Raw genomic sequence first — 115,343 nt, 5'->3', positions numbered from 1 at the left:
TTTTTTGTTTAGGTCGATTTGGCCAGTCGCAAATAAGTGGTTGTTCTACTGAGCCTTGTTTTTGCTCAACCTGTCCAAAAACACGTGCAAAGTAAGACTTCTCTGTTTGTCGCTTTTCAAACTGGCGACTGATATCTACATGAGCACGTTTATTGAGCGCCATTAACATTACGCCAGACGTTGCCATATCAAGCCGATGCACTACCGTAGCTGTTGGGAAAACGCGTTGAACACGGTTTTGTAAACAATCTTGATGTTCTGGTAATCTGCCTGGCACTGATAATAATCCGCTGGGTTTATTCACCACAACAATATCGTTATCTTGGTAGAGTATTTCAAGATATGGTGTTTGCGGCGGTGAATAAACAAAGGCAGGATTAGCAGACATTATTAGTGAGTCACCACTATCATTCTAACTGCTTCAAATTTTAGCTGAGCCTTTTTAATGTAGGTATCTAACTCTTGCTGTTGTACTTTTATAAAATCTAGCTCTTCCTGTCTAACACTTGGATTAATTGCTTTGAGTGCCGATAAGCGTTGCCACTCTTGTTCAAGCTTTTCATTCATAATGTTTTCAGCATCATTGATTAATGCGTTTACCTGTGACGCAGCATGAGATTCTGCTTTCTCAACTAACGGTGCTACTTGGCCTTTTAATGCTTTAACAAGTTGCAAAGCCACTTGCTTTTTCACGGGCACGAGTTGTTGATCGAGAACTTGTTCACTGACTTTATCGGCAAGGTTATTCGCGTTTTTGTCTACTAGCACACGAATAGGCGTGGTCGGTAGATAGCGTTTTAATTGCAGTTGGCTTGGCGCAGTGGCTTCAAGTGTGAACAAACACTCTAAGAAAAATGTACCTGCAGGTAGCGCTGGATTTTTAAGCAAGCCAATACTCGAATTTCCAACATCATCTGATAATACGAGATCGATCGCGCCAGTCACCATTGGGTGATCCCACGTCAGCAAATGGTAATCCTCGCAGGCTAAGGCTGTATCTCGATGAAAGGTCACTGTTGTGCCGTCATCAGGTAGACACGGGAAGTTACCACTTAACATATGCTCGGTAGGTTGCAGTGCAATTGCATTGTCGGCTTTATCATCTTGTGCAATACCAAATACATCAAATACTTGGAACATAAACTGAGGAAGGCTAGTGTGGTTATCTTGCTTGATAATATCTTCTACCAATGTCTCTGCTCGGCCTTGACCAGAAGAGTTTAGTTCTAATAATTTATCTCGACCTGTCTCTAACTCTGCTTTCAATGTTAAGTGGAGTTGATGACTGTCATTAACAAATTTTTCGATGGTTTTCTCATCGACAACAGGTGAGAATTTAAGATCTGTCAGTTGCTCAGCATAGGCTTCGTACACTGCTCTGCCTGTTACGCAGGTATGTTCAAAGGCATTAAGGCCTTCTTGATACCATTGAAATAATGCGCTTTGCGCTGACTGTTCAAAATAAGGTACATGTAGATTGATTGTTTGCGTTTGACCAATACGATCTAATCGACCTATACGTTGCTCCAATAAATCAGGGTTCATTGGCAGATCAAAGAGCACTAAGTGATGAGCAAATTGGAAATTTCGACCTTCACTGCCTATTTCTGAACAGAGCAATACTTGAGCGCTGTCTTCATCTTGCGCGAAATATGCGGCTGCACGGTCACGCTCAAAAATGCTTAGACCTTCATGGAAAACAGCGGCGCGCATACCTTCTTTAACACGCAAAGCGTTTTCGAGTTCAATGGCTGTTTCCGCATGTGCACAAATAACCAGTACTTTTTCTTTGTTAAGTGTTTTTAACAAAGAGATTAAGTAATCAACACGGGGATCTATTTCATACCAAGGTTTGATAGACGCTAGGTCAAACAAACGCTCTGGGGTGTGTAAGTAATTTGCTTGTTTTTTCTCTAAAAGGTTGTCACGCGTATCAGATAGTAAAAAGTCTTCAATGGCTTCTTGATATGCTTCTGGCATTGATAATGCGGTTGCATGGAGTTTTCTTTCTGGAAAGCCTTTAATTGTATTGCGGCTATTTCTAAATAAAATTCTGCCAGTACCATGTCGATCTAACAGTTGATTGAGTAATGTTTTGCGTGCGTTAGCTTGTTCATCTTCGCTTGCCGTCAATTGCGACAACAAGGCACTAATATCAGATTCAGCTAATAGCGTTGTTAACACTTCTTGTTGTTGAGCGGTTAAAGGCTTATTAGCAACTAATGCATTGGCAGCGTCCGCTACTTCAGTGTAGTGAGTTTCTTCTTCAATAAAGGTTTGATAGTCATAAAATCTATCAGGATCGAGTAGACGCAAACGGGCAAAGTGGCTTTCATGACCTAATTGATCTGGTGTCGCTGTTAGTAGCAATACACCAGGGATCGTTTGAGCAAGTTGTTCTATGCATAAATATTCAACGCTGACATTATTAACTTGCCAGTTTAAATGATGGGCTTCATCAACGACCATTAAATCCCATTCTTCGGCAATTAATGCTTCGTACCATTCAGGATTATCTTTAATAAAGTTGAGATTAACTAATACTAATTGTTCGGCAGAAAATGGATTTACCGCTTCATCTTCATCACTTGCATTCGCGATCTCTTGACAGCGTGTTTCATCAAAGATACTAAAATGTAAGTTAAAACGTCGTAGCATTTCTACTAACCATTGGTGGGTTAGCGATTCCGGTACAATGATGAGAACGCGCTGCGCTCTACCCGTTACAAGCTGTTGGTGAATTATCAAGCCTGCTTCAATTGTTTTACCTAAGCCTACTTCATCGGCTAATAAAACGCGCGGTGCAAATCTGCTACCCACTTCATCGGCGATATATAACTGATGTGGGATCAAACTAACACGGCCACCAGTTAAGCCTGTTAATGAAGATTGCTGCTGTTGATATTGGTGTTTTAAACTGTCTTTTCTTAATCGAAACCAATCTAGCCTATCTACTTGACCATTGAGTAATCTATCATGTGGTTTATTGAATTTAATAAAGTGATCAATCATCACTTCTTTAAGGCTAGTTACTTCATCATTATCGACACGTGTGCCGTGATAAGTGAGAATGCCATCTGTGTCTTCGGTATCAGTAATGACTAACTGCCATCCTTCATGGCTAGGGATGGTATCGCCTTTTTGAAAGATAACTCGTGTTAATGGGGCGTTGTCTATGGCGTATTTTCTTATATCACCCGTTGCTGTAAACATGATAGAAACGAAACGGTTCTCAACACTCGTTACTGTGCCTAATCCTTGATCTGATTCTCCATCACTAATCCAACGTTGGCCCGGCTGAAACGACATAGAAATACACTCCGAAAATATGCGATGTAAAAAAGGGGCGCTATGGTAACGTTAATCATAGCGCTGATCATCTAATTTTTCTGAAAAATACTGAAATTTTCTTAGTGTTTAGGGGTTGTGTTTTATTTTACACCAAGTTCTTTTAATCGCTCTAATAAGTAGCTCTTTTGCGTATGTCGTTCAGATAAAACAACTTCATCGCGTGGATGTAAGAAAAGTGGCAATGATATACGAGATTTCTTAGCTTCTTCACCCGAAGGATTTATAACGCGGTGACTGGTCGAAGGAAAGTAACCGCCTGAAGCTTCTTGCAGCATATCACCAATATTAATGATCAATTGACCAAAATCAGCGGGGACATCAAACCATTGGCCGTCTTTTAATTGCACTTGTAAGCCAGGTTCATTAGCTGCTGGTAAAATCGTGATGAGATTAATATCTTCATGGGCTGCGGCTCTTTCTGCACCTGGTTCTTCATCACCTGACAAGGGTGGATAATGCAGTACACGTAATAGCGTATTTGGTGTATCTTTTATCATTGCTGAAAGCGGCTCTGAGTAATGCTTTGCTACGTCTTCAGGACTATATTTTTCAATCCAATCTAGCAATTCAGCTGCAAGGGCACTTGCTAAGTTATAATATTCGAGGATTTCTTCTTTTAGTGCTTGGGGAATTCTTCCCCAAGGATAAACGTGATAATACTCTTTTATATCTTTTTTTTGATGACCTTTAGCGGTTTCCGAAATTGCAGGTGCAAAATAGCCATCTTGGGTCTCAGGATCAAAAGCATAGTTTTCAGGCTGCCCGTTTTGAAAAAAATCATACCAACGCTGGTATATTGATTCAACCAAGGCTTGTTTAATTGGATGGTGTGTTAAAACACCAAACCCTGTGTCTCTCAAACTTTGCACAAAGCGCGCTGGCGCGTCTTTATCACGGTAGTCTACTACTTGAACTTGCATAACTAAAACCCATCAATATTTTGTACTTTGATCAGTATATCAAAACCTGTCTAATTGGTCAGGTAAAGATTTTTATAAATAACAGCTTAAAATGTATCGACAATAAAAAACGCCGCTATAATGAAAATATAATACATTGAATTATGGAAAGAAAAATATAATGAAATTACCTTTGTCATTGGCTTTAGGGGTTAACGTTTTATTGTCAGCGTGTTCAAGTAATCAGCAAACGTGTGAAGATATTACTGTTGCTACAGAACAAATTCAGCAATGCCAATCATTGCAGCGTCAAATTGTGGCGGCTAAAGATAAACCTATTATCCGTACAGAACTTGAACGACGCTATCAACAAGATTGTGTAGAAATTCGTTACTACAGAGAAAGCCACCAAGATGCAATTTGTGGTAATAAAAAAGAAATGCAAACACTAAAAAAAGAAGGTGTAGATAACTAAAATATGTAACGTTTATAAAGCACTAAAGCTTCTAATGCATTCTTTATTCACTGCTAGGGATTTTGTTAAAGTTGTGATAATTTAGAGGTATATGACCAATAAAACATCAAGTGATACTAGTTCACTGTCTACAAATGATTATGCTTTAGCGAAGGAAGCGTTGTCGATGCTTGATAAGTATCGCAAGCTTGAAGGGCGGTATACTGCACTTTTTACGCTTAATCAGCTTTCGCACGAGTGTGCTGATCTCAATACTTTTTATCCTCAGGTTCATCAGGCTATTGCGTCGATCATGAAGGCTACCAATTTTTATATTGCCTTGTACGACCAAACCTTCAATACGCTAGATTTTGTTTATGATGTCGACGAAAAGGACAGCTTTCCTCCTGGGCCTGTTGACTATAACAAGTTTGAAGGCTCAATGACTTCTTACGTCATTGAAACTGGCGAGCCTTTACTCGTTACTCCCGAAAAAATGCAATTGATGGAAAAAGCAGGTTCTATAAAGGCGTTAGGCACGATAGGAACTGATTGGTTAGGTGTACCGTTGATTTTAGATGGCATGGTCATTGGTGTCATGGCAGTGCAAAGCTATAACGAAGAAACGCGTTACCAAGAGCATGATTTAGAAATGCTTACCTTTACTGCTCAACATATTGTGACGGCGATGACACGTTTACAAGATAGAGAGCGCCTGCAAAAAGCCGTTGATGCACGTACAAGAGAGTTAATGGATCAGATACGTGAAAGAGAACGCTCTGAACTATTACAAGAGTCATTGTATCGGATTTCAGAATTAACCAATGACGCCACAATTGATATTGATAAGTTTTATGCGATGGTTCATAACATTGTAGGTCAACTACTTAACGCAGAAAACTTTTACATTGCTAATTATAATAGCGCTGAAGATTTGATTTCGTTTGTGTATTACTCTGAGCAAGATTCAGAAAATTTGCAATCTAAATTTGCGCCTCGTAAGTTCTCTAATGGTTTTACAGAATTAGCAATTACTCGAAAAGAAACCATTTTGCTAAATCGTAAACAAATGTTCGAGCTTCATGAATTAGGGCATACGGCTAAACCGCAAACTAAAACACAGTCTTGGCTAGGTGTACCACTTATGCAAGAAGGTGAAGCCATTGGTGCTATGGTAATTCAAAGTTACCACGCGAATGTTATTTTTAATGATAACGATGCCGAGTTACTTAATTTTGTTTCGCAACATGTCGCTACAGCGATTAAAAGGCGTGAACTTGCATTATTTGAAAAGCAGACACACGAGTTATTGGAGCAACAAGTTAAACTTCGTACTGTTGAACTTGAAGATGAAATAAAACAGCGTAAATCAATTGAAGAGCAGTTAAAGCATGCCGCTACACATGATGCATTAACAGGCTTGCCTAACCGTACCGTATTTTTGGATATGTTGAATCATGCTATTGCCTGTTGGACCAGAAAGCCCTCGTTGCAGTTCGCGATTCTGTTTTTAGATCTTGATCGTTTTAAAGTGGTTAACGATAGTTTGGGTCATCATGCAGGTGATGTGTTATTACAAAAAGTCGCTGTAGGGCTCAAAGAACTTGTCAGAACTAAAGATACGGTGGCACGTCTTGGCGGTGATGAATTTGTAATACTTATCGAAGATCTTGAGCAGAAAAATGAAGCTTATGACGTTGCTGAACGAATAACTGAGTTTCTCTCTACGCCTTTTTTAATTGAGAATCAGCCTGTGTTTATTGGCACAAGTATTGGGGTTTTGTTTAACGATGAGCGTTATCAAGACGCTGAAACCATGTTGCGAGACGCAGATATTGCCATGTATCACGCAAAAGATATGGGTAAAGGTCGTTATGAAGTATTCGATTCAAGCATGCACAAAAAAGTACAAAATGCGATGACCCTTGAAGCAGATATTCGAGAGGCTATAGATAACAACGAATTCTTCCCTTATTTTCAACCCATTGTGCGTTTAGATAATCAGAAAATTGTTGGCTTTGAAGCCTTGGCAAGGTGGCATAGCGAGACTAGAGGTTTTGTAATGCCCAATGATTTTATTTCACTTGCTGAGGAAACAAACCTTATTTTAGCCATTGATTTACAAATTCTACAACAAGCATGTCAGCAGCTTAAACGGTGGCAAGTTGCCTATAATCGTGATGATTTATACGTTAGTTGTAATTTGTATGGTAACCACTTCTTTGATCCTAAGTTACCTGACAACATTGAGGCGATATTGTCTAACCTTGATATTAAACCAAAACACTTACGAGTAGAGTTAACCGAACGAGCATTATTAGAAAATAGTGAAATGGTGCTTAAAAACATGATGGCACTTAAGAAAATGGGGGTAAAAATTTTACTCGACGATTTCGGCACCGGTTATTCAAGTTTAAGTTACTTGCATAGGTTTCCGATTGACGTGTTAAAAATTGATCGTTCTTTTGTGAATAATGTACATGAACATGAAAACCATCGTGCAATTATTAAAACCATCATTGACCTCGCAACTAACCTTCAAATGGGAACCGTTGGTGAAGGTATTGAGTACTTGGCCGATGCGAAGTTACTCTCTGATATGGATTGCATGTATGGACAAGGTTACTATTTTTATAAACCGATGCCCGCCAATGCTATTGCACAATACCTTATCAGTTCAAATTAGCTAATGTTTGCTCTTGTGTTAGCCATTTATTTTGCAAACGCGATAAAGTGCCAGCACGTTTCACTTTTCGGAAAGCTTGGCGAAACTGTTGTAACAAAGCAGGGTCAGTGCCTTTAGAAAAGGCAATACATAGGTCGTTATTAAGCTCTTTTATTTCGCGCACTTTTACCAGTTCATTGATATTCAATCCAAACTTTTCAGCGCGACTAGCCACAGTAAGATCTGTGGCAATAATTAAATCTACTCTACCTTTGTACAACATCAGAATATTTTGATCATCTTTATTAAGTAGATATATCTTATTGTATTGTCGATCCTGTAGATATTGTGCAGCATTTGATTTTCGTGTTGCTGCAACACGAAAATTGTGAAAGTTTTCTTGTTTGTTTCTTAGTAGTGCTTCGTTATTTTTTACCGTCCAAAAATACAACTTTTCTTTTGTTAAACTTCCAACCCAAAGAAAATTGTCATCGCGCTTTGCGGTATGTGCAATCGAATAGATTAACGTATTTGGCGAATGTGTTGCTTCTGCATAAGCTCTTGCCCAAGGCATTACGGTAATATTAGGTACAGTGTTTGTTTCTTTAAACATCGCGCGAACAACTTCAGTCGCAAAACCGCCTAATTGACCATTTTGTTGTTTTATTTGATAGGGTTCAAAGTATTCCGTCACAACTTTAATTTGAGATGTGTTACTTTTAGCCATTGAATATAAAGGAAAAAGTAATAAAAAGAATAAAACGAATACAACTTGATTACTCAATTTATGGTTACTCATGTAGTGTGTGATTCCTGTAAGGAAGAGACAGAAAGTCTAGCGCTGATTTTTAAAGGCGCGTATTTTACATGAATATTGACTATTTAGTAATCTATTTTGACAAGCAAATAAAAAAAGAGACATAATCTATGTCTCTTTTTTGTACAGAAATGTTGACTTAAATCGTTATTCACTTAAGACGAAATCTAAAATACCTAATGCTGCTTTTCTTCCTTGATCAATGGCGGTAACCACGAGATCTGAGCCAAGTACCATATCTCCACCGGCAAATATATTTTTTGCAGAGGTTTGTAATGCAAACTCGCTTTCCGCGCTCGCAACTACACGGCCTCTATCATCTAGTGATACGCCTGCATCTTGCATCCACTTAGGTGGACTTGGCAGAAAACCAAAAGCAATGACAACAGCGTCAGCTTCCATAATAAATTCACTACCGGCAATAGGCTCAGGGCGTCGACGCCCCGCAGAATCTGGTGCACCTAGCTGGGTTTTAACAAATTTCACACCACATGCCTGACCATTTTCATCTACGGCGATATCAAGTGGTTGGATATTAAATTGAAAATTTACACCTTCTTCTTTGGCATTTTGTACTTCACGTGGACTGCCTGGCATATTGGCTTCGTCACGTCGATATGCGCAAGTCACTTCCGTTGCACCTTGACGTATTGAAGTGCGAACACAGTCCATAGCGGTATCTCCACCACCTAACACAACAACTTTTTTATCAGCAAAGCTAATATAAGGTTTAGCATTTTCAGTGATGCCCATAATATGCTGAGTATTGGCGATAAGGAAATCTAACGCGTTATACACGCCTGGTGCTTGTTCATTATCAAAGCCACCGGTCATATCTGTGTATGTACCCATGGCAAGAAAAACCGCGTCATAATTATCGGTCAGTTCGTTAAAGCCGATATCTACACCAACATTAACATTGAGTTTAAATTCAATGCCCATGCCTTCCAAAATAACACGGCGACGTTGAACAACTTCTTTTTCTAATTTAAAAGAGGGAATGCCAAACGTCAGTAGGCCACCTATTTCTTGATGTTTATCAAAGACAACACAATCAACACCGTTACGCGTTAAAACATCTGCGCAAGCCAGGCCAGCAGGGCCAGCACCAACAATCGCAACTTTTTTACCGGTAGCAATAACGTCTGAAAGATCGGGTTTCCACCCTTGTTCAAAAGCGGTATCGGTAATGTATTTTTCGATATTACCAATGGTAACTGCACCAAACTCGTCATTAAGCGTACAGGCAGACTCACATAACCTATCTTGAGGACATACGCGACCACACATTTCCGGCAAACTGTTAGTTTGATGACATAAATCAGCAGCTTCAAATATCTTACCTTCAGTGACTAATTCTAACCACTGCGGTATATAGTTATGTACAGGACATTTCCATTCACAATACGGGTTTCCGCAATCCAAACAACGATCCGCTTGCCCTGAACTTTGTTCACTACTTAAAGGGTTGTAAATTTCAACAAAGTCTATTTTACGTTCGTCAATTGGCTTTTTAGGAGGCTCAATTCGATTTACGTCAATAAACTGATATACATTTTTACTCATAATAATCTTCCTCTCCGCGTCCTAAATTTACTGTGCTTGAACGCGAAGTTCAGCAGAAGAACGACTACGATGACCTAATAAGGTTTTCACATCAGTAGCGCTTGGCTTAATTAATTTAAACATTGGGGCAAACTTATCAAAATCGGCTAAAATCTCTTGTGCGCGAAGGCTGCCGGTTTCTTCAAAGTGCTCATTAATAATGCCACGTAAGTGCTCTGTATGAATGTTGTAATCAGATACTGAAAGCATCTCGATTGATTCATTGTTCATACGTATAGCAAGGTCGTCAGCTTCATCAAGCACATAGGCGAAGCCACCTGTCATACCTGCGCCAAAGTTCACACCTACTTGACCTAAAACAGTGACAATACCACCTGTCATATATTCACAAGTATGATCACCTGTACCTTCTACAACCGCTTGGCAACCAGAATTACGCACAGCAAAGCGTTCGCCTGCACGGCCGCATGCATACAAATTGCCACCAGTAGCACCATATAAACAGGTATTACCCATTATCATGGTTTTGTGACTCTTATAAGCAACACCCTTTGGCGGCTTAATAGTAATTTTACCACCAGCCATACCTTTACCGACATAATCGTTAGCATCGCCAGTTAATGTTAATTCAAGTCCACCAGCATTCCAGACACCAAAACTTTGACCAGCAGTACCTGACAGTGCAATTTTTATTGGTTGTGCCGCCATTCCTTGATCGCCATGCTGCCTTGCAATTTCACCTGATAAAACTGCACCGACTGAACGATCAACATTTTTAATACTGAAACGGAAGTTACCACCAGTACTATGTGCAACAGCATCACGAGCTGCTTCAAGTATTTGCTGATTTAACTTACCTTCATCAAATGGAATATTTTGTTCCGTTTGATGCACTGCAGTATTTTTTGTTGGTACTACAGGAGCAATAATTGGCGATAAATCTAGCTTCTGTTGTTTTGCACTAATACCCGCTAGTGGCTCTAATAAATCAGTTCGACCAATAATAGCGGTTAAGCTCTCAACACCAAGCTGCGCGAGTATTTCTCTAACGTCTTGCGCCACAAATTTAAAGTAATTCATGACTTGATCAGGCAAGCCTTTAAAAAATTGCTCACGAAGCACGTTATCTTGCGTAGCAACACCTGTTGCACAGTTGTTTAAATGGCAAATACGTAGGAATTTACAACCAAGTGTTACCATTGGTGCGGTACCAAAGCCAAAACTTTCCGCACCTAAAATAGCAGCTTTTACAATATCTAAGCCCGTTTTTAAACCGCCATCTACTTGTAGGCGAACCTTGTGACGTAGTCCGTTAGATACTAACGATTGATGCGCTTCAGCTAAACCCAATTCCCAAGGGCAGCCGGCATATTTAACTGACGTTAATGGGCTGGCGCCTGTACCGCCGTCATACCCTGAAATGGTGATAAAGTCAGCGTAAGCTTTAGCGACACCTGAGGCAATCGTGCCAACACCAGGGCCAGATACGAGCTTAACTGAAATAACGGCCTTTGGATTGACTTGTTTTAAATCAAATATTAGCTGTGCTAAATCTTCAATAGAATATATATCATGATGTGGAGGCGGTGAAATAAGCGTGACGCCAGGTACTGAAAAACGTAGCTTGGCGATGAGCGGCGTTACTTTATCACCAGGTAGTTGTCCACCTTCTCCTGGTTTTGCACCTTGTGCAACTTTGATCTGTAGTACATCGGCATTTACCAAATAATGTGGTGTTACACCAAAGCGCCCTGATGCAATTTGCTTAATTCGTGAATTTTTAACGGTGCCAAAACGGCGTTCGTCTTCGCCACCTTCACCGGAATTGGAAAAACCACCTAATCTGTTCATGGCTATTGCTAATGCTTCATGAGCCTCTGGACTTAGTGCACCAATCGACATCGCTGCACTGTCAAAGCGTTTAAACATTTCAGTATCAGCTTCAACGCTATCGATACTTATAGGGGTAGTCTCTTGTTTTAACGCTAAAAGATCTCGTAATGCTGCTGTAGGGCGATTATTTACCGTATCTGCAAACGTTCGATAGTCTTGATAATTACCAGTTTGCACGGCATTTTGAAGGTTTTTAACAACGTCAGGATTATATGCGTGATATTCTCCTCCATGCACATATTTAAGCAAGCCACCATGGCTCAGTTTTTGATGAGGCATGAATGCTTTACGTGCAAGGTTGATCGTATCCTGTTCAATATCTTCAAAGTCAGCACCTTGAATACGACTTGGTAAATCAGGGAAGCACAGTTGCATGATGTTTTGGTGCAAACCAATAACTTCAAATAACCCTGCACATCGATAACTTGCGATGGTTGAAATCCCCATTTTAGACAGTATTTTCAATAACCCTTTATTAATACCGTTGCGATAATTTTCTACGGCTTCGCGTACTGGTAAATTAATCTGTCCTTGTTCAACTAATTGTTCAACTGTTTCAAGGGCTAGGTAAGGATAAATAGCGGTAGCACCTAGGCCAAGTAGCACCGCAAATTGATGCGAATCTCTTACCGAGGCTGTTTCAACAATGATGTTAGAGTCACAACGTAATTGCTCGTCAACTAGACGTTTCTGAACTGCACCGACAGCCATGGCCGCAGGGATTGGTAAAAAGCCTTTTTGAATTTGACGGTCAGACAATACAAGGATTACAGTATTTTTGTTACGTACAAGTTCAACAGCTTCATCGCAAAGACGCTTTATCGCCGTTGCTAAACCTTCATTTACGTCGTAATTCAAAGACAATGTGTCGCTACGGTAATGCTCTGGATCCAACTCTCGCAATTGTTTTAGACCGGTATACATCAACACAGGTGTATCAAATAAAATGCGATCAGCATGACCTGTTGTTTCGTTAAATACGTTATGTTCTCTACCTATACAGGTACCAAGTGACATAACATAACGCTCACGAAGTGGATCTATTGGTGGGTTGGTGACTTGCGCAAACTGTTGTCTGAAATAATCATATAATGTACGTGGTTGACTCGATAAAACCGCCATAGGGGTATCATCGCCCATTGATCCTGTTGCTTCTTGTCCGTTTTCCGCAAGTGTTTTTACTACTTGTTGAATTTCTTCATAACTGTAATTAAATAGTTTGTGATATTCAGCAATACTTTTGTCGTTAAAGACGCGCTGACCTATTAATTCAGCGTCAAGCTCTTCAAAAGGCACTAATCGGCTAATGTTATTGTTAAGCCATTCGCGATAGGGATGGCGTACTTTTAAATCATTATCAATGTCGCTAGAGTTAAATATTTTACCCGTATATGTATCTACTGCGAGCATTTCACCGGGGCCAACACGGCCTTTTTCTACAACCTCATCTTCACCATAATCCCAAATACCAACTTCTGAGGCTAGGGTAATAAACCCATCGCGTGTAATGACATAACGTGCTGGACGCAAACCGTTTCTGTCTAGATTACATGCGACGTGACGACCATTGGTCATCACGATACCTGCTGGTCCATCCCATGGTTCCATATGCATTGAGTTAAATTCATAAAAGGCTTTTAGATCATCATCCATTAAAGGGCTATTTTGCCATGCTGGTGGCACGAGTAAACGCATAGCACGGAACAGATCCATACCACCGGCTAAAAACAATTCAAGCATGTTATCTAAAGATGAAGAATCTGATCCTGCTTCATTTACAAATGGTGCTGCGTGTTGTAAATCGGGTAAAAGAGGGGATTGAAAACGATATGTACGTGCTCTTGCCCACTGCCTATTACCTTTAATGGTATTAATTTCACCATTGTGTGCTAAATAACGAAAAGGCTGTGCTAAATGCCATTGTGGTGACGTATTGGTAGAAAATCGTTGATGAAAAACACAGATCGCTGTTTGCATACGAATATCAGCGAGATCTAAGTAAAAGTTAGGCAAATCTACAGGCATCATCAAGCCTTTATAGATGGTCACCAAACACGATAAGCTAGCGACGTAAAAACGTTCGTCTTCAATACGTTTTTCTGCACGACGTCTTGCCATATATAAGCGACGCTCAAGATCTCTATTTCGCCATCCTGGAGGCGCATTTACAAAAATTTGCTCTATTGTTGGTACATTGCTCGCTGCAATATCACCTAAGATTGATTTGTCTGTTGGTACTGTTCGCCAGCCAACTAAGGTTAGCATTTCTTGCGAAAGCTCTTGTTCAAGTATTTCTTTGGTTTTTGCCGCAATGACGGGATCAGGGTTTAAGAAGATCATGCCAACCGCATATTTACGGCCAAGTTGCCACCCGTTTTCTTCTGCGACTGCTCGGAAAAAGCTGTCTGGCTTTTTCATTAATAATCCACAACCGTCACCGGTTTTACCGTCAGCGTTAATACCGCCGCGATGTTGCATTCGGTCAAGCGCTGATATTGCGGTTTTTACAAGCTTGTGGCTGTTTTCACCATGTTGATGTGCAATTAAGCCAAACCCACAATTATCTTTTTGAAAGTTGGGATCATAAAGCTGCATGTTTTCTCTCCTAAAAAAAATACCTGCTTGGCACCAAAGTAGTTAAAATTAGAATAAAATTATGTAAAAAATGCATAATTACTCTGGTTTTTTATCCAAGGGGAACCCCTAACATTAAACGCAATCTGCATAAAGGTCAATAAAAATAGAGTTTTTGCTCGTAATTTTTTTACATTTACATAAGTTGCTGTTAAATAATTGTTTTATTTGTTTATTGGCGTTTTTATTGCTGTTTTGATAATGATAATTATTTTCATCAAGTGTGTTTTTGATCGTGATACGGACGAGTTATGTAAATTTATTACATGAATATTAAGGCTTTTCGCGAGGTTTAGGTTGTCGGCTGTTTATGCAGTAATTTATTCACCTTAAACAATAAAAAACTAACGTATATAAAATTACTCTTAAAAACGGGTAATAATACATTGGCTAACATGTAAAAAGACTAGCAATTGGTGATATTTAGCTTGGAAAATGTTTCCTATAAGTGGAGAACGTTGTTACATGCTTCGCAGGTATAAAAAAAGCAAGTGCTATACACTTGCTTTCTATGAGGCTTTAATGAGCGGCTTATGGTTGATAGCCGCCAGCAACACCTTTTGTAGTAACACTAACTGCATCATGCGCGTGTAACGATTCTAAATGATTTATCTTTAGCCAAAAATCTTGGAATAGCGGAACTTGGTTCATTGCATGTTGCAATTTACGCGCAGCATCTTCACAAAACATTAAATTTTGACCATTTAAACGCGCAAACTCTTGTTCATCTTCGCGTTTTACTGCTGCTTGTACAGGCGTTTTTAATGCATCTTCCGTTAAATCTACAATATCCTTAAGTGGGAAGTCGATTGCTTCGTTACCAAGGTTCACTTTAATTTCAGCAACTGAACGTTGGCTGTGTGGTGTGGCAACAATACCATCAGTTGTTCCTAACCATTCGTATACATCATTTAAATTGAGTGATTTTTCACTAAATGACTCTTTAAAGGCTTGTTGAATCAGTTGCCTTGCAAGTGCTGCTGAGCATGGACATGTAGAGGAATAACGAACATCTACGGCAAGCTCAACGCTGAGTTTACCTTGGTTCAAGCGTCCTGTAATTGTGACAGGATAAGCTTTCCAGCCTTGCTTTCCACTGATAAGTGATTTCCTTCTTAGGTGATAATCAAAGCGGAAAACAACTTTTGCGTTGTCACTTAGATCTTGATGACTACTAATAAAACCATCAAGCAGAGCAACTAAGCTTTGGTAGTTAAGTTCATTACTCGTTGATAGTTCATCTAGTAATAAATATAAACGAGACATATGAATGCCTTTAGCTTGTGGTTCTTTTAAGTTCACAAAGGCATCAACAAATGCGGAAACCATTCTAGGAGACTCATCCTTGGAAGATAACATTATTGGCATTTCAATATTGCTCATTCCAACCCAATCGAGTGTTCCTTCGGTTTGGGCAGTAGTATGGTTGGCAATATCAGGCATTAAGGTAGACATGGAGACTCCGATTTTAGGAAGTTACGTAAAGGGCTAGGCTTTCCCTAACTTCAGTCATAACAAGGTTAATGCTTTTAAGCGTATTTTAGTTGCGACGCTCAGTATAAAAGGGCGGCTATTTTGAATGAAAACACGGTTAAAAGCAATATTAAGGTACTTACGAACATTACTGAACTGTCAGATAATTTGTCCAGTTTACATGGTACTGGGAGTGAAAAAGTGTTTAAGCAATAAGGAATGACTTATACGGATGACAAAATAAAATTGCCTGTTACAATGATACTCTATTCAACACATCAATGAATCTTTAATAATATGAAACAGTTAGATACTGAACTTCTTGCAGGTTATCTTGAAAACCTAGGTGTAGCAGTCGTTACACAAATGTTAGATCTTTATGTTGAGCAATCTAAAGTGTATTTAACTGAAATAGCACAAGCTGTAATGTCGAAATCCCAGAATGATTGGCAAGAGCGCTGTCATAAAATGAAAGGCGCAGCGGGTAGTGTTGGTTTACTCACTGTTCATCAGCAATTAGTTGCAATAGAAAAGTCTTCTGAAAGTTGGCAGCAAAAAGAGCAATATTTACATGCTTTAAACGTCGAAAATTCATCTGCAATAGAAGCATTTAGCTTATGGATTAGCCAGCAATAATCCATTACATCAATAAAAAGGCTAGCAAATGCTAACCTTTTTATTGATGTAATTTCATCCGTTACGGCTTATATAGTCGCAGTAAAGGTTTTTTATTTATTCCACTTTACCGACAAAGCGATAACCTTCACCATGAATGGTGTTGATCAATTCAAGCTTTTTATCAAACAATTCAAAATGCTTTCGTAAACGGCGAATAGTAACATCTACCGTTCTATCATTTGAACGTAGATCACGCCCTGTCATTTCTTTTATTAATTGTTGACGCGTCACAATTTGACCAGCATTGGCTATTAGTAATCTTAGCGCGCGATATTCACCTCTAGGAATTGATATTTCTTCACCATTTGGCGCCGTCATTTTTCGTGAGTTGCCATCAAGCTTCCATTGGTTAAATTTGATAATAGCGTTGTCAGTATCACTTTTACCTTGCGTGATTCTGTTTAAGATATTACGCGCTCTAATCGTCAACTCTCTTGGGTTAAAAGGTTTGGTTAAGTAATCGTCTGCGCCGATTTCTAAACCTAAAATTTTATCAATGTCGCTATCACGCCCTGTAAGAAAGATTAAACCTAAATCACTGTTAGTGGTTAATTCTCGAGCTAAAAGTAAACCATTTTTACCCGGTAGATTTATGTCCATGATTACTAAATTAACGACATTATTTTTTAATTGCTGCTCCATTGCTTCACCGTTTACGGCTTCTGAAACAATGTAACCTTCTGCTTCGAATAAGTTTCGTAAATTAAAGCGAGTGACTTCTTCGTCTTCTACAATAAGTATATGAGGTTTTTGCATGCGTTTTTTCCAAATAAATACAGTATTTATTAATACTAATTATTGTTGTTGTTCGATGTATAACAAGAGTGGTTAAATACTTGCTTTACATCTTAATAACAATTTTATATACCCTAATATAAAATAACAAATAATCCAATGGCTAATATCTCGCCAGTGTAAAGCTTTTGTTAATCTACCAACTGTTTTATAACAGCTGTTCACTAATAGGAAATTTAATCTCAAACGTTGCGCCTTGTTTAGGCTTACTGTCTAGTTTGATACTGCCTCCTAATGCTTGTGTTACTAGGTTATACACCAAATGTAGTCCTAAACCACTACCGCCTTCACCACGTTTTGTTGTCGTAAATGGTTCAAATACCCTGTCTTTAATTTCACTAGCGATACCTAATCCATCATCGCTGTAGACGATATGTAGCGTTTCGCTTTGCTTTGAAATTACAACATTAATGTTGCCATGATCCAGACCATCGAAACCATGTGTAATGGAATTTAAAATGAGGTTTATCAATACTTGATTAATAGGCCCTGGTTTACTAACAACAATGAGGTCTTCAGGACAGTCGAATGAAATCTGATATGGCGTGTTTTTAATCTGGGGCGCTAGTGTAAACAAAATTTCATTAAGTAATTCGCTGAAATTAAATTGCCTAAATTCTTCACTAGATTGATCTACAGCTACCTTTTTAAAACTTGAAATTAATTCTGCTGCTCGCTTTAAATTGCGGTAAATAATACCGACATTTTCTTCTCCCTCACTGAGGAATTTTTTCAATTGACTTGATTTAAGCGATCTATTTTCAAACGCAGTTTTAATATCTCGTAAACGATCAGATAGTAGTGTCGACGCTGTAACACCTAGCCCTATTGGTGTATTTACTTCGTGCGCAACACCAGCAACCATATCGCCAAGTGAAGCCATTTTTTCACTTTCAACAAGTTGGTCTTGAAACTGATGCAGTTTTTCTAAAGTTGATAATAATTCTTGATTAGACTCTTTTAAGGCGTCAGTGCGTTTTGCAACTTTATCTTCTAATTCGATATTAAGTTCAAGGCTTTGTTTTTCAGCAAGACCTAACTGCGTGACATGGCGTTCGGTTCGATTTAAGAAGTTATTAATGTTAGCAGCAACCGCATCGGCTTCCTTGTAGGGTAATCTTGAAATTCTTAAGCTGTAATCTTTGGTTTGAGAGATCTTTAATAATTCCGAACTTAGTGTTCGTAAAGGGTTAACAATTAAGTTCTCTAATCGTAAACTAACGAAAAATACGCAGCAGATTAATAACAAGAATAGAAGAATAAAAATAATTAATAGATGCGTTTCAAAGGATAGACCCTGTTGCGTATCTAATTCGACATATACATACCCAAGGTCTTGATCTTGTGAGACTACAGGCGTTACAAACTTTACAATATCTCCCTCTTTTTTTGGGGTCAGGTATAAATTTTTTTCCTGCGTGGTAATTTTATCCCCCATCGAACGCGCACTTTTTAAGTAATTGTAGCCAGCGAAATATTTAAAGTTTTTAGATGTGTCTTCTATTGCATAAACATCAATTTTTTGAATCGCATCATTACTTGCGAAAACCTGTAGCTTATCTTCTAAAGCAAACTTATCGCCGTTGCGTAAATCATCTGATGCCAGTTGAACGACATAATTGGCCCATTGCATGGTGTTTGTTTCTAATTGCCGTTCAGATTCATTAAGAAATGTTTTTGTCATGTACGCACATGCAATTAAGACAAAAAGAGAGATAAAGCCGACAACACTGATCAGAATTGCGCTACGTATCGATTTTATTTCTTTTTGAGATGGCATCTAAATATTATAATTTGTATCACGTATAGAATGATAATTGTTGAATTTAGGTTAAATTGCAACTCAATTGTGTAAATTTCAACTACTTAACCTACTTTTGCCGCGGGCAGAATATACCGTAAATCCCTGCTGAATACCTAGTACTGATACATTCATGAAACATTTTTCCATAATTGGTTGGTATTTTAGAAAGCTGTTGGCCACTACTGTTAATGAGCCTTCTGGCTTTATATGGCGATTAATTCCCGCCAAAAAGGTCTCGGTCGCCGCGTAATGTGTTTTAGTACCTTGATGGAAAGGCGGGTTTGTGACGACGTGATCGTATTGCGATGAAATAGCAGATAGACTATCCGTGGCAATCAGTTTTCCCGTTAATCCGTTAAGACTTAGTGTTTTTTCAGCTGAAGCGAGTGCTAATGCACTTACATCTGCAAGGGTTAATGCGATATTCGGGTTGCTTTTGCCGAGATAGGTGGCGATAACACCGGCGCCTGTGCCAAAATCTAATACTTGGCCTGAGAGGTTACTGGGTAAATAATTAAATAGCACTTTAGTACCTTTATCGAGACCATTTTGGCTAAATACGCCGGGTAACGCTGCAATAGTACACGATTGATTATTAATGGTAATGTGGTACGTTTTATACCAGTCTTCTAAGGTGAATTTGGGCAACGTGGTAATCGCCATTTCGAATAAAAGACAATGTCTAGCAGCATCAATTTTTTCCACAAATTGGTGGTAAGATTGTGTCAGTTTATGTAGCGATTTAATCCCACTTTTGTTTTCTCCAACCACTAAAATTCGCGCATCTTCCGTTAAACTTTCACTTAGCATTGCTAAGATAAAGTTTAATTCAGCTTTACTTTTAGGAAATGTCATTATCACGAGGTCATGTAAATGTTCGCTTTTATAGCAACTTGAAAAAACAGCGTTCGCGTATGAAAAAGACTGGTGAAATAAGTGTGCGTCGTACTGCGTGTCAAAAAATGTGATATCACTATTTTGAGATAATTGTTTTAAATGATCAGCAAAATTATCTTGTGGCATATTGACTAATAGTGTTGATGAAGCATGCAGCAAATCATCATTGCGGGTTAATACTTGGCTAAGGTTTGTTAACAACATGGGGTGCTCTTGCAAATGGTATTAAACGCTGACAGAAATTTACGCTAATTTGTGTCATAATTGGCGTGTATATTACCTTATTCTTCTGGCAGTACCAAGGCTTGGCCCGATACGGCAGTAGGCTAAATAACACGAGGAGTGCGTTATTAATAAATGGCTGATGCAAATTAAGGCCTGGTGGTTTAGAAGTGAACTTCTAGAACTCATGCTTAAATTTAAATACATAACGCTTCCTAAATTGCTGGGAAAACAGTTATGTGTAGAAGTCTATGTAGCACTACGAGATCCGCAAAGCTATATGTTGGTGCAAGCATTATTAAAGTTAGAACAAGGTTATCATATTAACTTTAAGCTATATCTCGTTTATGAATCGTTACCTGGACTCAAAATTTACCCGCAAATGGCTCAGCGTTGGGTATTGAATGATGCCGATGTAATTGCTAAACGATATGGTTTAACGCCAATTAAGGCGGTACCACTTGAGTCTCAATTATTGACAGGGCAGCAGTTATGGCAGTTTTCTGTTAGAAGTGTTGCTGATGCCGTTGAGCTTTTTGATAAGGTGTGGCAAGAAAAATTTGATTATATTTGTCAAACATCAACGCCCGCTATAAATTTTCAAGTAAAAAATCAGCAACGTTTAGTTAGTAAAGGTCATTATTTATCAGCAACAACCTATTTTGCTGGCGAATGGTTTGTTGGTGTTGATCGATTGGTGTATTTGGAGCGTCGCTTACGCAATTTAGGGTTGAATAAAGATGATAAGCAATATTTTCAACATGACAACTTAACCGAGTTAAGTACTGATGCGCCTAGCCAAAACCAAAACATTGGTGGTGAATTAGAAGTATTTCTATCGTTGCGCAGCCCATATTCTTATCTCGGATTTGTTAAAGCGTGCCGCCTAGCCAAAAAGTATCAATTAACATTATGTATAAAGCCCATCATGCCTTTAATGATGCGGGGATTAAAAATGCCAGAAAGTAAGCAGAAATATATGTATAGAGATGCTTACCGTGAGGCAAAAACAGCGAATATTCGCTTTTCAAGTTATGCAGAACCTTTTGAGCAAGGGGTGATAAATAGCTATCAAATATTTGCTTATGCATTAAAACAAGGCAAATCAGTTGATTATGTTGAGGCCATTTTTCATGCAATTTTTGTTGAAAATATTAATGTGAGCGATGAGAGGGCCATAAAGTCTATCTGTGACCGCTTGGATATCAATTACGAGCAAGCGTTATGCTATCAAAAAGAGTTTGATTGGCAGGTATGGACCGAGAAGAACTTTAATGAACTCGCATCAATAGGCTTATGGGGAGCTCCTTGTTTTAGATTCAACGAAACGTACTGTTGGGGCCAAGATAGATTGTTTCTAATTGAAGAAGCCATCAAACAGGCATCAAATTATCCTGACGATAACCTGTTGAACGTATCTATGTAAGCTAGTCGGTATTGCTAAGCACATCTCAGTAATGGCAATGTTGATAAGCGCAGTGAGAGTGCTTTATTCACACTATATTCTTCCCATAATTATTTATCCAAGCTTGCGGCATTTTAGAATAAATGTTCTAATATGTTGTCCCTTTTTATCGTAGGTGGGTATTATCGGCCTACGCAAATAGGGCCAGAAGAGGAGCGTTTACTAGGTAGTTAATGGGAAGAGATCAAACTCTTATGAACATTAACGAGGGAGTATAACGCCGAGGTAAATATATTTTTGATGATGTATTTGTCGGTTGCTCAGGCTGAATCCTGACAACTGTCACCGCAAGGTGGAGAGCTTCTGGCCTTTGTCAGCTTTAGCTACTCCTCCTAGTTAGCTACTCGTCTGCAAAGCCTTTAGCTTTCCATTTAATTTACACGTTATCACGTGACCTTTTTGTTTGGTTACGCGTTTGAACAGTTAGTTTTTTGGAGATTTTTCGAAGTGAGTTGGCAACAAACCTTAGCAGAATTAGAAGCAGGCACCATAAGAGCAGCCAATAAAGATGAGCATGGCACTTGGCACGCTAATGTTGCAGCGAAAGAGGCGATTTTAGCGGCGTTTAAAGCCGGAGAAAATATAACATTTACCGGTCCATACCAAGGGTTTGTAGACAAACATAATTTACCTGCCAGAGAAATGACTGTTGCTGATGGTGTGCGCTTAGTCCCTGGAGGTTCATCTATCCGTCGCGGTGCTCATGTTGCTTCAGGTGTTATTGTTATGCCTCCCGCATATATCAATGTTGGCGCTTTCGTGGACACAGGAACTATGGTTGATAGTCATGCGTTGATTGGTTCGTGCGCACAGATTGGCAAAAATGTTCATGTATCTGCTGCCGTTCAAATCGGTGGTGTGTTAGAGCCCATTGGTGCTAGCCCCGTTATTGTTGAAGATGATGCTTTTCTTGGTGCAGGTGTTGTAGTGGTTGAAGGAATCGTTATCCGAAAAGGCGCTGTACTTGCACCAGGTGTTAACCTTTCTGCATCTGTGCCCGTTTATGATTGCGTTAACCAAGTACAATTAGCGAAAGGTGCAGATATACCTGAACGCGCTGTTGTCGTACCCGGCACTCGACCGATGTCAGGTTCGTGGGCTAGTGAAAATGGCTTAAACATGGCGTGTGCGCTTATCGTTAAATATCGTGATGAACAAAGTGACGCGTCACTAACACTCGAATCAATACTTCGCTAGCGGGAGGGGATATGCAGCAGTCATCTGATTCTGAACGTCCAGTATCTTGGCATCAACAATTTCAGCAAAGCAAGGCACTTGAACAAGCGCTGTTGAACCACGTTAGTGATAATATTGATGAACTTGCTTACTTTGTTTATGACTTAAACGCCTTAAAAAGCCATTTACATTTTTTACAAAATCAAGATGTTGTAAAGCTGTGGTATGCCGTTAAAGCAAATCCGCTTTCGCGTATTATTCAAACAGTCGACCAAGCCAGCATTCAATTTGATGTTGCCAGTAGTGGTGAGCTTCAACAAGTATTAAACCAAGGTGTTGATGCAAAGAGAATTTTAAACACTGGGCCTGCTAAGTCACGCGCGCAACTTGCAGAGTTTTTGGCGAAAGGAGTGAACACTTTTGTTGCCGAAAGCCCTAACCAACTTAAATGGTTAAATGAATTAGCAACAGAGTTTTCAGTAAAGCCTGAAGTATTGTTACGTGTACAATTACAATGGCCAGATGGCGAAAAGAATCCTCTAGGTGGTAATCAAGTAACGCCTTTTGGTATGTCTGTTGAGGCATGGCAAAAATATCATGTTTCTCAATTTCCGCAGTTAAATATTTGTGGCTTACATATTTTTCAGTGGGGAAATATGTTGTCTAACAAAAAAATGTACGATCTGTGGCAACAAATGGTTGAGCCTCTCGTGACATTATCGCAATCCATAGGCATGACACTTAAAGTCTTAGACCTAGGTGGTGGCCTAGGAATAGATTACCACGAACAAGGTGAACAGCTAGATTGGCAAGACATTATTGCTGATTTGGCGAAAGTAAAAAAACAAGCCAATGTCGAAGAGTTATGGCTAGAGTTAGGGCGATATGCGGTAGCAAATTGTGGTTATTATGTCACCTCTGTTGTTGATAAAAAGGTTAATTTTGATCAACAGCAATTAGTCTTATCGGCGGGCATTAACCATTTATTGCGCCCAGGTATTACCGAGCAACCTTTCCCTGTAAGGTTGCTTCGACCCTCTATGGAAGTCAATGCCAATTTTGATTTGCATGGTCCCCTTTGTACTAGTTTAGATAAGCTAGGCTGCCTGCCATTACCAATAGATGTAGATGTTGATGATCGATTACTTTTCGGTTACGTCGGTGCTTATGGGTTTACCGAAAGCATGCCTTTTTTCCTATGCCATCAAACTGCAGCGGAGTATGTATTTAGTGGGCATGAATTAATACTTGTTCGTGAAGCAAAACCAGCGCAATGGTATTTGGCATAACAATATGAAAGAGAAGAAAATGACAAATTTTACAAAAGGCGTAATGTACGTTGGGGAAATGGCAAGTGGCGCTGCACTGACTGTACCCGTTTATAAACTTAAAGGCGATTCTGCTGCACCTAGTGTATATATTCAAGCAAATATGCACGGAGCAGAGGTACAGGGTAATGCGGTAATATTTCAATTACTGGAGTTATTGAGAAAAACACAGGTAAAGGGCGATATTACCTTAGTGCCTTATGCTAACCCTGTAGGGTGCAATCACAAAAATGGTGAATATACACTCGGTCGATTTGACCCGATAACGGGCGTCAATTGGAATAGAATGTATCACTTTGCACCGGAAATTATTAAACCCTTTGTACGTGAAAGTATTGGCAAAGACGATAAAACAATTGAGGCCAACTTTAAAGCATTAATGATTCAAAGTATTGAGCAGAAACTAAATCATAATATTTTTGGTTTAACCACAGGCCAGCGTATTGCATATCAGTTGCAGCGGTTAGCTCATCAAGCAGACTTAGTGTTAGATTTGCATACAGGACCCATATCAAGCAAACATTTGTATTGCCCTGAATATGCAAAAGAAAGTGCTAAACATTTCGATATTCCGCATACATTATTGATTCCTAATCAGTTCGATGGTGCCCTTGATGAAGCAACATTTTGCCCATGGTGGCACTTACAAGAAGCATTTGCAGATCTTGGTATTAACTTTTCTATCAGTTCCAAAGCCCTCAATAAAGAAAGCTTTACTGTTGAGCTTGGCTCACAAGAGCAAATTGATCTTGATGTTGCTTTAGAAGATGCTCAAAGTATTTTGAGTTATTTACAATATAAAGGGGTGATTGAGGCACCAGAGTATCAAGCACAAGAGATGACCCGATATGCTTGTTATTTGAAAGACTATAAAGCGTATTATTCACCTATGGGAGGTATGGTGGATTACTTAGCTGAATTTGGTCAACCATTACCTGCTGGGGAACCTTTAGCGAGGATCTTGCGAATGGATAATTATGGCGATGGTGCTCCTTTACACTATTTATCACTTGATCAAACAGTTCTCCCTATTTTGCATTTTGCTTCTGCAAGTGTAAATCAAGGTACTGAACTTTATAAAGTTTTTACTAACTACTTTACGTTATAATGAAAGAGGTATCGCGGCTTCCGAGATACCTCTCTAAATAACACATACCCTTTTAAATCTTGCGAAGAAAGTTGACGCTTTGGTAAATAAGGTGCACATTTAATGTGCAACTTAAAAGGGAAATGTTATGAATAAAAATAAAATCACGCTCATTTCTGGGGTGATGGCTATGTTGCTTTCTGCATGTGGTCAACCTCAAAAAAGCCAAGATACAGCGCAACAAGAAGCGACAGAAAAGCTTACGGAACAAATTGTTGAACAGGCAAAAGACGTTGCAACCATTGCCAATTTCAACGTGCCAATTGATTACTACAGCCTAGACAATGGCCTAAAAGTAGTATTGTCGCCAGATAAAACTGCGCCGACAGTAACGGTAGCGGTTTATTATAATATTGGTTTTCGCAATGAACCCAAAGATAGAACGGGGTTTGCACATTTATTCGAGCATATGATGTTTCAAGGCTCTGAAAACCTAGGCAAAATGGAGTTCATCAAGCTTGTAAATGCCAATGGTGGCGTGCTAAATGGCTCGACGCGATTTGACTTCACTAATTACTTTGAAATTGTACCTGCACATAAATTAGAAACTTTTTTATGGGCAGAGGCTGACCGTATGAAAGGACTAGCGATTACCCAAGAAAACCTCACTAATCAACAAGGTGTGGTAAAGAATGAAGTTAAAGTAAATGTGTTAAATCAGCCATATGGTGGTTTTCCGTGGTTAGATATGCCGCAATATGCCTTTAGTAATTGGTATAACTCTCATAACTTTTATGGTGATTTAGAAGATCTAGACGCTGCTAGTTTAGACGATGTTGCTAACTTTTTTGATATGTACTACGCACCGAACAACGCTGTACTTGTTGTTGTGGGCGACTTGGATATAAATGAAACTAAAGCTTGGGTTACGGAATATTTTGCAGATATTCCCGCAAGTAAATTAGCGCCGCAACCTGATTTAACAGAGCTTAGACAAGAAAAGGAATTAGTCTTCAATAAGTTTGATAAACTTGCGCCTAAACCTGCTTATGCATTTGCCTATAAAATGCCTGAACGGGATACACCAGAGTATTACGCAATGGGGATTATCGACCAAATACTCGTGCAAGGTGAAGATAGCTTGCTCTATCAAGAACTCGTCAAAAACAAACAAATTACCGGTAGTGTGAGTGGCGGTATTAATTATCTGCTTGGTAATATGTTTAATTATAACGGCCCAATGTTGTGGATGAGTTCGTTTACACATGATGAAACGGTGACTAATAAAGAAATTTCCGATGCGATTGATAGTGTTGTTACACGACTTATTGAACAACCTTTAACACAAGAAGAATTAACACGGGCAACGGTTAAAATTCGTTCGAGTTTATTCGACTCACTTGATGGTTTTTATGGCTTTGGTAAAGCAGATTTACTTGCGAGTTTCGCTTTGTTTGACGATAACCCGGCCAAAATAAACCAGTTAGAACAAAAGTTTAAACAAGTAACGCCCGCACTTATTAGCAAAACGGCACAGGAATACTTACGAGCCACCAACCGTACGGTATTGACCGTTACCCCTGGTGAAGCCCCTGCTACAAAAGCTGTTCAAGGAGAATAACATGCACTCGATGAAAAAATCTTTAAGTTTATTTATTGCCACAGTAGTGTTGGTGTCGAGTGTGAGTACGAGTGGCTTTGCCAAAGAACAGCCACCGACAGGAGCTACCCCAAAAGCATTTCAAGTGCCTGCTACAGAATCTTTTTCGTTAGAAAATGGTTTAAAGGTAACGTTTATTCCTTACGGAAAAACACCCAAAACAACGATTAGACTAATATCTACCACGGGTAATATTGACGATGGAGAACTTCCTTGGTTAGCCGATATTAGTTATCAAATGCTACGCCAAGGAACGAAAACAGAGTCAGCAAAAGCAATTGCTGAACGAGTGGCGAGTATGGGGGGACAGATTAACTCTTCTGTTGGTATGGATGTTAGCTGGCTTGGTGTCGATGTATTAAGTGAATATGGAAGCGATGCGTTAACTGTTATTGCTGATATGGTGCTTAACCCAGCGTTATCTGACACTGATCTTGCGCGTATTAAAACGGACCAAGCACGTAATTTAAATGTGCAGCTATCTCAACCGGGCAATTTAGCTAATCAAGCTTTTTATAAGGCGATATATGCTAACCATCCTTATGGTAGTTTATACCCAACTGAAGCAAGCTTAAAAAGTATAGAACGAGCGGATATTAGTGGCTTTGTAAACGAGAATATTAGACCCAATAATAGTCACTTGTATATATCGGGAGTGTTTAATCAGGCTAAATTAACCGCAACGATAAAGTCTGTATTATCGACTTGGCAGAAGGGAGAAAGTAAACCGTCAAAAGCGGTATTAAGTCAATCGGGCCCTAAATTGATTATGTTAGAACGAGAGAATTCACCTCAATCTACGATACGTCTAGGGTTAGCAACAATTAGCCCAGATCACCCTGACTATATGAAGCTTAGTATGATGAACACGTTGTTAGGTGGTGCTTTTTCAAGCAGAATTACCAGTAATATACGTGAATCTAAAGGCTATACATATTCACCGTATTCAGCGTTAGTTAATCGCATTGGCACAGGCCTTTGGTATCAAGCTGCTGATATAACGATTGAGTCCACAGGGGCAGCGCTTACCGAAATATTTAATGAAATAGCCTTACTCGCTAAAGAGCCACCTTCGGCTGATGAACTTGCAGGAATACAAAATTACTTAGCGGGTATTTTTGTCTTGCAGAATTCGTCTAGGTCGGCTGTGATTAGTCAATTATCATATGTTGAACGCTATAACCTAACCGAACAATATTTACAGGATTATGTAAAAAGCGTATATGAGGTGACGCCTGAAGAGATCAGTCAAATGGTGAAAAAGTATCTAACACCTGAAAATATGGTACTTGTTACCGTTGGTGATAAAGAGGTATTAACACCACAGCTTAAAGCGGTAGAAGCCTTAGAAGGTTACTGGTAATAGACTTTAATGATGAAAAACGCCTACTTAATAATTGTAGGCGTTTTATAATTGTTCACTCAAAACTATTTGCTATGAAAGTGGATTATTTATTTTAATCGCTTACATACTCTTTAATGTAGTTAAATAAATCACGATGAGATTTACCTGGTTTTTCGGCATTTATTTCTTTACTTGCTTGCCTTACAAGCTGCCTTAATTTTTGACGCTCCATTTGTGGGCAATTTTGCAGCATTTCTTCTATTTTATCATTGCCTTGTGCGATAAGTTCGTCACGTAATTGCTCTAAACGTAAATGACGCGACGTATCTTGTTGATGCTTATTTGCCATAATATCAAGCGCTTGGTTGATATCTGTTAGATCGGTTTCAAGTAAAACTTTACTCATAAACCTTACATGTCGACGTAATGCTTCTGGCTTGTTTTTTATTTTATCCGCTAATGTTAAGGACTCTAAAAGCTCTTCCGTGAAGGGGACCTTTGCGCGTTGAGCTTTAGATAGCTTAACCAACTTCATGGCAAAGTCTTGCATTGCGTGCATTTCACGCTTTATTTCTGTTTTACTTTTATAATCTTCATCGAATTCATCGATATCGTGTTCGTACTGAGGCATAATAACGGAATCATTTAAAATTTTAAGTATTATACAGCAAGCGAGTACTTGCCTCTAGCAGTGAGACCGTTTGGTTGCAACAAAAGAGCTATATCAACGTATGACCGAAATAAAAACTATCCCTGAACAAATGAAACAAGTTGAAAAAACTGTCGCAGATGCCTTAACGTTGGCAAAGTCTCTTGGTGCTGATGGTGCAGAAGTTTCAATGAGTAGGCAACAAGGGTTGAGTGTAACTACACGATTAGGTGATGTTGAAACGGTAGAATTTACCAATGATGGTGCACTCGGTATTACTGTTTATCAGGAAGGCAGAAAAGGTAGTGCTTCGACCGCTGATTTATCTCAAGAGGCATTAAACCAAACAGTACAAGCAGCTGTTAATATTGCGAAATATACCTCTGTTGATGAATGTTCAGGGTTAGCAGATAAAAATTTATTGGCGATGAAGCCACAAGATTTAGATTTATATCACCCAAAAGAACTCAGTACCGAAGAAGCAATAGCGTTAGCAAAAACCTGTGAAAATGCGGCTTTAACATCAGACGAAAAGATCACCAATTCAGATGGTGCGACTTTAGCAAGCTTTGAAGGGTTTAAAGTCTATGGTAATAGTCATGGGCAATTAGTTGGCTACCCAAGTACTCGACACAGTTTAAGTTGTGTCGTTATTGCAACTGATGATGATGAAATGCAACGTGACTATGCATATAGTGTAAGCCGTGATTTCGCTCAGTTAAATTCACCAGAAGCGATTGGCCGAGAAGCTGCTCAAGAAGTACTAGCGCGAATGAATGCGAAAAAGTTACCTACGGGCAAAGTACCTATTATGTTTCGTGCTGATATTGCGAATACTTTCTGGGGGCATTTTATTGCTGCTATTAGTGGTGGAAATTTATATCGTAAATCGTCGTTTCTCTTGGATGCATTAGGCCAGCAAGTTTTCCCTTCGTTTCTAACCATAGAAGAAAAACCTCACCTTTTAAAAGGGTTAGCGAGCAGTGCTTTCGATAGTGAAGGTGTAAAAACTCAGGATACTAACATTATTAAAGATGGTAATTTGGCAACGTATTTACTAACTAGTTACTCGGCTAGAAAACTCGGTATGACAACAACTGGGCATGCAGGCGGTATACACAATTGGCATGTAAGTGCCAATGGCGGAGATTTTAAAGCGATGTTGAAAACCTTAGGTACAGGGTTCTTAGTAACAGAACTAATGGGGCAAGGTGTTAATGTTGTTAATGGTGATTATTCGCGAGGTGCTGCTGGTTTTTGGGTAGAAAATGGCGAAATTGCCTATCCTGTTTCAGAGGTAACTATTGCTGGTAATTTACAGGAGATGTTTAAAAATTTAGTCGCTGTAGGTGATGATTATGACCTAAAAGGGGCTATTAGAACGGGATCAATTATTATTGAACAGATGCAAGTCGCGGGAAATTAATGATTTTTTATATCATATATTATCTGTTTATCGAAGTAATAATGTTGCTGTACCTAAAAATGCAAAGATACCAACAACATCTGTAATTGTGGTAAGGATCACACTACCTGCTAGTGCTGGATCTATGTTCATCCTTTTAAGCATAAGTGGAATTGTAACACCTGCAATTCCCGCGGCGGTCATATTCATTAACATTGCAAAAGCGATAATACCCGCCAAGACAACGTCTTGTTTCCATATACCGACAACGGCGGCAATGAGCAGTGCCCAAATAATACCGTTTAAAAAGCCAATGGCGAGTTCTTTATATAACAATACGCGAGAGTTACTATCGCCAACATGGCCTAAAGCGATACCACGAATTACGAGAGTAAGTGTTTGATTTCCTGCGACACCACCCATGCTTGGTACTAAGGTATTTAGAATTGCTAAGATTGTGAGTTGGCTTAGAATGTCTTCAAACATATTGGAAACAACTACGGCGAGTATCGCTGTAACTAAATTAACGCCTAACCAAATAGACCGGCGTTGAGTACTTTTTAACACAGGGGCAAAGGTATCTGCCTCGTCGTCTAGACCTGCCATACTCATCATCGAGTGTTCTGCTTCTTCACGGATAATATCGACGATATCATCAACTGTAATACGACCTAATAGCCTTCCTTCGTCATCAATTACGGGGGCTGAAAACCAGTCATAGCGCTCAAAGAGTTGCGCTACTTCCGTTTCTGGCATTTCTACATTGACCGCTTCAACATCAGCATGAATCAGTGTTGATATTGATACTTCTGGCTTGGCAGTTACAATTGCTGCAAGTGATACAGCGCCAATAAACTTGTCATTTCTATCAACAACATAGAAGGAATCTGTGGCAACGGGGAGCTCGCCTTTTAAACGTAAATACCTCAATACAACGTCAACGGTTACATCTGGACGTATTGTGATGGTATCTGTATTCATGATACCACCAGCAGTGTCTTCTTCGTAAGATAGTGCCTGCTCAACGCGGCTTCTATCTTGTGAATCCATAGAATTTAGTACTTCGTTGTAAACGGTGTCTGGCAAAGTTCTTAATACTTCAGCAAGATCGTCAACATCCATGCCTTCGGCAACTTCAGCAAGTTTTTCAGGTCGAATATTCTTTAATATTCCTTTACGTACTTCTTCGCTTAATTCTTCGAGTACCTCACCGTGATGATCTGGATCGATAAGTTGCCATAGCACAGCACGGCTTTTAGTAGGAGAGGACTCTAGTAGTAAGGCCAAATCGTAAGCGGGCATGTTTTGCAGCAGCTTTCGGACATAGACAAACATACCACTGCCAAGTGCTTCATTAACTTGCTGTAGGCGTTGTTGACTTTGTTCTTGTTCTGACACTTCCGGCATTATGCGACCCTTTGCCGTTTACATGCTATAAGCATGTAACATAGAAAAACATGAGGCGATGTTTGATTATTATCACCTAGACATCTGAATAATAGTTTATCTCAACTGATTGGTTTTAGCAGCTTTTTTATTAATGTAATCAGTCAATTTAGTTTTTGTGTTTGTTTTTTAAACAATGCGTTCGCAAAATTTAAGGTTATCAAAACATTGAACAGAAAGGATCATAAGGCGTAACTTTTAGATAAGCTACTCTTCTTCATCAAATTTATTGGTAAACAACTGACAAACTTCATCCATCGCTTGTTTTGCGTCGGGTCCATCGGTATGCACGGTAACTGTTTTTCCTTGGCTGCCGGCTAGTAGCATTAACCCCATAATGCTACTAGCATCAACTTGTTTATCGTGAAGCTCTATTGTAACTTTGGCCTCAAATTGTTGTGTAAGTTGCGCTAGTTTAGTTGCTGCACGGGCATGTAAGCCGAGTTTATTGGTAATAACAATGGGGCGTGAAAAATCAGACATCTTTAGTTAACCGTCTCAAGTTTGGTCGTGTATTGTTCATTATAGTAAGCGAAATTTACTAAAAGCTCTCGTATTTAATGGACTTAAAGAAACTTTATTACACAATGAACAACATGCCTAATAATGAATTATGTTGTTGGTACTTTTAAGTCACGGTGGCGTGCCTGTACGTCTTTTCTTTCTTTTTTTAAATTTGCAGCAAGTAATTCAGCAATATAAACGGAACGATGTTTTCCGCCAGTACAGCCTACCGCAATGGTAATATAGCTGCGATTATTTCGTTCAAGGTGAGGCAACCATGTCATCATGAAGCTGTTTATTTGCCATATAAACTTAGTAACAATGGGTTGGCTGGCAAGAAAATCTCTAACTGGTTGATCTAACCCTGTAAATGGCTTAAGTTCTTTCTCCCAAAAAGGGTTTGGTAAGAAACGAGCATCGAACACAAAGTCAGCGTCTTTTGGTAATCCATGTTTAAAACCAAAGGATTCAAACACCACGACCATAGAACCACTTTTTTTCCCTAGCACTCTTTCTCTGATCAAATCAGCGAGCTGGTGTGGTGTTAACTGACTGGTATTAATATACAAGTTGGCGCGAGCAGCAATGGGTTCTAATAACTTTTTCTCAAGTGTCATTGCTTGGTCTAGCGCGATATTTTGGCGTATAAGTGGGTGTAAGCGACGAGTTTCGCTAAAACGCTTAATAAGATCACCATCATCAGCGTCTAGGTATACAATAGATAACTCAACAGCACTGGGTAAGTAATCTAATATTTCTGGCACATCTGTCGGTTCTGCAGGTAAATTCCTGACGTCTAAACTTACCGCTACGGTTTCATAATCATTGATCACGGTATGCGTCAATGCGGGTAGCAAATTAACGGGAATATTATCTACACAGTAGTAGCCTAAGTCTTCCAAAACGCGCAATGCGACCGTTTTTCCAGAGCCGGAGCGGCCACTTACAATGGTAAGTTTCATTGATGAAATCCTAGGTTAGTGAGCAGCAGATTTGAGAAGTTGATATAACTCATGACTGTTATCGCACTTGCGTACTTGCTTACACATTTTCTTGTCGCTAAATACTTGTGCAATACTTTGTAATGTCGATAAATGTTGTTGGCATTGATCTTCTGGCACGAATAGGGCGATAAATATGTCAACGGGACGATTATCAATGGCATCAAACTCTATTGGCGCTTGAGCTGTGGCAATAACAATCATAACTTTATCGGTAGAGGTTAAACGTCCATGTGGAATAGCAATACCATTGCCAATACCGGTCGACCCCATTTTTTCTCTTAGCATCAAACTCTCTAATAAGTTGTAGGTACTTACTTGATCGTTTGTCTCTGCGGCTTTGCTACAAAGAAGTTCAAGAATACGTTTTTTGCTTGTAGCCTCGACTGCACATAACGTGCAGTCTTCTTTAATGATGTCGGTAAAATTCATAGTGGATATTAGTAATCAATAAATCTTAGTGTTGATTAATTTTTCCCTTGTATTTAAGTATTTGTTTATCGAGCTTATTTACCAGGGAGTCTATGGATGCGTACATGTCGTCGTTTTCCGCTTTAGCATGCACTTCAGTGCCATTTAAATGCACAGTTGCTTCTGCAATTTGGCTAAGTTTTTCAACGGTTAATACGACATATACGTTATTAATATGATCGAAATGTCGCTCTAACTTAGCAAATTTTTTGTTCACGATGTCACGCATTGGGGTAGTAATTTCAACATGATGTCCGGCAAGATTAATTTGCATAAGCTGTATCCTTCTACTAGAGAGTTAAAGTAAACTTTTACGTTGGTTAGACGGAGGAATACTTAGCGATTCTCGATACTTAGCTATAGTCCGTCTGGCAACATTGATTCCCTGTTCAGCCAATAGTTCAGCCATTTTACTGTCACTAAGAGGCTTTGCAGGTACTTCGGCAGCTACAAGCTTTTTAATTAAAGCGCGTATAGCTGTTGAAGAACATTCTCCACCATTTTCTGTACTGACATGGCTGGAGAAAAAATACTTAAGTTCAAAAATTCCACGTGGTGTATGCATATATTTTTGTGTAGTAACACGTGAAATCGTTGATTCATGCATATCTACTGCTTCGGCAATATCATTCAGAACCATAGGACGCATAGCTTCGGGCCCATGTTCAAAAAAACCTTGTTGTCTTTGCACAATGCAGTTTGATACTTTTAATAGGGTATCGTTTCGGCTTTCTAAACTCTTAATAAACCATTTTGCTTCTTGTAAATTTGAACGAATAAATTGACTATCATTCGAATTTTTCATTGACCGAGCCATAGAAGCATATTGCTGGTTAACCGCTAGTTTAGGCGCAGTATCAGGGTTTAGCTCTACAACCCAACGACCATTTTTCTTTTCAACAGAAACATCAGGTATTACATACTGATCATCACTTTGAATAACAGAATCACCAGGGCGAGGATCTAATGATTGAATTAACCGAATAACTTCACGTAATTGATCTTCTTTTAAACGTGTTTTACGCATGATTTGTCGATAATCACGGTTACCAAGTAAATCAATATATTCATTAATCACGATCTTACTTTCGTTAACCCAAGGGGTATCTTTATCAAACTGGTTTAACTGTATCGTTAAACATTCTGCAATTGAACGCGCACCAACACCTATAGGGTCAAACATATTTATACGTTTTAAGACCGCTTCTACTTCATCTAATTCAACGTCATCGACGCCAACAGACTCTAGGATTTCTTCAGTTGTAACCGTTAAATATCCAGCGTCGTCAATGGCATCAATAATTGCCATTGCAATGGCTTCATCGGTTTCAGAAAATGGGGTTAATTTCATTTGCCAACGCAAATGATCTTGAATGGAGTCTGTGGTTTCACCTTGATAAACAAAATCATCTGAGGCAGGGGCGGCACCAGTATTAGATACACCAGCACTGTAACTTTCGTCCCAAGTCGTATCAATATTAAGCTCTTCAGGAATGTCTGATTTATCCATCGCTTCAGTGGTGCTGATTTCATCAACGGTTGGTGTTGAATCTTCCGAGCCATCACTAGTATTATTTATTGTCTCGTCATTAGTTTTTGCGGAAAAGGCTTCTTCTAAGTTATCGGGTTGGTTATCGTCTGAAGACGAAGCAGATTCGTCCACCTCTAATAAAGGATTACTTTCTAATGCCTCTTGAATTTCTTGTTGTAGATCCAAGGTGGACAACTGCAATAACTTTATCGCCTGCTGGAGTTGCGGCGTCATTGTAAGTTGTTGTCCAATTCGGAGTTGCAGACTTGGGCGCATTAATTACTTCTTATCCTTTCAAGTAAATCTTATTTTTTCTAAAGCATATCATAACTATAACGTGAATTGTTCACCGAGGTATACATCTCTTACCTGCTGATTTGCAAGGATTTGATCTGCATCACCTTGGGCGATTAATTCACCATGACTAACAATGTAAGCATGCTCACAAACATCGAGTGTCTCTCTAACGTTATGGTCGGTTATTAATATGCCAATGCCTTTATTTTTTAAGTGTAGAATAATTTTTTTTATATCACCTACAGAAATTGGGTCAACGCCAGCAAATGGTTCATCTAACAATATAAATTTTGGGTCAGCTGCAAGTGCTCTGGCAATTTCAACACGACGACGTTCACCACCAGATAGGCTCATGCCTAAATTTTCGGTAATGTGCCCTATGTTAAATTCTTCTACTAAATGTTCTAACTTCTCTTCTCGTTCTATGTCTGTTAATTCTTTTCTTGTTTGCAATATTGCCATGATATTTTCGTAAACGGTTAACTTACGAAAGATCGAGGCCTCTTGTGGTAAGTATCCTATACCTCGGCGCGCACGTTCATGCATAGGTAACAGTGTAAGGTCTTCGTCATTTAACGTTATTGTACCTTTATCGTTATTTACTAACCCAACAATCATGTAAAATGACGTGGTTTTTCCTGCACCATTTGGACCAAGTAAACCTACAATTTGCCCTGCGTTAACTTCCAAACCAACATTTTTAACTACCATACGCCCTTTATAGGACTTAGCCAAGTTAGCGGCACTTAATTTTGCATTGCTCATTTATTCTTTTTTTCCAGGTGCTTAGGCTGTAATACCGTTTTAACGCGCTGATCATCTTCACCATTAGCTAATACTTGCTCGGTAATAAAGTTGTAAGTAATAACACTACCGTTTACTTTACTGCCTTCTTGACGGAGCTCCGCATCACCTGAGATAGTAACGGTATTCTTAGCAGGCTCATACTTAATTTCATTCGCCTGTAAATAAATGGGGGTACCATCTTCAAGTGTTTGCTTAAACGTAGCGGGTTTTCCTTTTGCTATATAGGTTTTTGTATCTGTATCTGATGCTGTGATAACTTGCACAAGATCAGCTTTTATTATCAGTGAACCTTGTTTAATTACAACATTGTCGATATAGCTAAATATTTTGTTTTTTAGATCCGCTGCTTGTCTCGTTGCATCAATACTAATTTCTTGTTTTAAATCAATTTCAGCGGCATAAATGCTAGCCATACTACTAACATATAAGCTTACAAATAAAACACTAGTGTGTAGACGGTTGATAAATAGTTTGTTCATGTTGTGTGAGAGTTACCTGTTTCGTGTTTAAGTCTATTATTAAGCCAGTGCCTTGCATAGCAAAATCTACACCTTTGATTCTTATGCTGTTCTCGGAGCTAATAATATTAGTATTTAGGTCAAGCTCTAAATACTTTCCATGAATTTCTCTAATTAAACTGTTTTCATCCGTTGAAATTAATAATACTTTGTTTTCCAGTTTTACTCGATTGCTGTTATAAAGTGTGCCTTCATTGGCGCTTATTTTCCAGGGAGCGTCGCTATCTTTTGGGTATAACGTATATTTAGGAAACTCAAAATGTGTGACCGCTAATTCACTGTAATGTTCCATACGCGACGCATCGATGCGATACGTTAATAGTCCTTTTTGCGAAAAAGCTTCACTTTTTAAGGATTCCGCAATGAAGTCCGGCGTAATGTTGTTTTCTACCACTTGGATATCTTCCTGTTTTGTGTGATGCCATTCAAGAATGCTATAGGCTGTGACCGTCAAGACAAAGAATAATAAGGAAAATATCTGGGTGCGACTCATATACTTGCGCCTTTGGCAAACTTTAACGTATTTTGACTTTGCATGAATAAATCACAAACTTCACGAACTGCTCCAAAGCCTCCATGGGTATATGTAGTATAGTCGGCAATAGCTAAAATACTTGGGTGAGCATCTTTTACTGCGATACTTAAGCCAACATAACTCATACACTCAAAATCTGGCATGTCATCACCAATATAAGCAACCTGTTCAGGAACAAGCGATAGGCTGGCTATCATGTCTTTTAATGTTGGCAGTTTGTTTTCTTGCCCTTGTACGATATGTTTGACGTTAAGTGCAGACATTCTTGTTTGCACTATATTAGATTGTCTTCCAGTGATAACGGCAACATCAACGCCACTTGCGCCAAGCGCTTTAATACCATAACCGTCTTTAGTGTGAAAAGCCTTGAGTTCTTCGCCGTCATTGCCAAGATAAATACGTCCATCAGAGAATACGCCGTCGATATCACACACAAACAATTTTATTTTTTTCGCTTTTTCAAAGACTGAAGCAGGTACATCGCCATATAAGGTATTCACCATTAAAGTACTCCCGATTTCAATAAGTCGTGCATATTCATCGCGCCAATGGGGGCGTTGTGTTGGTCAACAATAATTAAGCCATTAATTTTCTTATCTTCCATAACTTTAAGAGCTTCAGCAGCTAACATATCTTTTGACGCCGTTGTAGGAGCTTTCGTCATCACTGTCGCGATTTCATCGCTGTGAATATCTACTCTTGCGTCTAATATGCGACGTAAATCACCATCGGTAAATAAGCCAATAAGTGAACCATCAGAATTTATAACAGCTGTCATCCCTAAGCCTTTGAGTGACATCTCTACTAACGCATCTTTGATTTTTACCGATTGGTCTACAACAGGCAAACGTTCACCAGTATGCATGATATCTTGCAATCTCAATAGTAATCGTTTTCCTAAGCTGCCACCAGGGTGAGATAATGCAAAATCGTCAGCGGTAAAGCCTCGTGCATTCAACAGTGCTACTGCAATAGCATCACCCATGACCAAGGTTGCTGTCGTACTTGACGTTGGCGCTAAACCAAGTGGACAAGCTTCCTGCGTTACCTTGATACATACGTGCGTATCACTTAGTTTCGCTAGCGTCGATGTTGGGTTGCTGCTCATTGCAACAAGTTTTGCGCCAATACGTTTAATTACAGGCAATATCGCGAGCACTTCACCTGTTTCACCTGAATTTGAAATCGCCAGTACTACATCTTGTGCTGTGATCATGCCTAAGTCGCCATGACTGGCTTCACCAGGGTGAACAAAAAATGCAGGTGTACCTGTGCTAGCAAATGTTGCAGCAATTTTTCCGCCAACATGGCCTGACTTACCCATGCCTATCACAATGACGCGACCCGTCGTTTGCATCATTAATTGGCATGCTTTTTCAAAATTACTATCGATATATTGCGCAAGCTCATTTATGGCTTGAGATTCAATATTGATAACGTCTTTGGCTATTTTACTGAATGAACTCATAGTAACAATCTAATGCTTTATTTGGCTAAACAATAACAATTGATAAGCGACAAAGGAAATAAGTAACATGACACCTTTCATACGTGTAATTCGAAAATTGCCAAGTTTTCGGGTAAAACAAAGTAAAAATAGTAGCAACGTTACACCTAGCATATATGGAGCATCACGATATGAAGCCTCTGGATCTATTTCTCCAGGGGCAATCAAACCTGCGAGTGATAAAACAGCTAAAATATTAAAGATATTAGAACCTATAATATTACCCAGCGCTAAGTCATCTTCTTTTTTGACAATACTCATAATACTTGCAGCTAACTCAGGTAGGCTGGTACCAATTGCAATGACGGTTAAGCCTATGACAAGATCACTAATGCCGAACGCCTTAGCAATGAAGACCGATGATTCGACTAAATAAGAGGCGCTTAGTGGTAACAATATAATACCGATGACTAACCAAAAAATGGAATTAGACGTAGGTATCGCTTCTGGGACTTCCTGTTCGGCCTCTATAAGCATAGCATCATCAAGAGGGTGCGTTTTAGAACGACGAAGGGTAATGAAAAGTAAAGCGAGTATATAAGCAAAAAAGCCAATAATAAGAATTAGCCCTTCCCAGAAGCTTAAATGGCTATCGGCGACAAACCAATAAGCAATAGCTGTAATACCTAAAACAATAGGAAGCTCGCGTTTGATCGTGCTTGATGAAACAGATAGTGGATGTAGTAATGCTGTTATACCTAGTACTAAGGCAATATTCGTAATATTAGAACCAATAGCATTGCCGATCGCTGTGTCTGGGTTGCCTTGCAGTGAGGCCGTACCCGCAATCATCATTTCTGGGGCCGAAGATCCCATAGCCACGATTGTTAGACCAATAATCATTGGCGATATACCAATATTTCTAGCGAGAGAAGAGGCGCCTAAAACAAACTTATCAGCACTCCACACTAAGACAATTAAAGACACCAGCAAAATAAAAATCTGTAATAACATTCATCACTCCAAAATTAAGGGGTAAATTGTCGCCCGTTGTAAGAGAAAAAAAAAGAGTTATTGCTCGAAGATTGATAAAAAAGTGTCATTGATGATGAATTTTTACAAATATTGACCAAATTAAGCGTCTTAATGATGGCAATGTTAATGTATTTAATGGATTAATGCTTGTAGGTTTGGTTGATTTTTGTTCAATTCTTACACTTTCTTACGATTACCAACATTTACTCACGTAATTTAGACAGATTAATTTATGAATATCGGATGAAGTATTTGTTGCAGTCAGGTAGAATTACAGGCACTTAAAGTATGGATAGTTTAATAGAAAAATAAACCATGTCAGATACGTTGGTCGACATCAAGAATATGACTTTTAAGCGTGAAGAAAGAGTCATATATGATGAAATAAGTCTACAGATTCCAAAAGGGAAAGTAACGGCAATTATGGGGCCTAGTGGTATTGGAAAAACCACCTTGTTACGATTAATTGGTGGACAGCTGCGCCCAGAATCTGGGCAAATACTCTTTGATGGCAATGATATTCCCACATTATCTCGTAATGAACTTTATGACGTGCGTAAACGCATGAGTATGTTATTTCAAAGCGGCGCGCTTTTCACCGATATGAGTGTTTATGACAATGTTGCCTTTCCAATGCGTGAACACAGTAAATTGTCTGAGCGCATTATTGAAAAAATGGTGTTGATGAAGTTAGAGGCGGTTGGTTTACGAGGCGCGCGTCATTTAAAGCCGAGTGAGCTCTCTGGTGGTATGGCTCGTAGAGCCGCACTTGCACGTGCTATAGCGCTTGATCCTGAACTTATTCTTTACGATGAGCCCTTTGCGGGTCAAGATCCCATTTCAATGGGGGTTATTGTACGATTAATTAAGTCGTTGAATGACGCATTAGGTTTAACATCCGTTGTTGTTTCTCACGATGTACCAGAAGTCATGAGTATCGCCGACTATATTTATATCATTGCGGAACAAAAGGTTATTGGGCAAGGTACGCCTGATGATATTCGTCAACAAACATCGCCGCTAGTTCAACAGTTTGTAAAAGGTGAGTCTGATGGCCCGGTTCCATTTCATTATAAAGCTGCGTCTTATCAAGAAGAACTTATTGGAAAAGGAAGTAATAAATGAATTGGCTCCAATCGTTAGGGCGAAAAGTTATTGGTCGCATTAGCGCACTAGGTAGGGCTATCATCATGTTAACTTCTGCGCTTGCTCATGTACCTAATATTAAGCGTGGCTTTCCGTTATTAGTTCAGCAGTTATATGCTGTTGGTGTGCTATCTCTCATTATTATTGTTGTATCGGGTACCTTTATCGGCATGGTGTTAGCATTGCAAGGTTACACTATTCTTGTTGGTTATGGTGCGGAAGCAAGCCTAGGGCCAATGGTTGCCTTGTCTTTATTACGTGAATTAGGCCCAGTGGTTGCTGCACTGTTGTTTGCTGGCCGAGCAGGATCTGCTTTAACGGCGGAAATAGGCTTAATGAAAGCAACTGAGCAATTATCAAGTTTAGAAATGATGGCTGTAGACCCTTTACGTCGTGTTATAGCACCAAGGTTCTGGGCTGGTTTTATTTCTTTACCATTACTTGCTGCAATATTTTCAGCGGTCGGTATATTAGGCGCGCATTTAGTTGGTGTTGACTGGTTAGGCGTTGATAGTGGTACGTTTTGGTCAGTAATGCAAGCGCAAGTTTCTTTGGAAAAAGATATATTAAATGGTGTTATCAAAAGTATCGTTTTTGCTTTTGTTGTTACATGGATAGCTGTATATAAAGGCTATGATTGTGAACCAACATCGGAAGGGATTAGCAGGGCAACAACAGCGACGGTTGTGCAGTCTTCATTGCTAGTATTGGGTTTAGATTTTATTTTAACTGCATTAATGTTTACCAAATAATCTTGTTCAGGTTTGGTTAAGCGATGATTATGTTCAATGGGTGGATGACATGGTGTCAAAAAAAGTAGAAATTTTGGTTGGTCTATTTGCAGCAATAGGTATTGCGGCATTATTAATGTTAGCGTTAAAAGTTGCAGATAGCGGTATTTCAGGTAATGGTGAAACATATAAATTGTATGCTAAGTTCGATAATATCGGTGGCTTAAAAATACGTTCGCCCATAAAAGTCGGAGGCGTTGTTGTAGGCCGCGTTAGTGACATTAGTTTAGATGAAGATGACTACACGCCTTTAGTGACCTTAGAGATAGATGCTCGTTTTCAAAACTTTTCTGAGGCTACATCAGTATCTATTTTAACAGCAGGGCTGCTGGGCGAACAATATATTGGTTTATTACCTGGGTTTATGGATGAATCTATCGATACGTTACAAGAAGGTGACTATATTGAAGATACTAAACCTGCGTTAGTATTAGAAGAATTGATAGGGCAATTTTTATTTGGCCAAGGAAGTGGTGATTAATGACTGGGAGAAAAATGAAAATGTTATCGAGAAATATCGCGGTGCTATTATCGTCGTTGATGTTAGTACAACACGCGTCTGCTTCAGATGCGCTTACCTCAGATGAAACGAATAATAATGTGCACTTCTATGTTGCTGAAAATAGTGGTTCTTCAGCGATAAATACTACTGACCCCTTCGAGATGATAAAGTCAGTGGCGGATATTACGTTTAAACGTTTTGCCAATGAACAAACTGAAATTCGTAAAAACCCTAATTTGCTGAAAAAAATTGTCCGTGAAGAACTCGTTCCGTACATTGATTATCGCTATGCTGCTTTTAAAGTCATCGGTGCGAAAAACTTTAAAAATACTACCTCTGAAGAACGTGACGCTTTTGTACCAGTATTTTTGGATTACCTCGTTACATCTTATGCACAAGTCTTTACCTTGTATAACAGTCAAGAAGTAAAGTTTGAAAAAGCACGGATCTCAAATTCAGGACGTATTGCTTTTGTTAAAACGTTAGTGATTGAGCCGGGTCGTGAGCCCATTGATATTTCCTTTTCTACACGAAAAGGAAAAAATGCAGACGAGTGGAAGGCTTATGATATGGTTGCTGAAGGCATTAGTATGTTAGACAGTAAAGAGGCCGAACTAGGCAGCTTAATTCGTCAAAAAGGCTTGCCCCATGTGACAGAGTTATTGAAAGAAAAAGCAGCGAAAGACATTGTTTTTAAATAGGAACATAGCGTGACAACATTAGAAGTATTGTCAGTTGACAATCAATTGATGCTAAAAGGTAACCTAACACGTGAGTTTATTACGCCTAGTATCGAAAAGCAGTCGTGTCGTCTATTGTCAAAAAGTATTAGTCATATTAACTTATCGCAAGTGAACATGGTTGATACTGCGGGCCTCGCGCTATTGCTGTTGTTAATAGAGGTTGCGAATAAGGCGAGTCTATCGATTAATCTCGTTGATTTACCTGACGACTTAGTTAATTTAGCAAAATTAAGTGCCGTATCGGCTTTCTTGCCAGTTCAATAAGCCCTATAATCCCAGTAACTTTGTTATTGGGAGACCCTTGTGGAAGTTTCTGAAATTGAAAAATTGATAAGCGATGCTGTTGAGCTTGATGAGTTACATGTAAAGTTTGATGGTTCGCAATGTACGGTTATTGCTGTTGCTGATTTCATTGGCGATTTATCTAGAGTCAAACGTCAACAACTTATCTTTGCTCCTTTGTCTCAAGCGATTAAGGAAGGTGCTATTCATGCGGTAACTGTTAAAACCTTTACCACAACGGATTGGCAGCGTGAGAAAATGTTTAATTTACCCCTGTAATAAAAAGTAAGAAGGTCACCTTGGACGCATTTAAAATTAATGGCGGTAATCCGCTCGTGGGAGAGGTCTCCATTTCGGGAGCAAAGAACGCTGCTCTACCAATCCTTATGGCATGTCTATTGTCTGAAACACCCATTACAATCAGTAATGTGCCTAAGTTAAACGATATTCATACAACACTTAAATTATTGAGTGATTTGGGTGCTAATATTTCTTGGTTATCTGAAGATCAAGTATCAATTGATGCGTCAAAGATTGATAACCTTAAAGCGTCTTATGAGTTAGTAAAAACCATGCGTGCATCCATTTTAGTATTGGGTCCGCTGTTAGCGCGATTTGGCCATGCTGAAGTATCGTTACCTGGTGGTTGTGCTATCGGCGCCCGTCCTGTGAATCTTCATATTCATGGTTTAAAGCTGATGGGGGCAGAAATTGATGTTGAAAATGGTTATATAGTGGCTAAAAATCACGGTCGATTAAAAGGTGCTAACATTTTCATGGATACAGTTAGCGTAACTGGCACTGAAAATTTGATGATGGCGGCGGCATTGGCTGATGGCGTTACTGTTATTGAAAATGCCGCTCGCGAACCTGAAATTGTAGACTTAGCAAATTGCCTAAATGCAATGGGCGCAAAAATATCTGGTGCAGGTAGTGATACCTTAACGATTGAGGGGGTTCCGCGTTTAGCAGGCCAACAATATCGTGTTATGCCTGATCGTATTGAAACGGGTACTTTCCTCGTTGCCGCAGCTGTAACGCAAGGAGACGTTACCTGTAAAAATACAGATCCAGGTGCGCTTGAAGCTGTGATCAGTAAGTTGCAGGAATCCGGTGCTGAAATTACCACAGGCGACGATTGGATTCGATTGTCTATGTCTAGTCGACCTAAAGCAGTGAATATTCGAACTGCGCCTCATCCGGCTTTTCCAACGGATATGCAAGCACAATTTGTTGCATTAAATGCGATAGCTGAAGGAACAGCCACGACAATTGAAACGATTTTTGAGAATCGCTTTATGCATGTGCCAGAATTACAGCGTATGGGCGCAGATATAGCGTTAGAAGGAAATACCGCAATTTCTAAGGGCGTTGATATGTTAACCGGCGCTCGCGTTATGGCAACGGATTTAAGAGCTTCTGCAAGTTTGGTTATTGCAGGCTTAGTGGCTACTACTGAAACACAAGTTGATCGTATTTATCATATCGATCGCGGTTATCAAAAGATTGAAGATAAATTACAAGCGTTAGGCGCAGATATCGTCCGCGTAAAGGGTGCATAGCCGTTTAGATAGTTTCATATAAAGAATCCACCTGCATAGCAGGTGGCTTATTTACTGCTTACTTTCTAATATGGTAACAGGAATATTAAGCAGTTTGTTGCCACGATATACGCTAAACATAACCTCAGTACCAGGGCGCGTTTCAGCCACTAAATCGAGTGCTTGAATCGTTGAAGTAATCGGTGTATCACCGATTTGAGAGACAATATCACCTGGCTTTAGCTGAGCAACATGTGCAGGACTATTTTTGATAATTCCACTGATAACAAAACCACGTGGATTTTGACTAAACACTTGGGTGTCAATGCCTAGCCAACCTCGAATTACTCTACCGTTCTCAATTATTTGTTGCATCACTTTATAGGCAAGTTGGTAGGGGATAGCAAAGAAAATCCCTTGAATATCAAGTTGTGGGTTTATTTCTCGAAACAGTCGTGAGTTAATACCGACTAACGTACCGTTAGTATTTACTAACGCGCCACCAGAGTTGCCCTCATTGATGGCGGCATCCATTTGCAAAAACTGGGTATGATTGGTGCTACTTAACCCGGTACGCCCTGTGGCGCTGATAATGCCTTGAGTAATAGTTTGGCCTAAATTTAATGGGTTACCAATCGCAAGAACTACGTCACCAGCAGAGACGGTAAGGTCTAAATTTTGTGGAATAACGGGTAAATTACTGGCTTCAATTTTTAACACAGCTAAGTCTGTATAAATATCATAACCGATGATCGTTGCAGGAAATCGCTGACCGTTTTGTAAATCAACAGTGATTTGTGCGGCATTCTGTACGACATGATAGTTAGTTAGCATGTAACCGTTAGGATCCATTATTACACCGGAACCTAGTCGCGAAACGCTGCGGGGTGCTTGTAAATAGTTTACGCTATTCTGAATTTCCTCTGAGTATAAATTTACGACGGCAGGTCCCGCGCGTTGCACTGCATTGGCATAAGAAAGTGGGGCAGGATTGGTTTTTTGCGGTCGAAATATATTCCACCAGTTGTCTCCTTTACCACTGAGTTCAGGATAAACTACAAGGATAACGACGGCGAATATTACGCCGTAACTAACGGCGTTAAGAACATATTTTACAGAGTCTATGAGTTTCAAAGGCGTATCTAAAGATTATTTTTTTTAAAGATTAACACATGTGTAGACAATAAAAAACGGCTCACTACATGAGCCGTTTTTTTATTTAATACCTATTACGTTAGTCACTAACGTATACGAATATACAAGTTAGAATTTCCTCGAATAATGTGCAGCAAAGAGATGCCATTATCTTCTTTTAATAACTCCCTTAATTCACCAATATTACTTACGCGGTTACGATTTATACCACGAATAATATCGCCTTTGCGCAAGCCTATCATGTTTGCAGGTGAACCATCTTCTATGGATGAAACAAGCACACCTAAGCCTTTGGCGTGATTTTCAAGTTCAGCGCCTTCAAGCATACGATGAATAGAAGCAGGTTCTACATTAGGACCGTCGGCTTTCTTTAACACTACCTTATAGGTTTTTTCTTTGCCGTTGCTTTTAATTACCGTCAGTTTAACTTCGTTTCCAGCGCCAATAGCACCAATTTTCCCACGAAGTTCAGAGAATGAACGTATCTTCTTACCATTGACTTTGGTAATAACATCTCCGGCTTCAATACCTGCTTCGTCTGCTGCAGAGTCGATGGTGACCTGTTCAATGAAAGCGCCTTGTGCTTCTTCAAGCTCCATTGCTTTCGCAAATTCACCGGTAACACTTCGACCTGCTACACCTAGTACGCCTCTACGCACTTCTCCAAATTCAATAATTTGATTTACAAGGCTTTTAACCATATTACTTGGAATGGCAAAACCAATACCTACATTGCCACCACCCGGTCCAATGATTGCGGTATTAATACCGATTAATTCGCCGCGTAAATTAATTAATGCGCCACCAGAATTACCACTATTTATCGCTGCATCTGTTTGAATAAAGTCTTCAAAATTATCGGCATTCAAACCACTTCTTCCAAGGGCACTGACAATACCAGAAGTAACTGTTTGTCCTAAACCAAAAGGGCTGCCTATTGCGACAGCAAAGTCACCAACGCGTAACTTATCGGAATCGGCAATGTTTACTTCCACTAGGTCCTCTGCGTCTACTTGCAACAGAGCAATATCACTGTTTTCATCTGAACCCATTTTTGTCGCTTCGATTTGGCGGCCATCTTTCAAAGTTATTTGGATCTCATCGGCTTCTTTAACGACATGATAATTTGTGACGATATAGCCTTTTTCAGCATCAATAATGACACCAGAGCCCAAACCTTGAAATGGACGCTCTCGTGAAGGCGCTTGGCGTGGGTTGCCAAAGAAAAATTTAAAGGCGTCAGGTACACGTTGTTGTACTTCTTGCGTACCTCTGACCGAAATTAACACCACCGCAGGCGTCACATTTTCGAGCATTGGGGCTAAGCTAGGTAACTTCTGTCCATCAATTGATAATGGAAGATTCGCGTGGACAGGCATGCTTGCCATGGCAATGCTACCAGAAAGTAAAATGCTACTCATCAACATAGACATTTTTTTCATAATAGAGGTTTCTCCTACTTTCAAACGGATATAAATACCTAAATACTGACTAGTGATTTAGCGCTAAGTTCCTATTTTTCAACATCGCTATTTGTAACAGCTTGTGTCTGATCGGCAAAAAGACCGCTTGCTGTTCCTGAGTAATCTAATGGTGCTTCAGTCATCGCTTCCTTTTGCTCTCGTGATTTTTTTTCATGGCGCAATGCGACTGTCTGAGCGAGCTGATCTTGGGTTTCTTTTGAGAAAAACGGCATTACAACTTCTTCGGCCGGAGTGGCTTGTTGCAATAATTTTGTACTTTGTTCCATTTGCTGCATAGCGGTTTGACAGGTCAAATTCATTTGTTCAAGTAATTTCGTTGAATTATCCAAATGCTCTGCCACATCCATTTTATATTGGGCAAGCGAGGCTTCAGCTTGGCTTGCTTTTTCCGCAAGGCTTGCACTATTTTTGCTTGAGGCCGACATAAGCTTACTCGCGACAACGCCAACAATGGCGCCGACAATAAAGATAACAATACCAATAACAATATTCATAACATAAAACCTTATTTATCAAGCCGTACAAATTGTATTAACGGAAAAAATTGGTGAAAATAGAGATTAACACACAAAGCCAAATTATCTGAAAATTAATATGTATGCTAAATTAAATTTTTCAAGCGTACGTTATTAACGATAAATAAATAAAGCCCGAATGATACATTTATCTCCTATAGACAAGTATAAACAAGATCTCGAAAGAGACGATTTTCAATATGATAAAGCCCAAGAAAACGCGGTAAAACATTTACAACGGTTGTATGAGGATTTACAAAACAAGCCTTTACCTGTTACTGGGTTTAAGAAAGTACTCAATCGTTGGAAGCGGGTCGTTGCTAAATCGTCAAAAGCACGTGCGCAAGGACTTTATTTTTGGGGAGGCGTTGGCCGAGGGAAAACATATCTCGTTGATACTTTTTATGACTGTTTGCCGTTTGAAAATAAGATGCGGATTCATTTTCATCGTTTTATGCATCGAGTTCATGAAGAGCTAGCAACACTTGCAGGACAATCTGATCCATTAAAAGTGGTTGCAAAACGCTTTGCAGAAGAAACCTGTATTATCTGCTTTGATGAGTTTTTTGTTTCTGATATTACCGACGCAATGATTTTAGGCACATTGTTTGAAGAATTATTTGCCCACAATGTTACCCTAGTAGCAACTTCTAACATCGTGCCTGATGAACTTTATCGCAACGGCTTACAGCGCGCGCGGTTTTTACCCGCCATTGCATTAATCAATGAACATTGCGATATTGTCAATGTAGATAGTGGTATTGACTACCGATTACGAACTTTAGAGCAAGCGGAGATCTACCATTATCCGTTAGATGAAAAAGCTTCACAAAACTTACACCGTTATTTTTCTCAGTTATCAGTAGAGGCTGGAAAATCAGCGGCAATTATTGAGGTAAACAACCGTCAGTTAACATCAATTGAAGCGTCAGACGGTGTGGTACATTTTGATTTTTCTGTACTTTGTGAATCAGCGAGAAGTCAAAGCGATTACATGGAATTAAGTAAAGAATATCACTCGGTATTATTAGCGAATGTTAAACAAATGCATGCTGATTGCGATGACGCGGCTAGACGTTTTATCGCATTGGTTGATGAATTTTATGAACGGAAGGTAAAGCTCATTATCTCTGCAGAAGTAGCCATGGAAGATTTGTATAGTCACGGCGGGCTGAGCTTTGAATTTAAACGATGTTTAAGTCGACTTCAGGAAATGCAGTCGCATGATTACTTGGCATCTGAACATTTACCTTAATGGTAAGTAAACGCAATTAAAAATAACAATGAAAGGGGTTACGATGAAACCACTAATTACAGTTGTACTAGGGATGTTATTCGTCTCAAGCGCAGCACTAAGTCAAACTGAACAAATAAGTCATGATGTTAAACAAGATTATAATCAACATCTAGGTGCATTGTGGGAGCATTTTCATCGAAACCCTGAACTTTCGTTAATGGAATTCAAAACCGCTAAGCGTCTTGCGAAGGAGCTCGCTAGCGCTGGCTTTACGGTTCATGAAAAAATTGGTGGTACCGGTATTGTCGCCTTGATGGAAAATGGCGACGGCCCATTAGTTATGATGCGGGCAGATATGGATGGTTTGCCGGTTGTAGAACAATCTGGATTGCCAATGGCATCTACTGTGAAGACTACTGATTGGGACGGTAATGAAGTTGGTGTTATGCATGCATGTGGCCATGATGTACACATAACAAGTTTGGTTGGTACAGCCCGTTATATGTCAAACAACAGAGATGAATGGTCAGGCACATTGATGTTGATTGCTCAACCCGCAGAAGAAAAAGGGCCAGGCGCCAGTGCTATGATGGCTGATAATATTTGGCAGCGTTTTGGACAGCCAGATTACGCTTTTGCGTTTCACGTTTCTTCTGGCGTAGAAGCGGGGAAGATCACTGTCGATGAAGGTTCACCTTACGCAGGAGCTGATACTGTTGATATTATTGTTAAAGGCGTAGGGGCACATGGTGCTTATCCTCATAAAGGTAAAGATCCAATAGTTATTGGTGCGCAAATAGTTACTAACCTTCAAACTATTGTTAGCCGTGAACTTGCTCCAAGAGATGCAGGCGTTATCACTGTTGGTGCTTTTCATGCAGGTACCAAGCACAACATTATTTCAGATCGTGCCCATTTGCAATTGACTGTAAGAAGTTTAAATCCTCGAGTACGTGAGCAGTTACTTACTGCTATAGAGCGTGTAGCTATCGGTACCGCAAGAACGGCAGGTTTACCTGAAGATAAGTTACCTGAAGTCACTGTTAGTGAGTTTGCATTCCCGCCGACCTTTAATGATAAGAAACTTGCTCAACGTGTCAAATCAGTGATCACAACCACAATGGGAAGTGATGCTCTTGTACCGCCGGTAAATCTAGGAATGGGAGCCGAAGATTTCGGTTTTTTTACGACCACACCTTTTATACCTAGTGTTTACTTTACTGTCGGCGGAACGCCTAAGGCAGATTTTGAACGTGCTAAGCAAGGTGGGCCTCAAGTACCTAGTCATCACAGTCCGCTATTTAAGATTGCACCAAAACCTGCTGTAACAAAAGGGGTTGAAGCAACGGTAAATATTTTATTGGATGTACTGAAAAAGTCTTAGTTGAAATAATGACGGAACACGATTATTACTCTGGTGTTCCGTAATCATTGCGGTATTGCTCAGCATCTAAGTGATGTTTATTCAACAGTTTGTAGAATTCTGTTCTATTTCGTTGCGCAATACGCGCTGCTTGAGATACGTTGCCTGCGGTAATTTTTAGTAACTTAGATAAGTAATCGCGTTCAAAATGCTCTCGTGCTTCTTGAAAAGAAGGCAACTGAGAGGTTCTGTCTCTCAAGGCATTGCGAATTAGCGCATCACTGATAAGTGACTCCGTTGCTAGGGCAACACTATGTTCAATCACGTTTTGTAACTGTCTAATATTACCCGGCCAAGGTGCGCTGATCAGTACTTCCATTGCTTCTTTAGTAAAACCATTTATTTCACGTTTTGTACTTGCCTTACTTTTATTTAGAAAATGTGTCGCCAGTAACGGAATATCTTCTCTGCGCTCTGCAAGTGGTGGAAGTGCAAGTTCTACTACATTTAACCGATAATATAAATCTTCGCGAAATTCATTGTTAACGATTGCTTGCTGCAAATTTTGGTGTGTTGCTGCGATAATCCTAACATCGACCTTAACTGAACTTGTGCTGCCTACAGGACGGATTTCTCGTTCTTGTAAAGCACGTAATAACTTAACTTGAAAGTTCATTGGCATATCGCCAACTTCGTCTAAAAATAACGTACCGCCATTAGACGCCTCAAATAAACCAACATGGTTTTGCTCTGCCCCAGTAAAGGCGCCTTTTCTGTGACCAAAAAGCTCAGATTCTAATAGTTGTTCTGGGATTGCCGCACAATTTATTGCTGTAAAGGTATTGTCTTTGCGTTCACTTGCTAGATGAATAGCTTGTGCTAAAAGCTCTTTACCTGTGCCGCTCTCACTATGGATTAAGACACTAAAATCACTTTGTGCAACTTGCTTTGCTTGTTGTAACAGCGATGACATTACTGCACTTCGGCTAATGATATTTTGTCGCCATTGGTTAGACTCGTCGTCTTGTAAGTAGCTGTCTGAGTGAGGCTGTAAATGAATAGCTTGTTTTGCTGTGTCGAGTAATTCTTGACTTTCAAAAGGCTTTGTCAGAAAGCTAAATACGCCTTGTTTCGTTGCGTGAATAGCATCGGGAATGGTGCCATGTGCTGTCATAATAATTACGGGCAAATTTGGTTGTATAGTGCGTATTTTTTCAAACAACGCCATGCCATCCATTCCTTCCATTCGTAGATCGCTAATGACAAGTTGAATCGAGTTACTATCGACAATACTCAGGGCTTTTTTACCATTGTCCGCAGCATGCACATTATAACCCGCAGCACTTAATCGTATGCTTATTAATCGTAATAAACTTGGGTCATCATCAACCACTAAAACATTTAATTTTTCTTTGTTATCAGAAGTGTTGCTCATTGATTTAACTCTTGTGGTTGAATGTCTCGTTCGATACTTTTTAACTGATTTATTTGTGTTGTTAACTTTTTAACCTGTTCGTTAATCTGCACATTTTTATCGGTTATACGCTCTAGCTTTTGATTGGTTAAAACGTTTCGGTTCAACGCAATGATCTGCTGATTTAATTGTTCTGATAAGAGTTCGACAAAGGCGAGATCATCAGCTGAAAAGTAGCTCTTATCAATTTGATTTAAATGTGTCTTTGCCGTATATGGGTTGTGCTGCGGCATGCGAGGTAAAGCAAATAAAAGCGCTAGTTTTACACGTTTGGTATCTGTAAATGCACTGTTTTCTGTTTGCTGATTAATAATGGATAACTCTGCTTTTAACGCTTCAGTTGATAGAGATTTTATCCATAAATAATAGCTTGCAAAAGTTTGTGGTTGCGCACTAAAAGGCGTAATTTTGCAACCACTAAAAAGACTGATAACAATCACCATAAGTATGCATTTACTCATTGACGTTCGCTTATACGTGTTAAGGCTTTTGTTGTGTTGTACCTTGTTCATGTTATTCATTGTCCAATTTATTAAGGGTAATAATCGCAACTAAACCGCTTTGTTTTGACTGATTTTTCAATAAAATACTACCATCTAGTCGTTTTAATAACTCTTTGACAATAGTCAGCCCTAGACCGCTGCTTCTAATTTGTGCATTTTCTGGCGGAGGTCCTTGATAAAAAGCATCAAAGACTTTATTTGATAAGGCTTTGTTTATACCCGGCCCTTGATCTGTAATGGTGCAAATTAATTGCTGAGACTCCACATATGCCTCGATGGCTATTTTACCATTGTTCGGTGAATACTTAATTGCATTTGAAAGTAAGTTATCAATAACAACAGAAAGTTGTTGTTTATTGGTCGTGAGTGATATTTCTTGTAAATTTAGGTCAATCGAAATGGCGTTCGCTTGAAGTTCTAATTTTCGAGCAGTGAGGCATTCTTCAATGATGTTGGCAAGTCGCACAGGTTCAGCTGTCAACAAACTTGTTGAATCTAATACGATATTGAAGTCTAGTAACCCCTCGATTAATGTTTGTAGCCGATTCACATTCGAGCGCATTATTTGCGTTACTTCTTGTTGGCCGTCATTTAACTCGCCTAAGCTATTGTCGTACAGTAATTCTGTTCCTTCTCGAATGGCTGCCAGTGGCGTTTTTAATTCATGTGAAATATGTCGTATAAAACTCGACTTTTGTTGTTCTAATGTATGCAGCCTAAGTCGCATTTTTTCGAGGGCTTTCGCGATATCTTGTACTTCAGTTGCGCCTGAAAAGCGAATTTCATCATCAAACTTGCCTTGTTCTAATCGTTGAATTTTTCGTTGCAGCGATTGTAATGGCTTTAAAATCATTAATGAAAATAGAATGGCGATTACAATGCTAATGGGAATGATAAATACGCTATTTAGCAATACCTTTTGCGTGTTTTTGGCACTTGATTGCACTTGAATAACTTGGCGTTGAATGTGTGCTTCATTCTGCGCACCTAGCTCACTACTTAAGGTGTTCATCGATTTAAAGCTAGTTTGTAAATCGTCTAAGGTTGGCTTTTCAACTGCGGTGATCATAGATAATGTTTGTTGAACTTCTTGTCGTAGTTTTTGACTGATTAAATTGATAGCCGCAGAAGAAGCTTGCTGTTTATGCTGCTCTAATAAAACATCTATTTGTTGCTGCTGATTATAAACACGATCGAGTAACTCTTTTTCTTCTAACACAATATATTGGCTTGCTGAACGCTGTAATAGGTTTAAGGACGTACTGAGTTGACGATCGCTTGCAACCGTCGTTGCAACACGAGCAATACTCGAAGTACTTTGCTCCGCAAGTTGGCGTAACTTTTGGCTACCGTACAATAAGGTTAATACGAGTGGCAGAATAACCAGTGTAAAGCCAAAGATGGTTAAATGTTTTATTGAAAAATTTCGAAGTGCAAAACGCAAAGGAGCTCGCCTAACTTTTATATAAATAATGACTATCGAATCAGTACGTATTTTTACGGTATTTCCTCAGGAATTCAATACTGTCTTCAATTGGCGACAGTCTTTTAATCTTATACGATAATTGTTAAGTTTTTGATTTTATTATTTAAAAAAGAGGTTGCTAGGTCATGGTTACGGTAAGAAATAATTTAGTCTTTTTATACTGTCGCCAATTAGCAACAGTTTTTATGGGGTTTAAGATGTTTTTTTTAAAATAAACCATAAAATACAATTAGTTATAAACTTGGTGCATTGATTGCATTAGATGTTACGAACATTCCCTAACACGTTTTTATTATAATATTTAGAAAGGAAAAATTTATGGAACCAGTTAGTTTAAAAAAAGTATGTGCCGTTGTAGCTTTTTGTACTACAGGAGCATTTTTAGTCAATGCAAACGAAGCACCTAAGCAACCTGAGCTTGAAAAAGTTAAAGAAGCTAAGTCTGCTAAAAAAGTAACGTTCGACCAACTATTGAAAACGAATGACAGCGATAAAAATGGATTATTAAGTCAGAAAGAACTCGAAAATGTTCTAGATACTGGTTTATTGAAAGCTTTCAATGATATTGATAGCAACGCTGATCAAGCAATTAGTGCAGATGAATTCGCAACTTATGTTGGTGCAACTGCTAAAAACTAGGAATTAGGGGCTGTTGATTTTAGGCTTGCTGTTGCTAAGTTAACGTGATTTATCAAAGTTTTGGCATATTTTCTGGTCGCGCCAAACTGTACAGTGAATCAACAATCAGCAGCCCTTATGCTTCCGTTGTTTATGTCGGCTGTCTTCCCAACCCTCAGTCGGCTTTTTTCATTTTGAAATAGGTACTTACATGAAAACAATGCCGAGATATGTACATCACAACAACTGGATATTCGAAATAAAAGCCGTAAGGGCACTACGCGTTGACAATTATGGCGATCCCTATAGTGCTATCGCGTCACTTACACTAAATGGCGATAATGCTTATTTTGATGGATTACTTACCCGAGAAAATGAAGCGTTTACCCGTGATGATTTTAGAACATTTAAAGAGTTTTGTTCACAATTAGGCGTAACTAACGCCAACTTCGATCGATTTAAGCAGTCGTCTATGGTCAATGCGCAAGTCGATATCCCAACATATCAACCACCAGTAAGTAATGTATTAAAGCTAGTAAAATAGCTCGCTGTATATGGTTTTTAAACAAGCTATTTGGCGTTGTAATTATTGGTAATTATCGCGAAATTGAGAGGGGAGCTCACCGAATAGCTGTTTAAACTTTTTACTGAAATAACTGTGATCACTAAAACCTGCTTTTTCTGCAACCTCGGCGATAGGTGTTGTTGTTTCAACGAGTAATTGTCTCGCTTTTTCTAATCGCAAATCATTGATAAATTGCTTTGGTGTTTTCTTTAAATATTTTTTAAACCGCCGCTCTAGTGCACTTACAGATAGATGCGCAACACTAGCGAGTGTTTCTATAGATAATTCTCGATGATAGTTTTCTTTTATGAAATCTACAGGCACTTTTATTGCCTCTAGTCCTGTTAGTACCATCGCTTGTTTTGCCAAGTGCCTTGTAATGCCATAAGAGCCGACAATCGCTCCTGATTTATCATACAAAGGTCTTTTTGTTGTACTATACCAAGCCATATTTCCAGAAAGATTAATGTTCATTTCGAGCCTTTCGGTAACACTTTCACCGGATAGAATTTTTGCATCATCACGAATGAACTGTTTTGCTATATGAGCGGGGGCAAAATGATAGTCTGTTTTCCCAACAACTTGCTCAATCGATTTTACTCGTTGATGTGCAATAAAAGCTTTATTTGCATATATAAATTGATGCTTATCGTTTTTAATCCAAAACAAAATATCGGGTAAAAGATCGAACATCTTTATTAGCTGTAAGGTATCTATTTGCGCAAGCAAGGATCTATCAACACTCATACTGTCAAGTAAGTTAAGTTATTAAAGGTGACGTAGATATTAACATCAGTACGCCGAATATGTTGCATTAAAAACCGATTTATTAATAACACTTTGATGATGTTAAGCCTATATTAAATAGCATTACCTATTTTGTATTTGGATTGATGATGAAGAAACTCCGCATGGGCATGGTTGGCGGCGGTCAAGGTGCCTTTATTGGTGCTGTTCACCGAATGGCTGCATTTTTGGATGGTAATATAGAACTCGTTTGTGGGGCTTTTAGTAGTGATGCTGAGCGAAGTCGTCAATCAGGAGCCGCTTTAAACGTTGATGAACATCGATGTTATGCCAGTTATGAAGACATGTTTAAAAAAGAAGCGTCTCTTCCTGCAGATCAGCGAATGGAGTTTGTGGCAATCGTTACGCCTAACTATTTACATTTTCCTGTTGCTAAAATGGCCATTGAGCAGGGGTTTCACGTGCTTTCAGATAAACCCGCCACTTTCGATTTAAATGAAGCCTTAGCTCTCCAAGCGTTAATTGAGCAGCATAATACTCTTTATGGCTTAACACATACTTACAATGGCTACCCCATGATCAAGCAAGCTAAACACTTAGTTGCAGAGGGAGAACTTGGCAATATTGTTAAAGTGGTTGTTGAGTATAGTCAAGGCTGGTTAGCGTCAAAAGATGATGAAGAAAGTAAACAAGCAAGTTGGCGGTTAGACCCGAAAAAATCTGGAATTAGTTGCTGTATGGGAGATATTGGTGTCCATGCAGCAAATTTAGCTGAATATGTATCAGCATTAACAATTGATGAATTATGTGCTGACCTTACTTCAACGGTTTCAGACAGACTGCTTGATGATGATGGCACCGTTTTATTACGTTTTTCAAATGGTGCCAAAGGCGTATTACTTTCTAGTCAGATTGCGGTTGGTGAGGAAAATAACCTTCGTTTACGCATTTATGGCGACAAGAAAAGTCTCGAGTGGTGGCAGATGGAACCAAATACCTTGTGGTTAAAATCCGCTAACAAGCCTACGCAAATGCTACGTGCTGGTATTGGTGATATGTGTGAACAGGCGCAAAATGCATTGCGCGTCCCAGCAGGACACCCTGAAGGGTATTTGGAGGCTTTTGCAAACGTTTATCAAAATTTTGCTCGACAAATTCACGCGTTTCAACTGGGTGAAGATGCAACGAATGAAACGCATGATGTTCCAGGAATTAAAGAGGCAGTACGAGGTATGGCCTTTATTGAGAATACTGTTAGAGCCAGTCAGTCAGAGACAAAATGGCACAAATTAAGCCTTACATCGGCGGAATAGGAGTTACTATGACACAAATTAAAGGGCCAGCGATTTTTCTCGCACAATTTTGCAATGATGACGCGCCATTCAACAGTTTATCAAGCATTTGCCAATGGGCTGCGAGTTTAGGTTATAAAGCAGTACAGATTCCAACATGGGATAAACGTCTTTTCGACCTAGAAAAAGCATTTCAAAGTCAAGCTTACTGTGACGACATTAAGGCTACAGTTGCCAATGCAGGGTTATCGATAAGCGAGCTGTCTACTCACCTTCAAGGGCAACTTGTTGCGGTTCATCCTGCTTATGATGCGCAGTTTGATGCGTTTGCAATACCAGAAGTTCGTGATGATCCGAAAGCGCGCACTGAATGGGCCATTAAGCAGGTGACGATGGCCGCTAAGGTTAGCCAGAGACTTGGATTAACTGAACACGCTACTTTTTCAGGGGCACTGTTATGGCAAACGGTTTACCCTTGGCCACAAAGGCCTGCGGGGTTAGTTGATGATGGTTTTAAAGAGCTTGCTAAGCGATGGTTACCCATATTAGATGCCTTCGATGAAGCTGGTGTTGATGTGTGTTATGAGTTACATCCAGGCGAAGACTTGCACGACGGGGTAACATTTGAGCGCTTTCTTGCTGAAGTAAACAATCATCCGCGCGCAAATATTCTTTACGATCCAAGTCATTTTGTTTTACAGCAATTGGATTACTTAGCATTTATTGACATTTATCATGATCGTATCAAAGCATTCCATGTCAAAGATGCTGAGTTTAGACCCAATGGCCGTAGTGGTGTATATGGCGGATATCAAGATTGGCAGGAACGCCCAGGCCGTTTTCGTTCGTTAGGTGATGGACAAATAGATTTCGCTCAAATTTTTAGTAAATTGACTCAATACGGTTATCAGGGTTGGGCTGTTCTTGAATGGGAATGTTGCTTAAAACATCCAGAAGACGGTGCTCGTGAAGGTGCGCCATTTATCGAAAAACACCTCATTCGAACACCTGAACACGCATTTGATGATTTCGCTTCTAGTGGTCAGGATGAAACTTTAAATAAAAAAATATTAGGCTTGTAAGGAAAAAGCATGAAAACAATAAATAAAAATACGCTTTTTATCGCCTGTTGCTTAGCATTAACAGTAACAGCGATGACTTTTGCGATTAGAGCGGGGATTTTAACGCAGTTGAGTCAAGATTTTATTTTGACAGATACTGAGCTCGGTTGGATAAACGCCATGGCATTTTTAGGCTTCCCTGTTGCAACGATGTTCGGCGGCTTACTTTACAATTTACTAGGTGCCAAGAAATTGGTGATGATCGCCTTTGTCGGCCATATTGTCGGCCTGTTATTGACTATCTCTGCTGACGGGTTCTGGACATTACTAATTTCGACCTTTTGTATTGGCTTTGCTAATGGCGCAGTAGAAGCGGGCTGTAATCCATTAATTGCGGATATGTACCATAAAAATCAAACGACAATGCTTAATCGTTTCCATGTTTGGTTCCCCGGTGGAATTGTTATTGGTGCGTTAATTTCTAAGTTGTTCACTGATGTTGGTATTGGGTGGCAAATGCAAATTGCCGTCATGCTTATTCCAACCTTAATTTATGGCTTTCTTATGTTTAGACATCAATTTCCAGAAAGCGACAATATTGAAACATCCACAGCAACGAACATTAAAGGGTTATTCTCTCCGTTGTTTCTTTTTATGGCCTTCTGTATGACGCTTACTGCGACAAGTGAGTTGGGTACACAGCAATGGATAGAAAGAATATTAGGCGCGTCTGGTGCTTCTCCAATGCTTATTATGGCGATGATCACAGGGGTGATGGCGGTAGGTCGTTATTTTGCTGGTCCTTTGGTACATCGTTTAAATCCATCTGGGGTGTTATTGGCATCTGCTATTATTACAACAATTGGGATATATGCGATGAGCTTTGCAACAGGTGGCGCGGTATATGTGTGTGCCTTGATATTTGCAATAGGTGTTACTTACTTTTGGCCAACAATGATTGGCTTTGTTGCCGAAAATATACCGCAATCAGGCGCGTTAGGCATGTCTATAATGGGCGGAGCAGGTATGTTTGCCGTAAGTATGTGGAACCCCATTATTGGTCAATGGATTGATGAAGCGAGACAAACTGCGCTTGCAACTAACCCTGATCCTCAGTTAGCTGAGTTAGTTGCTGGTCAAGCCGCACTTTCTAATCTTTCAATTTTTCCAATTATTCTTATCGCTGCATTTGCTGGTTTAACGCTTTATATGCGTAAGAGAAAAACTATCGCTTAATAAGCGATTAACTGGGGGGATATATGAGCAAAAATGTATTAGCTAAAACAGCGAATAAACGACAGTTTTTAAAAGGGTTAACAGCGCTAATGGGGGCAAGTGCCGTTACGCAACTTACCGCAGGTAACGCGTTAGCCGCTGCGTTTGAATATCAACAAAAAGATAAGGCCGCTGAACGACGCCTGTTTAGTCAGGAGCAGTTCGCTACGCTTTACGCTATCTGTGAAACTATTATACCTGAAACAGATACCCCGAGTGCTGCGCAACTTGATGTGCATGGTTTTGTTGATCACCAATTAGTTGTTTGTCATAGCAAAGCGGAACAAACAGCTTCGTTAGCTATTGTTACTAAGATTAATGATATTGCTCAGTTACAGTATAAAAAGCTGTTTGTATCTCTTCCTAAAAAGCAACAAACACTGGTACTTGAAAAACTAGAAGCTGGAGAGTTTGGTTTTTCAATAACAGATCAACAGCAATTTAAAACGTTAAAGTCACTGATCGTTTTTGGTTATCTAACGACTGAGATTGGCGCTACTCAAGTGCTGGCTTACCAAGCCATCCCCGGTGGTTTTAAAGGTTCTGTACCTTATGAATCCATAGGAAAGGCTTATGGTTCATTAGCTTACTATTAAGCCATTGTCGCTTTAGCGGTTTTAAAGAAGAGGTAAACTATGCAGCAAGATTTATACATTCAACAAAGCGAACAAGAATATGATGCCCTTGTAGTCGGTTCAGGTATTAGCGGCGGCTGGGCGGCTAAAGAGTTTTGTGAACGAGGCTTAAAAACACTCATGATTGAGCGCGGTCGTATTGTTGAACATCAAAAAGATTATCCAACCGAAGGAAAGGGCGTTTGGGAGTATCCAAATCGCATGAAGGTGGATAATTTGTTGGTTGAACAACAATATAAAATTCAACAGCAATGCTATGCATTTCACGATGGTACCAAGCATTTTTTTGGCAACGATAGAGATTTACCTTATCAGACAGAAAAAGGAACTAACTTTTCTTGGATCCGTGCAAATCAACTCGGTGGAAAATCATTACTATGGCATCGCCAGTCATATCGATTTAGTGATCATGATTTTAATGCTAACAAGCTAGATGGCCACGGTAATGATTGGCCGATAAGGTATGATGATCTCGCTTCGTGGTATTCACATGTTGAGAAACATGCAGGTATTTCGGGAAATTATGATGGCTTGCCGCAATTGCCTGACAGTGAATTTCTACCGCCTTTTGAATTTAGTTCGCCAGAACTTTTGTTGCAAAAAAAGTTTGCGAAGTTATTTCCAGATCGCCCGATGATTATGGGGCGAACAGCGCATTTAAGCAAATCAACTGAGCTACATTTATCACAAGGGCGTGTACAATGTCAGGCGAGAAATGAATGTCAAAAAGGTTGTTCATTTGGTGCTTATTTTTCGACACAAAGTTCAACGTTACCTGCGGCAGCAAAAACAGGGAATCTGCATATTGCGCCAAATAGTGTCGTTCATAGCCTTATCTATGATGAGAAAACGAATCGTGTAAAAGGCGTCAGAGTAATTGACAATGACGATTTATCTACACGTGAATATTACGCAAAAGTTGTCTTCTTATGTGCGTCTACACTGGGGTCAACGCAAATCATGCTTAACTCAACCTCAAAGAAATTTCCTAATGGTATTGCCAATAGCTCAGGTGTACTTGGTCATTATTTAATGGACCATAATTACAATGCTGGTGCTGTAGGGCGTGTTGAAGGTTTTGAAGATGAAACTGTGTCGGGTAGAAGGCCAACGGGCATTTATATTCCAAACTTCCAATTTGAGCCTAAGCGTTACCGAGAAGGGTATGTTAGAGGGTATGCGCTCGCTGGTGGTGCAGGTAGAGGAGGCTGGAAAGGTAAAGCAAATACCAAAGGTATCGGTGTCAGTTTTAAAGAAAACCTGACTCAAGCTGGAGACTGGTATTTTAACTTGATGGCACAAGGTGAAATGTTGCCACGTTTTGAAAATCACGTGGCATTGCACAAAACCAAAAAAGATAAATGGGGAATTCCTCAATTACATATTGATTGTACATGGTCAGAAAATGAAATATTGATGATGGCTGATGCTGAAAATACCGCTAAAGATATGCTTGAAAAAGCAGGTCTTAAAGACATTCGAAGCTACAACTCTATTGATGGTGCACCACCAGGACTTGCAATTCATGAAGTTGGTACTGCGCGCATGGGACGTGATCCAAAAACATCAGTATTGAATGGTTTTAATCAAACGCATGATATTGCTAACTTGTTTGTTACAGATGGTGCGAGTTTTTGTTCTTCTGCTGTCGTAAATCCTTCATTAACTTTTATGGCGTTAACCGTAAGGGCGGTTGATTTCGCAGTAAAAGAAATGAACGCTAAACGAATTTAAATGATAAGGAATAATAAAATGAAAAATAAGCTTTTAACGTTGCTTTGTGCATGTTTGCCGTTTGTTTCTAATGCTGCATACGCGAATGAAAAACAAAGCGTGCTACCTAAATTAAGTGTACAGCTTTGGTCGGTAAAGGATGATGTTAACGCCTCATTCAAACAAACATTGTCTTCGCTCGCAGAAATGGGATTTCAAGGCGTTGAATTTGCAGGTGCTTTTGGCCCGTTTAAGGATGATCCAAAAGCATTAAAAAACTTTTTATCGTCAAAGGCACTTGAAGCAAGCGGTGCTCATTTAGGTTTCGACCAACTTAATGAAGAAAATTTTGCCAAAACGGTTGAGTTTTACAAGGCTATTGGCGCAACAATGTTAATCGTGCCTTGGGACGAGCGAGCTTGGCATCCAGACGGTGTTAAAGAAGTTGTTAGTTTACTAAATGACCTAGCTATAAAATTAAAACCACACGGAATGCGTATTGGCTTTCATAATCATGATCAAGAGTTTAATAACTTTGAAGGTACAACATATTGGGATTATATCGCCACTAATACCTCATCAGATGTTGTATTACAGCAAGATGTTGGTTGGACAACATACGCTGGTAAAGATCCTGTCGAGTACGTAAAACGTTATCCAGGTAGAACGTTAACGACGCATTATAAAGTGCGCTTACCAGAAGGTACCACGGGTAAATTGCCTATTATTGGTAAAGATACCATTGATTGGTTGGCGCTCACTAAAGCAAATATTGCTGTTGGGGGAACGTTATGGATTGTTGTAGAACAAGAAGAATATCCTAATGGCCTTACACCAATGGAAGCGGTGTTAGCCTCAAAGCATGGTCTAGATAAAATATTAGAAAAACTATAAATGATTATATAAGAGCAAAAAAATGATAATAAAAAAGACCTTACAAAAAGCAACGAGTGTTATAAAACCCTTATTACTATCAAGTGCTTGCCTTATCGTATCAACGGTGGCTAGTGCTCAGGGTAGTAATATGTTAACTGAGCAAGAAAAAGAACAAGGCTGGCAACTGTTATTTGATGGTAAAACGGCAACGCAATGGCGTAATTACCAACAGTCTGCTTTAAGTGAAAAGTGGCAAGTAATTGATGGTGCGCTAACGTTAACGGGTAAAGGTGGTGGCGACATCATTACCAAGTCTAGTTACGAAAATTTTGAATTGAAACTCGATTGGTTAATTTCAGAAGCTGGTAACAGTGGCATTTTTATTCGTGTCGATGAACAAGAAAAATACGTATATTCACGCGCACCCGAAATTCAAATTCTAGATAATGAACGTCATAGTGACAATAAAAACCCAACGCACCTTTCAGGCTCGCTTTACGATATGATTTCATCGCCTGCAAATTCGCATAAAGTGGCAGGTAAATGGAATAAAATTCGTATTCGTTTGGAAAACGGACATCTTCAAGTTTGGCAAAACAACGTAAAAACTGCAGATATTACTATTGGCAGTAAACGTTGGCAGTCGTTAGTTGCCAAAAGTAAATTTGCAACATGGCAAGGGTTTGGTCAACAAACAAAAGGCTTCATAGGTTTGCAGGACCACGGTGATGTTGTTGCTTTTAAAAATATAAAAATTAAAGAGCTGTAGCGATGAACGAAAATAAATATCCGGTAATAGTTGTTGGTTCTGGTGCTGGCGGCGCGATGGCTGCTTATGTATTAACCAAGGCTGGCCATAAAGTATTGATGTTAGAAGCAGGTCGAGACTACGATCCCAAGACTGAAACACCCATGTTTAAAACTAATGGTGAAGCACCGCTTATGGGGTCTGGTAATGTCGACAAAGATTTTGGTTTTTATGACGCGACTGTTGATGGTGGCTGGAGTGTGCCTGGTGAACCCTATACAACAGGCGAAGATTCAGAGTTTTTGTGGTGGCGTGCACGTATGCTTGGTGGACGAACCAATCACTGGGGGCGATATTCGTTGCGTTTTAGTGAGCATGACTTTAAGGGGAAATCGCGCGATGGTTTAGGTGCAGATTGGCCGTTTGAATATCATGAACTTGCTCCTTGGTATGATAAAACGGAATCGCTCGTTGGTGTATGTGGAACCAATACAGGCCTTGATGATATGCCAGATTCATCAGAAGGGGTATTACAGCCACCACCGAAACCACGTGTTCCTGAATTGTTAGTGGCGGCTGCAGCGAAAAAACTAGGCATTCCAACAGCACCAATGCATAGAGCTGTATTAACGCGGGCTAAAGATGATCGCCAAGCATGTTTTTATGCAACCCCTTGTGGACATGGCTGCTCTATTGGTGCGGCCTTTCAAACGACAACTTCACTAATTCCCATGGCAAAAGCCACTGGAAACCTTAAAGTCGTAACCGATGCCATGGTTAAAAATGTAACGGTAGATGATCAAGGTAAAGTGACAGGTGTTACTTATATTGATAAAAACTCTCACGAAGAAGTAAGCTTGCAAGCTAAGGTTGTTATTTTAGCAGCGAGTGCCTGTGAATCAGCGCGTATAATGATGAACTCTAAAAGTAAACATCATCCGAAGGGGCTTGCAAACTCAAGTGGTCAGCTCGGACGTAATATAATGGATTCAACGGGCACTGGGCTTGGTGCATTTATTCCATCGTTAGCAGGGCGACCTAAGTATAACGAAGATGGGCATACAGCAAATCATCTGTTTATTCCATGGTGGGGACATAAAGCACATGCTAATAACGAACTAGATTTTCCACGAGGCTATCATTTTGAGATCAGTAGTGGTTTTAAACAGCCAGGCTCAGGCGTAAGTTCTGGACTGCAAGGTTATGGTTCTTCATTAAAACAGCAAGTTAAAGATAAATATGGTGCTTTTGTTTATTTAAGTCTGCGTGGTGAAATGCTACCTAATGAGCATTGTTATATGGAAATTGATGAAGACGTTAAAGACAAATGGGGGATCCCCGTTGCGAAGTTTCATTGGAAATGGTCTAAACATGAATTAAACCAAGTAGAACATGGCTTAAAAACGGCAAAAGAAATATTAGAAACGATGGGGGCGACTATAAACCACCCTCTCCCGTCTGCTGAAAAAGCGATTCTAAAAGGTGGGCAAATTATTCATGAAGTTGGTTCTACTCGCATGGGGGCATCACCAAAAGATTCGGTAACAAATCAGTGGGGACAAACTTGGGATTGTGACAATCTATTTGTTATGGACGCTGGTGTATTTGCTTCAAATCCACATAAAAATTGTACGTTAACAATTATGACATTAGCGATGAGAAATGCCTCATGGTTATCTGAACAAATGAAAAAGGGAGCGCTATAATATGACGGAGAAATATGAAGTTAAGTTATCGCGCCGCGAATCGTTAAAATGGCTAGGCGCGCTTTCAGCGAGCAGTCTGATACCTGCCGGCGTTGCGTTTGCTGTTGAGACAGAACTCACCAAGGGTATTGGACATTGGCCAACGTTAAAATTGTCACCAATTACTGCCAAAGGATACGGCAAAGATCCAAACTTAATTATTCCACCTAAATCACCTTGGCCAAAAACACTGACTCAGTCACAGTTAAATTTAGTGGCGACATTGTCCGATATTCTCGTTCCACGCGAAGGAGAAGTACCATCTGGAAGTGAAGTGGGCGTGCCTGATGTTGTAGATGAATGGGTAAGTGCTCCATACAGCAGACAACAGCGAGATAGAACAACTATCCTATCTACATTGCTGTGGATTGGTGATGAAGCCAAGTTGAGGTTTGGTAAAACCTTTAATGAGTTATCTTCTGCAGAGCAGTTAATGATTATTGATGATATCGCCTATGACAAAAATGTTAAAAACGAAGAATTTGCACAAATTATTCCTGCTTTTTCTCGTTTTAGATCATTAGTATTGGCTGCATTCTTTTCTAGTCCTGCCGGAATGAAAGATATTGGTTATATAGGCAATGTGCCTATTATGGGAGACTACCCTGGGCCAACAAAAGAAGCGATGGTTCACCTTGAACAAGTCGTTAAAAAATTAGGTTTAACGTTGTAAATGCAAGCCTTGGTTAGGTAATATTATCGCTAACCAAGGCTATTTATAGCCTTTTGATAATGCATGAAGCAACCTATGTTTGGATGTTTATTCTATTAGAAAGTCTATATCTCGTTCTCTCTCTCCTTTATTCAAATTTACTCATAGCCACCTAGAATGCTGAGTTCTGGTGTTGTCATACTGACTGTGGTAGAGTAGCCGCAATTTTTATGGTGCCTTAAATTTTTACCGACAAAATGTGTAAAAACACCAAGGCTTAAAAGGGAATGTGGTGTAATTCCACAACTGTTCCCGCAACTGTAATTAGGGCTGAGTTTTAAAACCACTGGTGTTAACACTGGGAAGGTAAATCTTGGGACATCCCTAAAAGTCAGGAGACCTGCCATGAAAAGATATTTACTAACTGTGCGGGTAACATAGTTAAGTTATTATCAAGCATCGCTATTAATAACCTGACCTCCGCACGCATACTCATAGGTAATGGTGTTTTGTTACATTTAAGTGCGGAAAATCTCGTTTGGTCTGTTGATGAAAAATTGATACTTAAAGGTATTAATTTCGCAGTGAATGCTGGCGAAACTGTTGGCATCCTCGGACCTAATGGTGCAGGTAAAACATCTTTTTTAAAATGCCTTTATCGAGAGTATTTTCCTCAATCAGGTTCTATTTCTCTTATAGACACACCGCTTGAAGACTTCAGTCGACGCGAAATTGCACAAAAGATATCGGTGGTAAGTCAACACCGAGAGTCTGTATTCAATTTGACCGTATTTGACGTGGTTAAAATGGGTCTTATTCCACACAAGAATTATTTTGATTTGAGTACTCAGGCTGATCTAACAACCTTACGTCAAGCAATAGAGCGTGTGGATTTAATTGATAAGCAACATCAGGCTTTCAATACGTTATCTGGCGGTGAGCAACAACGATGTTTAATTGCACGTGCGATTGTTCAACGGCCCGAAATTCTGATTATGGATGAGCCAACAAACCATCTCGATATTTTTTATCAGCATCAAATTTTATCTATCGTTAAAGATTTGGGGTTAACCCTAGTGATGACCATACACGATCTAAATCTGGCTGCCTTGTACTGCGAGCGTATTATGCTTATGTCTCATGGCGAAGTGATAGCATTTGATGTGCCTGAAAAGGTGTTGCAGGCTGAACTGTTAACACAGGTTTTTCAAATGGAATGTTTGGTTGATAACAACCCCATTACCGGGAAATTACGGGTAACCTTTGGTGGGCATTGCTAATGAATACGCGTATACCTTTTATGCCTGGTATCTTGGTGCTATCTATTATTGTACTGCTATCACTGTTATTTTCTATGGGGTTTGGTACAACAGAAATTGGTTTTTCTCAGGTTTGGCAATGTGTAAGTGCGCAATGCCAACAGCCAATCTATCAAACTATTTTACTTGAAATTAGACTACCTAGAGTTTTAATGGGCTTATTAGCTGGATTTGCCTTAGCAGCTGCCGGGGCATTAATGCAGAATGTTACTCGAAATCCCTTAGCTGATCCTTACCTTTTTGGTATTGTCGCAGGCGCTGGACTCGGCGCTACAATCTCAAGTTTGTTACCTGAGCACTTTCAGACATTTTCTTTACCGCTAGCGGCATTTTTAGGTGCACTTAGCGCTGTTTTTATTGTAATGACTATTTTAATGAACAATAACTGGCGTCGCGTTGAGCACTTATTATTGGCTGGCGTCGCTGTTTCTTTTTTGTTAAGTGCCATTACTAGCTTTATTTTGTACTTCGGTGAGGCATTTGCCACGAATCGCGTTATTTTTTGGATGATGGGATCATTAGCAAGGTCGAATTACGATGCGTTATTTCTAATCGCACCGGTTGTCGTTATATGTACTTTGATTGCCATTATTTTTTCAAGGCAACTCGATGCGTTATTACTTAGCGATGAAGGCGCGAGAACACTGGGCGTCAACGTTGCGTTTATTCGTATGCTATCACTGTGTATTTGTGCTGCGATGACCGCTGTTATCGTTGCATATTGTGGAGGTATTGGGTTTGTAGGGTTGATGATCCCTCATATTGTTCGGCCCTTCTTTGGATTAACAACGGCAAAGTTGATGGTTTGTGCTGGCTTAGTGGGAGGGGTCTTCTTGATTTGGGTCGATGTTGTCGCGCGCACTATCTTGTCAGGCCAAGAGTTACCGATCGGTGTTATCACTTCTGTTATTGGTAGTGTGTTTTTTCTATTTCTTATGAGAAGGATGTAAGAATGTTTGAGGTGTCTCCGGTTTCACAACAATATTCGTCAGATATACAGGCTAAAATAGACCAAAAAACAAAACCGCTTGGTGCATTAGGCGCGATTGAAAAGCTCGCGGCTAAATTAGCGAATATACAGGCCCAACGTAATGGTCAGTGGCAACAACTAGACAAATTAACGCCGAGAGTTATTGTTTTTGCAGGAGACCATGGCATTGCTGCAAAAGGCGTTAGTATTGCACCAAGCGATGTTACTTTTCAAATGGTGGTTAACTTTCTTAACGGAGGTGCTGCGATAAACTGCTTTTGTCGGTGTCATAATATTGATTTTCAAGTGGTAGATACCGGCATGTGCACACCGCTACCCGCTGAGTTACAAGCTCAACACCATAATTTTATTGAATCAAGAGTGGGTGCAGGGACGCATGACCTTAGTGAACAGTCTGCAATGACGTTAGCGCAAGTAGATGCTTGTGTTGCTGCTGGTGAAAAAATCTCATTACAAGCTATTGAGCAAGGTTGCAACCTGTTCATGTTTGGTGAAATGGGCATTGCTAATACCAGTGCTGCGTCTGCGATCACTGCTGCTGTGCTTGGTTTATCTGCACAAGAATCAGTAGGGTTAGGCACTGGCATTACGCAAGCGCAATTAAACCTGAAAAAGCAGTTGATCCAACGTGGGCTTGATCGCCTTTCATTGAACGAGAAAAAGCATCAAGCCTATACTCAGCTTGCAGAATTAGGTGGCTTCGAAATTGCCCATATTGTAGGTGCAATGCTAGCGAGTTCAAAGCAAGGAGTGCCAATTTTAGTCGATGGCTTTATTGTAAGTGCGGCTGCACTATTGGCAGAAAAACTTGCGCCTAATATTCGAGATTACCTTATTTTTGCGCACCAGTCAGATGAATTTGCACATCAAAGAATACTGGCTAATTTCAACGCGCATCCACTATTAAAGCTAGATTTACGTTTAGGTGAGGGAACTGGCGCAGCTTTAGCATATCCGTTACTACAAGCAGCAATGAGTTTTTATAATGACATGGCTAGCTTTGAAAGTGCTGGGGTGACGGTGTAATGTCTTTAGCTTTCGTGACTAGACAATGGCGCATGTTTCGAATGGCTTGCCAGTTTTTTACACGAATACCTGTTGGTAATATAAGCCACTTTCAAGCATCAGAACTGAATAAAGCGACACGCTACTTTTCGCTTGTTGGCTTGTTAGTCGGCACTATTTTATTCGCTTTTTATCTCATGTTTTCACTGTTTTTACCCGTTAATGTCGCCATAGTATTAATAATGATTGTTGGCACATTGCTTACTGGCGCCTTTCACGAAGACGGTCTTGCCGACATGGCTGATGGTATGGGAGGTGGTTTTACCGTTGAAGCTAAACTCGCCATTATGAAAGATAGCCGATTAGGTACGTATGGCGCTATCACTTTGTTTTTAGCACTGATGCTGAAATTCACTTTATTAACGCAAATTGCAGATACCGCTTTTATGGCATTTGCATTGCTGTTTGCTCATGGTTTTTCAAGGGGCATTGCTGCTAGCCTAATAATAAGTACACCTTATGTATCAGAGGAAAAAGGCAGTAAAAGTAAGCCGCTAGCACAACAGCAAGGTCTGCTAGATTGCTTGATAGTGCTTGTAGTCGGAGTTCTTCCTTTAATCTTACTTCCTGAAACTTTAGCGAATCTCGGATTTATAATGACCATGTTTGGTGTTTTGTGGTTATTTAGAGTCTTGTTTCGACAGTGGTTGACGTTGAGACTTGGTGGTTTCACTGGTGATTGTCTTGGCGCTTGCCAACAAATAGCAGAGCTGTTCATTTATCTGATTATTGTTGCATTTACCATGGGAGGTAATACGTGATCCATTTAGTGTTAGGTGGCGCGCGAAGTGGTAAATCATCTTTTGCTGAACGCCGTACGTGTGAATATGCTGGCAACAGTAGCCCTTATTACTTAGCGACCGCTCAGGCTTACGATAATGAAATGCAAGCGCGTATTGCTAAACATCAAAAAGATAGGGCACAACATTATTGGTTGTTAATTGAATGTCCTCTTGATATTGAACAAGCGCTATTGGAGCTTCCTAATCATAGTACGGTATTGATTGATTGTTTAACGCTTTGGATAAATAACGTATTAATGAGCCTAGATAGCCTCGACGCAAATTATGAAAATAAATCGCAGCAAATTACTGCACGTATTGCTGATTTATTGCATGTGCTCAGTGAACACAGTAAGCGTTTAACGATTGTTGTCGTTGCTAACGAAGTTGGCTTAGGGGTTGTACCTTTGGGTGAACAAACAAGGTTATTTGTTGATCATGCCGGTTGGCTTAACCAGAAATTAGCTAAAGTAGCAGAGCAAGTTACTCTGGTAACAGCGGGGTTACCCTTGACACTAAAAGGCAGTGAACATGGCTAATATATTTTTAATGCGACACGGTAAAGTACAAGGTGAAGCTGCGTTATATGGCCATACAGACGTTGGTGTAGATGAACAAGAAAACAAACAGTTGGCAGCATTAGTAGGTTATTTCTTTAACTTGCAGGAGCGTATACCTGTTGCTGTTCTTAGTTCGCCGCTAAGACGTTGTAGCACGCTAGCAGATCAAGTGTCGACTGAACTTTCGTTACCCAAACCTATGCTGCTACCGACTTTAAAAGAAATGAATTTTGGACGTTATGATGGCGTAAATTTTGATGAGCTTTATCAACAGGTAGATCCTTGGTGTCAATTGGAAAGGTTTTGGCAAGATCCTGTGCAACATCCATTACCGGATGCAGAATTACTAACTGGATTCGTATATCGAGTGAATCAAGCTTGGCAGACGCTGTTAAAGCAGCTTGAAGAGAGCCAAGGTGATTTATTCGTTGTCTGCCATGGTGGCGTTATTCGCATGATACTCGCGTTAATTCTAAACATTAATGTACGCAATCCCAACTGGTATACACAATTATCAATTGGTTATGGTAGCTTGACTAAAATAGATGTTTTAGCCCAACAAACGCGCGTTAAATATATTAGCCGACCGTTAAGTACAGTAAATGACCGTGTAACGAAACCAAGTTCAGATGTCGATTTGGAGTTAGGCTAATGGTGTCAAAAACAATTATGGTGCAAGGGACAACAAGCGACGCTGGTAAAACCACATTAGTCGCTGCATTGTGTCGAATATATGCACGAAGAGGCTTAAACGTTGCACCCTTTAAACCTCAAAATATGGCATTGAACAGCGCCGTTACGCCAGATGGTGGTGAAATTGGCCGAGCACAAGCAGTACAAGCCCAAGCTGCCAACGTCCCTTTGTCAGTAGATTTTAACCCAATTTTGTTAAAACCTCAGTCTGATAAGCGTGCACAAGTGATAATCCATGGCAAAGTTTTTAATAGTATGGACGCTGACCAATATCATGATTATAAAAAAATAGCGCATCGAGCTGTAATGACTTCACACCATCGTTTAGAGCAAGATTTTTCACGCGTTGTTGTTGAAGGTGCAGGGAGCCCTGCAGAAATAAATTTACGCGAAGGTGATATTGCAAATATGGGTTTTGCGGAAGCTGCTGATTGCCCCGTTATTCTTATTGCTGATATTGATAAAGGAGGTGTATTTGCGCACTTAGTCGGTACATTAGCGTTGCTGAGTGAAACCGAGCAACAGCGAGTTATTGGCTTTGTCATAAATCGCTTTCGTGGCGATATTAAGCTATTAGAACCGGGGTTAACTTGGCTTGAAAACTATACGAACAAGCCTGTATTAGGTGTGTTGCCTTACATTCATGGTTTGCATATTGCCGCTGAAGATGCCGTTAATAATGTGCAAGATACTGAGAATGTGAAACTAAAAGTTATTGTGCCGGTAACACCAAGAATGAGCAATCACAATGATTTTGACGCATTAAGAATACATCCTGAAATCGACTTAACCTTTATTTATGCTTCGGAATGTACACAAACAAATTTGCCTGACGCTGATCTTATTATACTCGCTGGCAGTAAAAATACGCGTGATGATTTAGCTTTTATAAAAGCACAAGGCTGGGATCAACAAATACTTAAGCATTTGCGTTACGGAGGTAAATTGTTTGGTATTTGTGGCGGCTTTCAAATGCTCGGACACTCTGTGCAAGACCCTCTTGGATTAGAGGGAGAAGCAGGCACTTCTGAAGGACTTAAACTCTTACCAATTACAACACAATTACAACCCAGTAAAACATTGGTTAATCGAGCGGCAAGTCTGCATTTAATCGAGGAGAGTAGTGATATTACGGGCTACGAAATTCATATAGGTACAACCACTTTTCTAGCCGATATACAACCTTTGATGACTATTAACGGTGAGCCACATGGGGCAATTAGTGATGACAAAAACATTGCCGGCGGATATTTACATGGTATTTGGGATTGTAAAAATGCTATTGCACAATTATCGAAGTGGTGCAATACGACATTACAAGAAGCGACGTCACTAGAAATAATACAAGAACAGGCAATTGAGCGACTAGCTGATACCTGCGAACAGCACTTAGCATTAGATAAGATAGAAGACGCATTAACACATTGGAGAGAACAATGAATGAACAAGAAAAGCAAGCAAAGCATAAAGCCCGTCAACAAAAACTAAAAGAGAAAGTTGACCAGCGAATTGCTGCTGCACAAGAAGATAAAGGGTTGCTGTTAGTTATAACGGGTAATGGTAAAGGTAAATCAACCTCTGGGTTTGGCATGATAACCCGAAGTGTTGGTCATGGCCTCACTGCTGCTGTTTGCCAGTTTATAAAGGGCACATGGGACTGTGGTGAACGAAACTTATTAGAAAAATCTGGCGTTCCTTTTTATGTGATGAAAACGGGTTTTACGTGGGAAACACAAAATAAAGAAGCTGATATGGCGGCGGCAGAAATTGTCTGGCAGGAAGCCAAAAGGTTGTTAAGTGATCCGAGTATAAACACCATCTTACTTGATGAGTTGACCTATATGTTGAGTTATCGTTATCTCGATATTGATGAAGTGCTAGATGCGATTGCGAATAGACCAGCGGGGCAACACGTTATTGTTACAGGACGTGCAGCACACAGACGCCTAGTGGAGATGGCAGATACTGTTTCGGAAGTGCAATCTTTGAAACATGCGTTTGAAGCAGGCATTAAAGTACAAAAAGGTATTGATTGGTAATGAATATGAACACTATGTTGTTATCACTTTTTGTAGGGATTTCTGTACTTGTTAGTGTTAACGCCGCACACGCCGAAGAGTCAATAGATAAACCGGCTAAACGAATTATTGCCTTAGCGCCACATATCGTTGAAAACCTTTTTCAAATAGGTGCGGGGGATCTTATTATTGGTACGACTGATCATGCCGATTTTCCTTTAAAAGCAAAAAATATTCCACGTGTTGGTAACTATGCAACACTTAGTATTGAGAAAATACTCGCTGCTAACCCTGATCTTATTATTGCATGGAAATCAGGTAACCCAGCGGATGATCTGGCGAGATTAGCAACATTTGGTATTCCTATTGTTTACTCTAACCCTACTACCTTGGAAGATGTAGCAAAAGAATTAAGAGATTTAGGGCAATGGACAGGGCTATCACGTAGCGCAAACCAGCAAGCAGATAAATATTTGGCACAATTAGCGACGCTAAAAGAAACCTATCAAAATGCTACGCCAATATCATTGTTTTATGAGTTATGGCCTAGACCACTGACGACAATTGCAAAAAACGCGTGGTTACAACAGCAAATACAAGTGTGTGGTGCAACAAACCCTTTTAAAGAAAGTAAAACAGATTACCCTCAAATTAATATTGAACAGGTGATTATTAAAGCACCGCAAATCATTATACAGCCATCATCACATGGTAATCAGTCGCCCGATAAAATTAACTGGCAACAATGGCCGGATATGCCAGCAGTGAAAAATAATGCGTTTATACATCCTAACGCCGATATGCTTTATCGCATGACCTCAAGGTCGCTAGACGAGTTATCGTCACTTTGTGAACTCATTGATAAGCAGCGAAAGTAATATCACTACGACTGACATTTCGGTCGTAGTATTTAACCCTCTGATCGCCTTTGATCAGAATGATACAAAATCTAAACACTTAGCGAAAAACTAAGTAAGAAGGGAAACAAGTGAAACGCTTGTGCTGCCCCCGCAACGGTAAATTGACAATATTCAACGGTAGTTTTTTCGTTGACCGTCAAAAGCCCGGAGACCGGTTTAGATTTTTAATTAAGTTTTACCAATGCGGTGGGCTTTGGTAGCGAGGAAAAAATGAAACATAAACTTATCACGTCGTCTATATTGGCGGCACTTGCCATATCTCCTGTAACTTTTGCTAATACACCTGTGTTAGAAGCAGATGAGCATATTGTCATTACAGCAAACCGAGCGGCAACTAACGCTGAAGACGTATTAGCTTCACAAGTTGTAATTACCCGTGCTGATATTGAAGAAATTCAGGCTAAATCTGTTTTAGATATATTAGCAACCGTTTCGGGTATTGATATTTCCGCGAATGGAGGCCGAGGACAAAATGCTTCAGTATATATGCGAGGAGCAAACTCAGGACATACCTTGGTTTTGATCAATGGCATTCGAATTGGCTCGGCAACTTTAGGTACTACAAATTTAAATGAAATTGCACCTGAATTAGTTGATCGCATTGAAATAATTAAAGGCCCACGAGCAGCGCTTTGGGGGTCAGACGCTATTGGTGGTGTTATTCAGATATTTACCCGTAAAGTAGACGGTGGTGAATACTTTGCTAGTGCGACTTTCGGCAGTGATAATTATCAAAAATATAGTGCAGGTTTTGGTTTAGAGCACGGTGACGGTTCAACGAGCTTTAGTGTTAACCATGAAGAAAGTGACGGCTTTGACGTAAAAGATGATGCAGAGTCAGATGATGACGGATTTGACTATGATTCTTTAGCAATCAATGGTCAACAACAGGTAAATGAGGCATTGGCACTAACGTGGCTAGCGCAAGTAGATCAGGGCGATACAGAATATGATAGCGCTGGGCATAATGAATCTGCGGTTAATAACCATATGTGGAATATAGCTGCCGCTTATCAAACAACGCTAGCGAGTTATGCCAATAGTACGCAACTTTCTATAGGGCAGAGCCGTACCTCAAATATTAGTTATGGTAATGGTACAGCAAAAAATGAAGGCAATGTTTTTGATACTCGCCGAGACCAAGTGTCGTTGTTAAATCATACAATGTTTTCTGCTAACTGGCAGGTAAATGTTGGTGCTGACTTTTATGAAGAACAGCTAAGAGGTTCAAGTGAGTTTGTTGAAACGCAACGTGATATCGCCGGTTATTTTGCTCACACTGTTTATAACCAAGATAAATTCAGTTATGAGTTGGCTTTGCGTTATGATGATGTGGAAGATGTAGACTCAGAGACTACTTATAACGCAAGTCTGGGGTACCAAATAAGTGATGATACTCGTGTTGTATTGTCAACGGGAACGAGCTTTAAAGCACCAACGTTTAATGATCTTTATTATCCATTAAGTTGGGGATATGTTGGCAATAAAGACTTATCTTCAGAAACGTCTGACAGTGTAGAACTTAATATCACCAGTAAATTTGACTCACTATCACTGTCATTGAATGTGCATAAAACAGACATTGAAAACTTAATTGCTTGGAACGGCACTAATAGTGAAGGGCATACCATGCCTATTAATATTAATGATGTTGAAATTGAAGGCGCTGAGCTAGGTTTAAATTACGCGGCACCATATGGACTTCATCAATTTAATATCAGTTATGTAAATGCCGAAGATACTGGTGCAGAAGCAGGAGAGGATAAGCAGCTTATTCGCAGAGCTAAAGAGTTTGCTAACTATAAGTTCAGCACAGACGTTGCTAATGCCGATGTCTACTTTGAATGGCAATACAAAGGTAAAAGATACGATGATGTTTGGGGTGTAGGTAAAGTTAAATTAGACAGTTATCAACTGATTAACTTAGGCACGAGTTATCCTTTATCAAGTAACTTAAAAATTGAAGCGAAAGTAAATAACGCCTTCAATGAGCAATACCAAACAATTAATGGTTATTTTTCTCAAGAAAGAACGATATACCTTGGTATCAGCTATCAAAATTAATCGCGATGATTAACCATAAATACCATTGGTATTAATGTAAAAAAATCCGAATATTTATTCAGTATAAAAACGCTATTCTAATTTGCAGAATAGCGTTTTTTGTGCATTGCAAAAAGTTACTGAACTAGGCTAATTGGTGCTTGCAAGTCAACTCAGATGGTGTCAAAGTGAAAGTGCTTCATTCATTTATGTGACGTGAGGAGGGTCAAAATTCAACTGAATATGTTGATCATATTGACAGCGGTAAATCGTGGTTAGTTGCCAATTTGATTGATGCAAGGTTTTCATTTTATAGGAAATTTGTGTATATGACTGAAGATAAAACGATTTATATATTAGATACTAATATCTTGCTCCATGAACCCTTTGCCTTTTTATCCTTCCAAGAACACGATGTGGTAGTGCCGATGACGGTGCTTGAAGAGCTCGACTCTATTAAAGATCGTAGAAAAGATGTTAGCCGTGATGCCCGTGTTGCGATTAGAGCTTTGGAAGATACCTTAGCAAATGCAACCCCTGAAGAAGTATTGGCTGGTGTTCCTTTACCCTCAAGAGAAGATGCAACAAAAATAGGAACACTATCAATTTTTAATGATTATACCTTAGCACAGGCTGTTGGTAAGTTGTCTTTTAATGAGAATGACAATCGCATCATTAATACTGCTCTGCATATTCAAGATCATCAAAAGAATAAAAAGGTAGTATTAGTTACAAAAGACATCAATATGCGTTTGAAAGCCAAAGGTGCAGGGTTAAAGCATGTTGAAGATTATCGAACAGATCAATTAATTGATGATATTCAGTTTCTTACTAAAGGTTACCATAAATTTTCAGGAGATTTTTGGCAACAAGTGAAAAACTGTGAAAGTGAATCAGAAGGGCGTAATACCACGCATTATATTGAAAAGTCTGTATTTCCCAATGCCTATATGAACGAATATTTGATTGATGATAGTGAGCATTTCGCAGGCAAAGTAATGGGCTGGGATGATGATCGTTTAGCAATCGCTGATTTAAGTCGTGAACGTTTAATGTCGAAGCAGGCATGGGGTATTACCCCGAAAAATATTTATCAAGGTATGGCAATGGATGCTTTACTTGATCCGAATATTGATCTCGTTATTCTGACCGGGCCAGCAGGTTGTGGTAAAACGTTATTAGCGCTGGCGTCAGCATTAGAAATGGTCATTGAGCGTGGAATGTACGATAAGGTTATCGTAACAAGAAGCACACCTGAAATTGCCGAATCTATTGGCTTTTTGCCGGGTACCGAGGAAGAGAAAATGGCACCGTGGCTGGCAGCTATTACAGATTCTTTAGAAGTGTTACACAAGCAAGATGAGAACATGGAAGGAAGCCTTAACTATATAATGGATAAGGCGAATATTCAGTTTAAGTCTGTTAATTTTATGCGCGGTAGAAGTATTCAGAATGCCTTTGTGCTCTTGGACGAATGTCAAAATTTAACGGCTTCACAGTTAAAAACCATCATTACCCGTTGCGGTGAAGGTACTAAGCTAGTGTGCTCTGGTAATTTATCGCAAATTGATAGTAATTATCTTACCGCCTTAACCTCTGGATTAACGTATATTGTAGAACGTTTTAAGGACTTTCCAGGGAGCACTACTGTAAACTTAAATGGTGTTGTGCGCTCAAGGTTAGCGTCATTTGCCGAAGAGAATTTATAAGGTTTACGATGTAGAATGAGCAGGGGGAGCATTCCCCCCTGTCTTTATGTTAAATATGGCCTGTTTCTAAAATTGGTGTTACCCAATACCTAATACCAGACATGTTAAAAGACATAGCAAGGCTATCTTTTATTGCCTGTAGGTTTTGTTGTTTTATCAGTACTTCGAATTGGCACATATGTTTATAACCCCTTACTTGTTCCTCAATATTAAATGAGCTGTGTTCTTGGCTATAACCTAATATTGGCGTTAGATTAAAGCCAGAAGCAAATGGGCTTTTAATCAGAACATCTGTAACGTCATCTTTGATTTTTTTAGGTACAACAAAGCTAAATAAAAGCATTGAATTAACCATATTTTTTCTCCAACATCCGATAATAAATAGGCAGTAAATACAATGTTGTTATCGTTGACGTGATTAACCCACCAATAACGACAATGGCTAGAGGCTTTTGTATTTCAGCGCCTGGTCCTGTGGCATATGCGAGTGGCAGCAAACCAAACATAGCGGTTGTTGCTGTCATCAATACTGGACGAAGTCTACGTGTTGCTCCGCTAACAACGCGGTCGGTTAATTGCGGTATTAATATTTTTGTTTGTTCAAAATAACTGATCATAACAATGCCGTTCAATACAGCAACACCTAACAAGGCAATAAAGCCAACAGAAGCTGGAATTGATAAATATTGACCAGAAATAAACAGAGCGGTTACTCCCCCCATTATCGAAAATGGTATGTTTCCAAGAATAAGCGCTGCTAATGGTAATGATTGAAAAGTTGTAAATAGAATAATAAAAATCATCAATAGCGATAATGGTACGACAAAAATGAGGTTATTCATCGCTCTTTGCTGATTTTCAAATTCGCCACCAAAAATTAATGTGTATCCGCTAGGTAGTGGTAGCTTCGAATGCACTAGATCTTTCAACTCATCTACGAAGCTCACCACATCTCTGTTAGAAACATTGGTGCTGATGGCAACAAATCTTTTGCCATTTTCTCGTTCAATTAACAACGGCTCTTCTTCCATCGTTATTTCAGCGACTTCATTTAGTGGCAGCAAATCATTACTTGGCGTGAGGATCGACAACGTATTTAAATCTACTATTGAATTTATGTTTGAGCGTGCATTTTTAGTACTTGTTGCAAAGACAATGGGGGTATGTTTGTTTACGTCATTTAATTTGGATATATTTCTCCCCTCTAATTGAGGCTTGAGTATCTGTGTCAATGCGTGGGTAGTTAAACCATATTCATTTGCAACTTCGTTTTTAAGAGATAAGCGAATATATTTTCCACCAGTAATCAGTGCTGTTTGAACGTCTTCACTGCCATTTACTTGCTCTACAAGTGTTCGCATATTATTTGCTAGGGTAGCTAAGGTGGTTACATCATCACCGAATATCTTTATTGATACATCGCCCGTTGTACCAGTAAGCATTTCCGATACACGCATTTGTATTGGCTGAGTAAAGTTAATATTCATACCTGGGTAATTGCTCAAAACAGCTCTTATTTCTTCAATGAGTTCTTGTTTGGTATTAAAACGCCATTCACTTTGCGGCTTTAATTCCATAAAAACATCTGTTTCATTCAGGCTCATAGGATCGAGTCCTAATTCGTCAGATCCTGTTCTAGCAACGATTTGTGCAACCTCAGGTATTTGTTTTAGCAACGCTGCTTCAACTTGTTGATCAACTGCTATCGAGCCTGCAAGCGTTATTTTTGGCGATTTTTCTAATTGTACAATAATATCTCCTTCATCTAGAGTAGGCATGAAGCTTTTACCAAGTTGCGTAAAGATAAAAACACTAATACCTAAGGCGATAAAGGCAATAATCGATAAAAACTTTGGCTTGTTTAATGCTTTTTCAAGTGACTTTTGATAGTGATATTGCATGCTTTTAATTAATTTAGGTTCACTTGCTTCACTTTGCTTTAGTAATACTGATGCCAATACAGGAACAAAAGTGAAGGCAAGCAAGAGTGCAGTTAGCATGGCAAAGACTATTGTTAATGCCACAGGTGTGAATAATTTTCCTTCAAGTCCTGTAAGAGTCAGTAACGGAGAAAAAACAATAACAATGATTAATGTGCCTGAAACCGTAGGTATGGCGACTTCTTTACATGCACGATAAATCGTATGTAATTTAGGTAAATATTTGTTTTCGGCAAGTCTGTTGACCGTATTTTCAACGACGACGACAGAGGAGTCGACGAGCATACCAATGGCAATGACTAAGCCGCCTAAACTCATCAAGTTGGCCGATATTGAGAAGTAACGCATTAAAATAAATGTTGAAAGTGCCGCCAAGGGCAGGGAAATCGAAACAATTATTGCCGCTCTAATATTTCCAAAAAAGAGTGCAAGTAATATGATCACCAGAATTACTGCTTGTATTAAGGCATTAACTATCGTGTTAATTGCTGTAGTTATTAGATCTGAGCGATCATAAAATACATTTATCTCAGTGCCTTTGGGTAAAGAATGTTTAATTTCGGCTAAGGCCTCTTTTACGTTAGATATTACTTGCGCGGTGTTACTATTTTTTAATGCAATGACTAATCCTTGAACTGATTCTTCACTATTACGTGTTACCGCGCCATAACGAGTTAGATGACCTTCACTGACAGAAGCAACATCAGATAACCTAATTGTCGTATGTTGAGTGGATGCAATAACAATCTGTTTTATATCATCTATTTTCTCAAATTGTCCTTGTGTACGAACAACAATATTGTCGTTACCTTTATTAAGGCGGCCAATACCACCATTAAAATTGTTTTGCGTAATTGCGTTTTCGATATCTAATAAAGTGATACCGAAATTTTTCATGTTTAGTGGTGAAGGCGTTATTTCATATGTTTTAGTGAAGCCTCCTAAGCTGTTTACATCTGCAACACCTGATACTGTTCTTAATGCTGGTCTTATTTGCCAATCGAGTAATTCACGCTTTTGTTGTAATGTAAGTGAGGGGTTTTCAACGGTAAACATAAACATTTCACTGAGTGGTGTGCTCATGGGGGCTAATCCTCCAGATACATTATCTGGTAATGCCGACCACACATTCATCAGTCTTTCATTTACTTGTTGTCTGGCCCAATAAATATTAGTGCCTTCCTCAAAATCTAATGTAATATCGGTAATTGCGTACTTAGTTGTTGAACGTAAAATACTTTGAGATGGGATGCCTAAAAGCTCTGTTTCGATAATACGTGTGATTTGCGTTTCAATTTCTGACGTAGTCATCCCCGGTGCTTTTAGTACAATTTTTACTTGTGTTGGTGAAATATCAGGAAAAGCATCAACTGGGAGAGTTAACCAAGCTTTTAAGCCTAGTAGTGCTAAAAATATAGTAGCAAGTGCGATGAATACTCTTTGGATTAAGGAGAACCTTATTAAAAAATCGAGCATTTTTACTCTCCTAAGCCCATAAAAATACCTTGGGCAATGCTTGTAGAAGAAACCAAAAGTAGATCTTGAGGTTGCAGGTTATTAGACCTTACAATGAATTGAGTGCCATCTTTGCCAATTATTTCTATTTCCGTCAAAATCAACTGCTCGTCAATTTTTACAGCAACATAATCTTTGTTGTGTAATTCAAATACTGCTTTGGGATCAACTGAGTAACCATTAGCCTGGTACAAAGGCGTGAGCAATAACTGCGTGCCAATCGGTAACGCACAACGAGTAGAAAATTTACTTCTGATTGTTTGTTTATACTTGTGAACAAGAGGGACAATAACATCAGTACTTAATGAGCAAGCGCTATTTTCTATTTTTAGTTGCGTAAGGCGCCCAAGGTTGTTAACTGGTAATGATGTTTGTACATAAATACTTTTTTCCGGAATAACTTCAAAAATATAAGGGCTTTTTTGAGTAGGAATGTACAGAATTCCGCTTATTGGACTTATTAAGAAAACTCTCCCTTGTTCGTCTACGTTTAATTGTTCCCTAACATGTGAAAGGTGTTCATAGTTGAGCTTAGCGGCATGATAGGCCTTTATTATCGATAACCATTCAGTGCTTTTTATCGTGTTTGAACTGGCGTAACTTTTAACGCGATTCAAATGCGTTTTACTCTTTAAATAGATGAGTTCTGCTGATGCTAGTTCATCAAAGTAATGGTTAACTTCTAAACCATCAACTTTCGCAATAACATCACCTTTTTTTATAGAACTACCGTGTGTTTTACTAAACAGCAGTTGTTGCGGTGTAAAGGGTAAGGTAACTTTAAATGACGCCTCTGAATGATAAGTTACTAAACCAATAGTTGAAGAACCTTGCAGGACGTTTGTAGGCGTTGCTTCACTGTAACTTAAATCAAACTTACCCATTTGTGAGAGTAATATTTTATTTAAAGTGGGCTGGTCTCCAATTGCATTTACATTGAAAAAACAGATAAATAAACAAAGACTAATTTGTATTAATTGCGAACGAATACCATACATTTTAAACCTAACTCTCCTATGCCAGATTTAACAATTGGCATTTATTTAATAGTTGTTTGATATCTTATAAACTATGCATAATTTATCATCGGTCATATGCAGGTAAGTCATCAGGCATATGTACCATGTTTTTGCTAACCTATTGAGAAATAAATGAAAGACAAATTTATTGCTGTGCTACTTGGGATCATAATGGTACTTAACTTTTTTGATGTAATTACTGATATATCTTTAGGTGTGCCGACTTGGCACATTATTGAAGAAAGTATGATCGTGTTAGCGTCAGCAATCGGCTTCGTGTTTTTGATTATTGAAATAAAAAGTCGAACTCAGCACATTCAGCATTTGAAAGCAGAACTGGTTAATTCAGATATTCGAATACAAAATATTTCTGACGAAATGAAATATGCAAGAACGAAGTATAGTGAGCTTATTTATAAGCAATTTAACGAATGGAAATTAACGAAAAGCGAACAAGAAGTGGCAATGTTATTGTTAAAAGGGTTAAGTTTTCGGGAAATAAGTGGTGTGAGAGATACGAAAGAGAAAACAGTTCGCCAGCAAGCTTCGAGTATCTACGACAAAGCGAGTATTGATGGGCGCCATGAATTTTCAGCGTGGTTTTTAGAGGACTTTTTACAGACTCATCCTTAAGGTATTTTTCCAAGTGCCGATCTAAAAAGGTTGGCTATTCGTTATATTGTCGACTCGTTGTCTTTTTCTGCCTTTTCAATAGCGATATCTACAAGTTCTAGTGTTGCCGACTGAGTGGTCATCGCAAACTCATAAGCTTTATGCGCTTCACCTTTTTTAATGGCGTCGAATAGATCTGCATGTGCTTGGTATTCCCGCTCGGTTACGGGCTTAATACGATTGGTGTAGCGTAAATTTACTTGTAGCGCAATTTCTATAAAATTTTCTAACTGAATAAAAAAGGGGTTTTTGGTGGCGTTTAAAACTGCCTTGTGAAATTTTACATCTGCATGATGTGTTGCATCAGCATCATTATTCACTTCAGCAAGTTGCATGTTAGAAAGGGCTTGCTCAATGTTTTCAAAATCTTCTTCTGTGGCATATTGTGCAGCTAAATATGCAGCTTGTGCTTCAACAGGTTTTCTAAGTTGTAAGAAATGTCGTAGCATATATAAATCGGGCTTACCTACTAAAATCCAACCGAGTACATCGGTATCAAAGAGATTCCATTTGTTCTTTTCAACCACTTGGATTCCCTTACGGGGGCGAGAGCTAATCAACCCTTTTGCAGTTAACATTTTGACAGCTTCACGGGTGGCGTTACGGCTAATATCGTAAATTTCACCAAGCTCAGCTTCAGAGGGTAGCTTGTCGCCTACTTTATATTTACCTTTAAGAATTGAACGCCCAAGCTCGTGTACAAGCTGTTGAGTTAAGTTTAAATGTCTAGCGTCCATGTGTTACCTTCACCAAATATTAAAGTAGAATGTATTCTGCATAATTTGTTGATCATAAATGAGTAATTTACTTTACTCCAGCAATAACTTTCGATTATTACTAATTTATCCCATTAATAATAAAAATATTATTATATAACAGGTGTTTACAAAATAATCGAATAAAAAGGGTTAATTGGGTCTTGTCTGATATTTTGTATATTGTAGTATAAATAGTACAAAGATTTATAGGTTTACCATAATGTTATTAAAGCAATTATCCAGTATCGCATTATTTTCAGTGTCGGTGCTAGCCAATTCAACGAGTGCTAATGAAGTAAAAGAACCATGGCGTGATCATACCGTGTTCGCTATTAACAAGCTTGAGCCTCGTGCGTCGTTATTTCCATATCAAAGTGAGCAGGCTGCATTAGTTGATCAAAAAGAACTAAATAGTAATTTTATGTTACTTAATGGCTTATGGTCTTTTGATTGGCAAAAATCGCCTCAAAACGCCCCTAAGTCGTTCTATTTACCAAAGTTTGATGATAGCCAATGGGGGACCATTCCTGTACCAGGCAACTGGGAAGTTGAAGGATATGGTTACCCAATATATTTAGATGAAAGATTTCCGTTCACTACAAAATGGCCAGATGTACCAACGGATTACAACCCTATTGGGTCATACCGTAAACCATTTGTTTTGCCTAAGAACTGGCAAGATAAACAAGTCTTCTTGCATGTAGGTGCAGCCAAGTCTTCACTTGATGTGTGGCTAAATGGCGAGAAAGTTGGCTTTAGTCAAGGTGCAAAAACGCCTGCTGAATTTGATTTAACGCCTTACTTACGTGCAGGTGAAAACGTATTAGCTTTTCAAATAAGACGTTGGACTGACGCAAGCTTTTTAGAAAGTCAGGATATGCTGCGAATTTCAGGAATTGAACGTGATGTATACCTGTTTGCGACACAAGCACAACATATCTTTGATTTTCATGCACAACCACGTCTTAATCAAGATTTTACACAAGGTAATTTTATTTTAGATGTAACTGTTGAAAACTATCAAGATGATAAAAACGTCGCCCAGGTTGAATATAAATTACTTGATCCTCGTCAAGACATGAAATCGGTACTAAGTGGTGAAAAACGTGTGCAGCTTGCTGGCGCCAAATCTACTGAAGTTTCGTTGCAAGGTAACCTCGCTAACCCTGCGTTATGGTCTGCTGAAGCGCCTAATTTGTACACTTTAGTGATAAACCTTAAAGATCAAAAAGGTAATGTTTTAGAGTCTGTTAAAGATGAAATTGGCTTTCGTCATATCGAAATTAAAAATGCGCAACTTTTGGTAAACGGAAAACCCATTTATATTAAAGGGGTTGATCGCCATGAAACAGATCCTCGTCGCGGCCATGTTGTTGATAAAGTATCAATGGAGCGTGATATTCAGCTAATGAAACAATTTAATATTAATGCTGTGCGATCTAGTCATTACCCTAATAACCCTTATTGGTATGATCTGACTGATAAGTATGGTTTGTATGTTATTGATGAAGCAAATATTGAATCACACCCACTGGCAACCAATAAAGCAACACAAATTGGCGATGAAGAGAGTTGGATACCTGCTCATATCGAACGTACACGTCGTATGTACGAGCGTGACAAAAACCATCCATCTATTATTATTTGGTCGTTAGGTAATGAAGCGGGCGAAGGTAAAGTGTTTGAAGCAACATATAAATGGTTAAAAGATCATGACGACACACGTCCTGTGCAATATGAACCAGCAGGTACTGAACATTACACCGATATCTTTGCACCAATGTACCCTTCAATTGAACGTTTGGTGGAGTATGCGCAATCAAATCCTTATAGACCTGGTATTATGATCGAGTATGCTCACGCAATGGGTAATTCTGTCGGTAACCTTAAAGATTACTGGACGGCGATCGAAAAATATCCTTCACTACAAGGCGGATTTATTTGGGATTGGGTTGACCAATCATTGGAATACGTTAATGACAATGGTCAGAAGTACTATGCTTACGGCAAAGACTTTCATCCTGACTTACCGAGTGACGGTAACTTCTTAAATAATGGATTATTAAACCCAGACCGAGTACCTCATCCGCATGCTTATGAAGTAAAAAAGGTTTACCAAAATATTAAATTTACTGCTGTCGATACTAAAGCAGGTACTTTTCAGATTGAAAACCAGTTTTTCTTTACCAATATAGAACAATATCAACTGCAATGGCTGGTATCAGCTGATGGCCAGAAAATAGCAAGTGGTCAACAAGCTATGCCGTCAATTTCACCTCGTGATAAAGGTAAAATAACACTTCCTATTAGTCAGTATCTAACTGAAAAAGATAAAGAATATGTGGTAACGTTAAGCGCAGTAATTGACAAACAGCAACCTTTACTGCCTATTGGTCATGAAATAGCGTTTGAACAATTTATTATTACGGATAAAAAACAACAGAGTGATTTTGCTTCAGCAACTAAAGGGCAATTGATAAAGACTGAAAATAAGCAGTTTGTTAGCTTTAAAGGTAAAGAGTTTCAAGCGAGTTTTGATAAAAACACGGGTTATTTGAGTGCCTATCAATACGGTAATGAACAATTAATACTAGAGCCATTAAAGCCAAACTTTTGGCGAGCACCGACAGATAATGATCTAGGTAATAATATGCAGACGTGGGCTGCAATGTGGCAAACAGCTGAACAGGGGTTAACGTTAACCAACTTTAAGGTTGAAAATGCACGCGTTATTGCAACGTATCACTCGCCAGATTTTGAAGGTGTTTATAGTGTAAATTATGACATCGCAGCTGATGGAAAACTACAAGTAACATCTACACTTAATTTAGCTGATGGCCAAACGTTACCTAATATACCGCGTTTTGGTATGCAGCTTGTTATGCCTGGTCAATTTGAAAATATAACATGGTATGGCAGAGGGCCTCATGAGTCTTACTGGGATAGAAAAACAGGTGCCAAAGTTGGTTTGTATAAAGCGCGTGTTGACGAGCAAATAGAACATTATATTCGACCTCAAGAAAACGCGAATAAAACTGATGTTCGTTGGTTAAGCGTTACAAATGATAAAGGTGTAGGCTTTAAAGCAACAGGTGAGCAGGTATTAAATGCGAGTGCTTGGCCTTATTTACAAGCTGATATCGATTTTACCAAAGGTGACGCCTCAGCGTCAGCATCGGGATTAGTACCCGTTACGACTAAACACGCGGTTGATGTGCCTCGTCGTGACCTTACCACGGTGAATATTGATCATTTACAAATGGGTGTAGGTGGTGATACTTCATGGGGACGTCTCGTGCACGATGAATATACGATAAAGGCGAAAGACCTAAGTTATCGTTTCATCTTAGCGCCTATTGGCACCAAATAATTTATTATCGCAAACCTTGTTATTACAAGGTTTGCATTTGATAACACAGCAGAGAGTAGTATGAACTCAGTGACGCCAAAATTTACTGTAGAAGCCTTATCAACGCAGTTGCAACATTATTATCAATTGACGGGGCAGCTTTCTCCTTTAGCAAGCTATTGCGATCAAAACTTTCTATTAGATACAGGTCAACAGCGCTATGTTGTTAAAGTGGCTAACAGTGCTGAATTGAAAATAGGTCTAGCGATGCAAAATAGTGCCATGAAGCACCTTGCAGAAAAAGGCTTACCTGTGCCTCAGGCACAAGAAAATATTACTGGATTAGGCATCACCGAAATTAATGATGATGAAAATAATACCTTTTATCTAAGAGTGCTTTCTTATTTATCTGGAGACTTTTACGCACAGGCCAATAGTGAAGTAATAACACCACCATTGTGGCAAAACTTAGGTCAGTTCATGGCAAAAGTTACAATGGCGCTCACTGATTTTCACCATCAAGGGGCTTACCGTTATTTTGATTGGGATTTAGCCCACGGTTTTGCCATTTGTCAGGATAAAAAACAGAACCTAAGTGCAACACAGCAGGATGTTGTTACGCATTTTTTAACGCTATACCAAACGCAAACAATGCCAGTGTTAGCCAAGTTACCGCGCAGCGTTATTCACAATGATGCTAATGATCACAACTTATTGATTAATAATATTGAGAACCCTAATAGCATTATTGGTTTAATTGATTTTGGCGATATGGTTTTTAGTCATACAATTAATGAGCTGGCGATAACTGCTGCCTATGCCATGATGGAACAATCAAATCCAATCGAGACACTTAAACACGTTGTTGCTGGATATCATCAAATTTATCCACTGAATAATGATGAATTCGACGTGCTAGTAAGTTTAATCATGTTGCGTTTATGCACTAGCGTTTGCAATGCGGCGTTGGCAATAAAACAACAGCCAGACAATAACTACTTAAAGGTTTCAATAGCACCTGCTTGGCAGTTACTGGATTATTTTAAACAACAAAACTTATTTGCGATCACATGCCAGCTAAAAGCAGCTTGCGATATTAATCCTGATCCCGGAAAAAGTAAAAAGGCGATAAAAACCTTTCGTGAAAAACATTTAGGTAAAACCCTAAGTTTAAGTTTTAAAGAGCCACTTAAAATTGTGCGAGGACAGGGCGCTTATCTATACGATGAGCAAGGGAATGGTTACCTCGATATGGTGAATAACGTATGCCATGTTGGGCATTGTCACCCTAGAGTGGTTGCCGCAGGCCAAGCACAAATGGCAAAACTTAATACGAACACCCGCTTTTTACATGACAATTTAGTGGATTATGCTGATAAGTTGCTAGCCACAATGCCAGAACGATTATCAGTCTGTATGTTTGTTAATTCCGGTAGTGAGGCTAATGAACTTGCTTTTCGGTTAGCGCGCAACTACACAGGATCGGAAGAACTATTGACGGTAGAAGGTGCGTATCATGGCAACACTAACGCTTGCATCAATGCCAGTCCATATAAGTTTGATGGTCCTGGCGGCGAAGGGGCAAAAGATTATGTTCACAAAGTTATGCTACCTGATCCTTATCGAGGGCAGTTTCAAGGTAATAACGCAGCCAGTGCCAATGCATATGCTGACGATGTGCAAAGGGCCATTGCTAATTTATCGACGCAAGGCAAAAAGCCAGGAATGTTTATTTGTGAATCTTTACAAGGCGTAGCTGGGCAAATCATTATGCCTGATGGCTATTTGCAGGCTGTTTATCCTCAGGTAAGAGCCGCGGGAGGTGTCTGTATTGCTGACGAAGTACAAGTAGGTTTCGGCCGAGTGGGAACGCATATGTGGGCCTTTGAAACGCAACAGGTAATACCTGACATTGTTACTCTAGGTAAACCCATTGGCAACGGTCACCCAATGGCAGCCGTTATCACTACTCAGGAGATTGCCGACGCTTTTGTAACCGGCATGGAATATTTTAATACTTTCGGGGGGAATCCAGTCTCTTGTGCTATTGGCATGGCAGTATTAGACGTGATTCATGAAGAAAAACTCATGGAAAATGCCAAAGAAACAGGTGCTTACCTCAAAGACAGGCTACTAGCATTAAAGCAACATTATGAGGTGATAGGTGATGTACGTGGTTTAGGCTTATTTATCGGTGTAGAAATGGTAAAAAATAGGCAAACGAAAGAGCCTGCTACAGAGCTAACAGCCAAACTTGTTGAATTTGTCAAAACACAACAGATAATTCTCAGTACTGAAGGACCTTTTTATAACGTTTTGAAAATAAAACCACCTATTGTTTTTAACAAAAAAGATGCTGATAAATTTATATTGGCGCTAGAATTAGGCCTAGAAACAATCGATTGTTAATATAGCAAGTGCTTATGTATTAAGCCCGTAAATAACGTATTTTGTGCGGCGAAACGTGATATTCGTTCCCGCACATTATTTTGATACACCCTCTCTACGTTGAACAATGCCTGTATCCATTATTTGGCATTGTTACCTGTTATTGACCTACTTTTTATTAAACCGTTATTGGTTTTGAACATTAGCCCCTTTAGTAAAACACAACATCAATGTGAACCGCTCGATAAATAAAAAATAAAAAACCTTTAATAACATGTTGTTACAAGTTTTGTATGCAATATATTTGTTTATTTTCTCTTCTGCCGTTTACTTTTCGTCAATAAATATACTATTATCTGATTTATACTATAAATACGATAGTAGTATAAGTGTGCAGTAAGACACGCGTTTAAATGACATGACTAACAGAGGAATAGATATGAAAAACGGCAAGCCATTCAAGCTCAGCTATTTAACATCTCTACTCATGTTAAACCTTGGGGTATCAGGTATTACATGGGCAGATGCAAATCAAGCGGAAGAAGATAAGGCAGATAATGACACTGAAGTAATTACTGTTACAGGTATTCGCGGCAGCTTAATAAATTCCGTAGGAATTAAACAAGACTCGAGCAATGTAGTTGATGCAATATCTGCAGAAGACATTGGTAAGTTTCCAGACCAAAACGTCGCTGAATCTCTACAGCGTATTACAGGTGTATCAATAGATCGCAGTGGTGGTGAAGGTCAATTGATTACGGTTCGTGGTATGGGACCGGAGTTTAACTCGGTATTACTGAATGGTAGAACATTAGCAACAACCAGTGGTGGTCGTGCGTTTAGTTTTGATATTCTTGCGTCTGAGCTTATTAATGGTGCAGAAGTATACAAAACGCAAAACGCATCTCTACAAGAAGGTGCAATTGGCGCTACTGTTGATATAAGCACGGTTAAGCCAATGGATTTCCCTGGATTTAAGGCTGTTGGTAGCATCAAAGGGATGTATGACGACATGACAAGTAAGGTAAGCCCTCAGTTTTCTGGGCTTATCAGCAACACCTTTGATGATGACAAATTTGGTGTGTTAGCCTCTTTTTCTCATTATAAACGTGAAAGTCGTTATGATCAGGCAAATACTGCTTATTATTACAAAACCGAAAATCAATTAGACGGCCAAGATTATGGCGAAGTTTATTTTCCTCAAAACTATGATCAAATTGCGCAAACGGAAACACGTGAACGTAATAGTGGCACGTTAGTCCTTCAATACAAGCCGACAAAAAATGTTACGGTAACAGCCGATGCATTATATTCAGATTTCAACGTGCAGTATCGCCAAGATGTATTTCCAATGTGGTTTGAAACTGGAAATGTAAGAAACCCTGTGCTTGATGAAAGCAATACTTTAGTAAAAGCAGATTTTGTTAATAGTTTTATCGAAACCTTAGTACGTCAATCTGATGCAGATAACAAACTAAAAGCCTTTGGTTTAAACCTTGATTGGCAAATAAATGATAACTGGGGATTAACTGCTGATATTAATACGTCAAAGGCGGAACATGATCCGGGTAAAGGGTGGTCTGATGTTGTTGCTGGTCGCCCAGGTGAATATACGTACGACAGAACATCGGGTGATCTCGTACCAACAATGACGTTTGAAAATTTCAAAGATGGTGATGTGCTTACTGCGGGCTGGGCTTCTTTACAAGGAACGCGTGTCGAAGATGAAGTGTTAGAAGCTAAAATAGATAACGATTACTTCTTGGAAATGGGACCATTAGTTAAAGTTGGTTTTGGTGTACATTACTCAGACCGCACGCTTGGCTCTACATATGCCGAAACAGAAAACCCACTACCGTGGATATATGCTGATAATAGTTCCCGTATTCCTTTACCTGCAGATATGCTTTGGACATATAATGCTGATGGTTTTCTATCAGGTGGTTCAGGTAACCCGACAGAATTTTGGCCGACATTGAATTCAGATGATCTTTTTGCCTTTTTAGGTACTGAAGACGCAATTTCTCAATTAGATGACCCTGAAGTGGCACGTGAGATATTTGCGCGAGCAGGCTTTGGTATTGTAGATGATCCAACAGCTTACGAAGTGAATGAAGAGTTAATGTCTTTGTACACTGACTTTTACTTTGAAGGCGAAATGAATGACATGCCTTGGTCGCTAGTTGCAGGTGTACGCTATGTAAAAACTGACAGTACTTCAAAAGGTAATCAAGTTGCATTACTCGATTTGATTGAGTCTAACGAAAAGCCAGGAGAAGTGCGTGCGATTACCTCTGATGATTATGTTGCTGTTGAAGTAGGGCATAGTTATAGCAATGTATTGCCGAGTTTAAATGGTAAATTGGAAATAACGGATGAAATCATTGCCCGTTTAGCATGGTCAAAAAGCTTAACACGTCCGGAATTAGCTGAGATGTCTCCACTTTCTAGCTATGGTGATGGACCAACAGACCAATTATTTGGTTCTGGAAGCAACCCTAAACTTAATCCTTTTGAATCTACAAACATTGATTACTCACTAGAGTGGTATTACCAAGAAGGTAGCTATGCTGCAATAGCAGGTTTCACTAAAGATGTAGATGGTTACTTAGGTTATGGTGAAACAGAAGAAACAGTCACTGTACCTAGCGGTAGCTATACTTACAAAATGTCTCGCCCTATTAACGAAGATAGTACCAAAATTGACGGTTATGAAATTGCGGTACAACACATGTTTACCAGTCTTCCAGCACCATTTGATGGTTTAGGTGTGATTGCTAACATGACCTTTGTTGATAGTGAATCAACAGCAGATAAAGGTGGAGAAAAGCTACCATTAATTGGTTTAAGTGATTCACAAAACCTTATTTTATTCTACGAAAAAGACAATATTCAATTCCGTATTGCCTATAACAACCGAGATCGTTTTATGCAGTCTAAACCGCAATCATGGCGTGATGGTCATTACGTAGACGATTATAAGCAAGTGGATATTAGCGGTAGTTATGACTTGACTGAAAACCTAACCGTTTTCTTTGAAGGTATTAACGTGACTAATGAGTTGTATATCAAGAATGCGGAATACGCCAATCAAACGTTAACAGTAACAGAAACTGGCCCTCGATATTCTTTGGGTATTCGTGGCAAGTTTTAGTCACTGCATCAACTAAATCAAAGTTAATCAGGTACTCAATAGTAGCTTGGGTGTCTGATTGACTTTGCCATCACATTGTTTTTGACATTTATCAACGAGAAGTAATTATTTTTATGAGTCAGACACATCTCTGGTTACGTGCCGAAACTAAACCTCATGAACAGCGCACTGCCCTTACGCCTAGCGGTGCAAAATCGCTTATTGATACCGGTTTTAAGGTGTCAGTTGAACAAGGGCCACAAAATATTTTTCATATAGAACAGTATCAAGCGGTTGGCTGCGATATTGTTCCACAAGGCAGTTGGCCACAAGCGCCCAAAGAAGCCTTCATTCTGGGATTAAAAGAGCTGCCAGAAGATCGTTTTCCTTTGATTCATAAACATATTTATTTTGCTCACGCGTACAAAGCACAAGCTGGGGCTGCGCAAATATTATCTCGCTTTACCCAAGGTAAAGGGGAACTTTACGATTTAGAGTTCTTGCTTGATGAAAATAATCGCCGTATTGCGGCATTTGGATATTGGGCTGGATTTGCAGGCGCAGCACTTGGTGTGTGGGCTTGGGCAAATAAAGCACTTGGCAAGCAAGTAATGGCGCCAATAAGTTCTTTTCCTGATCAAAGTAAGTTAATCGAAACCGTTTCGTTATTGCTCTCTCAATGTGCGAGTAAACCAAAGGTCATGGTGATAGGGGCGAAAGGCAGAAGTGGTTCAGGCGCTATTGGCTTAGCTAAGGCATTACAATTAGAAACGATTGAATGGGACATGGCGGAAACAGCTGTAGGTGGTCCATTTACACAGGTAAACGATGCTGATGTGCTGGTTAATTGTGTATTAGTAAACCAAGATTTACCGCCTTTTGTCACCTTTGATTCATTAGATACCGCGTCTCGTAAACTTAGTGTTATCACGGATGTCAGCTGTGATCCATATGGCGATTATAACCCGATACGAATATATGAACGTTGTACTACCTTTAACGAACCAACGATCGAAGTATTGTCAGGCAGTAACAGCTTGCATCTTATTGCAATTGACCACTTACCGTCATTATTACCAAAAGAGAGTAGTGAAGACTACGGTCAACAGCTTGTTCCTTACTTAGCAACTTTAAATGATTTGCGCTTACCCGTGTGGGATAAAGCGCTCGAATTCTTTCATCAAAACACGACACATCTATAAGAGAAACCTAACTATGAACGCAACTATTCATTGGCTTGGCGTTGGGCTATCTGCCACGCCAGGTATCAAATACTTAGCTAACTCATCACATAACCTTTTAGTTTGGAACCGCCGAATTGATAAAGCGCAAGATATGTTAAATGACGCAGATATTGAATGTCAGTTGATGCAACTCGATTGGTCAGTACTAGCAAACAAGGTAAAACCTGGTGACGTGCTAGTATCGATGTTACCCGCAAATATGCATGTTGAAGTAGCGAACTTATGCCTTGAAAAAGGCGCACATTTTGTATCAAGCAGTTATATTTCACCTGAAATGAAAGCATTGGATGCTAAGGCTAAAGCGAAAGAATTAACCTTTATTAACGAAATTGGTTTAGATCCTGGTATCGACCACTTATTTGCGCATTTATTGGTGAATCGATTTAAAGCGAGCGAAGCGTGTAACCCTAATACTAAGCTTTATTTTCGCTCATATTGTGGTGGTTTTCCAAAAACACCAAATGACTTTAAATATAAGTTCAGCTGGTCACCACTTGGTGTCCTTAAAGCGCTGACATCACCGGCAAAATGGCTTGAAAATGGAGTTGAGAACACTTCAAAAGGCCCATGGGAAGCATTAAAAGATATACATATCAGTGCGGTAAACGAGACATTTCAGGCCTACCCTAACCGCGATTCAGTGCCATTTGTTGAGCAATACGAGTTTGAACCAACATGGCAAATTGAAGAATTTGTGCGTGGTACGCTACGTTTAAATGGCTGGTCTCAAGCATGGCAATATCTTTTTGATCAAGTGGGTGATCTTCAAGGTGAAGATGGTTTAGCAAAAATGGAAGCGATCAGCCAAGATTTGGAAGAAAAGTACAGTTACGCAGAAGGCGAACCCGACCGTGTAGTTATGTCAGTTGAGCTTGAAGCAAAGCAAGAAGACAACACCGTTTGGCATCAACGTTACTATATGGACGCAGCAGGCAATAATGAGGGGCAAGCGATGGCACGTTTAGTGTCTATTACCGTCGCAATTGGTATTGAAGCGGTTATCAATGGTGATATTCCAGCAGGCGTACATGCAGCACCTAGCCAACCTGAAATTGCACAAAAATGGTTAGATAAACTCTCGGAACTTGGCCAATCAGCACACATTGAACAACTTGTTTAATTGTTATTTCCTTGGCTATGTATTTGTAGCATTGGCGCCCCTTAGGTTTATCTAAGGGGTTTTTTTCTGCCAACAGATATGTACAACAAACATCGATATTTATTATCATTCCATGTTTAATTTGTTAGGCACTGTGTGATCACGCTGTTTGTTTTTTTTCGGTTAATAGCAAATTACCATCACCTAAAAACGTCAGTATTATTTGCTTAGCGGGCCGGTCATCGTCAAATAGGTAACTGTATTTTTCAACAATTCTATCTCGGTCTGCTTGCGATCTTGCAGTCGACATTTCATCTCGAAATGGTTGTCCTTCCATGATACCTGCATAATGACTCGCTAACGCCGCAGTCGTTCGTAATGCATTTTCTACATTAGGGTTTTCTGATAATGCGTGTTTTAACTGTGCTGTATATGGATAGTCTGCAGGTAAAACTAATTGTCCTTCGGTATCAAACTCGATGGTTTTTGGCGGTGTTGATATATTATATTGCGATAAAAGGTCTTTGAATTGTTCTTGAGTATACTTTGATAAGGTATCAATGTTATGTGCGGTCGGCAGCAATAGTGGAATATCATTTATATTAACTGAGGAAGACTGAGGGCCAGGCGTTAAATAGTCATCTAGAACGATATTTTGTTTGCCTTGATTTGTATTCATAACATACGTTTCAGCATTACTTGGTGTTACCTGATCTTTGTTCGATATCGCCGGCTGATAATCTGCTAACACTTGCGCAAAATTATTATTGCTTTTAAGCATGCTTGCTGGTTGTGTATTTTGAGTATGCTGTCGAAAAGTTACCTTGGATATTTCCATTTTGCGTGCCACCTTATCGCTGTAAAACTAACTTGCTAAGAAAAGGTATAGCAATAATCACTCCACTTTTGGGGCGTTTACGATATTTAAATTAATACTTGGTCCATTAATGCCTGCAGACAGCAGCAACCCAAAAAATTACTCACTAGAAATGGTTAAGGGTCTTGTCAAGGCTGCCAGATTATTATGTCTACGGCAAACTGTTGCCGATAATGAATAAGGTGTATAAATGGAAAAAATAAATGTTTTAACTTTAATAACTATTAAAGTAGCTTCATGCTGCTCAATATATAAATGAGTGGCAACTAACACAAATAACAGCGCAATGTTGTTTAATTTGTTGTTAATTATCTCGTTGCTGATTTTCTTGTGCGATTAGTTTTGGCACATGCTGCAAAGACGACTGAATCAGTGCCAGCTGTGCGGTTATATCCGGAGAAAAGTATTGTGATGATGTTATTCGCTGCCATTTATTTTGCTGCAAAACATATAGTCCTTTCATCTTTATGACGGTTTCATCGTTTAAGGTGATGTCTAGCTTTACTGGTTCAAAGAGCTCGTTATCATCTAATGGCGTGAACGCTTGCTTTAAGTCAACATCATCATGTGTTTGACTATGATTATCATGCTTTTCGTCTGAATTTTGATGTTCACTTAAATGCGTTAAATAAATTGGTACAAATGCTGAGTCTTGTTTCTTGAAGAATATCGGATACTGATGGCAAATATCTTCTAAATGATCCAATCTTAAGTATTGCCATTGTTTATCAATATCGCTTTTATTTACATCTATGTTTATTTCACGGTTTAATTGTCTTATTTCGTTAAGTATTTCGCGATTAGTTGGTAGTAGGGGCGGCATTTTACGTCGTCGAGTTTGTACTCGTTGAAAAGCGTCGTTTGCTTGTTTAGCTAATTGATCTTGATTGCCTAACATATTTTCTTGAGTGACAAAGCCCATACCATAAAGGATATATTGATAACTTGCCGCTGGAAAAAGATCATAAGGGCTCAGAAAGCCATTATTTTCAGGAGCTTGGTATTGCCACATTGTTAGCAACTCTTTTAATGAATCTGGGACTGTTTTTGGGTCACGGTTATCATGCCAAAATTCACTATCTTCTCGTTTGCTTAATACGTAATGTAACTTTAAAAAGTCGATTATACGTTGCCAGCGAAAGAGCATATTCTTGTTATATTGGCGAGCAACTACATCCATAGCTTCACGGCTGGCAGGCATTTGTAATGCAATAGTTTTTGCCGCCAGCTCCACCATAACTAATGCAGACGCTTCCAGTGGCTCTAGAAAACCTGCGGCCATGCCAACTGCGACACAATTTTTGTGCCAAAAACATGCCCGATAACCTGGGTTAATGTCTAACGTTCTAAACGACAACTGTTCTACATTATCTACCGTTTTTGCTAAATAGGTTTTTAACTGTTCAGTAGCCCGCTGATGTGAAATATATTTACTGCTATATACATGACCAACACCACGTCTTGTTGGTAGGCCAATATCCCAAATCCAACCAGCTGTTTGTGCGGTTGATATTGTCGCTGAAGCAACATCTGAATCAGCTGACGCGTAGGGGACTTGTACGGCAATTGCTTTATCGATAAATAAGGTATCTTTTTTACTGATAAATGGGATTTTATAGTGATCACCAATTAATGCCGCAGCTTGCCCAGAGCAATCAATGAAGAGATCGCCATTAATTTCGCCATGCTGTTTAGTTATTAGCGAGGCGATGTCGCCATTGCCGTGGCTGTTAACCGATACAACGTCGTCAAGAATATGTTTAATGCCTAATTTTTCGGTGCCATGTTCAGTGAGTAATTGAGAGAACTTGCCCGCATCAAGGTGGTATCCATAGTTCTCTATTGTTTTGTAGTCACCAAGTTTAAGTTGTTTGGGCGCACGATTTTGCTGGCAAAGCTTAGCTTGCAGACTAACTACGTCGGCAAATTTTTGCTTATTAGATTGCTTTTGCCAAGCGTCGACTAAACTTAGTGTTTCAAAGTCTTGCGGTGGCGTAAAAGGGTGGTAATAGGCGTCACCGGGTTGCATGTCTACCCAATCAACAAACTTGGATGCTTGTTTAAATGAGGCATCGCAACGCTGCATAAAGGTAAGTTCACTGATGCCAATTTGTTGTAAAGTATTCACCATAGTTGGCCAAGTACCTTCACCTACGCCAATCGTTGGGATATTGGGTGATTCAATAAGTGTGACAGTAAAAGGGGAATGACGATTGATGTGTTTTACCGCGATCAGGCATGCTGTCAACCACCCCGCACTACCACCACCAAGTACAACAATTGATTTAATCATTTACTTTCCCCTTAAAATGTGAAGAATATAAAATATATAGTATAAATGGGATATTATAAAGTGATAATGAATTTGTACAGTAGTTTTTCGCGATTACTGCAGGTACTAAGTAGTTTTAAAAAGAAGAGGTCTTCATGAAAAAGTCTTTGTTTATCTGTTGTTTACTGCTTTTTCTTATTGGCGTAGGGCATACAAAACAGCGCACTGATTATCAGAATTTGATCAATAGGGTTGGTACACCTATGGCACATCAAGATTTCGATCAATATGGCAATCAACAATATAATCCATTCTTTGACGCCGGTAGTTGGCATGGGTATTTACTACCAGAAAAGAAAACAGAACTTGGTGGCTTTAATGGTCCTATGATTATTGCCGAAGAGTATGGCGTATTTATCGCAAAGCAACTTGAAAAGCTAACGTTAACAAACAAGCGTACCGGTCAAATATTTAATTGGGCTTCGTTTGAACACACGCAACAAGCATACCCCGGTAAACTGATTCAACAGTATGAAAATGACCAATTAATTGTACGACTGATGCTACAATTTGTTGGTAATCGTACGGCACTTATCGCTACAACGTTGACAAGTAAATCGACCAAACCTTTAGCGCTTGGGTTGACTTGGTCTGGAAATCTATTGTCAAAGTGGACGCCAGAACAAAAAATTTCAACGCAGTTTCCTGATTGGCAAAGAAAGTTATCAGCCTCACCTGATGGAATTAACATTGATTTTGGTCGATTACGCAGTACTTGGAATATGATGTTTTCTGGTCGTTCTCGTTATGCTATTTCACGTTCGATAAGGTCTGTGACATCAATTGAACAACAATCACATGCTTACAGGAGTGATGCATCATTAACGCTTGCCGCCAATAAAAGTCAAACCTTATACACAACGCATAGTTATTATCACAATGAACAAGAGGTTATAGAAGGTGAGGCCTTAATTAAGGATATATTGGCGTCGCCAGTGACGTATTTAGCCGCATCGGAAAAACGCTGGCAACAATACTTAGCGCCAATTAAAAGCATAGTAGACACAAAGAAACAGCGAGTAGCGGCTAAATCAATTGTTACATTAATTGGTAACTGGCGCAGCGCTGCAGGTGAATTACAGCATGATGGTGTAACGCCATCAGTAACTGCTCGTTGGTTTAATGGTGTTTGGGCATGGGATACATGGAAACACGCTTATGCAATGGCTCACTTTGCGCCAGAAGTCGCAAAAAACAATATTCGCGCCATGTTTGATTATCAAATAAAAGCTAGCGATCAGCTTCGACCACAGGACACAGGTATGGTAATTGACGCTGTGTTTTTTAACAAAGACAGTGCTCGTGGGGGAGACGGTGGCAACTGGAATGAACGTAATACTAAGCCCGCACTTGCCGCATGGGCTGTCTGGGAAGTTTATCAAGCAACGAATGATGTAAATTTTGTCGATGAGATGTTTGAGCCGTTACTTGCCTATCATCATTGGTGGTATCGAAATCGAGATCACAACAAAAATGGTTTAGTTGAATATGGCGCGACACGCCACCGTTTTCATAATGATGTTAATGGTAATATCAGTTTTAAAATGCGCACCAATCAACAGGCAAAGTATTTAAAACACTGCCAACAAAGTAACGATGAGTGGTTAACGTGTCGAGGTTTAGCGTTATACGAGCAAGTGCTAGCCGCGGGAGATTATGTCGAGTTAGACATCGGTGCTCAACATGGTGCTGGTTGGGAATCTGGTATGGATAACGCGGCGCGCTTTGGCTTTATTAACCAACAACAGCTCGCTAAATATGCAAAAAATCATTATCAAGGAGACATTCAGCGTGCTAAACAAGATTGGCAAGTGAGGTTTTTTGAAAATCGTGAAAGTACAGGTGAATTATTAGGGTTTTCAATTGATCAAGAGTCTGTGGAGTTAAACGCTTATCTAGTAAAAGAGAAGAAAATACTGGCCAAAATGGCGAAGTTGCTTAACCGGAATAAAACCTACGATACCTTAAGTAAAGACGTTGATGTGTTAACGCAATTGATAAATGATTGCTTTTTTGATGAAAACACTGGCTTTTATTACGATCTGAAAATAAGCTCAAAAGCCTTAAAACCAATGCAATGTGAGGGAAAATTACTCACTGAAAGAGGCATGGGACCTGAAGGATGGAGCCCTCTTTGGGCTGGCGTTGCTCAACAGCATCAAGCTGAAAAAGTGGTCAGTAATATGATGTCTGAAAAGCACTTCAACGCTGTTATTCCTTTGCCAACTGCAGCGTTTACCAATCCTGCTTATGATCAAGATATATACTGGCGAGGCCGTGTTTGGTTAGATCAATTCTATTTTGGTATAAAAGCGTTAGCCAATTATGGTTACAATCAACACGCTAAAGCGCTTACAATGAAGCTTTTTAATAATGCACAAGGGTTAGTGTTAAACGACCCAATTAGAGAGAACTATAATCCAGAAACAGGAGCAATGCAGGGCGCGACTAACTTTAGTTGGAGTGCCGCTCATTTATACATGCTATCTGTGGAAGAAAATAAATAAGCCATCGGCAAAACAATAAAAAGTATTCAATACTTTAGGGGAGAAAGAATGAAGTTAGCAACATTAGATATGGGCGTGTTTATCGCGTATGTGCTAGGTCTATTGATCTTAGCACTATGGATATCTAGAGAAGACAAACAAGGTGGTAAAAATACTGAGGATTATTTTTTAGCGAGTAAAGCGCTTCCATGGTGGGCGATAGGTGCATCACTAATCGCATCAAATATTTCTGCCGAACAGATTATCGGTATGTCAGGATCGGGTTATGCGCTGGGATTAGCAATTGCTTCCTATGAATGGATGGCTGCAATTACGCTTATTTTGGTTGGTAAATTCATGTTACCCATTTTTTTGAAAAATGGCATATATACCATGCCTCAGTACCTTGAACAGCGTTTCGATAACCGCGTTAAAACAACGATGGCAATATTTTGGTTGGCCGTTTATATATTCGTCAATTTAACGGCTGTTTTATGGTTGGGTGGTTTAGCAATTGAAACCGTTGCTGGTGTTGATTGGATGTTTGGCATGATATTCCTTGCCGTTTTTTCAATTGCTTATTCGTTATATGGAGGCCTAAAAGCTGTTGCATATACCGATATCCTGCAGGTTGTTTTATTGGTTTTTGGTGGTTTATTCTTAAGTTACCTCGCGTTAGACGCAGTGTCTGGAGGCGAAGGTGTATTAGCTGGTTTTGGCGTACTTACCGAAAAAGTGCCTGGTCATTTTGATATGATCCTGAGTAAAGATAACGAACATTACATGAGTTTGCCTGGGATTTCCGTGCTTATCGGTGGTATGTGGGTAATGAACTTTAGTTATTGGGGGTTTAACCAATACATTATCCAACGAGCACTTGCCGCTAAAGATGTAAAAGAAGCGCAAAAAGGGATCGCTTTTGCCGCATATCTCAAATTGTTAATGCCGGTAATTGTGGTACTTCCAGGTATTGCAGGTGTCATTCTTTATCCGCAACTTACCACGCCAGACCAAGCCTATCCTTCTATGATGGCACTAATGCCAGTTGGTATAAAGGGGTTAGTCTTTGCGGCACTTGTTGCAGCGATCGTTTCTTCATTAGCGTCCATGACAAATAGTATTTCTACTATTTTTACTATGGACATTTATGCGAAAATGAAGCCTGGTAAAAGTCAGCGACATTATGTTCACATTGGTCGAATAGCTGCGCTTTTATCTTTGGCAATTGCACTTATCGTTGCAGAACCCTTGCTAGGCAAGTTTGATCAGGCGTTTCAATATATTCAGGAATTTACCGGCTTCTTTACCCCTGGTATCGTGGTGATTTTCGTCATGGGTATGTTTTGGTCAAAAGCGAGCTCTGCTGGTGCGCTTTCTGCAGCAATTGGTTCAGCGGTATTTTCACTTACGTTAAAATTTGCTTGGCCTGAGTTACCATTTATGGATCGTGTTGGATTAGTATTCTTAATGTGCTTAGCACTGTGTGTTGCTGTTTCACTGTTCACAGATAGTAAAGCTACCAACTCAAGTGTTAACCTAAAAGAAGTGAGCTTCTCGACTGAAAAAGGGTTTAATATAGCGACTGTTGGCGTGATTATTATTCTGACCGCGCTCTATGCAACATGGTGGTAAACATCTGTGTTGTACTGGTATAAAAGGCCGCCAATAGCGGCCTTTTTGCCATGAGTACAGCGATAACAAGCACGGCAATGCCAATTAATTCTTTAGTTAATTGTTTCTATTGTGTACAAGACATGATTTTTAATTTATTAATGTTTATTATCCCAAGAGTTATTCTTTTTACTGGGCGTAAATGAACCTTAAATCACAAGGCCAAAATCAAGTTGTTACACGTTATAAACTCTCTATTTTTGGCGTGTTTTTGGCGATCTTACTTGTTGCGATAGCAGTGGCGAGTTATCGTTATTTTTATGAACTTGAAACACACGAAGTTAGTGAGTACAGAAAGCTCGAAAATAACAGCCAATCATTAAATGAGACGTTAAAGCAAGCCATTAACTCTGTACAATCTATTCAACGATTTGCAAATTACTCTCTGAACAGGCCACAGCAATCCCCTTTAACAATGCCATCACTTGTGCAAAACAAGGACAGGTTTTACTTGGCTCAAGCAAAGCACGACATTATTGAGCAACGTCAGCAATTAAGCGTTAATATTACCGGTGTCGGGGATATTGATAAGTTAACTGACAATGAAAAGCAAGAGTTAGCAATGGCATATACGTTAACGCCTGCTTTTGTTAATGCCCAAAGCACCAATAGTACTGCTAACTGGTTTTACTATGTGTCAAAAAGTAACTTTGTCAGCATCTATCCATGGATAAGCCACGAAAATTGGCAATTTTCGCCGCCATTATTAGAAAATGAGCAGATCGAAAAGTTAAGTCAAACAAGCTACTTTAATAATAATTACCTTTGGTCAAAGCCTTATTTAGGTTCATCAGCAACTAGTTTGTATAGCTCGGTTGCTGCGGCCGTGTTTCAACAGGAAGTGTTTGTTGGTGCTGTCGTGATAAACATAGATCTTGAAAATATTCATAATATGCTGTCAATTCAAGCTGAGGATAATCATAGTTATGTGTTATTAAATGCTGAAGACCAATTATTAGTGCATAAAACTGAAAATAGCGACGCAATTAATGAAGTGAGTCAATGGCAAGCTTCAGTACCAGAAGGGCTATCTGACTTATCATATGAGAACTTACAAAAACGTTCTGCTTCTTTTCAGCACAACCAGTGGTTAGTGCAACAATACTTATTACCATCAACGAACTGGGTGGTCCTTAGATATCAACCATACCAACAGTTTGTAGAGCCAGTCTTTACTCGATTTATTTGGTATTTCTTACTATTGTTCGTCGGACAAAGCGCCTTATTAAGTGTCGTGTATTTTGTTACACGTAAAACATTTATTAAGCCTACTCAAGCGTTTATTAGTCATATTGCACATAGTGCTCAAGGAGATCATGGCAAGGTAACCCCGCCAACAGGTTGGCAGCATTGGTTTAATATTGTCGGAGATATCTTTAGTCAAAATAGAAGCTTAATGCAGCAACTAAAAGATCAGAATAATATCTTAGATTTGCGTGTTATAGACAAAACACAAGCATTACTTGAAAAGAGTCAGCAACATCAAAGAGACTACGCGATATTGCGCTCAGTAATGAATGCAATTCCTGATTACCTTATTTTCAATGATTCAGATGGTCACGTGATCGGGTGTAACTTAGCTTTTGAAAAGTTTGTTAAATTATCTGAAGTGAAAATACTGGGTAAACAAGCAGGGAAGTTGATCGACAACGAGCTAGGCCAAGCTTTATTAGCATGTGAGCGCGGTGAAAATGTCACCGAAAGCTTGCATGGGATATTTAAAGTTGTTGAAACGGTAAACAATACGTATGAGCTTTTCTGTTCGAATTTTTACGACCAATCACAGCATGTACTAGGTACAATCATTATCATTCGTGATGTTACCGAACAACATGCAGTAAATGCCGCGTTAGAAAAAGCAAAAGAACAAGCTGAACAAGCAAACAAAGCAAAAAGTCAGTTTTTGGCAAACATGAGCCATGAAATAAGAACGCCGATAAACGCGATTCAAGGTATGCACTCGTTACTATCAAATACCATGCTTACCTACCAACAGAAACAACATATTGTAAATGCACAAGATGCATCTGATACCTTATTACATCTTGTCGATGAACTGCTCGATTTAGCGAAGATAGAATCGGGTAATATGAACATCGTAAAAGACAGTTGCAGCTTAGATTATATTGTTCAACGTGCTATCAAACTAAATATTGATTTAGTAGTAAAGAAACAGCTTGGTTTGCAGGTAGATATTTCACCGTCTGTACCTGAAGAAGTCTTGACCGATGATATGCGCCTAGTACAGGTGTTAAGTAATTTACTGAATAATGCTGTTAAATTTACTGATCACGGAAGTATAGCGCTAAAAGTTGATACCATTGCTAACAGCGCAAGTAAAAATCTCGTGAAATTTACTGTTAAAGACACTGGTATAGGCATCGCGGAAGATAAGCAGAAAACCCTGTTTGAAGCATTTATTCAAGCTGATGAATCTATGACGAGAAAATATGGTGGATCCGGCTTAGGATTATCGATTTGCCAGCGTATCGTCAATTTACTTGGTGGTGAAATTAAAATAAAGAGCAAACCGTTAGCCGGTGCAGAGTTTAGTTTTGTATTGCCCTTTGATGAACCCAAAAACCAAAGTGAAAAGGTTATTGCTAATCCCGTAAAGGTTGAATCATTTGGTGCAATACTGCCCAATTCATTTGTTGAGTTGCTAGACGCACTCGATTATCAATATCAGCGACTCGATGATTTCAAGCAACACCAAATATCTGAGAATAAGACATGTTTTTTATTTGTTCGTGTCGACGTTATTACGAAAGAAAACTGTCATAAAATTGCTGAGTATTTCTATCATGGTACAACTCAGACTTCTGGTGGTTTTGTCTTGGCCGTTTATCAACATACAAATGTGGCTCAATTACGTGAAACTTATCAACTGCTAGATGAAGCGAAAATACCTTATGTTATTTGCGACGCTCCTTTATATCGATATACCTTGAGACAACTCCACTTAGCATTGCAAAGCCAACGTTTTCAGCCTGTCAGTGAGCCAACAGAAAAAAACGTTAATAGCCCCACCCCGAGCTCTCTTGCTAAGAAACAGCAGCTAAAAGGGGTTAAGGTTTTATTAGTTGAAGATAACCTGGTAAACCAACTCGTGGCCAAAGAGTTACTTAACGTAATGGGGGCAGATGTGATTGTGGCTGAAAATGGCGAAGTTGCACTGACGCAACTAGACGAAAGTACTGTTGATGTTGTGTTAATGGATATTCAAATGCCGGTGATGGATGGTTTAACAGCGACTAAACTAATTAGGGAAAAACAGCAATTTGAATCATTACCTATCATTGCTATGACTGCTCACGCAAGACAAGAAGATAAAGATAACAGTATTGCCGCTGGCATGAATTTACACATCGCTAAACCCGTAAAAGCGCAGGTGCTTATGGAAAGTATACGATCAGTTTTAAGGTAGGTTTTTGGACACTAACTACTTAACTACGTTTTAAGTCTCGTTTTTGGTTAATCGCTCGCTTTGCATTACCAACTTTTTCATCGCATTATCTAAACTCATTTTTTCTTCATCGGATAAAACTGAGAGTAATGCTTGTTCTTGTTGCTTAACAATAGGAATTAATCGCTCAAATAGATTGATACCTGTTTTTGACAAAGACAGCAGATGTACACGTTTATCATCTTTGTCTTGTTTCTTATTGACCAGCTTCTGTGCGATAAGCCCCTTAATTGCTCTGCTTGTTGGCATTTTATCTAAATCTGCGTGTAAACCTACTTGTTTAGCATTGATAGGCGCATGAGTGGCTAGAATTGCCAATACTCGCCATTGTTGTCGGGAAAGCTCGAATTCTCCTTGGTAGACTTGTGCAATAGATTGGCTGACGAGCATTTGCAATCTTGCAAGTTGATAAGGAAAAAAAGAAGTTAGCGTAAATTGGTTAGTATTCATATCAATAAATTTAATGCGTTTTGGAAGGGATTATAACGAAGAATACAATGAAGCCAATAAAGTTATTCATCCTTAAGTGTGGGGATGAACGCTCAAGCAGGGCTGGGGGAGAACCAATCCTGCTTGAGCAAAAGCGAGACAATTGTGAAAAATTAAACTAAGCGCACCAACACCCCTGCAACTGCACTGCTTTTTACAACGTCCATCATCGCTCATTTGTCCTAGAGGTCAACCAGGACAATGTAAGACTAGCAGAAGCGTATTAAGTTAACAAAAAAATAACAAATGTTTTTCAGCACATTTTAGTGTGGATTTTGTCCAAGTGTACAAAATGTATTACACGAAACGAAAGTAAAGTATTGGTTTCATTTCGTGTAAAAAGTATCTGAAAGCAATTGCGATGAAAATTGCACTGATATCTTTATTTTGCAGTTTTAAAGTGAGTCATTAATGACTCCAATTTATCGGTTAATTGAATAAGTACAGAGGTTGCATTTTTACCTTTATGCGCAAGTTCAGCAGCATCATGAGAGCTTTCTGCAATCATATTAATGCGTCGTGAAATATCATCTCCTACCTTGTTTTGCTCATCGGCAGCTGTGGCAATATGATTATTCATCTCTGTTATTGAACTTAATGCCTGTGCAACTTGATTAAGTGCTATGGCAGCTTCTTGAGTTTGACTAACGGTACCCTCACTTGACGCTTTGCTCATATCCATTGTTTCAACGCCGCGCACAGAACCTGACTGTAAACGTTCAATCATATTATGGATTTCTTCAGTACTATCTTGCGTACGTTTCGCAAGGTTACGCACTTCTTCGGCAACAACGGCGAAGCCTCTGCCTTGTTCACCTGCTCTGGCAGCTTCAATGGCGGCATTAAGTGCCAGTAAGTTTGTTTGATCAGCAATACCACGAATAACGTCTAGTACTGACACGATATTAGTCACGTCATTGCCGAGTTCTGTTATAACGACACTCGCTTCGTCTATTTGCGTAGCCAATGTTGTAATTGATTGTACCGCTGAATCTACAATATCGTGGGCTTTAATGCCTTGTTGATCTGCTTCTGTTGTTGATAAGGCCGCTGCATTAGCATTATCGGCAACCGTTTGCGAAGAAGAAGACATTTCCGTCATCGCCGTAGCAACCATATCAATTTCACTGCGTTGAGCTTCGAAAGTGTTGTCGATCTCTAATGTGCGTCGATTCGCATCTTCCGTTTCTTGACGTAATTGCTTAATCGACTCTTCAATACTCCCTAAAATTGCTGCTAATGACTCACGTAGGCGCAATATCGAACCTAAAATTGAGTCTTCTCGCGTGTTAGAACTTGAATTATTACCCGTTAAATCTCCAGCCGCGACTTTTTGCACTATTTTAAGTACAGCTGAAGGTTCGCCACCAAGATCGTCTAGTAATTTACGGGTAAATAATAACAGTAGCACCCCTAAACCACAGGTTAATGCTAAGCAAATAAAGACTTGCCAACTCGCATTAGCCCAAAAACGTGCTTCTACTTCTGCAAAGCCAATGCCTGTACCGACATACCAGCCCCAGCTAGGTGTTTGACGAGCAATGGAAAGCTTCTCTTCTATAGAACCATCCGCCTGCTTTTGTGTCCATTCGTATGTAGCAATGCCTTGTGGGTTATTGTTAACAGCATTTTGTAGTATTTTACCGACGCTTTTGCCTTGACCATCTTTAAATTCATGAAAGCTAGTACCGTGTAACTGAGGATCTAAAGGCGCGGCGACAAAATTAAGGTTTTCATCAGCAACGTAGACATATTCAGATTTGTGATATTTGTTTTCTCTCAGTAGTTGCGCTGCTAAAGCTTTTGCTTCTTTTTCCGACATTTTGCCACTTGCAACGTATTTTTCCATTTCTACAACGATGTTATATGTTGATCTAAAGAGTTGTTCAACTCTCGCTCTATTATCATCGTTGCTCGCAAAACGGAGTGCTGTCAGGCCGACAACCATTAACATTAGAAACGAGATCAGTATCAGTGCAATAAGTGCGCTCACTTTAAAGCGTAATTTCATTCTTACCTACCCTTAAGATTATAGAAATGAGGTCAATTTGGTATTTATTTCCTTAAAAACTTACTTCCTATCACATCGGTTAACTTTAATATCACAAGCTTATTGATGTTGACAAGCATTAGTGATTTTTAATTTATTGCTTAACTTCAGGCGAGCAGGAAGATAGGTAAATAGTAAACGCGCAATAAGTGCGCAATACTGGGCAAGTAAGGAGATTTAAGGCCGAGATGCTATTTTTTATTCATACCTCGGCAATATAATGTAGATTTAAATAGACTAAAAAGTAAGCAAATTAAGTGCTTGTTTGACTTACAATACGACTGAGCTCTTCGCGTTTACTTTTCAACAATTGATACATGTTAATTTGGTTTAATGCCCTATCTAAGTTGTGTGTATTATATTGGGTATGAAAGTAACTATCGCCGTTCAGGTAATCTGTTAAAAACCGTACGCCAATCATAAAAGGTAATAACTGTGCGCCAATCACCAAGCTTTGCTTTTCAAGCTCAGACAGTTGACCATTAAAACTTTCAATATAGCCTTGAGATAATCCCTTGAAAATATCCATAGAAATGGTCATTTGGTCTAAATTGGTACCATCTTCGGGTAAATTAGAGCAGCAAGTTCTCACCATATCGCCAAAATCATGCATGACGAAACCAGGCATACAGGTATCTAGATCAATCACTGCAATAGGTTCGTTTGTTGCTTTAGCAAAGAGTAAATTATTTATTTTAGTATCGTTATGCGTTACTTGAATAGGGAGCTGAGTAATAATGTCAGCAACTTCTGAGATAAAAGCTGTTTCTGCCAAACACGTGGCGACTAATTCATGACATTTGGTTAAACGTTGATGAGAATTGTTTTGTTTGGCTGTTTTTAACTGTGTGATGCGAGCATCTAAGTTGTGAAAGTCAGTGATAATTTCGCTTAACTTTTCCGCTGGAAAATCACTTAACGCACAAGTAAATGCACCGAATGCCCGGGCAACTTCACGTGCTTGTTTAGCTGAGCTTACTTCTTCAACAGTATAACAATTAGGAATAAACTGAATGGCGCGCCAGCTATTATCTTTATATTGAACCATTGAGTTGCCATTACTACTTTTTACCTGCCATATAGGTTCAAGCTGGTATTCGCCTAATTGCTTTTTATTATAAAGATGATCGTTGATTAGATCTGCATTATTGATCACGTCGTTTGGTTGGGTAAACACGTGGTGGTTGATACGTTGCAGCACAAATTTTCGTGCTGGGCTAGAAACAAGGTACGTTGTATTGATCAAGCCGTTCCCTAACGGTGTAACTTTACTTGTTTTTATATCGCATAAGTAAGCCTCTAACACATGACTTACCTGCACCTGATCAATATTAATGTTCATAATGTACCACTGTCCCTCGATTTATTATGTTAACTATGGCTGTCGAATGCTCCATTATTCGACAAAGATGTAATTGCACTTTCAACGGATGGAGAATCGGCGGCATATGTTACGCCAAACCACGCATCTTGTGAAGCTAAAAGCTCAACGTTGGCCTGAGTTGCAGCGATAAGTGCGAAAACTGCATCGGGTAAATAGACTTCTTTATTTAAGTCAGCATTAGCGTGTTCTTGAGTTGTTGGAAAATGCTGTTGTAATAACGCTTCTATTTGTTGAAAAATTGCCGGGGTTAATCGCCAAAAGTTCATTGATACGAGCTGTGCTTTCGACATGACGATTGCTGAACCATCACACATACCTCGACAATGGTTAGCATCAATTTCGATAATATCGATGACTTCTTTAATATCAACTAATTTCGATTGTGAATGTTGACAAAAGCCTCGGTTAACGCCGCCATGCGTAGAGAGCGTTTTTCCCAATTCAAAGGCCACTAGCCCACAATTAGCGGGGGCAATATGCTGAATTTTTCTAAACGCTTGTTCACCGTAATAATCGTCGGCGTTGATAACAATAAAGCCCTGTTGCAAATATTGTTTAGCGCACCAAAGTGCGTGTGCGGTACCTAAAGGCTTAACACGTGAAGCTTCTACTGCACATTTAGCAGGCAAATTGTTCATGTCTTGTAGCGCAATGGACGTTTTGACGCCTTTAGGTAAATGAGGAATAACTTGCTGTTCTAAGGATGCTTGTTGTGACGCTTGGGTAATGAATACAACATGATTTATGCCGGCTTTAACGGCTTGAATGATGTTGTATTCCATCAACGTCTTTTGTTTAGCGCCAAACTGCGCAAACTGTTTAGCACCGCCAAAGCGTGAACCTTGGCCCGCTGCGAGAATGACTAGCGTTGAAGTATTTATATGGGATGTTGTCGACATAGCACATCAATTTACGAAACAATGGAAAGTGGCGTTGCATTTTTCCATAAACCACGGGTAAAGTCAGGAATATCTTTGCTATTACTGCGGTCGGCAACTGAATCTGCACTTATTGGGGCAATAACGGACCATGCAGCTGCATCATATACATTTTGATCTAATGCTTCACCATTTCTTAAACAGTAGATCATACGCCAAAGCATTAAGAAATCCATTCCGCCATGTCCTCCATTCTTTTCGGCTTCTTTGCCCATGCGAATCCACAGAGGGTGATCAAAATGTTGTTGCCAAGGAAGCATATTTTTATCCCATTGATGAGAGCTGTGCCGTTGTGGTTTGCTACCTATCTTTCCTTGAGTTTCCCATGCATTAAGTGCTAATTGATATTCCTTCTCGAAGAACGCTGCTATTGCTTTTGGCTTTTGTTCGAGTGCGATTCGGTTCGGGTACCCTGAAAAAACACCGTTGGTACCTTGAATGTAATTTAGACGTGTATAAGGTCGAGGTGTTGTCGTGTCATGTTTAAGCGTAATTGTGCGTCCGAGTTTAGTTTTGATGACTGTTGTATTCATATCCCCTGCAATATAGTTTACTTTATTTCGCTCATGTTCAGGCGGAAATGTTCGGGCAGCATAAGATTGTCTACCTATTGCAGGTGAACTCGTTGACGTTAAAAAATCAAACTGATCACCTCGATTAATATTCATATACTGTGAAATGGGTCCAAGGCCATGGGTGGGGTATAAATTGCCATTGGTTTTGGTATGCCAATAAGTGCGCCAAGAGCCTGTGTGCCTATCAAGGTTTTTCATCTGTGATCTTAAATCATGGATGTACGCAGCTTCGCCATGCAATAACTCGCCAAATACACCTTGCCTGACCATGTTTAGTACCATTAATTCATCACGGCCATAACAGACATTTTCCATCATCATGCAGTTTTTTTGTGTACGTTCTGCGGTGTTTACTAGTAACCAGCATTCTTCAACCGTTGTTGCAGCAGGTACTTCGACGAAAGCATGCTTGCCACTGGTCATTGTGTCTACGGCCATAGGCGTGTGCCAACGCCAAGGTGTCGATATAATGATAATATCGATATCGCTACGGTTTAACATGTCTTTATAGGCAAACTCACTGCCGGTATACTCATCTGGTCGAGGACGTTGTTGCAGTTCAACTAATTGACATGCACTGTCGATAACATCTTGATGAATATCACAAATTGCTTTTATCTCAACCCCTTCGATGTGACAGCAGTGTTGAACATGCCCCAAGCCTCGCTTTCCTACGCCTATAAAGCCAATTCGAACCGTTTCCATTTTAGGGACGGCAAGGCCAAAAACAGGATTATGTTTAAAGAGTTTATTAGTTGAAACGTTAGTAAAGGTATCAGCATGTGAAAGAGCAATACCACTTGCTGATAATGCAGCAGCAGATTTTAGAAAATGTCGGCGTTTAGTTGAGGTCATAATACAAGAGGTGATCAGATAGCATTTAACTAACGTTACTTGTATCGATATATGAATGCAAGCATGCAAAAGGCATAGTGTTAAGCGCACAGCCAATTACAATTGCATCAATTATGTTGTTTGAAGCTTAATGAGTAAGCGGAATGGCTAATGTGAATTTAGCGCCGTGAAGATTCGTTGAAAACCCAGCTGAAATATCACCTTTGTGCCAATGAGCGACTTTGTGGCATATCGCCAAACCTAAGCCAAAATGACCTTGCTCGCGAGAACGATCAACATCGAGTTTGACAAAAGGATCAAAAATAACGGTAAATTTTTCTTTTTCAATGCCTTTACCATCATCTTCTATGACGATTTGCAATTTTTTTTGTACAACAGTTGTTGACATTAATACTTGTGTTTTCGCGTAATGAATCGCATTGGTCAGTAAATTCTGAAGCGCTCTATTTAACCAATATTGGTCGGCATTTATTACGGCATCATTAGTCATATTTTTACATGTCAGCGATACTTTATGTTGCTGTGCTAATGTTTGAAATTCACTACAAATACGGTCAACAAAGGCTTTTGCGTTAATGGGCTCAAACTTTAGGTGTATTCCTTGTCTTTCCATACTCGCATACGATAAAAATGCTGACGTCATGTCTTCCATTCTTGTTAATTCGATATCCATACGTTTGAGGTAGCTATTCTTTTTGTCAATACTGTCTGAATCGAGTGCTGCATCCATGCCAAAACGTAAACAGCTCATAGGTGTTCGTATATCATGTGATAAGCTTCGAGCTAGCAATTTATTGTCGGCCATTAGTTTTTCAATTTGAGCCGCCATTTGATTAAAACGACTTTCCAGCGGATATATATAGGAAAAACGGCTAAGGTTAACACGTACATTTTGCTCCCCTTTACCTATGCGCTCAGCAGCGTTAGTAAGCAAGTACAGACGTCTCGCTAAAGGTAAAAGCCACAAGACGATGATACTGCCGACGCCTAAGTATAAAATGGCAGTGAATAATGCATTTAAACGAAGGTTTTCTTCTTGTTCAAAGGGGATTTGCAGCTTTACTAGAAATTGTGGTGTGTTTGCAAGTCGTTTGAGCAAATAAGCTTGTTGTTCAGATGCCAACAGTAAACCACCTGGTTCAGATAATTGTGAAAACAGTGGTTCAGGTAATGCAATGGCAGCGGTTTCTTCTATGCTTACTGTTAAAGCGTAATGTTGTGCGATTTTGGCTAATTTAGTATTAATTTTCTGCTCTGCTACTAAATCAAGCTCTTGTGCGACACCTTCGATAAGCTGTTGGTAAATTTTTATTTCAGGTTGTTCTTCGTTAGTCGCATTTTTTTCAATTAACATATCTAGTCCCCAGCCGATTAAAAATAACGAACCAAAGACAGCAAAAATAATGCTAATGAAGAGTCGTTTCATCGCTAATCGTTCCAAGCATCAGCAACGAATAAATAGCCTTTACCCCAAACAGTTTTGAATTTCTTTGGGCTTTGAGGGTCATCGTTAAATATTTTTCTTAATGTCGATAACATGACATCAAAGCGGCGATCTTGCCCATCATATTCGCGACCTTTAAGTGTTTTGAAAACACTGTCTCGATCAACTACTTCACCAGCATGACTTGCCAAATACCACAGAAATGCGAATAAGCTTGTAGAAAGTTCAACCTCTTCACCTTTATAAGTAACGCGGTTGGCCTCCCCGTTAATGTGAAGTTTACCTAGCTTTATAGCACTCACATCTTTAACTTCAGTAGGTTGGTGTTTTAAGGCGCTGTGTATTCTTGCTAACAATGCTCTTGGTCTTACGGGTTTAATGACATAGTCATTTGCCCCAGCTTCAAAACCAATAACTTCGTCAAATTCATCAGCCCTTGCTGTAAGCATAATTATCGGTACATTAGATTGCTGCCTCAATAAACGACATACTTCTATCCCACTTAATGCGGGCAACATAATATCGAGGAGAACAACATCTGGCGCATAGCGTATAAATTCGTCGGCCACTTCATCACCGCGGGCAACATGTTTTACATGGAAGCCTTGTTCTTCAAGGTATTCTTTTACCCAATCAGCCAATGATAAATCATCTTCAACTAAGAGTATTTTTTGTGAATTTAACATGACGTTTCTACCTTGTTAAAAGAGTCGCCAGCGACGTTTTCTTGGTGTTGCTTTGTGTACCCAACTTACGTTCACGCTTGTCTCTGCCAATACGGTTTGAGCCTCAAGTGTAACCAGTTGATAATCAACTTTTTCACGGGCTTGAAACTCAAAAGTCCATTGATTTTTTTTACTATTACGCCAACATTGTAACGTTTGACCAGACGCTTTAACTTGCAAGCAATAGTTGCCTACCACTTGCGTTTGCCAACGCATATTAACTTTAGCGTAGCATGTGCGCCCCTGACGAAGCGTTACACAATTGTTAGGGGTAGTTGTCAGTAATACTTGCTTATCTGGTACTTCTTGTGCGTTTAATAGACTACTGATAAATAACAATATGAGTAATAACAACCATGCAGTTCCTTTGCTGTGGTTAAAATACATAGAGCACTCCTAACATCGCAGTAACACTATGAGATTTTTCTATAATTGGGCTGTCAGAAAGGTTATCGGAATATTTGCTAAAGCTAACCCCAGCATTAAAGGTCCACGATTCTGAAATAGGGCGTTGAACAAATGCTTCTAGTTGGCCTTTGAGAGCACCACTTGCTTGGTATAAAGGCCTAATTGCTGATACTTCATGACTTCTTATTCCATAATAATAATCCATCATGGTCTCAGGGTAGTAGCTTAAACTTGCGTTCAGGTAAATATCCCAGTTTCTATACGGCACAAGGTGGCTATAAAATGCTTCAAAAAGCCAACCTTTAGCGTCGCTTGGTATCGCTAAATTTGCAACATCTATTGAAAGCTGACTACTTTGAAAATATCGGGTATATCGTAATCCGATACCTTCACCAACATCTCGCTTGTCGAGTCCTTTTATG

General features: G+C 39.4%; 96 protein-coding genes and 3 riboswitches (2 of these 99 cut by a window edge). Of the genes, 51 read left to right on the top strand and 45 right to left on the bottom strand.

Annotated features, from left to right (window positions below; all coding sequences use genetic code 11):
• From rluA to QUE09_RS14735, 3 genes are all read right to left on the bottom strand, one after another.
• A protein-coding gene (gene rluA / locus QUE09_RS14745) for a bifunctional tRNA pseudouridine(32) synthase/23S rRNA pseudouridine(746) synthase RluA (RefSeq protein WP_286233607.1) crosses the window boundary here: on the bottom strand, positions 1–388 show its 5' portion. It extends 278 nt beyond the left edge of the window; 388 of the gene's 666 nt are visible here — the first part of the coding sequence; the start codon lies at positions 386–388; its stop codon lies off the left edge, out of view.
• Between the two features lie 2 nt (positions 389–390).
• The gene (gene rapA, locus QUE09_RS14740; protein WP_286233606.1) at positions 391–3,309 is read right to left on the bottom strand and encodes an RNA polymerase-associated protein RapA; all 2,919 of its coding nucleotides are present in this window, start codon (positions 3,307–3,309) and stop codon (positions 391–393) included.
• 122 nt (positions 3,310–3,431) lie between these two features.
• Positions 3,432–4,271, bottom strand: coding sequence for a 2OG-Fe(II) oxygenase family protein (locus QUE09_RS14735; protein ID WP_286233605.1), 840 nt, complete (start codon positions 4,269–4,271; stop codon positions 3,432–3,434).
• A 160-nt stretch (positions 4,272–4,431) separates the two neighbouring features.
• On the opposite strand from QUE09_RS14735, the gene QUE09_RS14730 reads away from it, so the two are divergent.
• Together QUE09_RS14730 and QUE09_RS14725 are read left to right on the top strand one after the other, a co-directional pair.
• Positions 4,432–4,725, top strand: coding sequence for a hypothetical protein (locus QUE09_RS14730; protein WP_286233604.1), 294 nt, complete (start codon positions 4,432–4,434; stop codon positions 4,723–4,725).
• Positions 4,726–4,816: 91 nt separating this feature from the next.
• Positions 4,817–7,390: a sensor domain-containing phosphodiesterase gene (locus QUE09_RS14725; protein ID WP_286233603.1), complete on the top strand. Its 2,574-nt coding sequence runs from the start codon at positions 4,817–4,819 to the stop codon at positions 7,388–7,390.
• Here the strand turns inward: QUE09_RS14725 and QUE09_RS14720 are convergent.
• The 4 genes from QUE09_RS14720 to folE2 all read right to left on the bottom strand — a co-directional run bounded on the left by QUE09_RS14720 (position 7,377) and on the right by folE2 (position 15,734).
• The gene (locus tag QUE09_RS14720) at positions 7,377–8,168 is read right to left on the bottom strand and encodes a substrate-binding periplasmic protein (RefSeq protein WP_286233602.1); all 792 of its coding nucleotides are present in this window, start codon (positions 8,166–8,168) and stop codon (positions 7,377–7,379) included. The two genes, QUE09_RS14725 and QUE09_RS14720, sit on opposite strands and share 14 nt — an antisense overlap.
• Positions 8,169–8,333: 165 nt before the next feature.
• Positions 8,334–9,752 carry an FAD-dependent oxidoreductase gene (locus QUE09_RS14715; protein WP_286233601.1) on the bottom strand — a complete coding sequence of 473 codons (1,419 nt, stop codon included), beginning with the start codon at positions 9,750–9,752 and terminating at the stop codon, positions 8,334–8,336.
• Positions 9,753–9,779: 27 nt separating this feature from the next.
• Positions 9,780–14,240: a glutamate synthase large subunit gene (gene gltB / locus QUE09_RS14710; protein WP_286233600.1), complete on the bottom strand. Its 4,461-nt coding sequence runs from the start codon at positions 14,238–14,240 to the stop codon at positions 9,780–9,782.
• 570 nt (positions 14,241–14,810) lie between these two features.
• Positions 14,811–15,734, bottom strand: coding sequence for a GTP cyclohydrolase FolE2 (gene folE2, locus QUE09_RS14705; RefSeq protein WP_286233599.1), 924 nt, complete (start codon positions 15,732–15,734; stop codon positions 14,811–14,813).
• A gap of 315 nt (positions 15,735–16,049) precedes the next feature.
• Here folE2 and QUE09_RS14700 point away from each other — a divergent pair, with 315 nt between their 5' ends.
• Entirely contained in the window at positions 16,050–16,388 is a 339-nt protein-coding gene (locus tag QUE09_RS14700; protein ID WP_286233598.1) for an Hpt domain-containing protein, read from the top strand.
• 96 nt (positions 16,389–16,484) lie between these two features.
• On the opposite strand, the gene arcA is transcribed toward QUE09_RS14700, so the two are convergent.
• The 3 genes from arcA to QUE09_RS14685 form a co-directional block, all read right to left on the bottom strand.
• Positions 16,485–17,186, bottom strand: a complete 702-nt coding sequence (gene arcA / locus QUE09_RS14695) for a two-component system response regulator ArcA (RefSeq protein WP_286233597.1) — start codon at positions 17,184–17,186, stop codon at positions 16,485–16,487.
• A gap of 187 nt (positions 17,187–17,373) precedes the next feature.
• Entirely contained in the window at positions 17,374–19,005 is a 1,632-nt protein-coding gene (locus QUE09_RS14690) for a sensor histidine kinase (protein ID WP_286233596.1), read from the bottom strand.
• A gap of 78 nt (positions 19,006–19,083) precedes the next feature.
• The gene (locus tag QUE09_RS14685; protein WP_286233595.1) at positions 19,084–20,130 is read right to left on the bottom strand and encodes a methyltransferase; all 1,047 of its coding nucleotides are present in this window, start codon (positions 20,128–20,130) and stop codon (positions 19,084–19,086) included.
• A gap of 205 nt (positions 20,131–20,335) precedes the next feature.
• Between QUE09_RS14685 and QUE09_RS14680 the strand changes: the two genes are divergently transcribed.
• The 6 genes from QUE09_RS14680 to QUE09_RS14655 all read left to right on the top strand — a co-directional run bounded on the left by QUE09_RS14680 (position 20,336) and on the right by QUE09_RS14655 (position 28,227).
• Positions 20,336–21,574 carry a DsbA family protein gene (locus QUE09_RS14680; RefSeq protein ID WP_286233594.1) on the top strand — a complete coding sequence of 413 codons (1,239 nt, stop codon included), beginning with the start codon at positions 20,336–20,338 and terminating at the stop codon, positions 21,572–21,574.
• 179 nt (positions 21,575–21,753) lie between these two features.
• Positions 21,754–21,924: riboswitch (Lysine riboswitch) on the top strand.
• 136 nt (positions 21,925–22,060) lie between these two features.
• Positions 22,061–22,810 carry a 2,3,4,5-tetrahydropyridine-2,6-dicarboxylate N-succinyltransferase gene (locus QUE09_RS14675; RefSeq protein WP_286233593.1) on the top strand — a complete coding sequence of 250 codons (750 nt, stop codon included), beginning with the start codon at positions 22,061–22,063 and terminating at the stop codon, positions 22,808–22,810.
• An 11-nt stretch (positions 22,811–22,821) separates the two neighbouring features.
• Entirely contained in the window at positions 22,822–24,078 is a 1,257-nt protein-coding gene (locus QUE09_RS14670) for a PLP-dependent decarboxylase (protein ID WP_286233592.1), read from the top strand.
• Positions 24,079–24,097: 19 nt separating this feature from the next.
• Entirely contained in the window at positions 24,098–25,225 is a 1,128-nt protein-coding gene (locus QUE09_RS14665) for a succinylglutamate desuccinylase/aspartoacylase family protein (protein ID WP_286233591.1), read from the top strand.
• Positions 25,226–25,352: 127 nt separating this feature from the next.
• On the top strand, positions 25,353–26,825 hold the full coding sequence (locus QUE09_RS14660) for a M16 family metallopeptidase (protein ID WP_286233590.1): 1,473 nt from the start codon (positions 25,353–25,355) through the stop codon (positions 26,823–26,825).
• Position 26,826: 1 nt separating this feature from the next.
• Positions 26,827–28,227 carry a M16 family metallopeptidase gene (locus tag QUE09_RS14655; protein WP_286233589.1) on the top strand — a complete coding sequence of 467 codons (1,401 nt, stop codon included), beginning with the start codon at positions 26,827–26,829 and terminating at the stop codon, positions 28,225–28,227.
• Positions 28,228–28,321: 94 nt separating this feature from the next.
• On the opposite strand, the gene yjgA is transcribed toward QUE09_RS14655, so the two are convergent.
• Positions 28,322–28,840, bottom strand: coding sequence for a ribosome biogenesis factor YjgA (gene yjgA / locus QUE09_RS14650; protein WP_286233588.1), 519 nt, complete (start codon positions 28,838–28,840; stop codon positions 28,322–28,324).
• Between the two features lie 100 nt (positions 28,841–28,940).
• Between yjgA and pmbA the strand changes: the two genes are divergently transcribed.
• Positions 28,941–30,284 (top strand): metalloprotease PmbA, encoded by a 1,344-nt coding sequence (pmbA, locus tag QUE09_RS14645; protein ID WP_286233587.1) that lies wholly within the window; start codon positions 28,941–28,943, stop codon positions 30,282–30,284.
• A 27-nt stretch (positions 30,285–30,311) separates the two neighbouring features.
• Here pmbA and mgtE read toward each other — a convergent pair whose 3' ends face one another.
• From mgtE to QUE09_RS14585, 12 genes are all read right to left on the bottom strand, one after another.
• Positions 30,312–31,670, bottom strand: a complete 1,359-nt coding sequence (mgtE, locus tag QUE09_RS14640; protein ID WP_286233585.1) for a magnesium transporter — start codon at positions 31,668–31,670, stop codon at positions 30,312–30,314.
• Positions 31,671–31,916: 246 nt separating this feature from the next.
• Positions 31,917–32,192: an HPr family phosphocarrier protein gene (locus QUE09_RS14635; RefSeq protein ID WP_286233584.1), complete on the bottom strand. Its 276-nt coding sequence runs from the start codon at positions 32,190–32,192 to the stop codon at positions 31,917–31,919.
• A gap of 128 nt (positions 32,193–32,320) precedes the next feature.
• Complete coding sequence (gene rapZ, locus QUE09_RS14630) at positions 32,321–33,175, bottom strand: RNase adapter RapZ (protein ID WP_286233583.1); 855 nt, start codon at positions 33,173–33,175, stop codon at positions 32,321–32,323.
• A 15-nt stretch (positions 33,176–33,190) separates the two neighbouring features.
• A complete protein-coding gene (ptsN, locus tag QUE09_RS14625) occupies positions 33,191–33,646 on the bottom strand; it encodes a PTS IIA-like nitrogen regulatory protein PtsN (RefSeq protein ID WP_286233582.1) in 456 nt (151 codons plus the stop codon).
• Between the two features lie 25 nt (positions 33,647–33,671).
• Positions 33,672–33,959 carry a ribosome hibernation promoting factor gene (gene hpf / locus QUE09_RS14620; RefSeq protein WP_286233581.1) on the bottom strand — a complete coding sequence of 96 codons (288 nt, stop codon included), beginning with the start codon at positions 33,957–33,959 and terminating at the stop codon, positions 33,672–33,674.
• 24 nt (positions 33,960–33,983) lie between these two features.
• A complete protein-coding gene (locus tag QUE09_RS14615) occupies positions 33,984–35,492 on the bottom strand; it encodes an RNA polymerase factor sigma-54 (RefSeq protein ID WP_286233580.1) in 1,509 nt (502 codons plus the stop codon).
• A gap of 54 nt (positions 35,493–35,546) precedes the next feature.
• Positions 35,547–36,278, bottom strand: coding sequence for an LPS export ABC transporter ATP-binding protein (gene lptB / locus QUE09_RS14610; protein WP_286233579.1), 732 nt, complete (start codon positions 36,276–36,278; stop codon positions 35,547–35,549).
• The gene (gene lptA / locus QUE09_RS14605; protein ID WP_286233578.1) at positions 36,275–36,733 is read right to left on the bottom strand and encodes a lipopolysaccharide transport periplasmic protein LptA; all 459 of its coding nucleotides are present in this window, start codon (positions 36,731–36,733) and stop codon (positions 36,275–36,277) included. The genes lptB and lptA overlap by 4 nt, the downstream gene beginning before the upstream one ends.
• Positions 36,734–36,764: 31 nt before the next feature.
• Positions 36,765–37,331, bottom strand: a complete 567-nt coding sequence (lptC, locus tag QUE09_RS14600; protein WP_286233577.1) for an LPS export ABC transporter periplasmic protein LptC — start codon at positions 37,329–37,331, stop codon at positions 36,765–36,767.
• The gene (gene kdsC / locus QUE09_RS14595; protein ID WP_286233576.1) at positions 37,328–37,876 is read right to left on the bottom strand and encodes a 3-deoxy-manno-octulosonate-8-phosphatase KdsC; all 549 of its coding nucleotides are present in this window, start codon (positions 37,874–37,876) and stop codon (positions 37,328–37,330) included. The genes lptC and kdsC overlap by 4 nt, the downstream gene beginning before the upstream one ends.
• Positions 37,876–38,841 (bottom strand): KpsF/GutQ family sugar-phosphate isomerase, encoded by a 966-nt coding sequence (locus QUE09_RS14590; RefSeq protein ID WP_286233574.1) that lies wholly within the window; start codon positions 38,839–38,841, stop codon positions 37,876–37,878. The genes kdsC and QUE09_RS14590 overlap by 1 nt, the downstream gene beginning before the upstream one ends.
• A gap of 9 nt (positions 38,842–38,850) precedes the next feature.
• Positions 38,851–39,834 (bottom strand): calcium/sodium antiporter, encoded by a 984-nt coding sequence (locus tag QUE09_RS14585; RefSeq protein ID WP_286233573.1) that lies wholly within the window; start codon positions 39,832–39,834, stop codon positions 38,851–38,853.
• Between the two features lie 336 nt (positions 39,835–40,170).
• On the opposite strand from QUE09_RS14585, the gene mlaF reads away from it, so the two are divergent.
• Genes mlaF through murA form a run of 7 tightly spaced genes read left to right on the top strand, consistent with a single transcriptional unit; the run spans position 40,171 to position 44,881 of the window.
• Complete coding sequence (gene mlaF / locus QUE09_RS14580; protein ID WP_286233572.1) at positions 40,171–40,980, top strand: phospholipid ABC transporter ATP-binding protein MlaF; 810 nt, start codon at positions 40,171–40,173, stop codon at positions 40,978–40,980.
• Positions 40,977–41,753, top strand: coding sequence for a lipid asymmetry maintenance ABC transporter permease subunit MlaE (gene mlaE / locus QUE09_RS14575; RefSeq protein WP_286233571.1), 777 nt, complete (start codon positions 40,977–40,979; stop codon positions 41,751–41,753). Before mlaF ends, mlaE begins: the two co-directional genes overlap by 4 nt.
• Positions 41,754–41,802: 49 nt before the next feature.
• The gene (mlaD, locus tag QUE09_RS14570) at positions 41,803–42,273 is read left to right on the top strand and encodes an outer membrane lipid asymmetry maintenance protein MlaD (RefSeq protein ID WP_286233570.1); all 471 of its coding nucleotides are present in this window, start codon (positions 41,803–41,805) and stop codon (positions 42,271–42,273) included.
• Positions 42,273–42,995 (top strand): MlaC/ttg2D family ABC transporter substrate-binding protein, encoded by a 723-nt coding sequence (locus tag QUE09_RS14565; protein ID WP_286233568.1) that lies wholly within the window; start codon positions 42,273–42,275, stop codon positions 42,993–42,995. The genes mlaD and QUE09_RS14565 overlap by 1 nt, the downstream gene beginning before the upstream one ends.
• 9 nt (positions 42,996–43,004) lie before the next feature.
• The gene (locus QUE09_RS14560) at positions 43,005–43,301 is read left to right on the top strand and encodes an STAS domain-containing protein (protein ID WP_286233567.1); all 297 of its coding nucleotides are present in this window, start codon (positions 43,005–43,007) and stop codon (positions 43,299–43,301) included.
• 39 nt (positions 43,302–43,340) lie between these two features.
• Positions 43,341–43,598 carry a BolA family protein gene (locus tag QUE09_RS14555; protein ID WP_286233566.1) on the top strand — a complete coding sequence of 86 codons (258 nt, stop codon included), beginning with the start codon at positions 43,341–43,343 and terminating at the stop codon, positions 43,596–43,598.
• Positions 43,599–43,618: 20 nt separating this feature from the next.
• On the top strand, positions 43,619–44,881 hold the full coding sequence (gene murA, locus QUE09_RS14550; protein WP_286233565.1) for a UDP-N-acetylglucosamine 1-carboxyvinyltransferase: 1,263 nt from the start codon (positions 43,619–43,621) through the stop codon (positions 44,879–44,881).
• Between the two features lie 51 nt (positions 44,882–44,932).
• On the opposite strand, the gene QUE09_RS14545 is transcribed toward murA, so the two are convergent.
• Positions 44,933–45,994 carry a trypsin-like peptidase domain-containing protein gene (locus QUE09_RS14545; protein ID WP_286233564.1) on the bottom strand — a complete coding sequence of 354 codons (1,062 nt, stop codon included), beginning with the start codon at positions 45,992–45,994 and terminating at the stop codon, positions 44,933–44,935.
• Positions 45,995–46,043: 49 nt separating this feature from the next.
• Between QUE09_RS14545 and QUE09_RS17615 the strand changes: the two genes are divergently transcribed.
• On the top strand, positions 46,044–46,127 hold the full coding sequence (locus QUE09_RS17615; protein WP_350226394.1) for a DUF3955 domain-containing protein: 84 nt from the start codon (positions 46,044–46,046) through the stop codon (positions 46,125–46,127).
• Here the strand turns inward: QUE09_RS17615 and QUE09_RS14540 are convergent.
• Positions 46,102–47,457 (bottom strand): Do family serine endopeptidase, encoded by a 1,356-nt coding sequence (locus QUE09_RS14540; protein WP_286233563.1) that lies wholly within the window; start codon positions 47,455–47,457, stop codon positions 46,102–46,104. The genes QUE09_RS17615 and QUE09_RS14540 overlap by 26 nt on opposite strands.
• A gap of 71 nt (positions 47,458–47,528) precedes the next feature.
• On the bottom strand, positions 47,529–47,993 hold the full coding sequence (locus tag QUE09_RS14535) for a ZapG family protein (RefSeq protein ID WP_286233560.1): 465 nt from the start codon (positions 47,991–47,993) through the stop codon (positions 47,529–47,531).
• 160 nt (positions 47,994–48,153) lie between these two features.
• Here QUE09_RS14535 and zapE point away from each other — a divergent pair, with 160 nt between their 5' ends.
• Both zapE and QUE09_RS14525 read left to right on the top strand, forming a co-directional pair.
• On the top strand, positions 48,154–49,269 hold the full coding sequence (gene zapE / locus QUE09_RS14530; RefSeq protein WP_286233558.1) for a cell division protein ZapE: 1,116 nt from the start codon (positions 48,154–48,156) through the stop codon (positions 49,267–49,269).
• Between the two features lie 43 nt (positions 49,270–49,312).
• The gene (locus QUE09_RS14525) at positions 49,313–50,635 is read left to right on the top strand and encodes an amidohydrolase (RefSeq protein WP_286233556.1); all 1,323 of its coding nucleotides are present in this window, start codon (positions 49,313–49,315) and stop codon (positions 50,633–50,635) included.
• Positions 50,636–50,660: 25 nt separating this feature from the next.
• Here the strand turns inward: QUE09_RS14525 and QUE09_RS14520 are convergent, their stop codons facing one another.
• From QUE09_RS14520 to QUE09_RS14510, 3 genes are read right to left on the bottom strand one after another with little or no spacing between them, the layout of a single operon-like run.
• Positions 50,661–52,049, bottom strand: a complete 1,389-nt coding sequence (locus QUE09_RS14520) for a sigma 54-interacting transcriptional regulator (protein ID WP_286233555.1) — start codon at positions 52,047–52,049, stop codon at positions 50,661–50,663.
• Positions 52,046–52,549, bottom strand: a complete 504-nt coding sequence (locus QUE09_RS14515) for a hypothetical protein (RefSeq protein WP_286233554.1) — start codon at positions 52,547–52,549, stop codon at positions 52,046–52,048. The genes QUE09_RS14520 and QUE09_RS14515 overlap by 4 nt, the downstream gene beginning before the upstream one ends.
• Before the next feature lie 52 nt (positions 52,550–52,601).
• Positions 52,602–54,035, bottom strand: coding sequence for a HAMP domain-containing sensor histidine kinase (locus QUE09_RS14510; RefSeq protein ID WP_286233553.1), 1,434 nt, complete (start codon positions 54,033–54,035; stop codon positions 52,602–52,604).
• Between the two features lie 360 nt (positions 54,036–54,395).
• On the opposite strand from QUE09_RS14510, the gene QUE09_RS14505 reads away from it, so the two are divergent.
• Entirely contained in the window at positions 54,396–54,716 is a 321-nt protein-coding gene (locus tag QUE09_RS14505) for an EF-hand domain-containing protein (protein WP_286233552.1), read from the top strand.
• A gap of 190 nt (positions 54,717–54,906) precedes the next feature.
• Entirely contained in the window at positions 54,907–55,239 is a 333-nt protein-coding gene (locus QUE09_RS14500; RefSeq protein ID WP_286233551.1) for a hypothetical protein, read from the top strand.
• Between the two features lie 42 nt (positions 55,240–55,281).
• Here QUE09_RS14500 and QUE09_RS14495 read toward each other — a convergent pair whose 3' ends face one another.
• Positions 55,282–56,007, bottom strand: a complete 726-nt coding sequence (locus QUE09_RS14495) for a helix-turn-helix domain-containing protein (RefSeq protein ID WP_286233550.1) — start codon at positions 56,005–56,007, stop codon at positions 55,282–55,284.
• Positions 56,008–56,156: 149 nt separating this feature from the next.
• On the opposite strand from QUE09_RS14495, the gene QUE09_RS14490 reads away from it, so the two are divergent.
• From QUE09_RS14490 to QUE09_RS14395, 20 genes are all read left to right on the top strand, one after another.
• A complete protein-coding gene (locus tag QUE09_RS14490; protein ID WP_286235945.1) occupies positions 56,157–57,320 on the top strand; it encodes a Gfo/Idh/MocA family protein in 1,164 nt (387 codons plus the stop codon).
• Between the two features lie 8 nt (positions 57,321–57,328).
• The gene (locus QUE09_RS14485; RefSeq protein WP_286233549.1) at positions 57,329–58,381 is read left to right on the top strand and encodes a sugar phosphate isomerase/epimerase family protein; all 1,053 of its coding nucleotides are present in this window, start codon (positions 57,329–57,331) and stop codon (positions 58,379–58,381) included.
• A 9-nt stretch (positions 58,382–58,390) separates the two neighbouring features.
• Complete coding sequence (locus tag QUE09_RS14480; RefSeq protein WP_286233548.1) at positions 58,391–59,596, top strand: MFS transporter; 1,206 nt, start codon at positions 58,391–58,393, stop codon at positions 59,594–59,596.
• 23 nt (positions 59,597–59,619) lie between these two features.
• The gene (locus tag QUE09_RS14475; RefSeq protein WP_286233547.1) at positions 59,620–60,231 is read left to right on the top strand and encodes a gluconate 2-dehydrogenase subunit 3 family protein; all 612 of its coding nucleotides are present in this window, start codon (positions 59,620–59,622) and stop codon (positions 60,229–60,231) included.
• 39 nt (positions 60,232–60,270) lie between these two features.
• On the top strand, positions 60,271–62,004 hold the full coding sequence (locus QUE09_RS14470) for a GMC oxidoreductase (RefSeq protein WP_286233546.1): 1,734 nt from the start codon (positions 60,271–60,273) through the stop codon (positions 62,002–62,004).
• Positions 62,005–62,022: 18 nt separating this feature from the next.
• Positions 62,023–62,877 (top strand): sugar phosphate isomerase/epimerase family protein, encoded by an 855-nt coding sequence (locus QUE09_RS14465; RefSeq protein WP_286233545.1) that lies wholly within the window; start codon positions 62,023–62,025, stop codon positions 62,875–62,877.
• Positions 62,878–62,899: 22 nt separating this feature from the next.
• Positions 62,900–63,628 (top strand): 3-keto-disaccharide hydrolase, encoded by a 729-nt coding sequence (locus tag QUE09_RS14460; RefSeq protein ID WP_286233543.1) that lies wholly within the window; start codon positions 62,900–62,902, stop codon positions 63,626–63,628.
• Positions 63,629–63,630: 2 nt separating this feature from the next.
• On the top strand, positions 63,631–65,313 hold the full coding sequence (locus QUE09_RS14455; RefSeq protein ID WP_286233542.1) for a GMC family oxidoreductase: 1,683 nt from the start codon (positions 63,631–63,633) through the stop codon (positions 65,311–65,313).
• 1 nt (position 65,314) lies between these two features.
• Complete coding sequence (locus tag QUE09_RS14450) at positions 65,315–66,025, top strand: gluconate 2-dehydrogenase subunit 3 family protein (protein WP_286233540.1); 711 nt, start codon at positions 65,315–65,317, stop codon at positions 66,023–66,025.
• 193 nt (positions 66,026–66,218) lie between these two features.
• Positions 66,219–66,426, top strand: a riboswitch (cobalamin riboswitch).
• Positions 66,427–66,513: 87 nt separating this feature from the next.
• Positions 66,514–67,284, top strand: a complete 771-nt coding sequence (locus tag QUE09_RS14445) for an ABC transporter ATP-binding protein (protein ID WP_286233539.1) — start codon at positions 66,514–66,516, stop codon at positions 67,282–67,284.
• The gene (locus QUE09_RS14440; protein ID WP_286233538.1) at positions 67,284–68,273 is read left to right on the top strand and encodes a FecCD family ABC transporter permease; all 990 of its coding nucleotides are present in this window, start codon (positions 67,284–67,286) and stop codon (positions 68,271–68,273) included. Before QUE09_RS14445 ends, QUE09_RS14440 begins: the two co-directional genes overlap by 1 nt.
• Before the next feature lie 2 nt (positions 68,274–68,275).
• Positions 68,276–69,340 (top strand): nicotinate-nucleotide--dimethylbenzimidazole phosphoribosyltransferase, encoded by a 1,065-nt coding sequence (gene cobT / locus QUE09_RS14435; protein WP_286233537.1) that lies wholly within the window; start codon positions 68,276–68,278, stop codon positions 69,338–69,340.
• Positions 69,340–70,140, top strand: a complete 801-nt coding sequence (locus QUE09_RS14430; protein WP_286233536.1) for an adenosylcobinamide-GDP ribazoletransferase — start codon at positions 69,340–69,342, stop codon at positions 70,138–70,140. Before cobT ends, QUE09_RS14430 begins: the two co-directional genes overlap by 1 nt.
• Positions 70,137–70,700 carry a bifunctional adenosylcobinamide kinase/adenosylcobinamide-phosphate guanylyltransferase gene (gene cobU, locus QUE09_RS14425; protein WP_286233535.1) on the top strand — a complete coding sequence of 188 codons (564 nt, stop codon included), beginning with the start codon at positions 70,137–70,139 and terminating at the stop codon, positions 70,698–70,700. Before QUE09_RS14430 ends, cobU begins: the two co-directional genes overlap by 4 nt.
• A complete protein-coding gene (locus QUE09_RS14420; RefSeq protein WP_286233534.1) occupies positions 70,693–71,373 on the top strand; it encodes a histidine phosphatase family protein in 681 nt (226 codons plus the stop codon). Before cobU ends, QUE09_RS14420 begins: the two co-directional genes overlap by 8 nt.
• Complete coding sequence (locus QUE09_RS14415) at positions 71,373–72,854, top strand: cobyric acid synthase (protein ID WP_286233533.1); 1,482 nt, start codon at positions 71,373–71,375, stop codon at positions 72,852–72,854. Before QUE09_RS14420 ends, QUE09_RS14415 begins: the two co-directional genes overlap by 1 nt.
• On the top strand, positions 72,851–73,453 hold the full coding sequence (gene cobO / locus QUE09_RS14410; protein ID WP_286233532.1) for a cob(I)yrinic acid a,c-diamide adenosyltransferase: 603 nt from the start codon (positions 72,851–72,853) through the stop codon (positions 73,451–73,453). The genes QUE09_RS14415 and cobO overlap by 4 nt, the downstream gene beginning before the upstream one ends.
• Positions 73,453–74,310: a cobalamin-binding protein gene (locus QUE09_RS14405; protein WP_286233530.1), complete on the top strand. Its 858-nt coding sequence runs from the start codon at positions 73,453–73,455 to the stop codon at positions 74,308–74,310. Before cobO ends, QUE09_RS14405 begins: the two co-directional genes overlap by 1 nt.
• Before the next feature lie 56 nt (positions 74,311–74,366).
• Positions 74,367–74,526, top strand: a riboswitch (cobalamin riboswitch).
• Between the two features lie 36 nt (positions 74,527–74,562).
• The gene (locus QUE09_RS14400; protein ID WP_286233529.1) at positions 74,563–76,416 is read left to right on the top strand and encodes a TonB-dependent receptor domain-containing protein; all 1,854 of its coding nucleotides are present in this window, start codon (positions 74,563–74,565) and stop codon (positions 76,414–76,416) included.
• Positions 76,417–76,724: 308 nt separating this feature from the next.
• Complete coding sequence (locus QUE09_RS14395; RefSeq protein WP_286233528.1) at positions 76,725–78,104, top strand: PhoH family protein; 1,380 nt, start codon at positions 76,725–76,727, stop codon at positions 78,102–78,104.
• 49 nt (positions 78,105–78,153) lie between these two features.
• Here QUE09_RS14395 and QUE09_RS14390 read toward each other — a convergent pair whose 3' ends face one another.
• The 3 genes from QUE09_RS14390 to QUE09_RS14380 are packed head-to-tail and all read right to left on the bottom strand — an operon-like array spanning position 78,154 to position 82,557.
• On the bottom strand, positions 78,154–78,459 hold the full coding sequence (locus tag QUE09_RS14390) for a DUF3240 family protein (RefSeq protein WP_286233527.1): 306 nt from the start codon (positions 78,457–78,459) through the stop codon (positions 78,154–78,156).
• Entirely contained in the window at positions 78,452–81,520 is a 3,069-nt protein-coding gene (locus QUE09_RS14385) for an efflux RND transporter permease subunit (RefSeq protein WP_286233526.1), read from the bottom strand. The genes QUE09_RS14390 and QUE09_RS14385 overlap by 8 nt, the downstream gene beginning before the upstream one ends.
• Positions 81,521–81,522: 2 nt before the next feature.
• Positions 81,523–82,557: an efflux RND transporter periplasmic adaptor subunit gene (locus QUE09_RS14380; protein ID WP_286233525.1), complete on the bottom strand. Its 1,035-nt coding sequence runs from the start codon at positions 82,555–82,557 to the stop codon at positions 81,523–81,525.
• A gap of 153 nt (positions 82,558–82,710) precedes the next feature.
• Here QUE09_RS14380 and QUE09_RS14375 point away from each other — a divergent pair, with 153 nt between their 5' ends.
• Positions 82,711–83,211, top strand: a complete 501-nt coding sequence (locus QUE09_RS14375) for a helix-turn-helix transcriptional regulator (RefSeq protein WP_286233524.1) — start codon at positions 82,711–82,713, stop codon at positions 83,209–83,211.
• A 41-nt stretch (positions 83,212–83,252) separates the two neighbouring features.
• Here the strand turns inward: QUE09_RS14375 and QUE09_RS14370 are convergent, their stop codons facing one another.
• Complete coding sequence (locus QUE09_RS14370) at positions 83,253–83,987, bottom strand: FadR/GntR family transcriptional regulator (protein ID WP_286233523.1); 735 nt, start codon at positions 83,985–83,987, stop codon at positions 83,253–83,255.
• 241 nt (positions 83,988–84,228) lie between these two features.
• Here QUE09_RS14370 and lacZ point away from each other — a divergent pair, with 241 nt between their 5' ends.
• From lacZ to QUE09_RS14345, 5 genes are all read left to right on the top strand, one after another.
• On the top strand, positions 84,229–87,378 hold the full coding sequence (gene lacZ, locus QUE09_RS14365; protein WP_286233522.1) for a beta-galactosidase, LacZ type: 3,150 nt from the start codon (positions 84,229–84,231) through the stop codon (positions 87,376–87,378).
• A gap of 60 nt (positions 87,379–87,438) precedes the next feature.
• Complete coding sequence (locus QUE09_RS14360; RefSeq protein WP_286233521.1) at positions 87,439–89,766, top strand: aminotransferase class III-fold pyridoxal phosphate-dependent enzyme; 2,328 nt, start codon at positions 87,439–87,441, stop codon at positions 89,764–89,766.
• Between the two features lie 418 nt (positions 89,767–90,184).
• Positions 90,185–92,899 (top strand): TonB-dependent receptor, encoded by a 2,715-nt coding sequence (locus tag QUE09_RS14355; RefSeq protein WP_286233519.1) that lies wholly within the window; start codon positions 90,185–90,187, stop codon positions 92,897–92,899.
• 113 nt (positions 92,900–93,012) lie between these two features.
• Positions 93,013–94,080: a saccharopine dehydrogenase gene (locus QUE09_RS14350; RefSeq protein WP_286233518.1), complete on the top strand. Its 1,068-nt coding sequence runs from the start codon at positions 93,013–93,015 to the stop codon at positions 94,078–94,080.
• Positions 94,081–94,093: 13 nt separating this feature from the next.
• Positions 94,094–95,242, top strand: a complete 1,149-nt coding sequence (locus QUE09_RS14345) for a saccharopine dehydrogenase C-terminal domain-containing protein (RefSeq protein WP_286233517.1) — start codon at positions 94,094–94,096, stop codon at positions 95,240–95,242.
• A gap of 139 nt (positions 95,243–95,381) precedes the next feature.
• Here the strand turns inward: QUE09_RS14345 and QUE09_RS14340 are convergent, their stop codons facing one another.
• Together QUE09_RS14340 and QUE09_RS14335 are read right to left on the bottom strand one after the other, a co-directional pair.
• Positions 95,382–96,059, bottom strand: coding sequence for a hypothetical protein (locus QUE09_RS14340; protein WP_286233516.1), 678 nt, complete (start codon positions 96,057–96,059; stop codon positions 95,382–95,384).
• Positions 96,060–96,402: 343 nt separating this feature from the next.
• Positions 96,403–98,391: a tryptophan halogenase family protein gene (locus QUE09_RS14335; RefSeq protein ID WP_286233515.1), complete on the bottom strand. Its 1,989-nt coding sequence runs from the start codon at positions 98,389–98,391 to the stop codon at positions 96,403–96,405.
• Positions 98,392–98,525: 134 nt separating this feature from the next.
• On the opposite strand from QUE09_RS14335, the gene ygjK reads away from it, so the two are divergent.
• From ygjK to QUE09_RS14320, 3 genes are all read left to right on the top strand, one after another.
• On the top strand, positions 98,526–100,937 hold the full coding sequence (gene ygjK / locus QUE09_RS14330) for an alpha-glucosidase (protein ID WP_286233514.1): 2,412 nt from the start codon (positions 98,526–98,528) through the stop codon (positions 100,935–100,937).
• A gap of 48 nt (positions 100,938–100,985) precedes the next feature.
• Positions 100,986–102,548 carry a sodium/sugar symporter gene (locus QUE09_RS14325; RefSeq protein WP_286233513.1) on the top strand — a complete coding sequence of 521 codons (1,563 nt, stop codon included), beginning with the start codon at positions 100,986–100,988 and terminating at the stop codon, positions 102,546–102,548.
• Between the two features lie 181 nt (positions 102,549–102,729).
• On the top strand, positions 102,730–106,014 hold the full coding sequence (locus tag QUE09_RS14320; RefSeq protein WP_286233512.1) for an ATP-binding protein: 3,285 nt from the start codon (positions 102,730–102,732) through the stop codon (positions 106,012–106,014).
• Positions 106,015–106,044: 30 nt separating this feature from the next.
• Here QUE09_RS14320 and QUE09_RS14315 read toward each other — a convergent pair whose 3' ends face one another.
• The 9 genes from QUE09_RS14315 to QUE09_RS14275 all read right to left on the bottom strand — a co-directional run.
• Positions 106,045–106,503: a MarR family winged helix-turn-helix transcriptional regulator gene (locus QUE09_RS14315; RefSeq protein ID WP_286233510.1), complete on the bottom strand. Its 459-nt coding sequence runs from the start codon at positions 106,501–106,503 to the stop codon at positions 106,045–106,047.
• A 421-nt stretch (positions 106,504–106,924) separates the two neighbouring features.
• Positions 106,925–108,553 carry a methyl-accepting chemotaxis protein gene (locus tag QUE09_RS14310; protein WP_286233509.1) on the bottom strand — a complete coding sequence of 543 codons (1,629 nt, stop codon included), beginning with the start codon at positions 108,551–108,553 and terminating at the stop codon, positions 106,925–106,927.
• Positions 108,554–108,845: 292 nt separating this feature from the next.
• Entirely contained in the window at positions 108,846–109,934 is a 1,089-nt protein-coding gene (locus QUE09_RS14305) for a phosphotransferase enzyme family protein (RefSeq protein WP_286233508.1), read from the bottom strand.
• A gap of 29 nt (positions 109,935–109,963) precedes the next feature.
• Complete coding sequence (locus tag QUE09_RS14300; RefSeq protein ID WP_286233507.1) at positions 109,964–110,875, bottom strand: sugar phosphate nucleotidyltransferase; 912 nt, start codon at positions 110,873–110,875, stop codon at positions 109,964–109,966.
• 11 nt (positions 110,876–110,886) lie between these two features.
• On the bottom strand, positions 110,887–112,344 hold the full coding sequence (locus tag QUE09_RS14295; RefSeq protein ID WP_286233506.1) for a Gfo/Idh/MocA family protein: 1,458 nt from the start codon (positions 112,342–112,344) through the stop codon (positions 110,887–110,889).
• 127 nt (positions 112,345–112,471) lie between these two features.
• Positions 112,472–113,770 (bottom strand): ATP-binding protein, encoded by a 1,299-nt coding sequence (locus tag QUE09_RS14290; protein WP_286233505.1) that lies wholly within the window; start codon positions 113,768–113,770, stop codon positions 112,472–112,474.
• Between the two features lie 2 nt (positions 113,771–113,772).
• A complete protein-coding gene (locus tag QUE09_RS14285; protein ID WP_286233504.1) occupies positions 113,773–114,474 on the bottom strand; it encodes a response regulator in 702 nt (233 codons plus the stop codon).
• A gap of 15 nt (positions 114,475–114,489) precedes the next feature.
• A complete protein-coding gene (locus QUE09_RS14280) occupies positions 114,490–114,900 on the bottom strand; it encodes a DUF3019 domain-containing protein (RefSeq protein WP_286233502.1) in 411 nt (136 codons plus the stop codon).
• Positions 114,890–115,343 carry the 3' portion of a MipA/OmpV family protein gene (locus QUE09_RS14275; RefSeq protein WP_286233501.1) on the bottom strand. 398 nt of this gene lie beyond the right edge of the window, so 454 of the gene's 852 nt are visible here — the last part of the coding sequence; its start codon lies off the right edge, out of view — the gene reads right to left on this strand; the stop codon is at positions 114,890–114,892. The genes QUE09_RS14280 and QUE09_RS14275 overlap by 11 nt, the downstream gene beginning before the upstream one ends.

Source organism: Thalassotalea sediminis, assembly GCF_030295915.1.
Taxonomy (GTDB): domain Bacteria; phylum Pseudomonadota; class Gammaproteobacteria; order Enterobacterales; family Alteromonadaceae; genus Thalassotalea_C; species Thalassotalea_C sediminis.
Note: the sequence above shows the minus strand (reverse complement) of the source record. Positions and strands in the feature narration are given on the sequence as shown.

What these genes read in the sequence shown, in the direction of transcription:
- QUE09_RS14490 (WP_286235945.1), top strand. Translation starts at nt 56,157, where the DNA reads ATGAAGAAACTCCGCATGGGCATGGTTGGCGGCGGTCAAGGTGCCTTT.
- QUE09_RS14415 (WP_286233533.1), top strand. Translation starts at nt 71,373, where the DNA reads ATGGTGTCAAAAACAATTATGGTGCAAGGGACAACAAGCGACGCTGGT.
- QUE09_RS14535 (WP_286233560.1), bottom strand. Translation starts at nt 47,993, where the DNA reads ATGAATATTGTTATTGGTATTGTTATCTTTATTGTCGGCGCCATTGTT.
- QUE09_RS14500 (WP_286233551.1), top strand. Translation starts at nt 54,907, where the DNA reads ATGAAAACAATGCCGAGATATGTACATCACAACAACTGGATATTCGAA.
- arcA (WP_286233597.1), bottom strand. Translation starts at nt 17,186, where the DNA reads ATGCAAAAACCTCATATACTTATTGTAGAAGACGAAGAAGTCACTCGC.
- QUE09_RS14340 (WP_286233516.1), bottom strand. Translation starts at nt 96,059, where the DNA reads ATGGAAATATCCAAGGTAACTTTTCGACAGCATACTCAAAATACACAA.
- QUE09_RS14455 (WP_286233542.1), top strand. Translation starts at nt 63,631, where the DNA reads ATGAACGAAAATAAATATCCGGTAATAGTTGTTGGTTCTGGTGCTGGC.
- pmbA (WP_286233587.1), top strand. Translation starts at nt 28,941, where the DNA reads ATGACCGAAATAAAAACTATCCCTGAACAAATGAAACAAGTTGAAAAA.
- QUE09_RS14505 (WP_286233552.1), top strand. Translation starts at nt 54,396, where the DNA reads ATGGAACCAGTTAGTTTAAAAAAAGTATGTGCCGTTGTAGCTTTTTGT.
- QUE09_RS14310 (WP_286233509.1), bottom strand. Translation starts at nt 108,553, where the DNA reads ATGAAATTACGCTTTAAAGTGAGCGCACTTATTGCACTGATACTGATC.
- lptC (WP_286233577.1), bottom strand. Translation starts at nt 37,331, where the DNA reads ATGAGTCGCACCCAGATATTTTCCTTATTATTCTTTGTCTTGACGGTC.
- QUE09_RS14345 (WP_286233517.1), top strand. Translation starts at nt 94,094, where the DNA reads ATGAACGCAACTATTCATTGGCTTGGCGTTGGGCTATCTGCCACGCCA.
- QUE09_RS14375 (WP_286233524.1), top strand. Translation starts at nt 82,711, where the DNA reads ATGAAAGACAAATTTATTGCTGTGCTACTTGGGATCATAATGGTACTT.
- QUE09_RS14420 (WP_286233534.1), top strand. Translation starts at nt 70,693, where the DNA reads ATGGCTAATATATTTTTAATGCGACACGGTAAAGTACAAGGTGAAGCT.
- gltB (WP_286233600.1), bottom strand. Translation starts at nt 14,240, where the DNA reads ATGCAGCTTTATGATCCCAACTTTCAAAAAGATAATTGTGGGTTTGGC.
- QUE09_RS14730 (WP_286233604.1), top strand. Translation starts at nt 4,432, where the DNA reads ATGAAATTACCTTTGTCATTGGCTTTAGGGGTTAACGTTTTATTGTCA.
- QUE09_RS14400 (WP_286233529.1), top strand. Translation starts at nt 74,563, where the DNA reads ATGAAACATAAACTTATCACGTCGTCTATATTGGCGGCACTTGCCATA.
- QUE09_RS14615 (WP_286233580.1), bottom strand. Translation starts at nt 35,492, where the DNA reads ATGCGCCCAAGTCTGCAACTCCGAATTGGACAACAACTTACAATGACG.
- QUE09_RS14280 (WP_286233502.1), bottom strand. Translation starts at nt 114,900, where the DNA reads ATGTATTTTAACCACAGCAAAGGAACTGCATGGTTGTTATTACTCATA.
- QUE09_RS14370 (WP_286233523.1), bottom strand. Translation starts at nt 83,987, where the DNA reads ATGGACGCTAGACATTTAAACTTAACTCAACAGCTTGTACACGAGCTT.
- yjgA (WP_286233588.1), bottom strand. Translation starts at nt 28,840, where the DNA reads ATGCCTCAGTACGAACACGATATCGATGAATTCGATGAAGATTATAAA.
- QUE09_RS14525 (WP_286233556.1), top strand. Translation starts at nt 49,313, where the DNA reads ATGAAACCACTAATTACAGTTGTACTAGGGATGTTATTCGTCTCAAGC.
- QUE09_RS14720 (WP_286233602.1), bottom strand. Translation starts at nt 8,168, where the DNA reads ATGAGTAACCATAAATTGAGTAATCAAGTTGTATTCGTTTTATTCTTT.
- QUE09_RS14665 (WP_286233591.1), top strand. Translation starts at nt 24,098, where the DNA reads ATGACAAATTTTACAAAAGGCGTAATGTACGTTGGGGAAATGGCAAGT.
- QUE09_RS14700 (WP_286233598.1), top strand. Translation starts at nt 16,050, where the DNA reads ATGAAACAGTTAGATACTGAACTTCTTGCAGGTTATCTTGAAAACCTA.
- QUE09_RS14465 (WP_286233545.1), top strand. Translation starts at nt 62,023, where the DNA reads ATGAAAAATAAGCTTTTAACGTTGCTTTGTGCATGTTTGCCGTTTGTT.
- QUE09_RS14385 (WP_286233526.1), bottom strand. Translation starts at nt 81,520, where the DNA reads ATGCTCGATTTTTTAATAAGGTTCTCCTTAATCCAAAGAGTATTCATC.
- QUE09_RS14480 (WP_286233548.1), top strand. Translation starts at nt 58,391, where the DNA reads ATGAAAACAATAAATAAAAATACGCTTTTTATCGCCTGTTGCTTAGCA.
- mgtE (WP_286233585.1), bottom strand. Translation starts at nt 31,670, where the DNA reads ATGCCGGAAGTGTCAGAACAAGAACAAAGTCAACAACGCCTACAGCAA.
- QUE09_RS14670 (WP_286233592.1), top strand. Translation starts at nt 22,822, where the DNA reads ATGCAGCAGTCATCTGATTCTGAACGTCCAGTATCTTGGCATCAACAA.
- QUE09_RS14450 (WP_286233540.1), top strand. Translation starts at nt 65,315, where the DNA reads ATGACGGAGAAATATGAAGTTAAGTTATCGCGCCGCGAATCGTTAAAA.
- QUE09_RS14405 (WP_286233530.1), top strand. Translation starts at nt 73,453, where the DNA reads ATGAATATGAACACTATGTTGTTATCACTTTTTGTAGGGATTTCTGTA.
- QUE09_RS14440 (WP_286233538.1), top strand. Translation starts at nt 67,284, where the DNA reads ATGAATACGCGTATACCTTTTATGCCTGGTATCTTGGTGCTATCTATT.
- lacZ (WP_286233522.1), top strand. Translation starts at nt 84,229, where the DNA reads ATGTTATTAAAGCAATTATCCAGTATCGCATTATTTTCAGTGTCGGTG.
- QUE09_RS14635 (WP_286233584.1), bottom strand. Translation starts at nt 32,192, where the DNA reads ATGTCTGATTTTTCACGCCCCATTGTTATTACCAATAAACTCGGCTTA.
- ptsN (WP_286233582.1), bottom strand. Translation starts at nt 33,646, where the DNA reads ATGAATTTTACCGACATCATTAAAGAAGACTGCACGTTATGTGCAGTC.
- QUE09_RS14715 (WP_286233601.1), bottom strand. Translation starts at nt 9,752, where the DNA reads ATGAGTAAAAATGTATATCAGTTTATTGACGTAAATCGAATTGAGCCT.
- QUE09_RS14565 (WP_286233568.1), top strand. Translation starts at nt 42,273, where the DNA reads ATGACTGGGAGAAAAATGAAAATGTTATCGAGAAATATCGCGGTGCTA.
- ygjK (WP_286233514.1), top strand. Translation starts at nt 98,526, where the DNA reads ATGAAAAAGTCTTTGTTTATCTGTTGTTTACTGCTTTTTCTTATTGGC.
- QUE09_RS14520 (WP_286233555.1), bottom strand. Translation starts at nt 52,049, where the DNA reads ATGAGCAACACTTCTGATAACAAAGAAAAATTAAATGTTTTAGTGGTT.
- QUE09_RS14320 (WP_286233512.1), top strand. Translation starts at nt 102,730, where the DNA reads ATGAACCTTAAATCACAAGGCCAAAATCAAGTTGTTACACGTTATAAA.
- QUE09_RS14390 (WP_286233527.1), bottom strand. Translation starts at nt 78,459, where the DNA reads ATGGTTAATTCAATGCTTTTATTTAGCTTTGTTGTACCTAAAAAAATC.
- QUE09_RS14395 (WP_286233528.1), top strand. Translation starts at nt 76,725, where the DNA reads ATGACTGAAGATAAAACGATTTATATATTAGATACTAATATCTTGCTC.
- QUE09_RS14430 (WP_286233536.1), top strand. Translation starts at nt 69,340, where the DNA reads ATGTCTTTAGCTTTCGTGACTAGACAATGGCGCATGTTTCGAATGGCT.
- QUE09_RS14655 (WP_286233589.1), top strand. Translation starts at nt 26,827, where the DNA reads ATGCACTCGATGAAAAAATCTTTAAGTTTATTTATTGCCACAGTAGTG.
- QUE09_RS14350 (WP_286233518.1), top strand. Translation starts at nt 93,013, where the DNA reads ATGAGTCAGACACATCTCTGGTTACGTGCCGAAACTAAACCTCATGAA.
- QUE09_RS14495 (WP_286233550.1), bottom strand. Translation starts at nt 56,007, where the DNA reads ATGAGTGTTGATAGATCCTTGCTTGCGCAAATAGATACCTTACAGCTA.
- QUE09_RS14285 (WP_286233504.1), bottom strand. Translation starts at nt 114,474, where the DNA reads ATGTTAAATTCACAAAAAATACTCTTAGTTGAAGATGATTTATCATTG.
- QUE09_RS14590 (WP_286233574.1), bottom strand. Translation starts at nt 38,841, where the DNA reads ATGAGTTCATTCAGTAAAATAGCCAAAGACGTTATCAATATTGAATCT.
- folE2 (WP_286233599.1), bottom strand. Translation starts at nt 15,734, where the DNA reads ATGTCTACCTTAATGCCTGATATTGCCAACCATACTACTGCCCAAACC.
- rapZ (WP_286233583.1), bottom strand. Translation starts at nt 33,175, where the DNA reads ATGAAACTTACCATTGTAAGTGGCCGCTCCGGCTCTGGAAAAACGGTC.
- QUE09_RS14485 (WP_286233549.1), top strand. Translation starts at nt 57,329, where the DNA reads ATGACACAAATTAAAGGGCCAGCGATTTTTCTCGCACAATTTTGCAAT.
- rapA (WP_286233606.1), bottom strand. Translation starts at nt 3,309, where the DNA reads ATGTCGTTTCAGCCGGGCCAACGTTGGATTAGTGATGGAGAATCAGAT.
- QUE09_RS14680 (WP_286233594.1), top strand. Translation starts at nt 20,336, where the DNA reads ATGCTTAAATTTAAATACATAACGCTTCCTAAATTGCTGGGAAAACAG.
- QUE09_RS14380 (WP_286233525.1), bottom strand. Translation starts at nt 82,557, where the DNA reads ATGTATGGTATTCGTTCGCAATTAATACAAATTAGTCTTTGTTTATTT.
- hpf (WP_286233581.1), bottom strand. Translation starts at nt 33,959, where the DNA reads ATGCAAATTAATCTTGCCGGACATCATGTTGAAATTACTACCCCAATG.
- QUE09_RS14460 (WP_286233543.1), top strand. Translation starts at nt 62,900, where the DNA reads ATGATAATAAAAAAGACCTTACAAAAAGCAACGAGTGTTATAAAACCC.
- QUE09_RS14725 (WP_286233603.1), top strand. Translation starts at nt 4,817, where the DNA reads ATGACCAATAAAACATCAAGTGATACTAGTTCACTGTCTACAAATGAT.
- mlaF (WP_286233572.1), top strand. Translation starts at nt 40,171, where the DNA reads ATGTCAGATACGTTGGTCGACATCAAGAATATGACTTTTAAGCGTGAA.
- lptA (WP_286233578.1), bottom strand. Translation starts at nt 36,733, where the DNA reads ATGGCTAGCATTTATGCCGCTGAAATTGATTTAAAACAAGAAATTAGT.
- QUE09_RS14295 (WP_286233506.1), bottom strand. Translation starts at nt 112,344, where the DNA reads ATGACCTCAACTAAACGCCGACATTTTCTAAAATCTGCTGCTGCATTA.
- QUE09_RS14515 (WP_286233554.1), bottom strand. Translation starts at nt 52,549, where the DNA reads ATGAGTAAATGCATACTTATGGTGATTGTTATCAGTCTTTTTAGTGGT.
- QUE09_RS14585 (WP_286233573.1), bottom strand. Translation starts at nt 39,834, where the DNA reads ATGTTATTACAGATTTTTATTTTGCTGGTGTCTTTAATTGTCTTAGTG.
- QUE09_RS14735 (WP_286233605.1), bottom strand. Translation starts at nt 4,271, where the DNA reads ATGCAAGTTCAAGTAGTAGACTACCGTGATAAAGACGCGCCAGCGCGC.
- QUE09_RS14360 (WP_286233521.1), top strand. Translation starts at nt 87,439, where the DNA reads ATGAACTCAGTGACGCCAAAATTTACTGTAGAAGCCTTATCAACGCAG.
- QUE09_RS14685 (WP_286233595.1), bottom strand. Translation starts at nt 20,130, where the DNA reads ATGTTGTTAACAAACCTTAGCCAAGTATTAACCCGCAATGATGATTTG.
- QUE09_RS14315 (WP_286233510.1), bottom strand. Translation starts at nt 106,503, where the DNA reads ATGAATACTAACCAATTTACGCTAACTTCTTTTTTTCCTTATCAACTT.
- cobT (WP_286233537.1), top strand. Translation starts at nt 68,276, where the DNA reads ATGTTTGAGGTGTCTCCGGTTTCACAACAATATTCGTCAGATATACAG.
- QUE09_RS14690 (WP_286233596.1), bottom strand. Translation starts at nt 19,005, where the DNA reads ATGCCATCTCAAAAAGAAATAAAATCGATACGTAGCGCAATTCTGATC.
- QUE09_RS14540 (WP_286233563.1), bottom strand. Translation starts at nt 47,457, where the DNA reads ATGAAAAAAATGTCTATGTTGATGAGTAGCATTTTACTTTCTGGTAGC.
- zapE (WP_286233558.1), top strand. Translation starts at nt 48,154, where the DNA reads ATGATACATTTATCTCCTATAGACAAGTATAAACAAGATCTCGAAAGA.
- QUE09_RS14475 (WP_286233547.1), top strand. Translation starts at nt 59,620, where the DNA reads ATGAGCAAAAATGTATTAGCTAAAACAGCGAATAAACGACAGTTTTTA.
- QUE09_RS14325 (WP_286233513.1), top strand. Translation starts at nt 100,986, where the DNA reads ATGAAGTTAGCAACATTAGATATGGGCGTGTTTATCGCGTATGTGCTA.
- mlaE (WP_286233571.1), top strand. Translation starts at nt 40,977, where the DNA reads ATGAATTGGCTCCAATCGTTAGGGCGAAAAGTTATTGGTCGCATTAGC.
- QUE09_RS14305 (WP_286233508.1), bottom strand. Translation starts at nt 109,934, where the DNA reads ATGAACATTAATATTGATCAGGTGCAGGTAAGTCATGTGTTAGAGGCT.
- mlaD (WP_286233570.1), top strand. Translation starts at nt 41,803, where the DNA reads ATGGTGTCAAAAAAAGTAGAAATTTTGGTTGGTCTATTTGCAGCAATA.
- QUE09_RS14355 (WP_286233519.1), top strand. Translation starts at nt 90,185, where the DNA reads ATGAAAAACGGCAAGCCATTCAAGCTCAGCTATTTAACATCTCTACTC.
- QUE09_RS14300 (WP_286233507.1), bottom strand. Translation starts at nt 110,875, where the DNA reads ATGTCGACAACATCCCATATAAATACTTCAACGCTAGTCATTCTCGCA.
- QUE09_RS14470 (WP_286233546.1), top strand. Translation starts at nt 60,271, where the DNA reads ATGCAGCAAGATTTATACATTCAACAAAGCGAACAAGAATATGATGCC.
- cobO (WP_286233532.1), top strand. Translation starts at nt 72,851, where the DNA reads ATGAATGAACAAGAAAAGCAAGCAAAGCATAAAGCCCGTCAACAAAAA.
- QUE09_RS14335 (WP_286233515.1), bottom strand. Translation starts at nt 98,391, where the DNA reads ATGATTAAATCAATTGTTGTACTTGGTGGTGGTAGTGCGGGGTGGTTG.
- QUE09_RS14290 (WP_286233505.1), bottom strand. Translation starts at nt 113,770, where the DNA reads ATGAAACGACTCTTCATTAGCATTATTTTTGCTGTCTTTGGTTCGTTA.
- kdsC (WP_286233576.1), bottom strand. Translation starts at nt 37,876, where the DNA reads ATGGTGAATACCTTATATGGCGATGTACCTGCTTCAGTCTTTGAAAAA.
- lptB (WP_286233579.1), bottom strand. Translation starts at nt 36,278, where the DNA reads ATGAGCAATGCAAAATTAAGTGCCGCTAACTTGGCTAAGTCCTATAAA.
- QUE09_RS14660 (WP_286233590.1), top strand. Translation starts at nt 25,353, where the DNA reads ATGAATAAAAATAAAATCACGCTCATTTCTGGGGTGATGGCTATGTTG.